Origin of the sequence: Breoghania corrubedonensis, from assembly GCF_003053845.1 — a bacterium.
Lineage (GTDB): Bacteria > Pseudomonadota > Alphaproteobacteria > Rhizobiales > Stappiaceae > Breoghania > Breoghania corrubedonensis.
Genome location: NZ_QAYG01000004.1, coordinates 288,358 through 376,591 on the forward strand (window position 1 = coordinate 288,358; position 88,234 = coordinate 376,591).

An 88,234-nucleotide genomic window follows, 5' to 3' on the forward strand; every position below is an offset into this window, starting at 1 on the left:
CAACATCAAATTGTTGCAGGCCGCCTGCAGTTCCAAGGTGTCGTAGGCTTTTTCGATCTTCGAAATTCCGAAATTCAGATTGCTCTCGAACTTCTTTTCGAAATTTGTCATCGCGGAGGCATCGAAATCGTCCGCCGCTTCCTCGCCAAGAGCATCGATGATCTCCAGCGAGGTATGCCACACACCGCCCAGAAAATGCCGGGAGGCGGAGGCCTTGTCGTCCGACCAGTTGTAATCGTTCATCGGCCGCGCCGCCCACATGCTCTGGAAGCGGACAGCATCGACGCCGTAGCGCTCGATGAGTTCGGCGGGCTGGACGACATTGCCCAGCGACTTCGACATCTTCTGCCCGTCCTTCAGCACCATGCCGTGAAAGATCGAGCTCTTGAACGGCTCGGATTCCGCCGAGAGGCCGAGCCGGTGAAGCCAGTTCAGGATGATCCGGAAATAGAGGTTGGCAACGAGAATGTTCTCCGTACCGCCGATATCGAAATCGCACGGCACCCATCGCGCGACCGCTTCCCCATCGCACATCGCTCCCTCGAAATCAGGGTTGCAGTAGCGCATGTAGGACCAGGCGCTGTTGAAGAACGTGTCAAGCGTGCTCGCCTCGCGCCGCGCCGCAACCCCGCAGGCAGGGCAACTTACCGCCATGAACGGCTCGTGCCGGGCAAGCGGATTACCGCTCACGCTCATGTCGACACCTTCAGTCGGCAGCACCACCGGCAGATCGGTCTCCGCCACAGGCACCGCGCCGCAGGCCTCGCAATGAATGATCGGAATAGGCGCCGACCAGTAGCGCTGGCGCGAAACGCACCAATCGCGGGCCCGGAAGGTCTCACCCGCGCGCGCCGCGCCGCGTCGCACCAGTTCCGTAGTGATCGCCTTTTCGCCATCGGCGGTGGAAAGACCGTCGAAGGCGCCGCTGCGCACCAGCCGTCCCTCCCCGAGATAGGGCTCACCTTCGATCCACTCGCCCCCCTCCTCCGGTTCCACGACAGAGATGGCGGCCAGTCCCATCGTGTTGGCGAAGCGATGGGCGTTCTTGTCGTGGGCGGGACAGCCGAGCGCCGCGCCCGTTCCCAGTTCGATTTGCACGTATGGAGCGACGACGACCGGCAATCGCTCAGCCGTCAGCGGATGGATCGCATGGCGATCAAGGAAGAGGCCTGCGCGTTCCGGCGCCTTCATCCGCTCCACACGCGGCAAGGTGCACATCTCGCGCACCCGTTCCTGCATCGCCTGCGCGTCCGGCCGCTCGCGAACCAGCGTTTCCACCAGCGGATGCTCCGGCGCCAGCGCGATGAACGTGGCGGCGTGGATGAGCCCGACACGCGTCGTGAAAACCTCCACCGGCGCCTCTCGCCCCTCGATCGCCATCGACACGAAAAGTCCCGGCTTGCGGCCGATCCAGTTGCGCTGAAGCACCTTTGCCTTTGCGGGAAAATCGTACTTCTCCAGCCCGGCGAGCAGATCTCCCGCGATCGCCTGCACATCGACGAACCAGTGCGCCTGCTGCTCCTTCGTGGCTTCAGCCCCGCAGCGCCAGCAGCAGCCGTCGATCACCTGCTCGAACGCCAGCGCGGTGCGGCAATGCGGGCACCAGTCGGTCCAACTCTTCGCCTGATAGATCGCGCCGGCCGCGTGCAGCTTCAGGAAGATCCACTGCGTCCAGCGATAGTAGGAGGGCTCGTGATAGGAAAAGAACCGCGTGGGATCGTAGCTGAGGCCGAGCCGCAGCAGTTCGCGTGTCATGTCGGCGATGCAGGCGTCCAGCCAGGCAGCCGGCGTCTTGCCGGAGGCGATCGCGGCGTCTTCGACGGGCAGGCCGAGGGAGTCGAAGGCCTGCACGTAAAGCGCGTTGAAGCCGCGCAGACGCTTGTAGCGGGTCAGCGTGTCGCCGATCGTGTAGTTGCGCACATGGCCCATATGCAGAGAACCGCTGGGAAACGGCGGATAGTCGTAGGCGTAGAAGTGCGGTGCGTCGCTCTCCATCCGGGTGACGAACACACCCTCGTCGAGCCAGCGTTTCTGCCAGCGTTCGGCCATCTCGCCCGGAGCGTAGGCCTCCCCCGTAGAATAATTTTCTGTTTTCAATTCAAAAACCCCTGCACCAGAAAATGAAATTGTCTGACTTCAGGTTTTGCAGCGCTCCGCGCGCTCCGTGCCGTCTTTCGCGCTTCCCTCAATATCGAGCATTCATGTCGAGCATTCCTTCGCAGCCGCGCCCGGCATCGCCGCGTGCTTCCTTTCAGCGAAGGCGGATGACGGCACTCACCGCGTCAGGCGAGTACCGTCGTTTCGCATCAGGGCATCTTGTCAGGGCATCTATCCAGGGCATCATGGTCAGGGCATCCATCCAAAGGAGCTGCTGGAGAACGAATCTCAGCCGTCAGGCGGCTGGATTTTCGAGCGCAGTAGCTGGTTTTGGAGTCGAGCTTGCGATTGGACCCGCGACGTCAGCTGGAATTTTCGCTGGGTCGGGGTCGCTTTTCGAAAGCTTCGCGGCCTGTTCAGCTGGTTTGTTCGCGGCTTCGGACATGTCCTGAGCCGCCAGCGCAACCGCCGCGCGACGATCTTTCACTTCTGCCATCATATTCACCTCCTTTCTATCTGCGTTGGAGTGGTAGGGACTCCTCCCCGGGAGCCATTCTTGCGACCCGGGCGCATTCGCCTGAACCCAGGACGCTCCGGGGAAGCCGGAACGACAGCCGCGCCGAGGCGACTGTCTGGACACGAACCACGCTCCCAGGAAACCGGCACCGAAGCCAAAGCTGCCCCCGCGCGCACGACGCGCCGAGGACGACAAGGAGATGGAGAGCATCACGAAATCCAATCAATCAATTGAATATATCGACTTTCTTATTCCATTCGGGCCGCACGCCCGGATTTCGAATCCCGCAGATCTCATGCGAAAACTGTTCGCACGTAATGCCTGTCAGCAGATCGCCGGAACACAAAGACATTCCGATTGTCCGAACCTGCGGCGCGAGACACTCACTCCCAATGAGCCGCATGAGCCCGGGGAAAAAGAGCCCCGGGAAAACGACCGCGCCCGTTGTGAATATGCCTGGCCGCGCCCGCTGCAAACCTGGCCGCGCCCGCTGCAAACCTGGCCGCGCCCGCTGCAAACCTGGCCGCGCCCGCTGCAAAGATGCGTTGAAAGCGCAAAAATCCCGCGACGCGGACCTCAGAAAACCTCAGGTCGCCTGCCGTCAAAAAGAAAAGTAATAACCAGATAACAATGGACTACACTAGCACTCACGGCAAGCCCGGTAAATAGCTGCAAGTGATGTGGAACAAACCATTGTTCATATCAATATTCCCCACATATGAAACCTCTATTTTATCCGCCTGCTCGACAGTCTTTTCATCCCGAAGCGCCTTCGCGCGGCGTCTCAACTTCTAGCCCCGGCCTTCATCTTCAGGCCCCACTCTCGTCGCCCCTCATCCACACGCCCCGGCACGGTTGTCTCGGCGCACGCACCGCAGCAAGCATCGGTAATATAAGCCGATTTTTGATTTGATCTATCAAGTTGATTCAAGGTTTGACATCAACAGAATTTTCGATGAGAATGTTTTCTCGTTTGAAATTCCGAATATTTATTACATGTTTTTAGATTACTATAGAAATAATCGATTTAAATGATTTTTAGAAGGCGCACTCAGCGTCTCAGAAAGAATGCCGGCTCTCCAGAACAGACGAATTACATCTGACAAACCGTTATATGCTCGACTCTCGCGAGGTTCCATCTTCGCGCACTGCGAGAAAGGACGGAATGAGCTGGAAGCACGGCATGCAACAATCAACCGCCTGGTCGTTTGAAGCGTCATGACCACTCGTGAACAAACACCTGCAGACCACGGGGGCAGACCACGGGGGCACCCGAGTGTCTCAGGACAAGGCGACACAAACCGTGTGGCCGGAAAGCGGATGGCCGTGTGGCCGGAAAGCGGATGGCCAAAGCACGACGAGACAGGGAAGATCCCGAGAGCCCGATGACGGGCGCGTTTATGGAGCCTCGCATTTCTCAAGGAGCCACGCATTTCTCAAGCCCGGCAGAATTCAAATCGCGGTCCTCACCGGCTTTTCTGTTCTCCGCGATTTTCACAACGGCAGAACGCCGTTCATTTTGATATTAAGACCATTTTCAACTCTGATTTTTCGTGAAATCGCATCACAAAAAAGACAAAATCTGACTTAATTATTTTCAAATTGAAATTATACTGTTTATATCATTTATTAATATAATAAATATTACATGAGAATACTTAAATCCGAATATAACAAAAGCATTTTAATTGCACTTACGTATCTCTATGACTTTTATTGTAGATAACTGGGTAAGTGCGGATTTATTTTTCAAAGACCAAGCACCTGAAAACGCTAGACTGGAGGACACTGCCATTACTACGCAAGAAACCGTGATCCGAGTCCTGGAAGACGTTGTCGGCACCAAGAATCTGAATGCGGATTCTCGGTTCCTGGATATCGGAGGAAACTCGTTGAACCTGGTCGAGGTCCTGAAGCAGCTGCGTGCGAAGACGGGCGCTGCCCCGTCCCCGCGCATCTTCTTCGACAAGCAGGCCTCCTCCGTGGCGGCCATTTCCGCCGCGATCGACGCCCAGCTTCACACCAGCGAGCTCGCCGAGACCGCGGGGTAACCGCGTTCGGTTATAACAAGTTCATTTTCATGGGAGATTTTCATTATGGCTAAGCACTTCTACCTTTCCGATGACGAGAAGAAGTCCTTTTACGAAAACGGGTTCGCCGGCCCCTTCACGCTCTTCGAGCCGGAGGAAATGACCGAGATCTGGAACGAGGTGCGCCTCGACCTGCTCGACACCAGCAACGCCCCCTTCCCCGACAGCCGGCTCAACTACGACCGCCACCTCGATATTCCCAACCTCAACCGGATCATCAGCGACCCGCGTCTTGTCGACAAGATTTCCTCGATCCTCGGCCCGGACGTGCTGAGCTGGCGCACCGAGTGGTTCCCGAAGTACCCCGGCGACGAGGGCACCGACTGGCATCAGGCGGAAAGCTTCGTGGAATTCGAGGGCACCGAGAAGCTGGAGCCGACGGCCGCCGTCGAAGGCCAGCCGTGGGAGCTGACGGCCTGGATCGCCATGACGAAGACGAACAAGGCCAACGGCTGCCTGAAGCTGATGCCGGGTTCCCACCGGACCTGGTACTTCGACGAGAAGCGCAACGTGGTGTTCGATCCCGACAACATCAACAAGCTCAACGAGCGCGGCGAGAAGTCCGGTTTCTACGGCTACGACTACGACGATCTGAAGCTCGACCGCAATTGGGTGCCGGACGAGTCCAAGGCCGTGCATATGGAGATCGAACCCGGCCAGTTCTTCATCTTCACCTCGCGCTGCATGCACGGGTCGAACCCGAACTCGACAACCGACGACACCCGCTTCGCCTGGGCGACCCGCTTCGTGCCCACGCATGTGAAGGTCTATGACGGCCAGGATTCCTTCCACCACTTCGGCGAGGTCCTGCCGCTCGACCGCTACTCGACCGTTCTGGTCGCCGGCGAAGACCGCTACGGCCACAACCGGGTCCGCATGCCGATGCGCGAGGCCGCGCCTGCCGAGTAAGGCGCGCCGATCAGCAGGCCTTCGTTCGCCCCGTTCGAAGGCCCGCCAACCCACGCCGCATCGCACGGCCGGAGCCTCCCCTGTCCCACCAGACCCCAGGTGGAGGTTCCGGCCGTGGTGCCCCGGCAAGGCAGCAGAGGTCGCCATGACATCCCCCTGGTTCGAATTCCCCGAAGACGCGGATCGCCAAAGGGCCCGCTTCCGGCTTTTCTGCTTTCCCTATGCCGGCGGCGGAGCCTCGATCTTCCGCTCCTGGGCCGACTGGCTGCCACGCGAGGTCGAACCCGTCGCCGTGCAGCTGCCCGGCCGCGAGACCCGGCTCGCAGAACCTCTGATGCTTTCCATGGGACCGCTGACCGATGAGCTCGCCGAGGCCATGGCCCCGTTGCTGGACAGGCCCTTCGCCTTTTATGGCCACAGCACTGGCGCCCTGATCTCGTTCGAACTCGCCCGTGTGCTGCGCAAGCGCCACCTGCCGCAGCCGGAGCTTCTGTTCCTGTCGGGACAGGACGGACCGCGCGAAAAGCCGCCGGTCATCCGTCACACCCTGCCGGACCCCGAGTTCATCGAGATCCTGCGCAACTGCAAGGGCACGCCGGACGCCGTGCTGCAGAACCCGGATCTCCTGGAAATCCTGCTGCCCCGCATCCGTTCCGACGGGGCGATCTACGAGACCTACGACTACGAACCGCAACCGCCGCTCGATGCCCGCATCGTGGTCTTTGAGGGCACCGACGACCGGTTCGTCACGGCACAAGGGCTGGAGGCATGGGGCCGGGAAACCCGCGCTGGCTTCCACCACTACGCGCCACTTTCCGGCGGGCATTTCTTCCTGCACGCGGAGGAGAAAGCGCTCGCCCGTCACATCAACGAAGAACTCGGGAGGCTTCTCTATGAACCAGCTTGTTCAGCCCAAGGATAGCACGGCGGTGGAATGGAACACCGATGAGGAACTCTTCGCGCTCGTTCGCGCGGAACTGACCACCTGCCCGATTTCCGACGTGATGGAGCTGATGGGCTTCGCCTATCCCATGCTGCCGCACGAGATCGCCCCGCTCGGCGCGCCCAAGGTGATGATCGGTCGCGCCATGCCCGTGCGCGACGAGGCGCCAATCCCGCATGGCGGCCTGAAGCGCTACGATTCCAAGCCCTTCGGCCTGCTTTTTGAATCGATAGAGGATCTGAAACCCGGAGAGATCTACATCGCCTCCGGCGGTCCCACCTATGCCGCGCGGCTCGGCGACATGCTGATCACCCGGGCCCATGCGTTGGGTGCGGCCGGCCTCGTCATCAACGGCAACGTGCGCGACGTGCAGGGCATCGGCGCCGTCGATGTCCCGGTCTTCTGCCGCGGCACCTACGCCTACGGCCTGCAAGGGCGCCACAACGTGGTCGACTACCGCTGTACCATCAAGGTCGGCCACGTGCTCGTCAGGCCCGGCGACCTCGTCTTCGGCGATGCCGACGGCGTCATCGTCGTGCCGAAGGAGTGCGAGCGCGACATCATCCCCAAGGCGCTCGCCAAGGCACGGCTGGAGGCCAAAGTCCGCTCGGCCATCGAGGCCGGCGAAAGCGTCGTCGACGCCTTCGAGAAATACGCCGTCATGTAACCCGGGCATGTGAGACCAGCACCCAGCGAGAAGGCATCAACACCATGTGGGCACCCTATATCTGGAAGAACGGCGAACTTTGCGAATGGGAAAAGGCGCAGGTGCATGTCCTCTCCCACGCGCTTCACTACGGCACGAGCATCTTCGAGGGCCTCAGGGCCTACGAGATCGGCGAGAATGCCTGCGTCCTGCGCCCGCGCGAGCATTTCGAACGCATGCTCTTCAGTTGCCGGGTCGCCCGCGCGCCCTCGCCGCTCGACGTGGACCAGTGGATCGAGGCCACCGCGGCGACGCTGCGCGCAAACGAGCATCGCGCCGCCTATATCCGCCCCCTCGTCTACCGCGGTCTCGGCGAGACGCTGGGGCTTGACGGACGCAGCGGACCGATCGAGACCATCGTCGCGACCGTGCCGTGGGCGACCTATTTCGGCGCGGACGCGCTGGAGCGCGGCATCGATGCCCAGGTCTCCAGCTGGCGCCGGCCCGGCGCAGGCGCCGTCAGCGCCCTCGCCAAGATCGGCGGACATTACGCAGAGGCGCAGATGGTTCTGGCCGAAGCCAAGGACAACGGCTTCGCCGAAGGCATCATGCTCGACCAGATGGGCCACGTCACCGAAGGCAGCGGCCAGAACATCTTCCTCGTCATCGGCGACGAACTGATCACGCCGGGACTTGGCGACAGCATCCTGGAGGGCGTCACCCGCAACTGCATCCGCACCATCGCCGCCGACCTCGGCATCACCGTGCGCGAGGCGACCACCCCGCGCGACCTGCTCTACAAGGCCGACGAGATCTTTTTCACCGGCACGGCGGTGGAGGTCTGCCCGGTGCGTTCCGTCGACCGCATCATCGTCGGCGAAGGCCGCATGGGACCGGTCACCCGGGCGATCCAGCAGATGTTCTTCGGCATCGTCACCGGCGCGCTGCCGGACAAGTGGGGCTGGCTGGAACCGGTCTGCATCGAACCGCTCATGCAGGAAAGACGCGCGGTATGAACGTTCTCAGCCCCGAACGAACGGCGGCAGCGGCCCAGGAGGAGACGCCGTGGCTTGTCTTCCCCGGCAAGCCCGAACCGGGGGCAACCCCCGAGACTGTGCGGCTGCGGCTTTTCTGCTTTCACCACGCGGGCGCAGCCGCCTCGATGTTCCACTCCTGGCCCGACCAGCTGCCGGCCGGGGTTGAGGTCATCGCCATCCAGCTGCCGGGCCGCGAATACCGGTTTTCCGAACCGCTGGCGACCAACGTGCGGCAGCTGGAGAAGCCGATCGCGGATGCGCTGGAGCCCCACCTCGACCGGCCGTACGTCTTCTTCGGTCATTCCATGGGCATTCTGGTGGGCTTCAACGTGGCCCGCACCTTGCGCGAGCGGGGGCGGCGCCAGCCATCGATGATCATCGCCTCAGGCCGTTCATCGCCACAGTTCATGTGGACCGACAAGGGCATGGAGACGCTACCCGACGAGGATTTCGTCACCGCCGTGCGCGACTACAACGGCACGCCGGAGGAACTGCTGCGCGAGGAGGCGCTGCGCGAACTCTGGCTGCCGCGGCTCAGAGCCGACCTCACCATTTCCGCCACGTATGAATATGTCGACAAACCACCCTTCACCTGCCCGATCCTCGTTCTTCACGGCGACGACGACAGGCTCGTCTCAAACGAGGGGCTCGCCGGCTGGCAGGTGCATTCGAGCGAGCCGGTCCACTATGTCCGTTTTCCGGGCAATCACTTCTTCTTACTGAAGAGCGAGCAGGAGGTGCTCGCGGAGCTGCATATTATTTTAAAAAATCACCTTATTCATTTGGAGAAGAACAATGACAATGGGAAAGGATTTTTGGGAGATCCGCTCGAAAGAACCTGATCGGGTCACGATACTTGACACAACCCTTCGCGACGGCGAGCAGAGCCCCGGTGTGAGCCTGACCGGCGCGGAGAAGCTGGAGATCGCCCAGCAACTCGCGCGCCTCGGCGTCGACGTCATCGAGGCCGGCTTTCCCGCCTCCAGTGCGGGCGAGTTGGCGGCCGTCCAGCGCATCGCGGAAACCGTCGGCCGCGGCCAGGGCCATGCGCAGCGCGGCGGACGTCTTGAGCCCCCCGGCATCGCCGGTCTTTCCCGCGCCAACCGCCACGACATCGACAAGACCTGGGAGGGCGTGCGCGCGGCCAAGTGTCCGCGCATCCACATCGTGCTGCCGACCAGTGACATTCACCTGAAATACAAGCTGGAAAAGACGCGCGCCCAGGTTCTGCAGATCGCCCGGGACATGGTCTCCTATGCCCGCTCGCTTTGCGACGACGTGGAATTCTCCGCCGAGGATTCCACCCGCACCGACCGCGATTACCTGTTCGAAGTGCTGGATGCGGTGGTGGACGCGGGCGCGCGGACGCTGAACATCCCCGACACGGTCGGCTACGCCATGCCGGCCGAATACGGCGACCTGATCCGTGTTCTGTGCGAACGCTATGCCGCGCGCGGCGATGTGGTCATCTCCGGCCATTGCCACGACGACCTCGGCGTCGCCACCGCCAACACGCTGGCGGCCATCGCCAACGGCGCGCGCCAGGTGGAGGTGACAATCAACGGCATCGGCGAGCGGGCGGGCAATGCCTGCCTTCTGGAAACCGTGATGGCGTTGCACACGCGCAAGCCCTTCTACGGCCTGGAAACCGGCATCGACCGGCACGAGATCGGCCCGACCAGCCGGCTTGTCTCCACCCTCACCGGCATGGCGCTTCAGGCCAACAAGGCGATCACCGGGGCCAACGCGTTCGCGCATGAATCCGGCATCCACCAGGACGGCATCCTGAAAAACCGCTCCACCTACGAGATCATGGAGGCGAGCGAGCTCGGTCTCGACCAGACGGGCCTCGTGCTCGGCAAGCACAGCGGCCGCAATGCGTTCCGTGCCAAGCTGAGGGAGCTGGGCTTCGCGATGGAGGATGGCGAACTCAACCGCGCCTTCGTCCGCTTCAAGGACATGGCCGACAGCCAGAAGTCCGTGAGCGAGGCGGAGATCCGTGCGATTTGCGAAATGATGGAAAGCGAGAGGGAGGGCGCGCCGTTATGAGCAGCAAGCGTATCCATTTCGGCGTCATGCTTCAGGGCGCCGGCGTCAACATGAACGCGTGGCGGCACCCAAGTGTGCCGCCCAACGCCAGCATCAACTTCGATTTCTACGTCGAACGCGCCCGCAAGGCGGAAGCCGCGGGGCTCGATTTCGTCTTCATCGCGGACGGGCTCTACATCCACGAAAAGTCCTTCCCGCACTTTCTGAACCGCTTCGAGCCGGTGGCGATCCTGTCGGCGCTTGCGGCGATGACCTCGAGGATCGGGCTGGTCGGCACCATGTCGACCTCCTACTCCGATCCCTACACGCTCGCCCGCCAGTTCGGCTCGATCGACATGATCTCCGGCGGCCGGGCGGCGTGGAACGCGGTCACCTCGCCGCTGGAGGGATCGGGCCGCAACTACTCGCGCGCCCACCCCGATCACGCGCTGCGCTACAAGATCGCCGACGAATACCTGGAGGTGGTGACGAAGCTGTGGGACAGCTGGGACGACGACGCCTTCATCCGCGACGTGAAGAGCGGACGGTTCATGGACCCGTCGAAGATGCACCGGCTCGACCATCACGGGCCGTTCTTCGACGTGGAGGGCCCGCTCAACATCGCCCGCTCGCCCCAGGGCCAGCCGCTGATCTTCCAGGCCGGCGCCTCGGATGCGGGTATCGAGCTTGCCGCCAAGTACGCCGACTGCGTCTTCACCAACGGCGGCACGCTGGAAAAGGCGCAGACCTTCTACCGCAAGGTGAAGGATGCGGCCCGCGCGCACGGGCGCAACCCGGACCACATCAAGATCTTCCCCGGCACCGGCCCGGTCATCGGCGCCACCGAGGAAGCCGCCCAGGAACGCCTTCGCGAATACGGCAAGCTGCTGACCATTGAGGACGCACTGAACTATCTCAGCCACTTCTTCCAGCAGCACGATTTCTCCGTCTATCCGCTGGACGAACCCTTCCCCGATCTCGGCGACCTCGGCAAGGACGGTTTCCGCTCGACCTCGGAAGAGATTTCCCGCATCGCCCGCGAACGCGGCCTCACGTTGCGCGAGGTGGCGGTGGAGACGGCGACGCTCCGGGCCCATATCGGCACGTCGGAAACCTTCACCGGGTCGGCGGAGAGGATCGCCGGCGAGATGATCCGCTGGATCGACGAAGGCGCCGCCGACGGCTTCATGCTGGGCTTCCCGGTGCTCGGCTGCGGGCTCGACGATTTCGTCGACCTCGTGCTGCCGATCCTGGCCGAACGCGGCTATCACGACATGCAGACGCAAGGCACCACCTTGCGCGATCACTTCGGCCTGCCCTACCGCGAAAGCGTCTATGCGCACCCGGCCGACGCGGCGGCGGAGGAACAGGTGCCGGCCATGGCCGGCCGCTAAAGCGACTGCCGGATCGGTTCGCTCTGGCAGAAATAGCCATTGACACGCGACACGTCCCGGATCGGCGCAATCCGGTCCGGGTTCGGGGAAATTCGGGAGCAACCCGTATCCGTGTCACTTGCTCCCCTCTCCCCCTTGTGGGGGAGAGGTCAAGCTTCCGCGTGACGGAGGGGTAAACGCCGCTTGCCCCCGAACCTGCCGCAAGCCGCTCCTGCCCTCCTGCTCCCTCCCGATCGGCATTTCCCCCCGGCGCCGGCATGTTCTAGTCTTGCGCGAACAACACAACCCAGCGATTCCCGGGGAGGAATGGCCCGTGGCAGACACGCACGCGACGGACCGCCGGCATGATGATACGGCGCACACGCCCTTCGGCAAGGACGTGATCCTGCGCGTGCGCGCCGAAATCGACACCATGCCCGATGCCCTGTCGCGCATCGGCAAGTACATCGTCGACAATCCGGAAAAGGCGGTGCGCTCCTCCGTCGCCGAACTCGCGCTGCATTCGACCAGCGGCGAGGCGAGCGTTGTGCGGTTCTGCCGGCATCTGGGCTATGACGGGTTTCGCGACCTGAAACTGGCGCTCGCTGCCGATATCGCCTACCGGGACCACGCGCGCGCCGCCCACGGCGCCGACCCGCAGAGCGAACTCGGTATTCTGGAGGCGCGCCTGTCGGATTCAATCGTCGCCACGCGCAAGCTGCTCGATCCCCTCAGCCTGCGGCACGCCGCCGAACGGCTTCTGGCAAGCCGGCGGATCGACATCTTCGGCGCCGGCGTCTCCGGCATCGTCGCGCAGATGCTGGCCTATCGTCTGCTGCGGCTCGGCCTTGTCGCCCAGGCCTTCCAGGATCCCACTCTCGCGCACGAGATCACCAATGGCGTGGATGCCACCTCCACCGCCATCGGCGTCAGCGAGATGGGCCTGACCAGCGACACGGTGAACTTCCTCGCCGGCCATCGTGCGGCCGGCGCCTTCACGATCCTGCTGACCGCACGCCCCAACAGCCCCGCCGCCAACAAGGCCGACATCCTGCTCCATGCCGCAGCTCTCTCCCCGCCGCCCACCGGCGGCGAGGTCGGCGCCTCGATCGCCAAGATCTTCCTCGTCGAAGCGCTGGCCGAAGCGATTCAGGAGCTCCGCGCCAGTTGATCGGCCGCCGCCCCCAGGCCCCGCCCGCTCTGCTCAAACGGGCAGATCCCCCCTTGCGGCATTGCTTCGACCAAGACTGCCCCTACGACACCTTCTCACGATAGTCTTATAACTTATCACTTTAGTTAAAGACAAAACTTATGGTCACTTGTTCTTTTAAACTTTTAAATCAAGAATTATTCTGCCTCGAAGTTTCGTAGCTCGAACAATTCGAAACAGACATTCCTTTAATTCATGCCAGAAGAATACGATTTTTCCTATCCATTGATAATTTTTTTGACTTGGATCATTTGAATTTCCGATTCCAATTCTACCATGGTGCCTGACCGACAAGACAAAACTGTGCATCGAGAAAGGTCGAGCCATGCTGAACAGAAGACAGTTCGTGAACCTGATGGCCTCCGGAGCGATCAGCGCGACGATGCTGCCGCATCTCGCCCGCGCCGCGTCCGGCGCCGGCGGGGTCACCGACGGCCGTGTCATCGCCAACACCTGCCTGGGCCCGCTGTGGCTGGTCAAGAAGGACGGCAAGGTCGTTGGCGTCGAAATGCTGAAGCAGCTCGGCCAGCCAGATCCGTTGCTCGAGGCCATGCCCGACCGGCTGTATTCGCGCAGCCGCGTCAAGGCGCCGATGGTTCGCGCGGACTTTTTGAAGAACCGCGAGAAGAGTGACCGCACCCTGCGCGGCACCGGCGATTTCGTCGAGGTCTCGTGGGACGATGCGATCAAGCTGGTCGTCGACGAGATCACCCGCGTGAAGGATACCTACGGCAATGTCGCGCTTCATCGCGGCAAGAGCTCCTGGGCCTCCAACCATGCCCACGTGCACAAGACCGAAGCGATGAACCAGCGCTTCTTCAACCTGGTCGGCGGCTGCACCGCCTTCTTCGGCAACTATTCCAACCAGGCCGTCAACGAGATCATCACGGGCATCGCCTGGGGCGGCACGATGACTGCCAGCGACTGGCCCGGCATCCACAAGAATGCCGAGATGGTCGTCGCCTGGGGCGCCAATCCGCTGGTAACCACGCGCATCCTGTCGGCCCGCAAGAGCACCAAGGGCTGGCTCGACCTGAAGGGCACCGATATCGAGACCGTCGTCATCGATCCGCTACACAACGACACCGCGAAGTATCTCGGTTCGCAGTGGGTTCCGATCGCGCCGAACACCGACGTCGCGCTCGCGCTGGGCATCATGCACACGCTGCTCACCGAGGACCTCTACGACAAGGAATTCGTCCAGAGCCACGCCTTCGGCTTCGATGATTTCGCGGCCTACCTGAAGGGCACGGAAGACGGCACCGAGAAGACGGCAGCCTGGGCCGCCGACATCACCGGCATTCCGGCCGAGACCATCCAGGATCTCGCCCGCAAGATGGCCTCCAAGCGCACCTTCATCGCCAGCGGCTGGTCGACCCAGCGCCAGCACCATGGCGAGCAGACCCCCTGGGCACTCATCGCGCTTGGCTGCATGCTCGGCCAGATCGGCCTTCCCGGCGGCGGCGTCTCTTTCGGCATGCACTATGCCGATGGCGGTTACCCGAAGCCCGACATGCCGGTCATCGGCGGCATGTCGCCGGGCAAGAACCCGGTCGACGTGACCTTCCCGATCGCCGCCTTCGCGGACGTGTTCCTCAATCCGGGCAAGGAGCTGCCCTACAAGGACCGCACCTTCAAGTACCCCGAACTGCGGCTCTCCTACACCTCCGGCGGCAACCAGTACACACACCACCAGGACACGAACCGGCTGATCGAGGCCTACCGTAAGCTGGAGACGGTCATCGTCCAGGAGCCGTGGTGGACGCCGACGGCCCGCTTCGCCGACATCGTCCTGCCGGCGGCCAGCGATCTTGAGCGCAACGATGTCGGCCAGGTGGCGAACCTTGTCCTCGCCTGCCGTCAGGTCGTCGCGCCGCAGCACAAGTCGCGGCCCGACTACGAGATCTTCACCGAGCTCGCCAGCCACTTCGGCGTCGAGGACCAGTACACCGACGGCGGCAAGACCGACACCGACTGGGCCAAGGAGCTCTACGAGGACGCCCGTGGCCGCTCCAAGACGGTCGAGATGCCGGAATTCGACGAATTCTGGAACGGCGAAGGCATCATCGAGTTCCCCGAAGGCAAGGGCGACTTCACCATGCTCGCCGACTACCGCGAGGATCCGTTGCTGAACCCGATGGGCACGGCCACCGGTCTCATCGAGATCACCTCTCCTTACCTGAAGAAGATGAACATCCCGGACTGCCCCGCCCATCCTACCTGGATGGAGCCGGTGGAATGGCGCCGGAGCAAGGAGGCGGCCGACTATCCGCTGCAGCTCGTCTCCGCGCACCCACCGCACCGCCTGCACTCGCAGATGGACAACGCCCACGACACCACGAACTACAAGATCAACGATCGCGAGCCGATGATGATCAACTCCACGGACGCCGCCGATCGCGGCATCGCGGATGGGGATGTGGTGCGCGTGTTCAACGGTCGCGGCCAGACGCTCGCCGCCGCCGTCATCTCCGACGACATCTCGGTGGGCTCGGTCGTCCTTCACGAAGGTGCCTGGTATGACCCGGCAGAACCCGGCAAGACCGGCTCGCTCGACAAGGAAGGCTCGCCCAACATCCTGACGCGCGACCTGCCGCTCTCCTCCGGCTACGGCCAGGCGACGATTGCCGAAACCGCGATCGTCCAGGTGGAGAAGTACTCGGGCGAAGTCCCGAAGGTCACCGCCTACGACGGCGTGTGATCACGACCGGAAGGCGCCTGCCGCCTCCCGATCAAGGCTGAAAAGTCGAGGCCCCGGGCAATCCCCGGGGCCTTTTCTTTTGCGCGCACCGCCTTTCCGGTCTCTCCGGCGCATTCCCCTTTGCCCGTTCATCACCCTGCCATGCAACGGCGCCATTCTGCCCCCGTCCCCCGCACGCTCCGTCTCCGGTGCAAAACTCCATTTCCTGTCACACGTGTGAAATATTGCTCCATTACCAGCAGGGACGGTCCTTCCGCTCCGCCTGTCGATGCACTCGACGCGGCTTCGCGGGAGGGATGCCTCACGGATTTTTCCGCTCCCGGCCCTCTGTCGGGACCGATCGTCGCCAAGCCCCGCGCCCGTCCGTTCCGCAGACGGCGCGCGATCTCACGTCGAGCCGGTTGCTCGAACCGCTCAAGAGGAGCTGCTGCACCATGATTCTCACCCGCCGCAATCTGTTGAAGAGCGGAGCCGCGATGGGCGGCGCGCTCGCCCTGCCCCGTTTCGCCATTGGCCAGACGAAGCGCCCCTCCATCACCATCGCCGTCCAGCAGGTCTCCAACTCCGCCTCGCTGGAGCCCTTGCGCGAGCAGTCGAACGTCGGCACGCGCATCTTCGCCACAATCTACGACCGGCTGATCAACCAGGACCTGCCGCGCTCGCTCGACACGGTGCCGGGACTTGCGGAAAGCTGGGAGCGGATCGACCACCGCACGGTGGAGCTGAACCTTCGCCAGGGCGTGAAGTTCCACAACGGCGATGAGCTGACCGCCGACGACGTGGTCTTCTCCTTCGGCGCGGAACGCATGTTCGGCGAGGGCTATGTCGCCGACTCCAACGCCACGCTGTTCACCAACGTGCTGGTGCGCGACAACGTGAAGGGCAAGGAGCTGCCGGCCGAAGTCGTCGCGGTCGCCAAGCGCAACTGGCCCTCCATCGAGCGCGTCGAATCCGTTTCTAAATACAAGGTCCGCTTCGTCAACAAGACGCCGGACGTCACCATGGAAGGCCGCATGGCCCGCATGGGTTCGGAGATCGTTTCCCAGCGCGGCTTCTCGGAAGCCGAGAGTTGGCTGGAATGGTCGCGCAAGCCCGTCGGCACCGGCCCCTACATGGTGGAGGAGTTCATCCCCGACCAGAAGCTGGTACTGCGCGCCCATGACGAGTACTGGGGTGGCCGCCCGCCGGTCGAGAAAATCACCATGCTGGTGGTGCCGGAAGTCGCCTCGCGTGTGAACGGCCTCTATTCCGGCGAGTTCGATTTCATCTGCGACATGCCGCCCGACCAGATCGACGGCATCGAATCCCATGCCGCCTTCGAGGTGCAGGGCGGGCTGATCCCGAACCACCGCCTGACCGTCTTCGACAAGCACCATCCCCAGCTCGTCGATCCGCGCATCCGCCGGGCCATGACGCATGCCATCGACCGCCAGCTGATCGTCGACAGCATCTGGTCCGGCCGCACCCGCGTTCCCGCCGGCCTGCAGTGGGAGTTCTACGGCCCGATGTTCATCGAGGGCTGGACGGTTCCCGAATACGACGTCGAAAAGGCCCGCCAGCTCGTCAAGGACGCCGGCTACAAGGGCGATCCGATCCCCTACCGCCTGCTCAACAACTACTACACCAACCAGGTCGCGACCGGTCAGATCCTGGTCGAGATGTGGCGCCAGGCGGGTCTCAACGTCGAGATCCAGATGAAGGAAAACTGGCAGCAGATCTTCGACCAGTCCACCCAGCGCGGCGTGCGCGACTGGTCGAACTCCGCCCCCTTCAACGACCCCATCTCCTCCATCGTCAACCAGCACGGCCCCAACGGCCAGCAGCAGCAGGCCGGCGAATGGAGCAACGAGGAGATGAACAAGCTGTCGGGCATGATGGAAGTCGAAACCGACATGGCCAGGCGCAAGGCCCAGTTCAAGCGCATGCTGGAGATCTGCGAGCGTGAGGACCCGGCCTACACCGTGCTGCACCAGAACGCGACGTTCACGGGCAAGCGCAAGGACATCCAGTGGAAGGCGGCCCCGTCATTCGCCATGGATTTCCGGCAGGGCAACTTCGCGATCTGAGCGCGACCAACCGGGACCGGCATAAAGCCGGCCCCTTCACCTCTCCCATAGTAGGGAGAGGTCGACGCGCAGCATCGGATGAGGGGTATCGGGTCTTCCGTATCCCGAGAACTCAACTCCCCTCACCCCCACCCTCTCCCCACGGGAGAGGGGGCGGATACGGTCAATTCCGCGACCACGGCACACGACCATCGCACAACCGACGAGCCGACCATTCCGCCGGCCCCACCTCTCTTCACCATAGACAAGGACGCCGCCATGGAACCCCTGGTCTCGATCCGCAATCTCACCGTCGATTTCGATCTCGGCCGCCGCGTCTCGCGCGCGCTGCGCGGCGTCGATCTCACCATCGGGCGCGGCGAGGCTGTCGGTCTCGTGGGGGAGTCCGGCTGCGGCAAGTCCATCACCTGGCTCGGCATTCTCGGGCTTCTGGGCGGCCGGGCGAAGGTCCATGGCGAAGCGTGGCTCGATGGCCGCAACCTCGTCGGCGCGCCTGTCAGCGAGCTTGAACGTGTGCGCGGCAAGCGCATCGCGCTGATCTTTCAGGACCCCTCCTCCAGCCTGAACCCGGTCCACCGCATCGGCCGGCAACTTACCGAGGCCCTGAAGCTTCATCGCGGGCTCTCCGGCGCAGAAGCAAAGGCGGAGGCCCTGCGGCTTCTCGACCGCGTCGGCATTCCCGCCGCCCGCCAGCGCATGAACGACTACCCCCACCAGCTTTCCGGCGGAATGAACCAGCGCGTGATGATCGCCATGGCGCTCGCCGGCGAGCCGGACCTTCTCGTCGCCGACGAGCCGACGACGGCGCTCGACGCCACCATCCAGGCCCAGATCCTCGACCTGCTGCGCGAGATCCGCGAAGACAGCAACATGGCCATGGTGCTGATCTCGCACGACCTCGGCGTCGTCGCGGAAAACACCGACCGGGTCGCCGTCATGTATGCAGGTCGCATCGTCGAGCAGGCTCCCAACAATCTCCTCTTTGAACGCCCGCGCCATCCCTACACACGTGGCCTGCTCAACGCGCTGCCCGATCTGGAAGGCCCGCGCGAGCCGCTCACCGCAATTCCCGGCTCCGTGCCCGAACCGTGGAACCACCCCGCCGGCTGCGCCTTCGCGCCACGCTGCGACCATGCCCACGGCGCCTGCCATTCCGAAATTCCCTCCCTTGCGCGGCGAGACGGGCACCACCTGTCGGCCTGCCTGCGCACAGAAGAGATGCTCGGCCACATGCTCGATGACGTGTCGGACCGCGAACCGGCCCGGAGCTACGCATGAACGATCTTCTGCAAGTCGATGATCTAGCCTGCCATTTCTCCGTGCGCCGCGACCACGGTTTTCCTGCCAGACGTGTCCCGTTGAAGGCGGTCGACGGCGTTTCCTTCTCGCTTGCCGCCGGACGCACGCTCGCGCTTGTCGGGGAAAGCGGCTGCGGCAAATCCACCACCGCCAAGGCGGTTCTCGGCCTCACCCACAAGACCGGCGGCGATGTCCTGTTCAAGGGCGCGCCGCTGCCAAAGGCCGGCACGCGCGAATGGCGCCGGCAGCGCCAGGACATGCAGCTCGTCTTCCAGGATCCGCTGGCAGCCCTTGACCGGCGCCTTCCCATCGGCCGGCAGATCGAGGAACCGCTCCATATCCATGGTGTCGACGACAAGGCGCAGCGCCGCGAGACCGTCACCCGCATCATGACGGCGATCGGCCTCAAGCCGCATCAGGCGGCGAGCTTCCCGCACGAACTGTCCGGCGGCCAGCGCCAGCGCGCCGTGCTTGCCCGCGCGCTTGTGCTGGAACCGTCGCTTCTGGTGCTGGACGAGCCGATTTCCGCGCTCGACGTCTCCATTCAGGCACAGGTGATCAACCTGCTGGTGGAGCTGCAGGAGCGCCTCGGCGTCGCCTATCTGTTCATCAGCCACGACCTGAAGGTGGTGCGCCAGATCAGCCACGAGGTGGCGGTGATGTATCTCGGCCGCATCGTCGAGCACGGCGATCCGGAAACGATCTTCACCGCGCCCGCCCATCCCTATACCCGCGCGCTCGTCTCCGCGATCCCGACGGTCAGGACGACGAAGCGCGAGCGCATCATCCTGTCAGGCGATCCGCCCAACCCGATCGACACCCCGCCGGGCTGCCCCTTCCACACCCGCTGCGCCCAGGCTTTCGAGCGCTGCCGCATCGAACGCCCCGAGCTTGCCTCAACCGGCGACGGCCGCACCGTCGCCTGCCACCTGGCGCACGCACCCGACGTGAGGGCCGTGGCATGAGCGGATCATATGGATTGGTGACAAGCGACAAGAACCGAACGCCGGCCCGATTACCCCACGCCCTGACCCAAAACTCCCGTCCAGCAACGGAACACGCCCGATGATCCGTTTCATTCTCTCGCGCGGCCTGCGGGCCGTGGTGACGATCTTTCTGGTCGTGACCTTCGCCTTCATCGTCCTCAGGCTTTCCGGCGATCCGGCCATGCAGATCCTGTCGGTCGACGCGCCGCCGGAGGCGATCGCGGCGTTTCGCAACGAATGGGGCCTCAACCAGCCGATCTGGCAGCAGTTCCTCGATTATCTCCTCAACGTCCTCCATGGCAATTTCGGCGACAGCATGCGTGAGGGCCGTCCCGCCATGGATATCGTGCTGGAGCATGTCGGCGCGACGCTGATGATCACCCTGCCCGCTCTTGCCCTGAAGATCGTGATCGGCATCCCCGCCGGCATCTACGCCGCCCTTCACCGCAATTCTTTGGCCGACCGCATGACCATGATGATCTCGGTCGCGGGCTTCACGGTGCCGAGCTTCGTGCTGGCGCTGGTGCTGGTGCTGATCTTCTCCGTTCACCTCGGCTGGCTGCCCTCCACCGGCAACGCCACCTGGAAGCACGCGATCCTGCCCATCGTCACGCTGGGCACGGCGGGTGCTGCGATCCTCGCCCGCTTCACCCGCTCCGCCATGCTGGAGGTGCTGGGCCAGTCCTACATCCGCGCGGCCTCCGCCAAGGGGCTGATCTGGCGTCAGGTCGTCACCGGCCACGCGCTGCCCAACGCCGCCATCCCGACCGTCACCATCGTCGGCTTCATGATCGGCTCACTGATCGCCGGTGCGGTGGTGGTGGAAAGCGTCTTTTCGTGGCCCGGAATCGGCTACCTGCTGATTTCGGCGGTCGCCAACCGCGACCTCGCCATCGTGCAGTCGATCCTGCTGCTGATCGCCCTTTGCATGGTCTGCGCCAATCTCGTGGTCGATCTTCTCTACGGCTGGATCGACCCGCGCGTGCGCCTCAGGAGCGCCCATTGAGGATCCACCGATGACCGACACCACAGCCGAAACCGGCGCCCCGGCACCGCGCACCGACCTTCAAGCGGACCCCGTTGCCCGCGGCCCGCTCGCCCGCTTCTTCGAGAACTGGCCACTGAGCGTCCTGCTGGCGCTCGGCTGGGTCTTTGTCGTGCTCGTCGTCGCCATCGGCGCCGATGTCATCGCCCCCTATTCCTATACCGGGCTCGACCTTTCTTCCCGCCTGTCGCCGCCGGTCTTCATGGGCGGATCCTGGGCGCATCTGCTGGGCACCGACGAACTCGGCCGCGACGTCTTCTCCCGCCTCGTGCAGTCGATCCGCATGAGCCTGCTGATCGCCTTCTTCGGCACGATCATAGCGACCACGCTCGGCACCTCGCTCGGCTTCCTCGCCGCCCATTTTCGCGGCAAGGTCGAGGCGCTGGTGCTGATGCTGATCGACTTCCAGGCCTCCATGCCGTTCCTCATCATCGCGCTGGCGGTGCTCGCCTTCTTCGGCAACTCGCTGCCGCTGTTCATCATGCTGATGGGGTTCAACGCCTGGGAGCGCTATGCCCGCATCGCCCGCGGCCTGACGATCTCCGCGCACGAGCAGGGCTACGCGGCGGCCGTGCGCCAGCTCGGCGCCTCGCCGTGGCGGACCTACGGCCACCACATCCTGCCCAACATCGCCTCCACGCTGATCGTCTCCATGACGCTGTCATTCCCCGAAACGATACTGATGGAAAGCGGGCTTTCCTTCCTGGGGTTGGGCGTCCAGCCGCCGATGACCTCGCTCGGCAACATGGTCGGCTACGGGCGCGAATACATCACCCGCGCCAGCTGGATCATGCTCTCGCCGGCCCTTGTCATCGTGCTCACGACGCTCTCGATCTCGATGATCGGCGACTGGCTGCGCGACCGCCTCGACCCGACGCTGCAATAGGCCCGACGCTGCAACAGGGAGGACGCGGAGTGCCCCCCCATAGCCCCTTCCTCAACCTGAATCCCAACCCGAACTCTCCCCGCTAAAGGCAAGAAACAAATGACGGAAATCGTCTCCCATCGCGGCGGCGCCTGGCTCTGGCCGGAAAACAGCCTGATCGCCTTCGAAAACACCACCAAGCTCGCTGTCGAGCAGGTGGAATTCGACGTCCATCCAAGCCGCGACGGCCGGCTCGTCGTCATCCATGACGCCACCCTTGAGCGCACCACCAGCGGCGCGGGGCGCGTCTTCGACCACGACTGGGCCGATCTCAGCCAGCTTGTCCTCAAGGGCGCGAACGGCGGCCGCATGCTGCTGCTCGACGAGGTCATCGAGATCTTCGCGCCGACCGCCATCAACCTGCGTCTGGAACTCAAGGCAGATGCCGACGGCACCCCCTATCCCGGCCTGCCGCAGAAGGTGGCTGAGACCCTGCAGCGCACCGGCATGACGGAGCGCACGGTGGCCACCTCTTTCCAGCTAGGCACCGTCCTCGAGCTCGGCCGGGCGGGCCTCGGCGACAACCGCCTGTGGATCCTCGCGCCGAAGGTCATGACCGATATCGGCGGCATCGCCGGCGTCCTCGATCTGGCGCAAGCGCGCGGCATCACCCGGCTCGGCATCCGTCAGGACATGCTCACCGAGGCAAACCTCGCCGAAGGCCGTGCGCGCGGCTTCCATATCGGCTGCTGGGCCTGCAACGATCCGGCCATCATGCGGCGCATGTTCGATCTCGACGTCGCCGTCTTCACCACCGACCGGCCCGACCTCGCCCTCGCCATCCGCGCCGAGATGAACGACGAAGGAGCTGCTGCATGAGCATGATCATCGGCCATCGCGGCGCGCGTAACCTGTGGCCCGAAAACAGCCTCACGGGCTTCCGAAACCTGCTGGATTTCCCCGTCGAGGGCGTAGAGTTCGACGTTCACCTGACGAAGGCCGGCGAGGTTCTGGTCATCCACGATCCGACATTGGAGCGGACCACCGACGGCACCGGCCGCGTCGCCGATCTCAGCCCCGGTGCCCATCACTCGGTGGTATTGAAGGGCTCCGACGGTGACACCATCCCCACCCTCGACGAGGTTCTGGAAATCTTCGCCGCGACCGATCACGAGATCCACCTGGAACTGAAGACCGACGCCGACAACCTGCCCTATGCCGGCGGGCTGGAGGAACGCGTCCTGGAAGCCATCGACCGCCATGGCGTCGCCGCGCGCACGGTGGTGACGAGCTTTTCCCATGACGTGCTCGCCCGGTTGAAGGAACTGCGCCCCGATCAGCGCCGCCTTGCCTCCATGCACCTGCCGGAGGCAGAGCGGCTGGGGCTGGAACCGGGATTGAGGATGCTTCTGGACCTTGCCGACATCATCGCCATCGAGAAGACGCTTCTTTCCGACAACTGGGCGACGATCATGGCACTGGTGCCCGCCGACCGTCTCGGCGTGTGGACGCCCAACGACGAGGACGAACTCGCCGGCTGGCTGTCCCGCCCGTTGCGCCAGGTGACGACGGACCGCCCGGATCTGGCGCTGAAACGGCGGTAGGACGACGCCTGCTTGCCCGCGAACCGACGCGGTTTCTCTCTCGTCAAGAGACAAGTGGCGCGTTTGCCGGAAAACGCGCCCCGTATCCCGTGCGGATCGATCACGGCATGGATCCCGGCTCGCAGGCCGGGATGACGCTGGAGGGAGTGGTGCAAAAAGACTGGCGTCGTAAGAATGGCGTTAGGCTTTCGCAGCAGGCTCCTTGCCTTTACTCACGCTTCTCGCTCAAGCCCCTCCGCGTCATTGCCCGGCGAAGTCCGGGCAATCCATTGCGGGCACGGTATGCATGGCGAGCGCTGGATCACCCGGACTTCGCCGGGTGATGACGACGGAGAGTTCGCAGGGAAATCTCCGGGGATCATCTGCGGACCGCCCCGCCCTTACCCCTTCAGCCGATACGGCTCGTCAGCCTCCAGATACGCCTCTTCTTCCGGCGAAAGGTCCACCTTCTCCACGCCCGTCACCATCGGCCGCAAGTGCTCGAAGAAGTGGCCGACGGTGAGCAGGTACACGTGCAGCACCACAAAGGACGCGATCAGGTAGCCGGAAATCAGGTGTGCGTTGGCGATCAGCTCCAGCTTCCATGAGGCATCGGCCGTGCCCGGCTGCCAGAAATTGTAGGTGAGATAGGCGATGCCGCTCACCCACATGAGCGGGAACAGCACCAGCTTCAGCGAAAGATAGGCCAGCACCTGCAACGGATTGTGCTTGCGCCAGTAGCCCTTGTGATAGGGCGCCGGCTCGCACTTGAAGACGCCGTAGCCGTAGAACCGTACCATCTTCCACAGGCCTTCGAGCCGAGGGACATAGTGCTTCCACGTCCCCGTCGTCAGGTGCCAGAAGATCGCGAAGACCCACAGCACCATCAGCGCCACCGCGGCGATGGTGTGCAGCGTCACCGCCTGCCCGAAATACAGAAGATGATGCATCCCGTGCAGCCCCAGCCCCGTGAACATCAGCACGAAAATCAGCAGCGCCTGCGCCCAGTGCCAGAACCGCTCGAAGCGCGTGTAGATGTTGACCAGCCGCTCAGCCATGGTTCGTCCTCCTCCCGCAGCGGATCATCCTGACGCCCATGTGTCCCAGAACCCCGGCGATCGAGAACAGCAGGATCGCAAGCCCGATCCTGTTGGCCATCGACATCGGATCGCTGCCGGGAATGTAGATACCGGCGACACCCGCAAGCCGGCCGCCCGGCGAATGGCACTCGCCGCACTTCACCGCGTCCTTCGCGGGCGCCACCATGTGCGTGATCGGCCAGTACATGTGCGTGTCGACGAAGCCGAACTCGCCCGAATAGGGCGCGCCCACATAATCCATCGCCGCCTTGATCGACTTCGCCCAGTCGAAATTTGTCCAGAAGGCGCTCGCCGTCTCCGGCCCGTAGACGTGGTTGTAGACGAGGTGGTTGAGCTTGGCGTCATAGGCCTGCCGCCCCTCCATCCGCTTGAAAGGCCAGATGCGGGCATTCGGGTCGTTGGCCGAACCGGCGATGGAGTTGATCTCCACCACCTTCGTCGGATCGATCACGTCGGAGGCCAGCGTGTAGCTGACCTCGCCGTTGAACCAGGCGTAATAGGGCACGACGTTCTCGCCCCATTTGAAGTCGCCCTTGGTGGAGAGATACGTGTGCAGCCGCTTGCCGTCAGACTGGACGAACTCTTCCTCGTGATAGGGCTTGCCGTCTTTCAGCTTGCCCGCGCTCGACCAGTCCCAGAAGGTCTTGGTGGCGACCCCACCGCGCGCGAATTCCGGAATGTGACAGGTCTGGCAGGCCACGCGGTCGGTGTGGTCGTTGAGCTTCGCCGCGATCAGCGATGAGCCCTTATGCGGCGTCGTGCCATGACAGGATTCGCAGGTCGCCGCATCGCGCGGCGCGCCGGGTCGCCCGCCCGTGCCCTTGGTGTCCTTGGCCGCGACGTCGTAGCGGCTGCCCGCCGTCTTGTGGCCGTGGGTGACGTGGCAGGTGGAGCAGGTGAAATCGCCCCCCTCCTTCGACATGTGAACGTCGACGGAGTGATCCGGATCGATCAGCACGGAGGAGAGATCGCCGTGCTTCACGTTGTCCCCGCCGCCGCCGTAGAAATGGCACTGGCCGCAATTCTCCCGACCCGGCAGCCTCACGCTCTGCGCCGCCGTGGCGAGGTCGATCGGCACGGCCGTCTCGCCCGTGATCGTCTTGGCGCCCTCCTTCAAGGGAGCGACCGCCGGGTCGCCCGCCTGATTGTCGAGCTTGGCGTAGGTGCCCTTGTCGGCATGACAGGCGAGACAATCGACCGCCGTCTCGTCGTTGGGCGGCGGCTCCTTCATGTTGTCCCAGCCGTAGCCCGCATGGCAACTCGTGCAGCGCGGCTCGTTGGCGGCGACATTGCCGCAAAAGGCGTTGATGACGTTGCGCTTGCCGAGTTGCTGACCGGTGCCGGGATGCGCGGTGTCCCACGTCCAGTGGAGCGAATCCATCACATGGCGCGAGGCTTCCGTATGGCATTTCAGGCAGGCCCTTGTGACCTCCCGCCCGCTTGCGAACGGCTGCTTCAGGATCTGGAAGGTCGAATGATCCGCGGTGCTGTCGGAAGCCTTGACGGGCGCCTTGCTGCCCACCGGTTCCTGCGCACCGGCCGCCGCGCTCAACACGATCGCGAGACAGAACACCAGAGCCGTCGCCAACGGCAGGAATGTAAGGCCTTGCGGATACCGCGCGACCTTGTCCCGGGCCTGCGTCGACGGGCGTGGGGGAAACAACGGGGGCTTTTCATATTTCATCTGCGATACACCGTCCTGTCGGCCAATCGGACGACGCCGCCCCACGCGCGGTTCCTCACCGGCGGTGCGCGTCCGTCTCGACGGGCTTTGTGAAATCGGCCTGGCGCGGCGCCCCTGCGCATTCGGCAAGGGCCGAGGTTCGCCGGCGCTCAGTCGGGCACGTCACCCGGCGCGGGCTCCACAACGGAAACCGGATCACTGGCAGGAAAGGTCTCCCGCAGCGCCTCGTCGAGATTTGCCTGGGCCTGCGCACATCGAGCGACGCGCGCCTTCGTTTCGGCACAGGCCAGGTTTTCGACGCGCACGAGCCCCATTGACCGGCGCTCCCGTACATCGCGCGGCGCAGTTCCGGTATGACCCGGATTGCCCGTCCCGTGCTCCACTGTGGTGTTCATGATGCTTCCTCCCCGGAATTGCGCATACGACAGGTGCTCCTCCCGGGAAAAGACTTCCCGCCACCTTTTTGTGAGAAGACCACATGCGTCAGCGCAGCGCATTGAACATTATCAATGCTACCGGAGAGATAAGAACATTGCGCCACAAAAAGAATGTATTCGCGCGGCGGACGCACGGGAAACGCACATCCGTTACATGCCGACAAGCCGCCGCAGGTTGGGCGTATCGCAGAGAAACTGGTTGGGCCTCGGCTCGGAAATGAAGCCCTTGCGCTTCAGTTCCGCCATGGTGCGGCTCGCGGTCTCCGTCGTCAGCCCCAGCAGCGCGCCAAGATCCTCGCGGCTGAAGAGCTCACAGCGCTCGTCGTCTTCCTTTTCGGAAAGCCACAGCAGCAGCCGCACCACCCGGTCACGGGCCGAGCCGGTGGAGAATTCGGTAATCCAGCGATCCGCGGTCCCCACCGCGTGGTGCCAGCGCGTCATCAGTTCGTTGAAGAGCCGGCTGTTGGCATGCGAGAGCGTACGCACCACATCGACCGGCAGCCGGCAGACTTCGGTATCGCGCAAGGCGGTCGCGGTGTGGGGGTATTCCTCGTCGATCATCGCCTCCAGGCCGAACAGGTCGGTCTTGCGCAGGAGGCGGACGATGCGGGCGGTGCCGTCCGGCAGATATTGCGTCAGCTTGACGAGCCCGCTGCGGATTGTGAACAGCGTCGCGGCCTGATCGCCCGTGTCGTAGATGCGCGCGCCGGCCCGATAGGTGATCTGATCGATCGGCCGGTGAAGGTGCGAAAAGTCCTCCTCCGTCAATCCGGAAAACAACACCGCATCGCGGATGACGCAATGCCGGCAATCCGCCACCCCTGTCCAGGCTTCCCCGACCTCTACCCGCTTCACCGTCTGTCCCCCTCCGGCGGCTCACCCGCATGCCGCCACCTACGTTCGCCGAAAGACCTCGCCCGGAGCACCCCGCTCAACGATCCGCCCCGCTTCCAGCACGATGACCTCGTCCATCAGCTCAAGACAGGCGTGACTGTGGGTGATGAGAAGCACCCCGCGCTCGCGCGTCGCCTCCAGCACACCCTCAAGTACTCTTTCCTCGGTCTCCGGGTCCAGTCCTTCCGTCGGTTCGTCGAGAATGAGGAAGGGCGCATCCTTCAGCAAAGCGCGCGCAAGCCCGAGCCGCCGCCCCTGACCGCCGGACACCTTGGCCCCGTGCGCGCCCACATAGGTATCGAAACCGTCGGGCTGTTCCTTGATAAAATCGAGAATACCCGCAAGGGCGCAGGCCTGATCTATCCGGCCCCGGGAAACGGCAGGGTCCGCCAGACGAAGATTGTCATCGATGGTCGTCGAAAACAAGTGATCCGACTGCGCCAGAACCGCGAACCGCCGCCGCAGCGCCTCTGGTTCGAAGCGTTCCACCGGTTGCCCGGCGAACCCGATTTTCCCTTCGCTTGCGGCACGATAACGCAGGGCGAGCGAGACGAGGCTGGACTTGCCCGATCCACTCGGTCCGACGATCGCGATCCGCTTGCCCGGTCGAAGCGTGAAGCTGACATCGCTGAGCGCCGCAGCCCCCGCCCCCGGATAGGTGAAGCCGACATTTTCGAAGGTCAGAGCCCCGGTTTCCGGCACGCTTTCGGGCATGGCGACAGCCGGCACCGGGGGGGCCCGGTCGGCAAGCGAGAAGATCCGCCGGGCCGAGGCGAGGAACCCGGGAAGCGTCTGCATAGCGACGGGCAGCGGTCCCACCACTTCGAACAACGCCAGCCCCATCAGCGCCAGCATGACAAGATCGGGCCCGCCAAGCGTGCCCGCGGCAATCTGCGGTCCGCCGATGGCGATCACCGCAACCAGCGCCAGGTTCGCGCAAAGCCCGACGCCTGCCGACGCGAGACCCGCAAGGCTCGCGACCTTGCGTTCGTCATCGATCAGCGCGTCGCTCGTCTCCAGCACGGCGGCGCGGTGGCGATGACCGGGATCGTAGATGTCGAGTTCGGCGCGCGCCTCCAGATGCTCCACCAGCAGCGCGTTGAGATCGGAGGAATTGGCGGTCACCCGGCGCGCGGATGGCGCGCTCAGCCGGCCGACGAGAAGCGGCAGAACAAGGCCGGCGGCAAAGGCCAGCACCGCAAGGGCCATGGCGATGGCCGCGTCGTGAAAGGCGGCATAGGCGATGCCGATGCCGATCACGATGACCGCGACCACCATGGGCTGGAGAATGCGCAGGAAGGCGAATTCCAGCCGGTCGATATCGCCGCGCAGCCGTGTCATCAGATCGCCGCTGCGTTCGTCCTCCAGCGCGGCGGGCGCCAGCGGTTCCAGCCGGCCGAAGAGCCAGGGCCTGAGGCTCGCGACAAACTTCAGCGTCGCCTCGTGCCCCACCAGTCGCTCCACATAGCGCCCGCCTGTGCGCACGATGGCGAAGGCGCGGATCATCGCGGCCGGCGTGAAGTAGTTCATGGAGACGCCTGCAAGGCCCGCCGCCGCCATCGCGGTGATGAACCAGCCCGATGTCGCCATCAGCGCCACGTGGGCGAGTGTCGCCAGCGCGGCAAGCGCGATGGAAAGCGCCATCCAGCCGGCCTGCGGCCGCATCAGCCGGAGAACCCGAAGAAAGTCCTTCACGGGGCGACCTCCTCTTCCGCGATCCCGGCAGGGTCCGCGAGCCGGCCGGCACGAAGCCCGACCACCCGGCCCGCCTGCTCGATCGTTGCCCGTCGGTGCGCGACCATCAGCGCCGTGCGCCCCGGCAGCAAACGCGCGATCGCAGCCTGTACCCGCGCCTCGCTGTCGCGATCCAGATGGGCCGTCGGCTCGTCCAGCACGATCACCGGCGCATCGCGGTAGAAGGCGCGCGCCAGCGCCAGCCGGTGCGCCTCGCCGCCAGAAAGCCCCGCGCCGCCTTCGCCGATACGTGTGTCAAATCCATCGGGCAAACGCGCGATGACATCGAAAAGATCGGCCTGCCGCGCGGCTTTCTCCAGCCGCTCCATGTCCGGCGTATCGTCCTGTGGCGCGATATTGGCGGCGAGCGTCCCCGACAGGATCCGCGGGGCCTGTGGCACATAGCCGATCATGCTCCGCCATTCGGCCATGTCGAGCGCACCAAGCGCGACACCGTTGACGCGCACGCGCCCGGATGTCGGTTGAACGAAGCCCAGCAGCAGATTGAGGAGACTCGATTTTCCACCGCCCGAAGGACCGACGAGCGCAACCGCCTCGCCGGCCGCCACCTGAAAAGAGACCCCGTCAAGCGCGCGGCGTCCGCCCGCGAAGGTCAGTTCCACATCCTCGAACGAAATCGCGATCCGCTCGGGCCGGAACACCGCCTGCGCCCCGCCCGGCTCCGCGAGCGCCGGCACATCCTCAAGCGCCACGATCCCCTCCGCCGCGCCGATCGCCTCCATGCGGGCGTGATAGGCCGTGCCCATCGAGCGCAGCGGCAGATAGAACTCCGGCGCCAGCAGCAGGATGAAAAGCCCCTCGAAATAGCCGATCTCGCCCCACAACAGCCTAAAGCCGACCAGCACCGCGACGATGGCGATGGAAACTGTGGCGAAAAACTCCAGCACCAGGGAGGAGAGGAACGCGATCCTGAGCACCGCCATCGTGTCGCGGCGATAGGCGTCGGCGACCTTCGCCACCTGCTCCGTCATCCGGCGTGCGGCGTTGAAGGCCTTCAGCGTCGCCAGTCCCTGCACCGCATCGAGCAGGTGGCCCGACATACGTTGCAGCCGGCCCCATTGCCGCTGGTTGAGTTTTTCCGCCCCCTCCCCGATCAGGATCATGAAGACGGGAATGAGCGGCGCCGTCACCACAAAAACGAGTGCCGACAGCCAGTCGAACGGCAGCACGACGCAGAATATCGCCAGCGGCAGCAGCGTCGCCATGACGGAAGCGGGGATATAGCGCGAATAATAGGGCTCGATGGCACGTACGCCATCGGCGATCGCGGCGACGGTTTCGCCGGTCTTGCGCTCGGCCAGCCCCACCGGGCCGATCCGTTCCACCCGCGAGATGAGGTGAGCCCTGAGGCTCCGCATGACAACGGCGGCAGCGGAAAAGGCGAAACGATCCGTCGCCCAAACCGCGCCGGCCCGGGCGAGGATCACCGCCGCGAGCAGGACCAGTTCCCGCGTCACATCGGAGAAGGTGCGGCCCCGGAAGATCAGCTCGTCCAGAATGCGCGCAACCAGAAAGCCCTGTGCGATGACGGCGAGCCCCGTCGCCACCGCGAAAGTCAGCGTCAGACGAAGATCGCGCTTCGCGGTCTTCTTGAAGCCTTTCAGGAAGGCGCCCAGCCGTTTGCGATCGGTAGTGATATCGATACCTCCCGACCGTCACTCCGCATCGGGAGCGGGCCGCCTGTCGTAAAGCGACCGCTGGCTCCTCTTGCCCTCAAGGGTTGAGAGGAGCCAGCGGCTCAGCCACGGTCAGTCTGCGCATCCCGCGAAGCGGACGCGCAGATGAGTTTCAAACGCCTACTCCGACCCGTTGCCATTGCGCTGTTCGAAATCATCCTGGAATTCGAACCACATGACATTGATCACGGAGATGCACAAGGCGGCGGTCACGCCCAGGACCCAGGCAAAGTACCACATGATAGCTGTCTACCTCTTCTTGCCCGATCAATAGGCGTTATAGGTGTTGTCTTCGATCTGCTTGACGGTGGTCTTGCCCCACATCTGGTAGTAGCACCAGATCGTGTACAGCAGCACGATCGGCAGGAAGATCACCACCGCCCAGAACATCACCGTCAGCGTCAGGTGAGAGGAAGCGGCGTCCCAGACCGTCAGGCTGGAGTTCGGGTTCGTGCTCGACGGCATGACGAACGGGAACAGCGAAAGCCCCGCCGTGCCGATGACGCCCGTCAGTGCCAGACCGCTGGCGAAGCACCCAAGACCCGGCCGGCGCACGCGCGACAGCATCCACACCAGCAACGGCGCCAGCAGCCCCAGCGCCGGCACCACCATGGTGATCGGCATGGTGCGGTAGATGTCGAACCAGGCGCCCGGCGCCCTGACGACTTCCTTGGCGAGCGGGTTGGGCATTGCGTTCAGGTCCGGCTGCGACACGATCCGGAAACCGTCGATGCCAAGATAGACCCACACGCCGCCAACGAGAAAGAGCACTGTCACGATCGGGGCCAGCAGGCCGACGGCCGCTCTGGCCCGCTCCGCGATCACGCCCTCGGTGCGCAGCTGAAGCCACAACCCGCCGTGCATCGCCACCATGCAGACACTGAGGATGCCGGCGAGCAATGCGAACGGGTTGAGCAGCGGCAGCAGCGCCCAGATGAAGGTGTGGTCGTAGTGCGGCTTGAGGAAGGTATCGAGGTGGAAAGGTATACCCTGCAGCAGGTTGCCAAAGGCGACCCCGAAAATCAGCGCCGGCACCAGCCCTCCGACGAACAGGCCCCAGTCCCAGGTGGAGCGCCAGCGCGGGTCCTGCACCTTGGAACGATAGTCGAAGCCCACGGGACGCAGGAACAGCCCGGCCAGTACCAGGAACATCGCCAGGTAGAAGCCGGAAAACGCCGCCGCGTAGACGGCCGGCCAGGCGGCGAAGATGGCGCCGCCGGCCGTGATCAGCCACACCTGGTTACCGTCCCAGTGCGGCGCCACAACATTGATGACGACACGGCGTTCGGTGTCCGACTTGCCGAGAAACGGCAACAGGATGCCCACGCCCATATCCATGCCATCGGTGACGGCAAAGCCGATCAGGAGCGCGCCGATCAGTACCCACCAGACCAGCTTTAAGGTTTCATAGTCGAGCAGCATAGCTCGGTCCTTTCGTGTATCCGGTTCACTCGGCGGGATTGAGGCTGAGCGAGGCTCCGCCGGCCTCGTGGTGGTAACGGCCCGTATGCAGCGAGCTCGGTCCCAGCCGCGCGAAGCGGAACATCAGGTACATTTCGATAGCCAGCAGCACTGAATAGAAAATCAGATACCCGGCGATGGAGGTGATGAGGTCGGCCACGGTCAGCGAGGATGTGGCCAGGAAGGTCGGCAACACTTCACCGATCGCCCAGGGCTGGCGGCCGAATTCCGCGACGAACCAGCCGAGTTCGCAGGCAAGCCATGGCAGCGGGATACACAGCACGAGGATCCGCAGCAGCGTACGGTTCTGCTCGATCTTGCCCTTCGCAAGCTTGTAGAACGAGAGCCCGAACAGGATCAGCATGATGAAGCCGAACGCCACCATGATCCGGAAACTCCAGAACAGGTAGGAGACGTGCGGGATGCTGTCCTTCGCCGCCTGCGCGATCTGCGCGTCGGTGGCGTCAGCCGGGTTCTCCACATAGGCCTTCAGCAGCAGGCCGTAGCCGAGATCCGCCTTGTGCTCCTCGAACACCGCCTTGGTCTCGTCGGAGGTGTCGCCGTTGCGCAGCGCGTTGAGCTTCTCGTAGGCGATGATGCCGGAGCGGATGCGCTCGGCATGGTCCTCGATGAGCTCCTTGATGCCCTGCACCTGACCATCGAGCGACCGGGTGGTGATCAGTCCCATCACCCAGGGGATGGTGATCGCATTGTCGGTCTTCATCGTCTCCTGGTTCGGCATGCCGAACAGCGTGAAGGCGGCGGGCGCCGGGGCTGTGTCCCACTCGGCCTCGATGGCCGCGAGCTTCACCTTCTGCACGTCGCCGAGTTCGTATCCGCTCTCGTCGCCGAGCACGATCACCGCAAGCGAGGCTGCCAGACCGAAGCCGGCGGCAACGGCGAAGGACCGCTTGGCGAAGGCGAGATCACGCCCTTTCAGGATGTACCAGGCCGAGATGCCGATGACGAACATCGATGCCGTGACGTAGCCGGCCGCGACCGTGTGGATGAACTTCACCTGGGCGACGGGGTTGAACACCACCTCCCAGAAGCTCGTCATCTCCATGCGCATGGTTTCGGCGGAGAATTCGGAGCCGACCGGGTTCTGCATCCAGGCATTGGCAACGAGGATCCAGAGGGCCGAGAGATTGGTACCCACGGCGACCAGCACCACGACCGCCAGATATTTCACCTTGGAGAGCCGGTCGCGGCCCAGAAGCATCAGGCCGACGAAGGTCGATTCCAGGAAGAAGGCCATCAGGCCCTCGATCGCCAGCGGAGCGCCGAACACGTCGCCCACATAGTGCGAGTAGTAGGCCCAGTTCGTGCCGAACTGGAATTCCATTGTCAGGCCGGTCGTGACACCGAGCGCGAAGTTGATGGCAAACAGCTTGGTCCAGAACCGCGACATGTCGCGGTAGATTTCCTTGCCGGTCATCACGTAGACCGCTTCCATGATGACCAGGATCCAGGTCATCCCGAGCGTCAGCGGTACGAAGAGGAAGTGGTAGAGCGCCACGGCGGCGAACTGCCATCGGGACAACTCCACAAAGGTGGGATCGATCATATTACGGCTCCCTTCCGGACGCGCGTCACCGATCGTAAGCGCGCGCGCCATACGTGCAAACAAGGCAAGTGCGAGTTACGTTAAGTCATTGATTGGGATTGACATTATTCTAATTCGACGGAGGTGGGCTCACCATAGACCCCGTTTTTGGGCTGTCGTGTGAAAAATTCCGCGTCATAAGGCCGCGCGTCCACATCTCCATTGTCGTGTTCGCGACCGGCATCGGAGTCTCGAGAAAACTTACCACAAACCGGTCCCCCACATCGGCAATCCCGATGGAGCGCGGCCTGAGCGCCAGTATCTCCGGCTGGGGAATTGCCATTCCGAAACAGACGACGACGTTCACCGCGCCGACGATCTCCGGCGCGATCTCTCCGTCGGCGAGCCCCTTTGTATGGGCATAGTGATCGAAGACGCCGATGAGGCGCGCGACCGGGTGCTCCTCGACCAGCTTCACGAAGTAGGCGACGACATCATCGAGGCTCGGAAAACCGCAATCGGACTTCTCGACCTTCGCGATGAAAACGGGAAATCTCTCGTGGATGATGATCTGGTGCATCGGGCATCCGTGGGCCGGATCGGACAGGGCGGGACGCAGCCCGCCCGCGCCGTCACGATGACCCTTTGGAGAGATTTCGGGCCTCATGCTCACTCCCGGTGGCGCAGGCGGAGCGTGCCCTTCTTGTCCCGCCAAACTGACGTTGTGTCATTGCGCATCCGCAATGGCGGGCAATGCCATCGCTCGCCCGGATGAGTTTCGCTACCTTGAACGCCACCGCGAGAGACCGGGCCAGCAGGTCAATGCCAGTGCATCTGCCTATTGGGAGCCACTACCGCAAGCGTATCGTCACAACGTACCCTGCCTTCGCTTCAATGCATTGACGCCATCCTTGATAGCCGTCATCAATATATCCGAATATATTCCGTATTTTTCTACATATTCTTTGCCATCAAAACTGATCTTACTTCGAATAGAATCAAATCTTCAATGAAAAAATAATATTTGGATGGCCTGAAAGTACTTAATCTGAAATTATTATGATTAAATTCTCTTCGAATTCCACTTCTCAGGTCAGTTCCTCATAGTCGTCCGGTGAAATGAACGAAATCGTATAATTCTCCCGCTCCATCGGGATCCTCCTTCACGTCGGCTCGGAAAGCAGAATCAGGATCGCTTGCCACCCGTACCCGACCTCATTGCTGACTGCGGCCGCAGCTTTCCAGTTAAGACTCCCGCGCGCTCCCTCTTCAGCACCATCAATTCGGTTTTTCCGAAAACGCGAAAGGTGCCCGCTATCCGTACAACTGCGCCCCACATTCGATGTCCTCCCCGCGAAAGCGGGGACCCGGTAACCATTGCTGTTCTAAGCTCTGGGGCTGAAGGCAACCATGGCGTGGTCGATCATCCAGCCCAACATCCGGCATTCCGATTACTGGTTCCCGGCTCTCCGCTTCGCTGCGGCCGGGATGACATCGTGAGGTGCGCGGAGAGAGGCACGGGGAGCCGAGAATCGCGGCTGTTTTCCGTTCGCACCAATCCTGCAATTCCGGTGATATCCGCCGACGAGGCAGATTCCTCCTACCGGAACAGCAGCACCGGCACCTTGCAGGAGCGCATCATCTCCGTCGTGGTGGAGCCGATGATCAGCGTGCGGATGCGCGAGTGGCCGTAGGCGCCCATGACGAGAAGATCGAAGCCCTCGCGCTCGCCCTTCTCCGCAATCACCGTCTCCGGCTGGCCGGGACGGATCTCGGCGTCGGCCGTGAGCCCGCCGGCCTTCAGCATCGCGCGCGCATCCTCGATCTTGCGCCGCGTCTCCGCCGTCTCGGTGCCGACCATCAGCAGGCTGATGCGGAGCCCCTGAAACAGCGGATCACGCGCCACATGGTCCACCGCCTTCATCGCCGAGGCGCCGCCGTCATAAGCGATGAGAACGCTCTCGATCGGCTTGAAGGCACGCGCGGCCACCAGCAGCGGGCGATGAACCGAGCGGGCGATACGCTCCAGGTTCGACCCCAGATGCGGCTTGGCGAAATCGGCAGCCTCCCCGCGCTTGCCCACCGCCACCATCGAGGCCGCGCCTTCCATCTCGTTCACGGTCTCCACGATGTCGCCGTGGCGCAGCAGCGTGGTGACGTTCTCGGCCCCCGCCGCCTGCACGATGGCCTTCGCGTCCTCCAGGATCGCCCGGCCGCGCTGGCGGGCGAGCTTTGCGCGTTTCTCGTCAAGCTCGCTCAGTTCCTTCAGCAATGCCGTGCGTGCGCCCAGCACCAGATTGCCGCTCAAATCGATCCCCTCCGGCGCCTCGCGCCGGCCCAGCACATGCAGCAGCGTGACCGGCGCGCCCGTTCGCGCCGCCGCCCATGCCGCGTGTTCGCACACGCTCCTGGAATAGATGGACCCGTCGACCAGAACGATGATCCCGTCAGCCATGGCGTTTCCCGTTCCCTTTTCTCATTTTTTCGCAGGCGGACCGGCGGGCGCTCAGTGCCCCATCAGGTTTTCCAGCGCGCCCGGCTTGTCGTGGATCGCCAGCTTGTCGACGATGGTCTCGCTCGCCGCATTGAGGCCGCGGATCTCGACCTCCGCGCCCTCGCGGCGGAACTTGAGCACAACCATGTCGAGTGCCGCAACCGACGAGATGTCCCAGATATGCGCGTGACTGACATCGATCACCACGCGTTCCAGCACCTCCTTGAAATCAAAGGCGGCTGTGAAATCCTCCACTGAGGCGAAGAACAGCTGGCCCTGCACCTTGTAGACGCGCTCCTGCCCGTCGCCGGAGACCTCCGACGTCACACGGAAGATCTGCGCGATCTTGGCGGCAAAGAAGATGCCCGACAAAAGCACGCCCGCCAGCACCCCGATGGCGAGATTGTGCGTCGTCACCACGCAAGCCACCGTCACCAGCATGACGGCGGAGGACGAGCGCGGATGGTCCTTCAGGTTCTTGATCGAGGACCACGAGAACGTGCCGACGGACACCATGATCATGATCGCCACCAGCGCCGCCATCGGGATCTGGCGCACCCAGTCGCCCAGGATCACGATCATGAACAAGAGGAAGATGCCGGCGCAGAAGGTCGAAAGCCGCCCGCGCCCGCCCGACTTCACGTTGATCATCGACTGGCCGATCATCGCGCAGCCCGCCATGCCGCCGATGAAGCCGGTGGCGATGTTGCCGCAGCCCTGGCCGATGCATTCGCGGTTCTTGTCCGACGGCGTGTCGGTCAGATCGTCAATGATGGAGGCCGTCATCAGCGATTCCAGCAGGCCGACAGCCGCCACACCCGCCGAATAGGGCAGGATGATCTGCAGTGTTTCCAGATTGAACGGAATGTCCGGGATCAGGAAGACGGGAAAGGTGGAGGGCAGCTCGCCCATGTCGCCCACCGTCCTGAGGTCGAGGCCCATCGTGATCGAGATCGTGGTCAGCACGAGGATGCAGATGAGCGGCGACGGCACGGCTTTCGTGACATAGGGAAAGAGATAGATGATCGCGAGCCCGGCCGCGACGAAGACATAGGTGAGCGACGGCACATCGATGAGTTCGGGCAATTGCGCCATGAAGATGAGGATGGCGAGCGCGTTGACGAAGCCGGTCATCACCGAGCGCGAGACGAAGCGCATAGCCCGGCCGAGCTTCAGCACCCCCGCCCCCACCTGCAGCACACCGGCAAGGATAGAGGCCGCCATCAGGTATTGCAGCCCATGCTCGCGCACCAGCGTCACCATCAGCACGGCGGTCGCGGCGGTGGCGGCGGAAATCATTCCCGGCCGGCCGCCGGTGATCGCCACCACCACCGCGATGCAGAAGGAGGCATAGAGCCCGACCTTGGGATCGACGCCTGCGATGATGGAAAAGGCGATGGCCTCGGGGATCAGCGCCAGCGCGACGACGAGCCCCGCGAGCACATCGCCGCGGACGTTGCCGAACCATTGCTGGCGGTAGAGCGTAAGGGCGTTCATGAGCGTTCCGACGGACTTCTGCTGGAATTTCGATGGGCGGGCCTGGGGCAGAAAGGCAGGCACGAGAGGGCCGCGCCCTCACCCGATGAAAAACGGCCCGCGCCGATACGCGAGCCGTTGATGAGCCCCAAGTCGCAGGATTCAGGCCAAAGATCAATTGGAAAGAGCGACAAACAGCCGCGCCGTGCGACAGAAGGCGCGCTTCCCGCATCGCAAAGGCCCTTCCGAAACGCTAGGTCTGCTGAGAGACGGGCCCGGAAATGGTAGTCGGTTCTTCGCCTCGAATTCTGAGCACCTTCATACCCCTCCGTCGTCATCACCCGGCGAAGTCCGGATGATCCAGCGCATGCCCGGAATGCTGCGGCTGTCGCCACTCAGAAGGCTCCTGCCCAAGTACAAAGCACCTAAGCGCGCAGATCCTCATATGAGACCATGACATGCTCCCGATAGGCGGGACGTTCCGTCAGACGGGCATAATAGCTCGCCAGGTTCGCCATCGGCTTGCGCTCGATGTCGATATCGAAATAGCGGTAGAGCACATGGCCGAACTGGATGTCGGCGAGCGTGAAATCGTCTCCGGCAAGAAAGCCGTGGAGCCCGAGCCGGGCCTCCGCGATATCGAGCTTGCGTTCCAGAGCGTCAAGACCGGCGCGGATCCTGGCCGGATCGCGGTGCTGCGCCGGAGTGCGCACGACCTGCCAGAAAACCGGAGCGGTAAAACCGAGCGCGATGTTGATCTTCGACCATTCCGCCCAGCGATCCACTTCGGCGCGCGCCAAGAGCTCCTCGGGCCAGAAGGACGCCGGGCCATACCTGCTCGCCAGATATCGCAGGATACATCCGCTTTCCCAAAGCGGCGGATTTGTGCCGTCCTGGAGCACCGGCACCGTCCGGTTCGGATTGAGAGCGAAAAACGCGTCCGTGTCGGTACCGCCGAATTTATGCCCGACATCGTGGCGGACATGGTCGAGCCCGAGTTCCGCGATACACCACATCACCGCCTGAACATTGGAGGAGGTCTTGCGGCCCCAGACTGTCAACATCGCCTACTCTTTCGAAAATTGCATCTCCGCACCGCGTCTACCACCCGCGCGCTGGCCGAACAATCGCACTTCACAGAAACCTCTCGAACCCGCTCCCGCCTCAACGTTCATGCAAGTGACATGACAAGCGCCTAGCTGTGTCCGCGTCTCGAAATCTCATGGTGTGATCGATGCTCAAAACTGCAATTCTCTCCGCCACCGGCCTTCTCGTCGTGATCGGAGCGGCCTCGGCCGCAGACGTCACGGCGCTCAAGGCCCCCGCTCTCCCGCTCGGATCCGTCTCCTTCCCGAATGGCAAGTCGATCGATCTCTCGGTCGGCTTCGGTTCGGGCGCCTACCACCGTCCCGGCGATCCGGAAAACGTCTTCTACACGATCACCGACCGCGGTCCGAACATCGACTGCAAGGGCGATGCGAAGAAGCTCATCGGCCTTGACGAAAAAGCCATGTGCGACGGCAATCTCGACGGCAAGGTCTTCCCGCAGCCCGGCTTCACGCCGACCATCTATCAGATGACGATCGGCGATGACGGAACGGTCAGCGTCACCGACACGACGCCGCTACGCGGTCAGGACGGCAAGCTGCTGAGCGGCCTGCCCAATCCGCTGACCGGAACGACGACCGAAGCCGGCTATTCTCCGGAAGGCAAGAGGATCACGTCCACGCCCAACGGCTTCGATTCCGAGGCGATTGCGCGTCTGGCCGACGACAGCTACTGGATCAGCGACGAATACGGTGTGTCCATCGCCCATGTGGCCGCCGACGGCAAGGTGCTGGAACGCCTCGTGCCCGCCGGGCTGGAAAGCGACTACGCCGATGCCGACTATCCGGTGAAAGGGACGCTGCCGGCCATCTTGATGAAGCGCAAGCTCAACCGGGGTATCGAGGGCCTGTCGGTCTCGCCGGACGGCGCGACGCTGTACTTCTCGATCCAGAGCCCGCTCGCCAATCCCGACAATGCTGCTTACAAGTCATCGCGGACAGTGCGTATCTTCAAGTTCGATCCCAAGAGCGAGAAGGTGCTCGGCGAGTACGCCTATCCGCTCGACGAGCCTGCGACATTCAAGGCGGACAGCGCCAAGAAGACGCCCAAGCAGAGTTCGGTGAAGGTCTCGGAACTGACGGCCCTTGGCCACGATCAGCTGCTGGTGCTCGAACGCATCTCCAAGACCACGAAGCTCTACAAGATCGACCTTGCTGCGGCCAAGACCGTGCCGTCCGGGTTCGACGACGCGGCGCAGAGCCCCAGTCTCGAGCAGCTGGCGCCGAAGGATCTTGCCGCCGATGGCATTGCCGTTCTCCACAAGACGTTGGTGCTCGACAGCGACGATCTCCCCGGGATGCCGGAAAAGATCGAGGGTATCGCCGTCCTTGATCCGACCACGCTTATCCTGACCACCGACAACGATTTCGGCATTGCCGGCGCCGACAGCGCCATCGTCAAGGTGCATCTCGACAAGCCGCTCGTCGCAGTCAACTAAGGCCGAGGTCGACGTTGCGAAGAAAAGGTCGGCATTTTAGGCTGGCCTTTTCGTTTCAGCCTGATCGATTGTCCTTCAGTGTTGTTTCTATGGGAACCGCCGCATGGTGGAAGCTGTCGGACCAGATCGGGTCATATAGCCGAGCGCCTTCATCCCCCTACTTCACCGCCCCCTTGAACCCCGCCCACACAGCCGCGATAACCGCCGTCATCGCGGCGGTCAGAAACACCGTGATCATCCTGCCCTTCATGGCTTCCGCGCCTTTTCGGGCCTGCCGCAGGAACAGCATGTCGGCCTGACTGGCGCGCAGGTCGTCAACGTCGACACCCGCGCGCCGCAGCGCTTCGCCCGTCCCTTCCCGGCTCGCCTCTTTCACCAGTTGCCGCATGGCTGCTAAATCGGCCTCATTCATTTCGCGCATCCCCACACAGGCTTTCGATCGCCGTGTTCAGTCCAACGATCTGGCGCCGGATCTCTCTCGTGTCGTTTCGCGAATAGCGGATCGGCTGCAACGCACCGCCGCAGGCCTCAGAGACATCAGTCTCGAAGGTTCGGGTCGCTGTCGTCTGGCACCCCGCCAGAAGCATCAAACCGAGCAATGGCGGCAGCAGACGCAGCCTCGGCCTTGTTCGCGGCATCCCTCGACGCCTCCAGTTGGGCCGCAATCGCCTCCGCCGCTCCGGCCTCGAGGAGTTGCCTGTCGCTAAGGAACCCGACGAACTTCCGGAGCAGCGAGAGCGCGGCCAGGATGATCTTGAGCCACGTCATGAGCGGTTACGCGGCCGGGGACGAACCGGCATCCTCGCCGTCACGCCCGGCAACGATCGCGGCGTTCGAGGCATAGGCGTTGCCGATCGTCGCCACCGCGTCGGCATTGGTGTTCTTGCCGAAGTTGAGGGCCAGGAAATTCAGCACGGCCAGCACATAGCCCCACCACCTGTTATCGCTCTTGCTGGCGGTCGCCGCCGTGATGGCGTTGGCGATGAGCACGAGCGAGGCGATCACGCTCCAGATCGTCGCCGCGTTGTCGGACCAGAAGCCCGTCACGGTCGAGATCCAGTTGGCATCTGCAGCGAACGCGGAACCGGAGGTGAGCGCCAGACCGGCAAGGCCCAGACGTATTGCCGAAACTCGACCGATCGGCGGAGGTGAGCACGAAACGCCCGATCACACACAGCGTGCCTGCGTTGGCTTCTTTTGATCTGGCGTAGTAGGCGGAGCCCTCGCAATGCGTGACGTCAGCCGGCGGCGGTCACCGCCAGATGGACCGTGTAGGTAGGGCTCAGAGCACAGGCATAGACAATCTCGCCAGCGCCGGGAGCGCGAGAGGCTAACCACCGATGACCGCCTGATGTCCGCGCGTGCCTGCATCCGGCACCGTGGCGCCCTGGAAGATCTCGTAGAACACAGGCGCCTTCGAACTCGACGGGAAGAGCGGCGACCAATAGACCCCCTGCCCGGCTTTCGTCAGCGCCTGCCATTGAGGCGTCAGCGTCACGATCCTGGTATCGGCCATTGGGAAGTTGCCTTTTGAACCCGGTCAGCCACCGGCACATCGCACCGGCGCAATGCCGGGCTGAGAGCGGCAGTCGTTCAAAACCGGAAAGCTGAAGGGGGAAGATATCTCAGGGCGCATTCCCCCTCGCGGCTGGCTCCGCATTCACTGCGTCAATCGGCTATCGCCTGCCAGCGCGACCGGGGCACGAACGCATCAGCCCTGCAAATCACGAGAACAAAATAGGAACTTTTGAGGGTGACGTCAAGCACTTCGGTTTTTGGAGTTGGGCCTTTCATTTTCCCGATCTACAGCGGCATACCTAGTTTTCGGCAAACGATCATGACTACTGATTTGGAGCGCCCCAACTTCGGCAAATATGTAAGCTACCAGTTGACACTTGTCAGCCGTTCGCTTACATTCCATTTCATGATCAGGACGTTCGCAAACAAGCAGCTTCGCGCATTATGGGAAGCCGGAAAATCGCGTATCGATTCAAGGATGCAGAAGCGCATCTTGCGTCGTTTGGATGCCCTGGATGCCGCATCTGTGGCGGAAGACATGAACTTGCCGGGGTTCGATTTCCATATCCTGCAGGGCTTCGCCCCCCAACGCTACACCGTCCATGTGAACGGGCCCTGGTGCATCACTTTCGAATTCAGAGACGGTGATGCTTACGTCCTCGACTTTGAACAATATCACTAGGAGGCCACTATGGCTCGCAATCCTAATCGTTGCCCGACCCATCCGGGGGAAATTCTCCGGGAGGATGTGATCCCGGCCACGGGTCGGAGCAAGGCGGAACTGGCTCGCATGCTCGGGATTTCGCGCCAGCATCTCTATGACATCTTGTCTGAGCGCAAGCCGGTAAGCCCCGAAGTGGCAGTCCGGCTCGGGAAGCTGTTCGGGAACGAACCGCTCTTCTGGATCCGGCTGCAAGGTTCCTACGATGCATGGAACGCCGAACAGAACGTTGACGTCTCCAATGTCCCGGTGTTGGCGCAGGCCTGTTAGGGCAGAAGACCGAGTGAAAGACAATGCAGCTCTATTTCGCTCTTGTCCATCAGGACGAAGGAAGCGCCTTCGGCATTCAGTTTCCGGATCTCCCAGGATGCTTTGCCGCAGCCGATTCCGAGGAAGACCTGATCACGAATGCGCAAGAGGCTCTGGCACTGTACCTTGAGGACGAGGCAGCGCCTCAGGCTCGGTCCGTCATCGAGATCAATAATGATCCAGAGGTCAAAGCCGAGCTGGCAAAGGGCGCGTTCCTGATCGCCGTGCCGTGGCTCACACTCTCAGGCCGGACAAAAAAGGCAAACATCACCTTGGATGGGGGCCTTCTCGATGCCATCGACGAAGCCGCAAAAGCAAGGAAGCTGACGCGCTCAGCCTATCTTGCAGACCTTGCGCGGCGAGACCTGAACGCAGCGTGATCCCGAGAATACCACCGAGAGGCCCCTATGGCTCGCAATCCTAATCGTTGCCCGACGCATCCGGGCGAAATCCTGCGGGAAGATGTGATCCCGGCCACGGGGCGGAGCAAGGCGGAACTGGCTCGCATCCGTTCACGTTCGGCTTTGTATGCGTCGCCCGCGAATTTTCCCGAGTGACAGCGAGCCCGCAGTCAGCCCGCAGACACTCCTAATCAACGGGCAGGCCGCTGGGCACCGTGTCGGGGCGACCCATCGGGCGTTGTAGTGCGGTTTCTCCGGTCAACGCATTCAGGAATGCAACGATATCTGCAATCTCGGCGTCGGTGACGGACGGCAGATCGATATCGACCCTGGACCGGACCCGATCATTCTCTGCCACGTTGTCACACAGAGCGAAATCGCTGGAGGCGAGCCACGGAACAGGCGGCAGGATCGCCATCTCGGCGCGCCACTCGACATTGCTTTCCCGCGGTTTGAGGTGATGGCGCACCATCGCTTCAAGCGTCGGCATGGCGCCATCATGGCCATACGGCGCTGTCAGCGCGACATTTCGCAGGAATGGCACGCGGAAGCGGTAAGCATCCTCAGGCACATCGGAAACGGCCATGCGGCCCACATCGCGGGCAATCGGGTCGTTCAGCAAAGTGCGCCCCGGACCGAACGGCGGCAGCGCCAGCGCCTGAAAGCTCTGGTTCGACAGCATCGGTCCCGCATGGCAATTCGAGCAGCCGACCTTGCCGTAAAACAGTTCCATCCCGCGCTTTTGCGCATCATTCAGGGCCGTTTCGTCACCCTCGAGGTATTTGTCGAAGGGGCTATCGAAATTGCGATACTCCGTACCCTCGAAAGCGGCGATGGCGTTGGCGATTTCGACGATCGTGATGTCGGAAGCCTCATTCACATTGTCGAAGGCGTCTATGAACATCGGGACATAGGCATCGACATTGCGAACACGTTCCGCGATCAGCGGCCAGACGTAATGCGCGCCTTCATACGCTGCCCCCGCGATCAGGTTCTCGCCGGGCTGCCCGGCCATTTCCGTTTCCGAAGCCATCGGGAACAGAACCTGCGCCGCAAGGGCCGAATTCAGCCCCTTTGGCAGAAATATCCAGGCCGGGGTCCTGAAACCGTTGCCGAAATCGTCGGAAACCTCGACCCGCCCATCAAGAAACATGAACCTGACATCCCGATGCCCCAGATTCCAAAGGGCCGGCGCATTGCGCGGCACGCGTTCGAGGATTCGATCGGCCCCGGTTCCGCCAGAACGATGCATGCCAAGCCCGACGCCACCCTCACCGATACCAAGGCTTACACCGTCGGCGCCGTTGAAGTCGTGATGATGGCAGGTGGCACAGGCGATATTCTGGTTGCCAGAGAGAATCTTGTCGTAAAATAGCAACTGGCCAAGTTGCACCTGGGCCGGTTCAAACCGGATAAAATCATCAAGCGTCAACGGGTCGGGCAAATCGAGCGCCATGGCAGGCGCAACCATGGTCACGGATAACAGACAAGCGTACAATTTTGCTCGAACGGATATCACACGGCATTCCTCGCCTGAGCTTGCTTTCCCTAAGGTTACATTCATCGAAAGTGCCGTTCCAAGCGTTTTTTGTTCCGCTCCTCTTGGGTGGCGGCACAGGAGATGCGGAGCCGCCCCCCGAGGTGCCGTGCATCAGTCGCGGGTGATGCGATAGCTGGCACCAGCGGCAAGGGGACTGGTGATTTCGGTCACCCCACCGTCGGCCCAGTGGACCGTGAGACGAGCGATTTCGCCAGCATCGCCAAGTCCGAAATGCGCCGCCGGGGCATCGAACGACATGAAGCCGCCGCCCGATTGCAGCTCGCGCATCATCCGGGTGCCATCGGGCAATTCGGCGACCAACCGCGCCCCCAGCCCGTGGCTGTTGCCTTTGGCATCGCGCAGTTCCACCTCGATGGCATTGCCCGTCTGAGAACCGTTGAGAAACAGCGCCACCGGGCCGTTGACCGGTTGGGTGATGATATCGAGGTCCCCGTCATGGTCCATGTCGAAAGCCACCGCACTGGCGGTCATCAGGTAATCCTCCAGCCCGAAGGGGCCGGAAGCCTCGGTGAAGGTTCCATCGCCCCTATTGCGGAAGAACAGATTTGACGGACTGACCTCGTTCGGGACCCAAGTACCGTTGACGATATAGACGTCCTGCCAGCCATCATTGTCGAAATCTGCGATTTTGGTGTCCCAGGACCAGCCGCCGATCTCGAGCCCCTCGGCCGAGGCGGTGTCGGTATAGGCGCCGCCCTGCCAGGTCAGCAGGACGTTCGTGCGCAGGATCTGGCGGATCGTGGTATCGAAATCCGCTTGCTGCGGCCTCTCCCATGGCTTGAAATGGATGTCGCAAAAGGCGCGCGTGGTTCTCTGGTCGGCAGGGATCAGGGCACAGATCGTCGGATCCTGTTTCTGGATCGCCAGATCCTTGACCAGCATCGCCTTGCACTCGGCCTGCAGTGCGCCCTTGAGCTCCTGGCATTTGGCCGCATAGACCGGATCGAACCGGTTGCCGGATTTGTACCAGGACTTGATGGCCATGTTACGGAGGCAGAGCGCCTTGGCCGCAGTGTCTTCGATGGCATCGCAGTATTTCGACAGAGCCTGCATTTTCAGTCGCTCGGACACAAGCGACGACCGCCCGGCGATCTGCGCGAAAAAAATCTCCGGCATCCCGTCGTTGTGAAGATCCGCCGTCTTTATTGCCATAGTGGTAGTGGTGGTGTGCGGGATCAGGTTGTCAGCCCGGGTGACGGCGCTGAAGCCGCCCTGTCCGTCACCGAGATAGATATAATCCGGCAGTTCGAAATCGTTGCCGACCAACAGATCGGCGGTGCCGTTCAAGTCTATATCGCTGAACAGCATGACGAGCGTTTCGCCGGGCAGACCCGGCAGCTCGGCGAAGTGACTGCCATCCAGCGTGCCGTTTTCGTTGAATATCAACCGGTTGCGCGATTCCTCGCCGGGGATGCGCCGATACCAGCCGGCGGCCCAGTTACCCAGGGCGACGTCGAGGTCGCCGTCGCGGTCGAAATCGGCGAAGCTCAGCGAAATTGACAGTATCGCGTCGTCGCGGTTGGCCACCCTTTGCAGCTTCTCGGTGACGAAGGTGCCCTGCCGGTTGAGAACGACGAAATTGCCGTCCAGGTATGTGGCGAGAAACAGGTCGAGCCAGCCGTCGTTGTCGATATCGACCAGTGCGGCGTTGAAGACGTCCAGATCGGCCAGCGGACCAGACTTGTACGGCAGCCGACTGAACCTGCCGGCGCCGTCATTTTTGTAGATATAGACGCCGCGTTCGGTGGAGGCGATCACTAGATCGAGATCGCCGTCATGGTCGATATCGCCGGTCGACAGGCTGCGCCCTTCCCAGAACGGCGGCCACATGTCTTTCATCGACAATTCCAGTGGCTTATCGATGCCGCGGGTTGACGCCTCAACGCGCTGGAAGACCGTCTCATAGCCGGGCGAACGCGGGGCGAAAAGGCGCGATGTAATGCGGATCGGGCGATCGGACGATATTTCCGCCGCCTCAGCCGCCGCCGGCAGGATCAGCTGTTCCAGCCCCCAAAGGATGTCAAGCGCCCGCGGGCTCTGCGAGGAACGGTCGCTGTTCACCGCCACACCGCCAACGCTGCCGAGAACGACGATCGTTGCCCCCAATAACGAAACGGCGCGGGCCGATATTATGTTGGCGAGAACCGGGTTAGAGCCCCCGTCAGCTGACCTACGCCTTTGCCGGCAGCCCAACTGCATCAGGAAGGCGGTCACGATCAGCATTCCGAATGCCATGCCCGTCTTGTTGGCGTCCATCCGGTTTGCTGTGGTCGTGGCTATGCGCTGATAGACCGGTATGACAGGGATGACCGGGGAGAACGGGCTCTGAAGCTGGATGGCGTCCGATATCATCGCCTTTTCATCGAGTTGTGACAAGCGCGACAGGGTCCCGAACAACGTCGCAAGGACCGCAACCAAGATCAAGGCAAAGACCACGCGCCGTTTGGCGTGCCGCGCGTCTGGTCCGGTCATCAATCCCCCTTACGGCCCGCGCCAAGTCCGAAAAGGCCGCGCCGCTTGCTGCTCGCAATACCCCGATCATTCGCTAATCAGGCATGCATTTCAACTGGACTTCCCAATTTAGATGACCCTACGTGATTCCAAGGCCGTCGAAAGCGCGTCTCCAGATATATTTGGCCTCTATCCCTTGTGAAGGGTCACGCGGCAACCGCAAGTCTTGTGCACGCAGATGACAGCGCCCTCCAGAGTATCGACGCGCGTTTTCGGGCACACCACAACGCCAATCATGTGGCCCCCCCCCCTCAACATCCACCACGACCCGCAAGCCCGTCGCCAGCGACACGCCAACCGTCTTGCTGTTCACGACCTCCACGGTAGCCTCCTGCCCGTCCAGCCATCCCGAGCGGATGACGACCCGTTCCCCAATTTCGAACCGAACCCGCTGCCGGGCCTTGCGGAAATCGAACATGCCCATGTCCTGGACGTCCAGACCGCCACGATCCGCGAGAGCAAGGGGTGGATCGGCGAGCGCGACGATCCAGAGGTGGGGCTGACGTATCTCAACGCCCGCTACTACGACCCGGTCCTCGCCCGGTTCATCCAGCCGGACTGGTGGGACCCGACGGACCCGGCCGTGGGCACGAACAGGTATGCGTATGGGCTGAACAATCCGATCCTGCAGAAGGATCCGAGCGGGCATTGCGTAGCAGGATGCGTGGGCGATGCAGGGCTAGCGGTGTATGCCGCAGTGGTCGGAGCGGTAGCCATTGCCGCTATTGTTGCTTCATATTATGATGATACCGCGATTTTAAATCAGAATACAAATCCTGATTATGAAGATGCGCACCCTTTAGGGGTTGAGGTTACGTCCAGCGGGAAAATACACGGCGACGTACCCTCAGCTGATGATATTACCGGGGCGTCTGATGAAGAATTGGCTGATTATAATGAAACGGTCAAAAAGAGCATTCGACAGCGAGAAGAGGAATATGCGGAAAATAAATACGGACTTACCCCAGCTGAACGAGCCGGTTATAGAGCACGAATCGAGAAGGAAAAGAAATCGCTTGAAATAGCTGAAAGAGAGCGTGCTTTTAGAGACGCCCTAGAGGCAGCGCGAAATAGAGATAAAGAAAAAAACGACGGTGACGGTGGCAATGGAGAAGACGGTAGTGAAGGAGGCAAAGGGGAAAAAGACGGTAATCGAGGTGGAGGAAGAGACGACGCTGACCAAGATACGAGGCGTTAAACCTCTCAAAACACTGTCTGCGTAAACAGTGGTTATGCAGGTTTACGACTTAACGGGCCAAGGATAGATGCGATGAAATCGAAAAACTCGTCGGTTTCGGATTTAGTAAAAAACATAATTAATTCTAAAAATGTTGAATATTCTGTCGAGCAAGAAGAAAAAATATATGGTTTAATCGACGAAAATAATATTATTGAAATAGACAAATTACTTATTTCTGAAAAAAAATACAATGTCATTGCAGGCATACGAATTTTGGATACAGCATCTAACGTTAAATTGAATAGAATATATCGTAGTGTTGATGCGATATTTGATCGTGGCGATTTAATTCTTAATCGGCTATGTATTAATTTGATTTATAGCCACGGCTTTTTTGATGCGGCAGCGAACAAAAGAATGGCTCAGTTCATCGATTGCCCTGATGAGCCCACGAAGCGCTATATTAGGGCTTGGCTCTTGCTGCTAACGAAGGAACAACTGAAAGAATTCTTGGATAATTATCAGCCCTTTAGCAATAATGTAGAAAAACTAATATATTCCATAATTTCTTTTAGATCGAACACGATTACACTTACAAATTTTATGGAACAAGTATCTTCAATAGATGATGTCGCCTATCGAGAATATGCGCGTTTGTTAGAATATGAAGGATTAAGAAAACTTTTTAAACTCAATTAATTATAGATTTTTTTAATAAAATATTATAATTCATGAAGTTATATTCATTATTCTAGATGCGGGTCCGCGTTTATAAAATCTCGGCTTTCAAGCCACGCCCGGAGTCCATTCCCCGGCCGCCTTAAACAGCATCGGATAACGTAAACTGTCACGTGTCGCTTGACGCTGTCGCTCGACCGCCTCTACCTTCGCATCAATGAGGATTGAGAGCATCAGGCACAAGGCGCTGCGACGTTTCTTTGAAACGGGCAATCCCAAGGGCATTGTCGGCGATACGATGCAAGTACGAAAGATGCTCGCTTTCATCGATGCGGCCGAGAGTTTGGCGGAGCTATCGACGCCGCCAAACTATGGATTTCACGAGTTGACCGGCGATCGCAACGGAACCTGGTCAATGACCGTGACGCGAAACTGACGGCTGACATTTCGTCTCGACGCAGACAATGCCCTGATCGATATGGATCTGGAGGATTATCATGGCTCTTAGGATGCATCCTTCGATCGCAGTTCATGTCGGAGACTGGCTGAAGACGGAAATCGTCGAGCCGGTTGGGATAAGCGTGACCGCCCTTGCGGAGCATCTCGGCGTGTCGCGACAGGCATTGAGCGCGCTGTTGAACGGCAAGGCAAATCTGTCTGCCGAAATGGCGCTCCGTTTCGAAAGAGCATTCGGCGTGAGAGCGGATACGCTTTTGAAGATGCAGACGGCATATGACCTTGCGAAGGCCCGCGAGAATGAGGCGAAGATCAAGGTGGAACGCCTGGAGACAGCCGCTTGAGCCCTTTCGCTGGTGGCGCGAAGCCGGACGCCGCGGGGAGCTAAGCCGCCCTCTCCACTCCTTCGGCATCCACCACCACCCGCAAGCCTGTCCCCAGCGACACACCGACCGTCTTGCTGTTGATGACCTCCACCGTCGCCTCCTGCCCGTCCAGCCATCCCGACCGGATGACGACCTGTTCCCCGATCTCGAATTGAACACGCTGCCGGGCCTTTCGGAAATCGAACATGCCCATGTCCTGGGCGACCTGAAGCGCTTCGACGCGGTCCGCGCGGATCTCGACCGGGCGGCCGTGCGCCGCGATGAACTGCGCAACGCCATCGCATTTCCTAGCCGCGCCGAACGCCAGATCATCCGCCGGGAACGCCACGAACACGTATCCGCTGAACAGCGACATTTCCACGTCCTTCGTCCGCCGCTTGCCGCAGATCACCCGCTTGCGGCGAACCTGCTGCATCGGGCAGAAGGCTTCAATTCCGGCCTCAGCGAGTGAGACAATCGCCCGGCGCTCGCAGCGCGGATTGGCCCGGATGACGTACCAGCGCTTTTCCATGCTTCCCCCGCCCTTATGCAGCCCACTCGATGCGTCGACCAAGCGCCGCCCGCCTGTCCGAATACCGTCCCGCCTCCTGCCTCACCTGAAACGCTGGAAGGCGCTGGACGGAATCGGGACGCGCGTCATCCACCGGGACGGGAAGCCAATGCTCTCTGTCCGCAAGGCGTGGGCCAACAGCCGGGAGGACGCAGGCCTTGGCCCTGACGTTGTTCCTCACACCTTGAGGCACACGACAGCGACATGGGGCATGCAGAACAAAGCGGACCTCTACCAGTTCGCCGGATTTCTGGGGATGTCGGTGAAGATGCTGAATGACGTCTACGGGCACCACCACCCGGGACCATCAGCGCAGCGCGGCGGATGCGGTCTCAAGACGCCCCGGGCGGCAGCTTTGACACCGTTTCAGAGCGGTTTCTGAGCGGGGCGAAAGAAATACACACCGCTACACAGGCCAAGTCATTGAAAATATGGTGGGCGGTGAGAGACTCGAACTCCCGACATCCTCGGTGTAAACGAGGCGCTCTACCAACTGAGCTAACCGCCCGATCATGTTGAAGGCGCGCCTGGCGCGCCGTGCATGTGCCATCCACCCCTCATCGGGCGCGACAGCGTGCGTCCGTTTATAAGCAAAGCGCGCGGATTGCAAGACAATCGACGCCCTTTGGCGCGCACATTCCTGCGCAAAGGCGGCTTGCGAAAAAGCCCCGTCGGCGCAGCGCGCCGCGGGGCTTTTCCCAAGATCAGTCAGAGCTTATCAGCTGTTGACCGCATCCTTCAGGCCCTTGCCGGCCTTGAACTTCGGTGTCTTCGACGCCGGGATCTGGATCGGGTCGCCGGTGCGCGGGTTACGACCTTCCGTGGCCGCGCGCTCGGAAACCATGAAATTGCCGAACCCGATGATACGGACTTCGCCGCCGCTCTTCAGCGTCTCGGTGATCGCGGCGAAAGCGGCGTCAACGGCGTCGCCAGCCTGCGCCTTGGACAGGCCACTCTTCTCGGCAACGGCGGCCACGAGATCATTCTTGTTCATAGCAGTTCCTTTCATGCAAATGGCGGATCGCCGTCGATTCGCGCTAGGATCCGCGCGAGCGACACTCACGGGAAACGCAACCCAACGCAAGAGAAAATCGCAGAATTCCGCCACTCCTGCGGGTTTTTCGATACGAATTTGGGGATATTCACGAAGATTGCACCGCACAAATGCCGATTACGGCGAAACTCGAGCGGTTCCACGGCGAGAAACGTACGCGTGAACAACCCGCGAAACGGCACGACTCAGGCGTTTTGACGCGATTGGAAGGGCGCATTCGACGCCCGCCCCCGGCCCACCGACGGCCCACTCCTGGACCGCCCCCGACCCGGCGCCAGGATACGGCGCCAGGATCCCAGAACCGCTCGCCATTCTCCCGACCGCAACCCCCGTCGAACGGAGGTCTCCGCGACACCGGGTAAGCACCAAAAGGGGCGGCGAAAACAAAAGGCCCCGGTCGGATGCGACCGGGGCCTTTTTCATTTTCGTTGCGGACAGATGGACGGATCAGTGCGCCGTCGTCAACGCGGACGCGTCATCCTCGGCCACCACCTGGGCGGCCGCGGCCTTCTTGTCCTGCGCCTCGACATCCCATTCGATCGGCTCCGGCATCCGCACCAGCGCATGCTGGAGCACCTCGCCCACCCGCGAGACCGGAATGATCTCCATTCCGCTCTTCACATTGTCGGGAATGTCGGCCAGATCCTTGGCGTTCTCTTCCGGGATAAGCACCTTCTTGATGCCGCCGCGAAGAGCCGCGAGCAGCTTCTCCTTCAGCCCGCCGATCGGCAGAACCCGGCCACGAAGCGTGATCTCGCCGGTCATGGCGACATCCTTGTGCACGGCGATGCCGGTCATGATCGAGACAACGGCCGTCGCCATGGCGATACCGGCGGACGGACCGTCCTTCGGCGTCGCCCCCTCCGGCACGTGGACGTGAATGTCCCGCTTGTCGAAGAGCGGCGGCTCGATGCCGAAATCGACCGCCCGCGAGCGCACGTAGGATGCGGCCGCCGAAATCGATTCCTTCATCACGTCGCGCAGGTTGCCCGTCACCGTCATCTTGCCCTTGCCAGGCATCATGACGCCTTCGATGGTCAGCAACTCGCCGCCGACCTCGGTCCAGGCAAGACCCGTCACCACACCGACCTGGTCCTCGCGCTCCGCTTCGCCGTGGCGGAAGCGGGGCACACCCAGGAAATCCTCCAGGTTGTCGGCCGTCACGCGGATCTCGGTCTTCTTGTCCATGATCAGCGACTTGACAGCCTTGCGCGCCACCGTGGAGAGCTCGCGTTCCAGATTACGAACGCCCGCCTCCCGGGTGTAGCGCTGGATCATCAGCCTGAGCGCCGCATCGTCGATCTCGAACTCGCCCTTCTTCAGGCCGTGGTTCCGCTCCGACTTGGGCAGCAGGTGACGACGCGCGATCTCGACCTTCTCATCCTCGGTGTAACCGGCGATGCGAATGATCTCCATGCGGTCCATCAGCGGGCCCGGAATGTTCAGCGTGTTGGCCGTGGTCACGAACATCACGTTGGACAGATCGTACTCGACCTCCAGGTAGTGATCCATGAAGGTGGAGTTCTGCTCCGGATCCAGCACCTCAAGCAGGGCCGAGGACGGGTCGCCGCGGAAATCCATGCCCATCTTGTCGATCTCGTCGAGCAGGAAGAGCGGGTTGGACTTCTTGGCCTTGCGCATCGACTGGATGACCTTGCCGGGCATCGAGCCGATATAGGTGCGCCGGTGGCCGCGGATTTCCGCCTCGTCACGCACGCCGCCGAGCGACACGCGCACGAATTCGCGGCCCGTGGCCTTGGCGATCGACTGGCCGAGCGAGGTCTTGCCGACGCCCGGAGGGCCGACCAGGCACAGGATCGGGCCCTTCAGCTTGTTCGCGCGCTGCTGAACGGCGAGATACTCGACGATCCGCTCCTTGACCTTCTCCAGCCCGTAGTGCTCGGAATCGAGCAGCTTCTCGGCATAGGAGAGATCGTTCTTCACGCGAGACTTCTTGCCCCACGGAATGGAGAGAATCCAGTCGAGATAGTTGCGCACAACGGTGGCTTCCGCCGACATCGGGCTCATCTGGCGCAGCTTCTTCATCTCGGCCTGCGCCTTTTCGCGGGCCTCCTTGGAGAGCTTCGTCTTCTCGATCTTCTCTTCCAGCTCGGCCAGCTCGTCACGGCCATCCTCGCCGTCGCCCAGCTCCTTCTGGATCGCCTTCATCTGCTCGTTGAGGTAGTACTCGCGCTGGGTCTTTTCCATCTGGCGCTTGACGCGCGAGCGGATGCGCTTTTCCACCTGCAGCACGGAGATTTCGCTTTCCATCAGCGAAAGCACGCGCTCCAGCCTCTCCGGCACGGAGGTGATCGCGAGGATCGCCTGCTTTTCCGGAATCTTGATCGCCAGATGCGAGGCGATCGTGTCGGAAAGCTTGGCGTAGTCCTCGATCTGCGTCGCCGCACCGATGACGTCCGGCGAAACCTTCTTGTTGAGCTTGACGTAATTCTCGAACTCGCTGACCACGGAGCGGGCCAACGCCTCAACTTCCACCGGCTCCCCGGCTTCCTCGTCAAGCGAGGCGGCTTCCGCCTCGTAGAGGTCGGAGCGGTCGGTAAAGGAGGTGATCTCCGCGCGCCCGCCGCCTTCCACCAGCACCTTCACGGTGCCGTCGGGCAGCTTCAGCAGTTGCAGCACGGTGGCAAGCGTGCCGATCTCGTAGATCTGCGAGGGTTCGGGATCGTCGTCGCTGGCGTTCTTCTGGGTGGCGAGCAGGATCTGCTTGTCCGCCCGCATCACTTCCTCAAGCGCGCGAATGGACTTCTCCCGCCCGACGAAGAGCGGCACGATCATGTGCGGAAAGACGACGATGTCACGGAGCGGCAGAACAGGGTAGACGTTCGTGCCGGCCGCTCCCGCCCGCGTTTCGAGGTCGCTCATTTCTTGTCCTCTCTCACAGTGTCCCGGCACAGGGAGGAATGCGTGGGGACACATCTTGCGGCACCGGACCCGGCGAAACAGTCCCACGGGCGCGGAACTGACACATCGAAAGGTTGACGCCCCGAGGCAGACAACCTTGCCGAGATGCGCGGGAACGGTTCAATCAAGCCAACCGCGGAAGCCCCTCTTGGAGGCGGCACCCGCGATCCCTAGCCGCTGGCTCATCCATTAGGTGGCGAGCCGGGGGTGAGGTGTCAAGGCTGGCCGACACCCCTCCCCTGCATTCTGCGGTCCGCACCCTGGCCGGCGCGGTAACGGATGCCTCAACGGGCCGCCGGTCAGGCCGACGTCGCAGACGTTTCCGCTCTGTCTTCATAGATATAGAGCGGCTGGGCCTTGCCCTCGACGACTTCCGCCGAGATCGCAACCTGCTTGACGTCCTTGAGGCCGGGAAGCTCGAACATGGTGTCGAGCAGGATGGCCTCGAGAATCGACCTGAGGCCGCGAGCGCCGGTCTTGCGATCGATCGCCTTGCGGGCGATGGAGCGCAGCGCCTCCTCCTGGAAGGTCAGTTCGACGTCTTCCATTTCGAACAGGCGCTGGTACTGCTTGACCAGCGCGTTCTTCGGCGCGGTCAGGATCTGGATCAGCGCTTCCTCGTCGAGGTCTTCCAGCGTCGCGATGACCGGCAGACGCCCGACGAATTCGGGAATGAGGCCGAACTTCAGCAGGTCTTCCGGCTCCAGCAGGCGGAACAGCTCGCCCGCCTTTTCCTCGCCCGGCGCCTTCACCTTGGCCTTGAAGCCGATGGAGGTCTTGGTGCCGCGATCGGAAATGATCTTGTCGAGGCCGGCAAACGCGCCGCCGCAGATGAACAGGATGTTGGTCGTGTCCACCTGCAGGAACTCCTGCTGGGGATGCTTGCGCCCGCCCTGAGGCGGAACGGCGGCGACCGTGCCTTCCATGATCTTCAGCAGGGCCTGCTGCACGCCCTCGCCCGACACGTCGCGCGTGATCGACGGGTTGTCGGACTTGCGCGAGATCTTGTCGACCTCATCGATGTAGACGATGCCGCGCTGGGCGCGCTCGACGTTGTAGTCGGCCGACTGCAGCAGCTTCAGGATGATGTTTTCCACATCCTCGCCCACGTAACCGGCTTCCGTCAGCGTGGTCGCGTCGGCCATGGTGAACGGCACGTCGAGAATGCGCGCCAGCGTCTGGGCAAGCAGCGTCTTGCCGCAGCCGGTCGGCCCGACGAGCAGAATGTTCGACTTGGCGAGTTCGACGTCGTTGTTCTTCGCCGCGTGGCTCAACCGCTTGTAGTGGTTGTGCACGGCCACGGAGAGGACCTTCTTGGCCTCGAACTGGCCGATGACGTAATCGTCGAGAACCTGGCGGATTTCCTGCGGTGTCGGAATGCCCTCACGCGACTTCACCAGCGAGGATTTGTTCTCCTCGCGAATGATGTCCATGCACAGTTCCACACACTCGTCGCAGATGAAGACCGTCGGGCCGGCGATAAGCTTGCGCACCTCATGCTGGCTCTTTCCGCAGAAGGAGCAGTAGAGGGTGTTCTTGGTGTCGCTGCCGCTGGTCTTGCTCATTCGATCAACCCCGCATCGTTCGGAAGCCTTGTCGCCCCCGCTTGTATCAGCACGGCATTAAGGCACCTTTGTGCCTTGTGCCCCAGGCCGATTGACTTACCTCGTGCGAACCCGCCAAAACACCGCATTTTTACGCAGCACATCAACGAATCCAACCATGCTTCCATCCGAAAAATCAAGATTCGCTTAAACCCGTGTCGCAGGAGCCAACTTTCCCCAGCGACGAACGCGAACCGGTTTCTCGGACCCGGCTCGCGCCACGGCGTACGCAGCGCCGCAAAACTCAGGAGTCTTCTTCATCGGCCAGCGACGAACGGTCCTGAATGACCTTGTCGATGATACCGAAGTCCTTCGCCATGTCGGCCGTCATGAAATTGTCGCGCTCCAGCGCGGCTTCAATGTCTTCCAGCTTGCGGCCGGTGTGCTTGACATAGATGTCGTTCAGACGGCGTTTGATGTTGATGATCTCCTGCGCGTGCAGGATGATATCCGACGTCTGGCCGCGGAAACCGCCCGAGGGCTGATGCACCATCACCCGCGCGTTCGGCAGCGCGAAGCGCGAACCGGGCGCGCCGGCGGCCAGCAGAAGCGAACCCATCGAGGCGGCCTGGCCAATGCACAGCGTGGAGATTTCCGGCCGCACGAACTGCATCGTATCGTAGATCGCCAGCCCCGCCGTCACCAGTCCGCCGGGCGAATTGATGTAGAGGGCGATCTCCTTGGTCGGGTTTTCCGCTTCCAGGAACAGCAGCTGCGCACAGACCAGCGTCGCCATCTGGTCCTCGACGCCGCCGGTGATGAAGATGATGCGTTCCTTCAACAGGCGGGAAAAAATGTCATACGAGCGTTCGCCGCGATTGGTCTGTTCCACGACCATCGGAACCAGCGTGCTCATGTAGAAATCGACAGGATCTTTCATGTGTGGTCCATCACTCGGCGCTTTGCGAGAGCGCTCGTAAACTTGGTCCGCCGGGCCGTCCCGGCCGCCTCAGGCAATCCCCGGTCATCCCGCGATCGCACGAAGACGGCTCACGAGTCGCCGCGGTGCCCTCAATACATAGGGGATGATCGCCCGCCCTGAAAGGTCCGATCATTTCCGCCGGCATCAACGTCCCGCCAACCGTCCCTTATCCTTAACAGAGCCCGCCGCCCGTTCAAGCGCCGCGCGCGCGGCGGGTCCGGGCGGAAGAACGGCCCGGGTGGGCAAACGGCCCCTTTCAACAGACGAATGCCCCGCCGGTCTGCGAGCGACGGGCGGGGCATGTCTGTTTCCGGCGGACGAACGCTAAGGTTCGCCCCCTCGATCAAATGTGGATCAGGCCTTTTCGGCCGCGTCCTCGTCCTCTTCGTCGGCCTTCAGAAGGTCTTCCTTGGTGACGACCTTGTCGGTCACCTTGGCAAGCTCCAGAAGATAATCGACGACCTTGTCCTCGTAGATCGGGGCACGCAGGCCGGCGAGCGCGGCGGGGGTCTTCTTGAAGTAGTCGAAGACCTGCTGCTCCTGGCCCGGGTACTGGCGCACCTGTTCGTACATGGCGCGCTGCAGTTCCTCGTCGGTGACCTGGATCTCGTTCTTCTCGCCGATTTCGGAGAGAACCAGTCCCAGGCGCACGCGGCGTTCCGCGATCTTGCGGTAGTCGGCCTTGGTGGCCTCCTCGTTCGTGTCCTCGTCCGCGAAGGACTTGCCCGAGCGGGCCATGTCGTTCTCGACCTGACGCCAGATGTTCTCGAACTCGTTCTCCACGAGCTTTTCCGGCAGCGCGAAGTCGAAGCGCTCGTCGAGCTTGTCGAGAAGCTGACGCTTGACCTTCTGGCGCGTCGCCTGACCGAACTGGCCCTCGATCTGGCCGCGAACGATTTCTTTCAGCTTGTCGAGCGATTCAAGGCCGAGGCCCTTGGCGAACTCGTCATCCACCTTCAGCTCGCCCGGAGCCTCGATCTCCTTCACGGTGACGTCGAAGGTGGCTTCCTTGCCGGCCAGGTGCTCTGCCTGATAATCCTCGGGGAAGGAAACGGTGACGACCTTTTCCTCACCCTTCTTCACGCCCACGAGCTGTTCCTCGAAGCCGGGAATGAAGCGGCCCGAACCCAGCACGAGCTGGCCGTTCTCGTCGGCACCACCGTCGAAGGGCACGCCGTCGATCTTGCCGACATAGGACATCGTGACCCGGTCGCCATCCTCGGCCTTCGGCGTCTTGCCGGTCTTGGCCTCGAACGGACGATTGCTCTCCGCGATCTGCTCGACCTGCTCCATCACGCCTTCGTCGGAAATCTCGACGATGGGGCGCTCGATCTCGATGTCGTCGAACTTGCCGATCTCGATCTCGGGAAGAACCTCGTAGGTCATCGTGTAGGTGAGATCGATTTCGCCCTCGAGCACCTTCTGCGCGTCGTCGTCCGACAGGTCGACTTCCGGCTGCAGCGCGGGGCGCTCGCTACGATCCTCGACCGCCTTGGTCGTGGTCTCGTTGAGCATGTTGGAAACGATCTCGGCCATCGCCTGACGCCCGTAGAGCCGCTTGAGATGCGCGGCCGGGACCTTGCCGGGGCGGAAACCTTTGATGCGGACCTTCGACTTGAGGTCTTCGAGATAGGTATCGAGCCGGCCGGCGAGCTCGTCGGCCGGGATGACGACCTTGAGCTCCCGCTTCAGCCCGTCCGACAGGGTTTCGGTTACCTGCATGGTTGTATTCTTCGTCCTCGATCTGGAACGCCGTTGTTTCCGGCGTTCGAAGAGATGACCGTTCGATAAACGGGCAAAGGGCCTCAACTGGATGCGATCCATGCGCCGAAAGCCCCTGCTCTCCGGCAGCACGTTCCCCTCGTCAAAGGGGTCCCCGATCATGTGATCATCACCGGGACGTGTGCCGGGCGGGGCCCAGGCGCATGACGGATCGTCCGACACGGGACCATGGTGCGGCTGGAGGGACTCGAACCCCCACGTCAGGGACACTTGGACCTAAACCAAGCGCGTCTACCAATTCCGCCACAGCCGCATCGGCGGCGTCGTACTCCCATACTGAAGCGTTGAAGTCAATTGTCCTTCGGCGCGCTGTCACAATCGGCTGCGAGCCGCTCGATCACGGGCTTCAGCGATGGCGCCAGATCTTCCGCGATCAGGCCCGCCCCCGCAATGCATCCCGCTTCGCCGTGACACCATGCTCCCATGGCCGCCGCATCGAAACCGGACAGCCCCTGCGCGCCCAGTCCGGCGATGATTCCGGCCAGTACGTCGCCAGCCCCCGCGGTCGCAAGCCAGGCGGTGGCGTTGACGTTGATCGCCGCCCGTCCGTCCGGCGCCGCGATGACCGTATCCGGCCCCTTCAAAAGCACCGTCGCCCCGCTGCGGCGGGCCCCCGCCCGCGCCCGTTCCAGCCGTGACGCCCCGCCGGCGAAATCGGGGGCGAGATCGGGAAAGATCCGCGCGAACTCGCCATCATGCGGCGTCAGCACCACGTCCCGGCACGAAGAGCCCGCGATCGCCTCAAAGAGGGCGTCCGGCGCCTCGGCGAAGCTCGTCAGCGCGTCGGCGTCGAGCACCAGGATGCGGGCCGCCTCGCGTGGCGCATCAAGGGCCGCGAACACGAAATCGCGCGCCTTTTCGCCAACTCCAAATCCCGGCCCCACCACAACCGCGTTGAGCCGTCGATCCTCCAGCATCGCGGAAAAGCCCCCGGCCCCGTCAACGGGCCGGATCATCACCGCGCTCAGATGCGCGGCATTGACGGCAACCGCCTCACCCGGCGAGGCGAGCGTGACGAGCCCGGCCCCGACGCGCAGGGCCGCCCCGGCAGCGAGCCTCGCGGCTCCCGTCGCATGGACGGGACCACAGGCGACGACCGCATGGCCGCGCGCATATTTGTGCCCCTCCACCTGCGGCGGCCGCCAGGCCCCGCGCCACAGGTCCGGCTCATTGACGAAAACCGTCGGCGCGATCCCGGTCACCACCTTGTCGGGAATGCCGATATCGGCCACCCGTACCGGCCCGCACAATCCGCGCCCCGGATAGAGCAGATGGCCCGGCTTCTTGCGGCAAAAGGTGACCGAGACATCGGCACGCACCGCAACACCCATCACCGCACCGGTATCGCCCGAAACCCCGCTCGGCAGATCGACGGCGACCACGAAGACCTCTCTGCCATCCTGCGCGCCCGAGGCATGCGCGTTGACCGCCTCCACCAGCGCGGCGGCGGCTCCTTCCAGCGGCCGGTCGAGCCCGGCGCCGAACAGCGCATCGATCACCACATCGGCGGCCTTCACCAGACCGGGTTCGGCGGCGGCGACGTCCGGTCTGACACCGGTCCCGCCTTCGGGGCACATCGCCTCGAAGGCGAGCCGCGCGTCTCCCTTCAGCCTGGCGGCATCGCCAAGAAGCGCGACGGTGACCGGGTAGCCGCGCCGCCGCAGGATCCGCGCCGCCACGAAGCCGTCGCCGCCATTGTTGCCGGGTCCGGCCAGCACGAGCACCCGCTTGCCCAGCGGCTGGCGCGCCGCCACCGCGTCCGCGACGGCCCGCCCCGCCGCCTCCATCAAGTCGATTCCCGCGCGCCCGCCGGCGATCGTTCGCCGGTCGGCTTCGCCCATCTCCGCGACGCTCAGCACCTGTTGCATGAAGAGTATTCCGTAATGCCCATTCTTTGATCGGTTGCCCGCCGGACCATCCTACCGGTGGCGCACGGCGCAAATCCACTGCCAACCATCGGCCCGGGATCAATTGCGGCGTCGCACCCGTCAAAGACGAATTTGACCGAAATTGTCGACGCGGCGCTGGGGAAAATGTCCGACTCCGATTAATCAATGTGCAGATTGATTATATTTTCATCACTATATCGCCCTCGTGGACAGATATAGCTTGTGGCGGCTGCTCGAAAATCAGGCGAAACCGGCGACTATGCGTGTTTCGACAGCGTCGGACGTCTATTGGCATGAACCCTGCTTTCTGCCTGGGCGAAGGGATGGGCCGGACTTTCTCCGTGCCCGCCACCATGACCCGGAGAAAGGGAGGCGATGAAGAAGATCGAAGCGATCATCAAACCCTTTAAGCTAGACGAAGTGAAGGAGGCGTTGCAGGAAGTCGGCCTGCAGGGCATCACCGTCACCGAGGCCAAGGGCTTCGGTCGGCAGAAGGGCCACACGGAACTCTACAGGGGCGCCGAGTATGTGGTCGATTTCCTGCCGAAGGTTAAGGTCGAGATCGTCCTGACCGACGATCTGGTCGAGAAGGCGGTGGAGGCGATCCGTACCTCCGCGCAGACCGGCCGGATCGGCGATGGCAAGATTTTTGTCCTCAACATCGAAGATGCCGTCCGCATCCGTACGGGCGAGACCGGCAACGACGCGATCTGATCCGACGACCGGCGGACCCTTTGCGGCACCCCCGCGGGCCGCGCTCCGCCACCACGAATTTCCCGTTTTGCGTCTGCCGAAAGGCTGGCCCCGAACACGACGATTGAACACGAAGACCGGGCCGGGACGCCTGACCATCACCACAGCTCGATTCTTGAGAATTCCAGGAAGGTACAAATGAGCACTGCCACCGACGTCCTTAAGACGATCAAAGACAAGGACGTGAAGTTCCTTGACCTGCGCTTCACCGATCCGCGCGGCAAGATGCAGCACGTCACCATGGACTGCTCGCTCGTCGACGAGGACATGTTCGCCGAGGGCGTCATGTTCGACGGCTCCTCCATCGCCGGCTGGAAGGCGATCAACGAGTCCGACATGACGCTGATGCTGGATCCGGAATCGGCTCACATCGACCCGTTCTTTGCCCAGTCCACGATGGCGATCTTCTGCGACATCCTGGAGCCGGCGTCCGGCGAGGGCTACAACCGCGACCCGCGCATGACGGCGAAGAAGGCCGAGGCCTACGTCAAGACGCTCGGCGTAGGCGATACCGTCTTCATCGGCCCGGAAGCCGAATTCTTCGTCTTTGACGACGTGCGTTTCTCCACCGAGCCCTACAAGACCGGCTTCGAGCTGGACTCCATGGAACTGCCGACCAACCTCAGCTCCGAGTACGAGGCCGGCAACATGGGTCACCGTCCGCGCACGAAGGGCGGCTACTTCCCCGTGCCCCCGATCGACCAGGGCCAGGACTACCGTTCCGAGATGCTGACCGTGATGGCCGAGATGGGCATCGAGGTCGAAAAGCACCACCACGAAGTGGCGGCCGCGCAGCACGAGCTCGGCATGAAGTTCGATACCCTGACCCGTCAGGCCGACAAGATGCAGATCTACAAGTACGCGGTGCACCAGGTTGCCGCGGCTTATGGCAAGTCGGCCACGTTCATGCCGAAGCCGGTCTTCGGCGACAACGGCACGGGCATGCACGTCCATCAGTCGATCTGGAAGGACGGCAAGCCGGCGTTTGCCGGCAATCTCTATGCCGACCTGTCGGAGACCTGCCTGTACTACATCGGCGGCATCCTGAAGCACGCCAAGGCGCTGAACGCCTTCACCAACCCCTCGACCAACTCCTACAAGCGTCTGGTCCCGGGCTACGAGGCGCCGGTTCTTCTGGCCTACTCCTCGCGCAACCGTTCGGCTTCCTGCCGTATCCCGATGGCCTCCTCTCCCAAGGCCAAGCGCGTCGAGGTCCGCTTCCCCGATCCCACCGCGAACCCGTACCTGGCTTTCTCCGCCATGCTGATGGCCGGCCTCGACGGCATCAAGAACAAGATCCATCCCGGCGACGCGATGGACAAGAACCTCTACGACCTGCCGCCGGAAGAGCTGAAGGACATCCCGACGGTTTGCGGCTCGCTGCGTGAGGCTCTGGAGAGCCTCGATGCCGACCGCGATTTCCTGAAGGCCGGCGGCGTGTTCGACGACGATCAGCTCGATGCCTACATCGAGCTGAAGATGGAAGAGAACATGCGCTACGAGATGACCCCGCACCCGGTCGAGTTCGACCTCTACTACTCCTGCTGATTTCCGCAGGACGCGAACATCTCGAAAAGCATCGAAGGGGCGCCGCGAGGCGCCCCTTTTTTCGTGTGCGGCCATGTCTCAATGCCACGCTCAATCATTCCTCCGCCATCAACTCAGTTTCCGAAAATGGGGAAACCCGGAGACCAATCCCTCCACCGTCATCACCCGGCGCAGTCCGGGTGATCCAGAGAGCGCCGCGCATGCCGCAAGCCGCAATGGGTTGCCCGGACTTCGCCGCGCAATGACGATGGAGGGGCCTGAGCGGGAGGCATGAGCGGGGGGCATGAACAAAAAGCCTAGAGAGCCGGAAGCGAGGGCCCGACGCCGCCCCTCTACCCACCGCATTGTTCACAAGACGCCGCACCGTCATCCGCCTGTCACCCGCCGGTTGTAGCGGTTTGGAGTTGTCTGTCGGGCACCGGTCCGGCCGGCGATCCATGCATTACATTCGGGGAAAATTCGACATGAAGCTCTTCATCGCCGCGCTCGTCGCCGGCGCCACGGCGGCTTCCGCCTGTGCGCAGGCGCAGGACGCCCTGCCGCAGGCCGGCAGCGAATGGTTCAAGCTCGGCCAGGACACGCTCGCCGCCAACCTCGCCAAGAAGCCCAACACCCGTCGCGCCAGGAACATCATCCTGTTCACCGCCGATGGTCAGGGCGTGGGCACCAACTACGCCGTGCGCCTGTTCTCGGGCCAGCAGAAGGGCCTGCTGGGCTCCGAATACGTCCAGCCGCAGGAAGCCTTCCCGCATCTGGCGCTGGTCAAGACCTACACCACCAACGGCCAGACGCCCGACAGCGCGCCGACCGCCGGCGCCATGAACACCGGCGTGAAGCAGAAGAACGGCATGATCAACATCGACCCCTCGGTCGATCACGGCGATTGCGCGGGCGTCACGGGTCATGAGCTGAAGACCTTCGCCGAAATCGTGTCGGGTGAAGGCCGCTCCGTCGGCGTCATCTCCACCGCGCGCCTCACCCATGCGACGCCGGCCGGCGTCTACGCCAAGACCGCCAACCGCAACTGGGAGGACGATTCCAAGCTGCCCGAGGGTTGCACCGCGCAGAAGGACATCGCCGCCCAGCTCTTCGATCAGGTCAAGGCCGGCGTGATCGACATCGCGCTCGGCGGCGGCCGCCGCCACTTCATCCCCAAGGATGCCAAGGGCGAGGAAGGCAAGTCCGGCAAGCGCACCGATGGCCGCAACATCATCAAGGAAATCCAGGATCTCGGCGGCCAGTACGCCTGGAACGAAGACACCTTCAAGGCACTTGATCTCGACAGCGACAAGCCGGTCATCGGCCTGTTCGAAGCCTCGCACATGAAGTACGAGACCGACCGCACCGGCGAGCCCTCGCTGGCCGAGATGACGGCCGCCGCCATCAAGAAGCTGTCGAAGAACGGCAACGGCTTCTTCCTCGACATCGAGGCCGGCCGCGTCGACCACGCCAACCATGACGGCAACGGCTATCGCATGATGACCGACGGCAAGGCCTTCGCCGACGCCATCGCGCTCGCCGACGAGCTGACCGACGACGCCGACACGCTGATCATCGTCACCGCCGACCACGAGCACTCGATCGCCTTCAACGGCTATTGCGGCCGCGGTTCGCCGGTCAACGGCCTGTGCTACGACGTCGACGGCAAGGGCGTGAAGCATGCGGCCGAGCCGCTGAAGGGCGATGACGGCAAGCCCTACACCGTGGTGGGCTATCTCAACGGTGTCGGCTCGGTGCTGAAGAAGCAGGACGACGGCACCTATTCCGGTTCGCGCCCTGACGTCACCGAAGCGCAGGCCGAGGACAAGGACTACGTCCAGCAGGCGCTGATCCCGCTCTCCTCCGAGACCCACTCGGGCGAAGACGTGGCGATCTACGCCAAGGGCCCCTGGTCGCAGCTCTTCGACGGCACCGTGGAACAGAACTACATCTTCCACGTGATGAACTACGCCGCCCACAACGGCGAGTGACCTGCCCCGCATAAGCGGTTCGGGGCCAGCATCGGCCCCCGGGAAGGGCCCGCCGTTGCGGGCTCTTCCAATCGGCCTTCCCAGCGTCATCCCGGACGCGATGCGGTGCGCAGTACCGCTTCGCGGATCCGGGATCTGACCCCGGTGTCTGTTGCTCGAAATCCCGGGCGCGCCGGAAAGATCTGACACTGAAGCCGGCACTGACACACAACAGACCGGTTTCCGAAGCGATCGAGAAGCGAACACCATGCACCGCCGCCAATTCCTCGCAGCCGCATCCCTTCCCCTCCTTCTCGCCGCCTTGCCGGCGCGTGCGGCAAGCGACCTCCTGCGTATCCGCGATCTCTACAACAAGGATCTGAGCTTCTCGCCTTACGCCAAGGCGCATGAGGGGCGCACCGTTGCGGTGCGCGGCTACATGGCGCCGCCGCTGAAGGCGCAGGCGAAGTTCTTCGTCCTCACCTCCCGTCCCATGGCCGTCTGCCCCTTCTGCGAAAGCGAGGCGGAATGGCCGGATGACATTCTCGTCGTCTACACCGACGACATCATCGACGTTGTTCCCTTCAACGTCCCCATCGAGGTGGAGGGCGGACTGGAACTCGGCACCTACACCGACACTCAGATCGGCTTCGTCAGTCGCGTGCGCATCACCTCCGGCTCGTTCGAGAAGATGTAGCGCCGCCGCTCTTCCCGCGCTCCCGTCAGGCCACCGCCCGGTCAAGAAACGAAGCCCCCGCTCCTTCCACCGCCAGCAGGCTTCCGCCCATGTTCACGATAGAAAACCTCGTCCTCAGCTACCGCGACGACGGCGGAAAGCCCTTCACGGTGCTGGAACTCCCCGCGCTTCAACTCGGCCGCGAAAGCCTCGTCGTCGTCACCGGGCCGTCGGGTTCCGGCAAGTCGAGCCTCCTCTACGCGCTGTGCGGCCTGCTGAAACCGACGGCGGGCGCGGTGCGCCATGAAGGACAGGATATCTACGCGCTGTCGGAGGCCCGCCGCGATCGCTGGCGGCGCGAGACCGTTGGCCTGATCTTTCAGGATTTCCACCTGATCCCGGAGCTCTCTCCGCTCGCCAACGTGACGCTCGCCACCCATTTCGGCGGCACCGCCGACCGCCGCGCCCTCGCCCTGCGCGGCCGCGCCCTGCTCGACGTTCTGGGCGTGCCGACCGATCGCCGCCACGCCTCGGCTCTGTCGCGCGGCGAGCAACAGCGCACCGCGATCGCCCGCGCCCTGCTGTTCGATCCCCCCGCCATCCTCGCCGACGAACCGACCGCCAGCCTCGATGCGGAGGCCTCGACGCTGGTCGCCGACCGGCTCCTCAGCCTGTCGCGCGACGAAGGCCGACTGGTGCTGGCGGTCAGCCACGACCCGATCCTGATATCGCGCGCCGACCGGCTGCTGCACCTGGAACGCGGCCACCTGAAGGAGACGGAACCGACGATGCGCAAGGAGATCCCGGCATGATGAACCCGCTCCCCCTGGTCATCGCCACCTTGCGGCGCAACCCGGTCACCACCATCACCTTCATCGCGCTGGTGGCCGTTGCCGTCGGCCTCGGCGTCGCCATCACCTCGCAGGAACGCGCGCTCAAGCGCGGCAGCGCCCACGCCGCCGACCGTTTCGACCTCGTCATCGCCGCCCCCGGCAGCCAGACCGACGCCATGCTCAAGGCGGTGTTCCTGCGCACCGGCTCGGTCGAGTTGCTGAAGCCCGAGGTCGTCGCCCGCGTCTTTGCCGAGCCGCACGCCGAGATCGTCGCCCCCATCGCCTTCGGCGACAGCCATGACGGCGCGCCCATTGTCGGCTCCGTGCCCGGTTTCGTGACCTATCTCTCGGGCGGCAAGCTTGCCGAGGGCCGGCCCTTCGCCGACCACGAGGAAGCCGTCGTGGGCGCCGCTTCGCCCCTGAAGATCGGCGACACCTTCCACCCCACCCACGGCGACGGCCACGCGGAGCTGGAAGGCGACGGCGAGGAGCATGGCCACGATCACGAGCACGGCGTCGACATCACCGTCGTCGGCCGCATGGCGCCCACGGGCTCGCCCTGGGACATGGCCATCGTCGTGCCGGTGGAACTCACCTGGGAGCTGCACAACCTGCCCACCGGCCACCCGCAGGGCTCCGAGCAGGTCGGTCCGCCCTATGTCTCGGACCGGCTTCCCGGCGTCCCGGCGCTGGTGGTGAAGCCGGATTCGGTCGCCGCCGCCTATGGTCTGCGAAATATTTACCGCGCGCAGGACAGCACCGCTTTCTTCCCCGCCGAGGTGCTGGTGGAGCTGTACGCGCTGCTCGGCGACATGCGGCAGTTGATGAACGTCATGGCGCTCGCCACCCAGACGCTGGTCATCGTCGCCATCCTCGTCGGCATCATGGTGCTGCTCAGGCTTTACCGGGTGCAGTTTTCCGTGTTGCGGGCGCTTGGCGCACCGCGCTCGTTCATCTTCCTCACCATCTGGAGCTATGTGGCTCTCATCGTCGCCGTCGGCGCCGTGGCGGGCCTTGGCCTCGGCATGGGGCTCGCGGGCACGATCTCGGCCGCGTTCACGGCGCAAACGGGCATAGCGCTCGACGCCACCATCGGCGCGTCGGAGATCTGGCTCGTGATGGCGATCATCGCCATCGGTATGGCGGTCGCCACCGTCCCGGCCGCCCTGCTCTACCGAAAACCGGTCATCGACGCCTTGCGCTGAGCCGCGCGCCGGAGCCCCAAGGCCTCAAGCCCCGGCTCCCGGCCCTTTAACCCCTGTCATTCCCCCGTCACGCGCCTGGGGCAAAGTCGGCGCGTTTCGATTCATTGCGGATCGTGACCATACCCGCATCACTTCAGGGCGGCCCTCGGGCCGCCTCTTTTTTTGCCGCCGGCCGGCCTGCGCGCACTCTCCGTATTTATAACTATTATTGGTCACAAAGTGTCGCAGGAGCCCTATCGCCACTTCCTGCATGATTGACAAACGCCACGATCGGTACCAGATTAAAACCATAGAGAGAAAGCGCGAGGTCTAGAACAATGACACCGCCGGCTAGTACAAGCAAATGATCCAGAGGCCACTCAAACGCCTTTGAGATCATACGATCCAAACAAATTCTTGAATAGTCTCGGCAGCAAGGACTATTTGCTTTTCGGATGCTTGCATACACGGGAACGCGCTTCCACTGAGCGCCGCAAACAGTTGCGGACAAGGCCCGTAGGCTTCTTCGACGGAAGGACCGCCCGCGACAAGCGCACGAAAGCGGAAAATCCGAGCCGCAATATCTCAAACCGATGAGAATGTCCGTCACCGACCGCGCCCTGGAGCGTTGAACGCCGGCGCAGATATCGAAAAAGACAGGACATAGGGAAAAGGCCCTGCGACATCGCCCGTCGCAGGGCTTTTTTGTGTCGCCCACCAACTCATGTCGCAGACAGCGGCCGTCGCCAGCCGGCGCTTGCGCAGTCATTCAGGCGGGCCGTTTCCGGGGGCTACCGTTTCCGGGGTGTGATCGTTTTTCAGGCAGCCATGTCGCGCGGGCCTGCGGCCGCGGGGTCGCGACGCTGTGGCGCGAGGATGGAGAGGCTCGACCCCGTCCGCGACTCCAGCATGCGACGGGTGCGGTCGAGCGAGGGACCGCCGGAATGATCGCCCGCCACCAGAACGACATGATCGGCATGGGCCAGGAACTTCGCCGTGGCGATCGACGATGTCAGTCGGCCAAGATCGATGACGATGTGATCGTAGGTATGTTCCAGCGCCTCAAGCACCGTGTCGAAGATCGGCGACGCCGCTTCCCTGTCGCTCAAGGGGCGTCCGGCCCCCTCGATCAGATGGGCGCGCGAACGCGGATCGCGCATGATCACCTGCGAGAACGACGCCTCGCCGCTCAACAGGTCGGCAAGGCCGCGCCGAGGCTTGCCGTTGGCCCCCTCGACGTCCCCGAACTGCGGTTCGGCGGATGTTTCGATGAGGATCGGACAGGAATTGTCGCTGACGGCCGCGCGCAGCAGCGCCACGGCCGCGCGGTTGGCCAGTTCGTCGTCGTCGGTTGAAACGACCACAAGGCAGCGCGGCGGCGTCTCCGCCTCCATCAACCTTGCCCACAGGGCGGCGGGGCTGGTCTCGACGTCCGAAATCGGCGCCACGGGAACCTGCGGCGCCTCGAATTCGGCCGCGTTGACGGCCTCCTCGCCCGCGTCCTCCGGCTCCGCCCCGGTGCTTTCGCCGCGCACCAGCACGCCGCCGACCATAAATTCGCGCATCAGCACGAAGGCGAGCGACAGCACCGTCACGGCCAGCGTCACGAGAACGGTGATCGGCACCACGCGGGGCGAATAGGGCTTGTGCGGAACGCTGGCACGCGAGATCAGCCGCGCATCGGCCGGCAGCCCGGTAGCGTTGACGCGCACCTCCTGCTCGCGATAGCGCTGCAGCAACGCTTCCAGTTGCGCGCCCTTGACCTTGGCGTCGCGCTCCAGATCGCGCAGGCGGATGCGCGCATCGTTGTTGTGCGCGACCTGCGACTTGAGCTGGTTCAAACTGGCCTTGAGCGACGTTTCCCGGCTTTCGGCGATCTGCACGTCGTTTTCAAGCGCGCCCAGGATCTTGCGCCCTTCGGCGACGATCTGCCCCTTGAGGTCCGAGAGCTGACGCCGGGCCGCGCGATATTCGGGATGGTTCGGCAAAAGCGAGGTCGACAGTTCCGCGATGCGCGCCTGCAGCGCCACCTGGCGTTCGCGCAACCGCTGGATCAACGGAGAATTCAGCACATCGGACGCCGAATCCAGGGTGCCGCGCCCCAGCATGGCGCGCAACTGCTCGGCCTTGGCCTGCACTTCCGCCTTTTGCGCCCGCGCCGCGGCGAGTTGAGTATTGAGATCGGCAAGCTGCTGCTGAACCAGCGTCACGTTGTTGGACCCGGCCATCAGGTCGTTTGCGGCACGGTAGTTCTCCACCGCGCGCTCCGCCTTCTCCACATCGGCGCGAACCCGGGTCACCTCCGGCTCCAGGCTGCCCGCGGCCTCTTGCGTGTTGTCGCGCTTGGCGGCGGCCTGCAGGTCCATGTATTCCTGCACGATCATGTTGGCGCCTTCGGCGGCCAGCTTGGGATCGCGCGAGGAGAACTCGACCGTGATCACCCGGGTGTTTTCCACCTGATAGATGACGACATGTTCGAAATAGGCATCCAGCACCCGCTCCTCCACCGAGGAATGGCGGCTGGAGCGATCGAATCCCAGCACCTTCAGCACGTCGCGCAAGAGATTGTCTCCGTCCTCGGCGGAGGGATTGAATTCGCTGCGCTTGGCAAGCTCCAGCTTGGCGGCGACACGGCGCGCGAGATCGTAGGAATTGAGCAGCTGAACCTGGCTGGCGACACCTTCCTGATCGAGCATAGCCCGCTCGCCTTCGGTGTTGCGCGCAATGCCGGGATAGATCGAATCCTGGCTCTCGATGAGGATCTTCGCCTGCCCGCGATATTTCGGAGTGACCATCTGCATGGCCCCGAACGTCGCGACCGCTGTCAGGAGGACGAGCGGCACCAGCCACCGCTTGGACCGCCACAAGGCCCGGCCCAACGCCGTGATGTCGATCGAGACTTCGTCGTCCGCCCCGCGATACTCCTTGACCATCGGCCCGATACTCCTGACTGTCCCCTCGAATTTCTAGTCTGTTAAGGTAAGCGGAGTGTTAAAGTCGGACGTTTGCGCAAGATTGCAAATTGATACTCTGTAAAGAACCACGAATACCGCATACGGAATTCGCCAGATTCATCGCGGGCCTTTACTCGACATTAACCCTGTTCCGGGAAATTTGCAGGCAATGGGAATAGGGAAAATTCAGCACATGCGTGCCCTGGTCATAGCTCTTGTCGGCCTGTCCGTCCTCATGGCCGGATGCAGCAGCTACCGTCGCCCGCCGGCGGCATTTCACGACGTTCTGACCCAGCCCTATCGGCTTGATTCAGGCGACCGCGTGCGCATCGCCGTATACGGCCAGCAGGAACTCTCCACCACCTACACGATCGACCAGGGCGGCACGCTTTCCATGCCGCTGATCGGTGACGTTTCCGCTCGCGGCAAGACCACGCTACAGCTCGAAAAGATACTGGAAGCAAGGCTGTCGCGCGGTTTCCTGCGCGATCCCGACGTCTCCGTCGAAGTCGACCAGTACCGTCCGTTCTTCATCATGGGCGAGGTCCAGAACGCCGGCCAGTACCCCTATGTGGCCGGCCTGACGGCGCAGACCGCCGTCGCCATCGCGGGCGGTTTCACCCCCCGTGCCCAGCAGGCCGACATCGACGTCACCCGCCAGATCGAGGGCAAGATCATGACCGGTCGCGTGCCCCTGTCCGACCCCTTGCGTCCCGGCGACACCGTCTACGTGCGCGAACGGCTGTTCTGACCCCCCTTGTCGCTTGTGACAGGGACAAATTGTCCCGTTAACTGCGGACTCATCTTCCAGCACTAGTCTTCTTCCTGACAGGTATGCGTCCATCGGTACGCGGGCGCCAACCGGGCCGCGCCGATGACCTGATCAGGAGTCGAGTCATGTCCGCGCCCTCCCTGCGAGTCGTGCATTGCCTGCGTGCGCCTGTCGGCGGCGCCTTCCGGCACGTCCGCGATCTGATTTCCGCCCAACGCGCCGAGGGCCATGCCGTTGGCCTGATCTGCGACTCCACGACCGGCGGCGATTTCGCCGAGATGCAGCTCGATCTGCTGGCCGGCGATCTGGAGCTGGGCCTTGTACGCATCCCGATGCGGCGTACGCCTTCCCCAGCGGACCTTCTCGCCATGCGCCGCGCCTATCGCGACCTGAAGGCGATGGCGCCCGACGTGCTGCACGGCCACGGCGCCAAGGGCGGCACCTATGCCCGGCTGCTCGGCACGTTCCTGCGCATGTCGGGCCTGAAGACCCGGCGCTTCTATTCTCCGCACGGCGGATCGCTGCACTACCCCGCCACCTCGCTCGCCGGACGCACCTACTTCACGGTCGAACGGACCCTGGAGCGGTTTTGCGACGGCCTGTGCTTCGTCTCCCAATACGAGGCGGACCAGTATGCCTCCAAGGTCCATCCCCCGCGCATAGCCCACCGCACCGTCCACAACGGGCTGCGGCCGGAGGAATTCGCCCCCGTCGTCCCCGCCCCGGATGCGCGCGACTTCCTCTTCATCGGCGAATTCCGCGATCTCAAGGGCCCGGATCTGTTCCTTCTGGCGCTGACGGCGATCGGTGAGGCCAGCGGGCTCACGCCCACGGCCCACATGGTCGGCCCCGGCGACGACCGCTCCCGCTACAAGGAGATGGCCGAGGACCTCGGCATTGGCGGCACGGTGACGATCCATGCCCCCCGTCCCGCCCGCGAGGCGTTCGCCATGGCCCGCGCGGTGGTAATTCCGTCACGAGCGGAATCGCTACCCTATATAGTGCTTGAGGCCATCGCCGCCGGACTGCCCGTGATCACCACACGCGTCGGCGGCATTCCCGAAATCTTTGCCGGAAGCGATCACGACCTCGTCGCGCCCGGCGACGCGACCGCGCTGGCAACGGCCATGCAGCGCGTGCTCCACGATCCGATTACCGCTCGCAACAAGGCGCAGGCCGACCGGGCCCGCATCGCCGATGCCTTTTCGCTCGCCCGCATGTCGCAAGGCGTGCTCGGGCTCTATGGCGAGGGTGGCGTCCGGGTGGAGCAGCCGGTCGAGCACGCACCGCCGGAGCGAACCGACAATCCGCGGCTGACGGCCGACGGAACCCGAGGCTGAAAAAAGAAAGAGGCCGGCGGCGCCCAGGGGAAGCGGGCGGCAACCGGCATGGGGGACAGCAGGAATGAACGTCGCGAATGATTTTCAGGACCGGTTTCGCCAGGCGATCCAGTCACATGCCGGCGAACTTCAGGAGGAAGACGGCGAACCCGCGAAGGTCGAGCTGAGCCCTCGCGCGCGCGAAGTTGCGAGCCTTTTGTCGGGCCGGCAGATCTCAATCTCCGTTCTGTGTTCGATCGTGCGCATCGTGGAGGCGTTCGCGCTCGTCGCCATCGGGCTCGGCTGTTTCTTCGGTTATGTCTATCCCGGGCATTCAGTCAACATCTACTACGCCGCACCGCTCATCATCGGTTCTCTGCTGGCTGTGATGCTGATCCAGGCGGCCGACGGCTATCAGATTTCCGCCTTCCGCTCCTACATCGCCCAGCTTGCCCGCATCTTCGCGGCCTGGACGATGGTCTTCGCCGGCTTCGCCCTGGTGCTGTTCTTCGCCAAGCTCGGCGACGTCTATTCCCGCGTCTGGTTCGCCGCCTGGTATGCCGGGGGCCTGATGTTCTTCGTCGCCTCGCGTGCGGTCCTCGCCACCCTCGTGCGGCGCTGGGCCGACGCAGGCCGGCTGGAACGCCGCGCCATCATAGTCGGCGGCGGCCAGCCTGCGGCGGAACTGATCCAGGATCTCGAAGCCCAGTCCAACAACGACATCCGTATCTGCGGCATCTTCGATGACCGTTCCGACGACCGCTCGCCCCCCGTCGTCGCTGGTTACCCCAAGCTCGGCACCATCGCCGAGCTTGTCGAATTCGCACGGCTGACGAGCATCGACCTGCTCATCGTGTCAATCCCGCTTCGCGCCGAGGAACGCCTGCTGCAGCTCCTGAAGAAGCTCTGGATCCTGCCGCTCGACATCCGTCTCTCGGCCCATTCCGACAAGATGCGCTTCCGCCCGCGCTCCTACAGCTATATCGGCCGCGTGCCCCTGCTGGACATGTTCTCCAAGCCGATCACCGACTGGGACGCCATCTGCAAGCGCGCCTTCGACCTCCTCTTCGCAAGCATCGCGATCGTGCTGCTGTCGCCCGTCATGGCGGCCACGGCGCTTGCGGTGAAGATGACCAGCCGCGGCCCGGTGCTGTTCAAGCAGAAGCGCTACGGCTTCAACAACGAGGTGATCGAGGTCCTCAAGTTCCGCTCCATGTACGTGGATCAGGAGGACCTGATGGCCCGCAAGGCGGTCACCCGCGACGACCCGCGCGTGACCCGCGTCGGCCGCTTCATCCGCAAGACCTCGATCGACGAACTGCCGCAGCTTTTCAACGTCATGCGTGGAGATCTCTCCCTCGTCGGCCCGCGCCCGCATGCGCTGGGCGCCAATACCAACGACAAGTTGTGGGATCAGGTCATCGACGGCTACTTTGCCCGCCACAAGGTCAAGCCCGGCGTTACCGGCTGGGCGCAGATCAACGGCTGGCGCGGGGAATGCGACACCCCCGACAAGATCCGCCGCCGTATCGAGAGCGATCTCTACTACATCGAGAACTGGTCGCTGGGGCTCGACCTCTACATCCTGTTCCTCACGCCCTTCCGCCTGTTCAACACGGAGAACGCCTTTTGAGCGACATCGCCGGCCGTATCGGCCCGCGCGATCGGCGCGCGACCACGCGGCGCCATGAGACGAAACACCCGTTGAACGGCGTGCTGCCGCTGTCCCTGATCGGGGCGGCGGCGTTGTGGCTTTGCGCATTCTCCGGCTTCTTCGTGATCGACGAGCCGGCCCCTTACGATCTGCTCGTCGTCGGCATCGCCGGCATCGCCTTTCTGTGCGGCCTGCCGCTGCCACGCGCCATCGCGCCGCTGGTGATCCTGCTGCTGGTCTACATTGCCGGCGGCATCCTCGCCTCCACCCAGGTGCCGGGCTTCGCCACCGCACCCATGTACATGGCGACGACGGGCTACCTGGTCATCTCCGCGATCTTCTACGCCGCCGTCACCGCGCGCAGCGAGCGGATGCTCAACGCCATCGTCCACGGTTACGTGGGGGGCGCGGTGCTGGCGGCGCTTGCCGGCATCGTGGGCTATTTCAACCTCGTGCCGGGATCCGAGGTTTTCACCCTCTACGGCCGCGCCAAGGGCACCTTTCAGGACCCCAACGTCTTCGGTCCCTTCCTGATCTTTCCCGCCACCTGGCTCACCTGCACGATCCTGATGCGCCCGCTGCGGCAGGGTCTCTTCGCAAGCCTGCTCCTCTTCGTGCTGATGGCGGGCCTGTTCCTGGCCTTTTCGCGCGCCACCTGGGGCATGACCGCCTTCACCGTGACCGGCGTCGGGCTGCTGCTCTTCATCAACGAGCGCAACCCGCTCTTTCGCATGCGCATCGTGGCGCTCGCCCTCACCGGCGCGGTGCTGGTGGCGCTGGGCATCATCGCGGCGCTCAACACCGCATCGGTGGCCACGCTTTTCGCCGAACGCGCGGAGCTGGTGCAGTCCTACGACGCCTCCCATCTCGGCCGCTTCGCCCGCCACATCCTGGGCTTCCTTCTGGCCGGCGAGAAGCCGCTGGGCATCGGTCCGCTGCAGTTCTACAAGACCTTCACCGAAGACCCGCACAACATGTACCTGAAGTCCTTCATGGCCTATGGCTGGATCGGCGGCATCGCCTGGCCGGTTCTGATGGCCCTGACGCTCGCGCGGCTCTTTCCGCTGATCTTCCAGCCGCGCACGACGCGCACCATCGCCATCGCGGTGTTCCTGACGCTTGTCGGCCACGCGCTCAACGCGCTCGTCATCGACATGGACCACTGGCGCCACAACTTCCTGCTCCTCGGCCTCGCCTGGGGACTGATCGCGCAGGAAAGCGCCCACCGCGCGCATACCCGCATCCGCGGCCTCAAGGAGCGTGGCGAAACCGCTCCGCATTCAACCGGCAGTGACTTTCGCACAGACAATGCGTGATCGGTCTTGCGCACGCGGGGCGAAGCGGTTAGGAGAGATCGCGTCGGAGCGTAGCGCAGCCTGGTAGCGCACTTGACTGGGGGTCAAGGGGTCGTGGGTTCGAATCCCGCCGCTCCGACCATTTTTTCAAAAGACACATCCACCCTTGCCCCGCGGTCCGCCTGCGGCCGGCCGTGATGTTTCGTCTTTGAAACCCGCTCCGTTTGCCGGTTCGTTCCGGCCGCGACCTGACAGCACTCTCCAGATCTGACCGGATACGCGCATGGCCATCTGCGGCATTGACTTCGGCACGTCCAACTCTTCCGTCGGCATCCTGCGCCAGGGCCAGGTCTTTGTCGTGCCGCTCGACAATGGCTCCACCTCCTCGCCAAGCGCCATGTTCTTCCGCCCCGACGGAGCAACCCTGTTCGGCACCGCCGCCGTGGACGCCTACACCCAGGGCGAGGCGGGCCGCTTCATGCGCGCGCTCAAGAGCATGCTCGGCCACAAGGCGCTGGCGACGTCCACGCTCATCAACCGCAAGCGCGTGCGCTTTTCCGATATCATCGGCCACTACCTGCGCTACCTGAAGCAGGCCGCCGAAGAGGCCGCCGGCGAGGCCGTCACCTCCGTCGTGCTCGGCCGCCCGGTCTTCTATGTCGACAATGACGCGGAAGCGGACCGTCTGGCCGAGGACACCATGGCGACCATCGCCCGCCAGGCCGGCTTCACGGATGTCACCTTCGCCTATGAGCCCGTCGCCGCCGCCCACGCGCATGCCGATAGCGGTGACAGCGACGTGAAAGACGCCGATCTCATCCTGGTGGTGGACCTGGGCGGCGGCACGGCCGACTTCTCGCTGCTGCGCAAGGGCGCCGGGGGCGACATGCGTCAACCGGAGATCCTCGGCAGCGACGGCGTGCACATTGGCGGCACCGATCTCGACTACCGCGTCAACGTCGATTTCTTCATGCCGCTGATGGGGTACGGCGGATCGATGAACGACACGTTCCGCACCAAGGTGCTACCGATCCCGCAATGGTATTTTCAGGATCTCGCCACCTGGCAGCGCATCCCCTTCATGTACGAGCCGAAGATCCGCACCGAATTGCGCGAGATTCGCACGCTCGCGCAGGAGCCGGACAAGATCGACCGGATAATCGAGATCCTCGACGAGCGCCTCGGCCACCGGCTTGCCGGCGACGCGGAAGCCGCCAAGATCGCGCTGTCGCACGCGCAGTCCACGCGCACCGTGTTCGATTACGTGGAAGACGGCCTCGCCGTCGACGTCGCCCGTGCCGATTACGAGGCGACCATCGACCCGCAGATCACCCGCATCGTCGCCGCCTCGCAGCGCCTGCTCGCCACCATCGGCGAGAAGGCCGAGCGCGTCGACGCGATCCTGATGACGGGCGGCACCTCGCAGGTGCCCCAGATCCAGCGCCAGTTCGCGAAGGCCTATCCGAACGCCGATCTGCTCATGGAAGACCTGTTCGCCACCGTCTGCACCGGCCTGACCCGCCTGGCGGCAACCCGCTTCGCCTGAACACTCCGTTTCGCCTGAACGCCCCGCTTCGCCTGAACGCCCCCGGCCCTTCGCATCCGCCCCGCGAAACCCGCCACGCGGGAGGGTTCACGGGGCCGGATGGATACGGGCCAGTCGACGCGCGGGGCGGCCGCCATGCCCCGCTTCAGCCCGAGTGGCGACCATCGCTCGATAGTAAGTATTTATTTAAAATTAAACTTCTTCTCTCTTCGCATTATGCTTTCCTTCTTTTGGGGGAGCTTCGGGATGCATATTTCAACCATCTTCCTGTCTTCATTGGGATTATTTGTAACGGTCCGTTTTTTCTTCCGCCCGATGACCGGCGGATCCAAGGCTGTGGCGCTTCACCGGAGACCCGCCCGCGCCGCCCTCACGGCCGCAACCGAAACGCTGGCGAACCTGCTTTTCTGGTTCACCCTCTCCGCCGGGCTGACATGGTTGGCGCTCACGGTGCTGGAGAGCTGGAAGCCGACCGACCTCGTCCACACCGAAGCCGCGCTGCAGGCGGTGCGCACATGGTCTGACCGACTGGAACGGGTGACGGGCCATCTGGGGCTGTTCGCCGCCGCCGCGGCAGCGCTCGGATTGTTGTGGTGGAGCTTCAGACGTACGAAGCGGCGGACCCGGGAGGAGGTCGAGGCTCGGCTCGACGCCGCGATGACCGCATTGCAGCAACGCGCCGGGCAGGAGGAATTGCCGACCCTGCCGCCCGATGAGCGCATGCAACTCGTTGCCAACGAGATCGATACGACGCGAAAGCGGCTCGACGCGCTCATGGAGGAGAAGGCGGAGCAGGACAAGATCATCGAAGCGGGCCTCCACCTTGGCAAGCTGGAACAGTTGCACACACAACTGGATCTGTTGCGCCGGGCCGAACGGCAGGTGGAAGAGGATTTGAAGGCGGAACAGGCAGAAGAGCCTGCCCCAACCGGGCGCCTGCGCACATTCTTCGTCTCGAAAGGCTTTCACGACACGCTTGGTCATGCCGGAAAGGTGCTCGCAATCTGCTGCCTGATGGCCGTCATTCCCGCTTCGCTTGTTCTGACCGGTCCTGTCGCGCTCGGCGTTCTCGCCCAGAAACGTATTGCGCTTCAGGCAGATGCGCGAGACTTCGAATTCGCGATCGCACAGGGGGAAATCAACCAGGCCTGGGAAGACGCGATGAGCGGCCCCGGCGCGACAACGGACAATGACGCGTCGTCGCTTGACGAGGAAGACGAACAGACGGCCTCCGATCTGGCGCAGGCCTTCGAAACCCAGTTCCTTCCCGATACGATGGTCAGGAGCGCGGCGCGGGCCGGCGCGAGAAGCGCCGCGATCCGTTCCTACGCCAGAGAGCGGGTCCGGCGCACGGTGCTGTCCCACGCAACAACGCGCACGCCGGCGATCTCCGTGGCGCACCTGCCGGACGTTCCGGTGGGCGCGCTCGATCAGCAAACCGATGCACTCCTCGAACGCGCCGCGACGGCGAAGCCGGGGCCACAGACGCCGCTCGGCCGCAAGGTCCGCGCGGAAGCTCTGGATCTGGCACGGCACAACCCCGGTTTGTGGAACTCCGTGAAGGCGCGGTTTCGCACCTACCGCGCCTCCTTCGGCGCGGTCGCCCCGCCGCAGCGCCTGCAGGCGATCATCGTCAATCAGGCGATCGGCGATGTTCTTGGCAGCGCGGGCACGCCACACGGCTTCTGGAGCGAACAGGCCCGGCGTTTCGGAGCAAACATGTCGGCCGATGCCGCGAGCGCCTATTCCGAGGCCAGCGCGCGGGGTTTCCTGACGGACTTTGCCAGAACCGGCGACCTGCCCGGCGCGAGCGAACGCACGGCCGCACGCACGATCAAGGCCATTCCGGCAGCAAGTGCCGCCGGTTTGCGCCGATTGTCCGACATTGTCCCCGACGGGAGCGACATAACCAACCGCATCAACGCCCGCCGCGCGACCTTGAGCGCGCACACGTTGCCGGTCTCCAATGCCGCCGCCGTGAGAACGACCGAGCGGGCGGCGCGATTGATGGGAAAGAACTTCGACGCATCGAGCACTCTCGTTGAGTTCTCCGATTATTTTCCCGGCTACGAGGGGCAGGAGCTCGAAACCCGGCGCGCGCGAACCTCGCGTTCGCTGAACCTCGCCGGAGCCCCGCCGGCACGTGCGACGGCCAAGCGCGCGGTGCTGCGCCAATCGCGCGCCGCCGTGCGTCGGGCCACATCCTTCGTGCGCCTTCGCGGTTTCTCGCGAATTGGCGGCGTCCTGATCGGGCGCGAGGCGGAAGAAGGCCCGCAGCTGCGCGTGGATCGCTTCGACTGGACCATCGGGAAGCGGGCATTCCGCTTCGAATTGGCCGTCGCCGGCAAGCCCGCCATGAGCTTCGGCCCGTTCGACCCCGCAATCGTGCATCTGGCGCTGCTCTACGCCGCCGACCAGAGACCCACGGCGGTGACGATGGTGACCGCACCGCCCCTGCCGGAATTGCGCATTCTGCATCATCCCGCCCTGGTGGATACGGGACTGGGCTGCCGGGCGCGGCGGCTGGATCAGTTTGCCGACGAGGTCACAGGGCGTGTGAGCGCCCTTCAGGAGCTACGGGAGATTGAAACCCTGCATGCGGAAGGAGAAATCGCCCTCCACAATCTGGTCCGCAACATCCAGATCGTCGCGATTTCGCAAACCCCCGACGGAAAGAAGGCGATCGCCGGCTACGGGGCGCAATCATTCGTCGATGCGGCAAGCAACGCCAGTCCGGACGAACGCGAGCTTCTGGCGGCCGAAATTCGGCTTTCAGACAGGGCGACACCGCTGACCATCGCGTCCAGGCCGGCCTATTTCGAGGCGCATACGAGCGCTCTGGTCGACCGCTGCCGCAAGAGCGGCGATCTGGCCTCGTTCAGCGCCTGCGCGATAAAGGCGGCCACGGACGATGCCTCCGCCACATTGAAGCGCGGGGCGCAGTGGCTCGCCCCGCCCGTGGAGTTCCAGACCTGGAGCGGCGTACGCGAGAAAGCCTATCGGGTTGAGGAACAACTGGATTTCCTGACGGGACGCGGCGAGGATTCACTCGGTCCGCTCCGTTTCATGGTGCAGGTGGCCATTTCAAGCCCCGCCTATTTCGCGGACCCTGGCAAAGGCTGGTACGACCCCGAAAATCTCGCGCCCCAGGAATATACCGACCCACACCCGTGGGAGTTTGCGCAAACCGCCCGCGTGCTGCAGCAGGCGCTCGTCACGCTGATCTCAGAGTCCGCCGAGCACAAGGAGGTCTATGCCGACATGGTCGCTTTCACCCGGTTGCAGAGGTTCTTTCGCAACGCTCTGGATGGAGCGCTGTCGGAGAGCTTCCCTCTGGAGGAGCTTGCCAAAATCGCCGAGGCGACGCGTGCCTCCGTCAACACCAACGCACCGACACTGAGGTGGAACCCGAACCCCGGGCAGATCGAGCGTTCGCTGACCAAGCTGCTCGATGACGCGCCGGACAAGGGCGGGGCGGCCACGGCGTGCAGGCGTCTGGCGAACCGTCCGGATGCAGCCGGCATTCCTCCCGAACAATGGCACACGGCTTGCGGCACGACGACGTTGAGCGAAGAGCTGCCCAACAAGGACGCGGTCACCCGGGTCTCCTATCTCAATGAGCTGAGGGATCTGCGCTTCGAACTCGGCCTTTCGCGCGATGAGGAGCTGATGCAGCGCTATTACGCGTCCGGCTGCCCGAGGCCGTGACATCCTAGGCCCTAGCGTCCGAGGGGCTGACCGCCGCGGCCGGCCGGACCGGCGATGACATCGGGGACTGCCAGTTCGCGGCCCCCGTTCAGCAGCCGGCCACGCATGAGCCGCCGGCGTCGAATTCCATCGTCTTGCCGGAAAGCGGCACATGTGCGGGCACCTTCACTGCCATCAGGAAGGCCTCGGTCTTCGTGCCCTTGACGACCTCGCCGTTCTGCGTCGCCGCTTCATTGGCGTGCGAGGGGATGACGGCGGCCGGATGCACCAGTTCGTTGACCACCCAGGCGGCTTCCTTCGGCCCGGTCGTATAGGTGTCGCCGATATTGATGACAACGAGCTTGGCGTCATAGAAGCCGCGCACCACGCTCTCCTGCTCCGCCGTCATGCCCGTGTCGCCGGAAAGATAGGCCACAAGCCCGTTGGAAAAACGCAGGATGTAGCCCGTGGGCGGGCCCGCATAGCCGGAAATGCCGGCCGCCTTCATCGCCTCGCCAAGCTCCCCGCCGATGAGATCGGGCGAAACCCCGTTGGAATGAACCGCCGGAACGGTCGCGATCGTCACGCCGCCGACCTTCACCGAGCCGCCGAAGCGCGCCAGCACCGAGTTTTCCGGGTTCCCACCCAATGCCCTCAGCTTGGCGGCGAAAAATGCCGGCATCTCCGAACCTGTGACGATCTTGGCGCCCTTGGCCACCGCGATCTCCGCGACATTGGTATTGGGGCGGGTATCGACGGAAAGATCGGGTTCGGCGCAGGTGCCCGCGTCCACCGCCTGGGTGCGGCGCGGGCCAACGTGGTCGCCGTGCAGATGGCTGACCAGCAATGCGTCGATATCGCCCAGACGCGGATCGTCGGGTCCGGCGACCGTCATCCCGGCATCGTAGAGAAGCCGCGTCCCGTCGGGATCCTCGAATACGAACGCCCGGTCGAGGCGGCAGAACTCTCCCGTCTGACCGCCAAGCGGCGTAACCTTGACGGTCTTGATCTCCGCCGCGCTCTGGGCCTGGGCGAAGCCGGCACCGAAAAGGCAGAGCGCGGCGCCGGCGGACACGCACGAGGCGAGGATGATGCGTTTCATGAAGACCCCCAATGGTTCCAGCAACGACCGGAATCAGATCATGCGGTGAATGGTTGCTCAGTACTGTGCAGAGAAAAAGGCATACCGCAACAACGCCCCGGCCTGCGAAACGCCCAGCGCTGCCGCTGGCGAGCCCGCGCGCGCGATCGCACGGAACGCGTGCGGCAGGAACTGGCGGTCATGATCTGCCCGCGGCCGCAGCCGATCCCCAGTCAGGGGACATGCCGGGGCGGCCCGCCGACGAGCGATGTTTCACCGCGCCTGATCCAGGATCCGTTTGCATTCCAGAAGTTCGAACAGCGTCGCCTGCAGGCGGCGAATGTCGTCCTTGGCAAGCGACCCGTCGCCATCGCCGCGCGGCTCGCCGCGCAAACGCTCGATCAGGCGAAAGGGGGAACGCTGCGGCTCCGGCCCGACCTCATCCGCCAGCACGTCGCGCGGCAGCGGTTCGTCGGCGGGCGCAAGGCCGGCACCGCGCAGCACCGCCGGCATTTCCGTTGCCATACTGGGCGTTGCGGCATTGGGACCGGAGGACGCCGCGGGCGGGCGAACGGCGGTCTGGGTGGCGCGCGGTCGCGGTTGCGGCTGCGGCGGCGCCACCGGCGCCTCGGCCCGGCTTTCCTGCCCGTTGTCTCTGGATGGCGCGCGCGGCGCGACCGCTTCGTCTTCCCGGTCCTCGGGCAGCGGACCGCCCGGCGCGCCACTCTCGATGCCGCGCCCGACATCCATCACCCAGTGCACGCCATTCTCCTTCAGGAGACGCTGCACGCCCTTGATGGTGTAGCCTTCGCCATAGAGAAGCTTGCGGATGCCGGCGAGAAGATCGACGTCGTCGGGCCGGTAATAGCGCCGGCCGCCACCGCGCTTCAGCGGCTTGATCTGGGTGAAGCGGGTTTCCCAGAAGCGCAGCACGTGCTGGGGCAGGTCGAGTTCCGCCGCGACTTCACTGATCGTTCGAAACGCGTCCGGACTCTTATCCACTGGCTTCAATCACGTCTGCTGTCGGGAGATGTCCTCAGGGAGCGACCCGCAAACGGCCCCGTGCGAGAACGAGTCCCCGTTGAACTTGTTGTGCCGGGAACCCTGGCTTTCCACGCTTCGCGCCCGCGAGCGCAACGCCCTTGCCCGGCAGCCCTTTTTCGAAACCGTCGCAAGGCTCCCTCCGGCTGGCGCGTGCCGCGCCCCGGAACGTCGGATACCTTCAAGACGAGCCCCATGCGGAAAGGTCATGACAACCATCTCTGCGCGAGGCTTTCCCTGACGGGGTCGGCTACGAGATCACTCGCCGACGAGCGACTCGTTGATCTTCTGCTTCAGCACGTTCGACGGCCGGAAGACCATCACGCGCCGCGGCGAAATCGGCACTTCTTCACCGGTCTTCGGGTTGCGGCCGATACGCTCGCCCTTGGAACGCACGAGAAACGATCCGAACGAGGACAGCTTCACGGCTTCGCCGGAAACGAGACAGTCGGAAATCTCCGACAGGACCTGCTCAACAAGATCGGCGGATTCGGTTCGCGACAGACCGACTTTCTGATAGACGGCCTCGCAAAGATCCGCGCGTGTAACGGTTTTGCCGCTCATGGCCCCTCCTTCGGGCGAAACGTCCACAAGACTGAATTCTCTAGGAAACTGTTACGAGGCGACACGGTATGCGTTCCGCGTGTGAGGGTCAACTGCCCACACGCTGGCGAGCGGGCGAACCGTTACCGCATCCCTCCTCGCGTGTCGAATGCACAACACCGCGCTATCCGTGGCATGACGCCTGTTTCCGCGAGCGGCTGGACGGTTTACCAGCGCACCAGCACCGACCCCCAGGTGAAGCCGCCGCCCATCGCCTCCAGCATGATGAGATCGCCGGCCTTGACGCGCCCGTCCCGGATCGCCGCATCGAGCGCCAGCGGGATCGAGGCGGCCGAGGTATTGCCGTGCCGGTCGACGGTGACCACACACTTTTCCGGCGCGATGCCGAGCTTCTTCGCGCTGGCGTCGATGATCCGCCGGTTGGCCTGGTGCGGCACGAACCAGTCGAGGTCATCCGCCGTCGTCCCCGTCGCCGCGAAGGCGTCGTGGATCACGTCGGTCACCATGCCCACAGCATGCTTGAAGACCTCGCGGCCCTCCATGCGCAGATGGCCGGTGGTCTGGGTAGAGGACGGACCGCCGTCGACGTAGAGCTTTTCCTTGTGGCGACCGTCGGAGCGCAGATGGCAGGTCAGCACGCCACGGTCGCTCTTCACGTCGCCCGGCATCTCCTGGGCTTCCAGCACCACCGCGCCGGCGCCATCGCCGAACAGCACGCAGGTGCCACGGTCGTTCCAGTCGAGAATGCGCGAGAACGTCTCCGCCCCGATCACCAGCGCCCGTTTGGCGAGCCCGGTGCGCAGATAGGCATCCGCCGTCGTCATCGCGAAGACGAAGCCCGAACACACCGCCTGCAGGTCGAAGGCGACGCCGGTGGTGATGCCGAGGCCCGCCTGCACGGTAACAGCGGTGGCGGGAAAGGTGTTGTCTGGGGTCGATGTCGCCAGCACGATCAGGTCGATCGTCTCGGCCGCGACATTCGCATGGGCGAGCGCGGCCCTGGCCGCGGCGATCGCCAGATCGGACGTCACCTCGCCTTCGGCTGCGACATGACGCTCCTTGATGCCGGTGCGCTGGACGATCCAGTCGTCCGAGGTATCGACGATCTTCGCCAGATCGTCATTGGTCAGCACTTTCTCGGGAAGATAGCTGCCGCATCCCAGTACGACGGATCGCGTCAAGCTCACTGATCACCTGCCTTTTGGCTTTCCGCCTTTTCATTGTCGATCCGGTCCTGGAAACCGCCGCGCTGATAGGACACCATGTCCTGCGAGATCTTTTCCAGAAGTTCGTTGCGCACCATGTCGTAGGCGAGCTCGACCGCGCTGGCGAAGCCCTCCGCGTCGGTGCCGCCATGGCTCTTGATGACGATGCCGTTGAGGCCCAGGAACACGCCGCCATTGACCTTGGACGGGTCCATCTTCTCGCGCAGCATGTCGAACGCGCTCTTGGCCAGGATATAGCCGAGCCTCGTGCGCCAGGTGCGGCGCATGGCCGAGCGCAGATACTGCCCGATCTGCTTGGCCGTGCCTTCCGCCGCCTTCAGCGCGATGTTGCCGGAAAAGCCCTCGGTGACGACGACATCGACCGTGCCCTTGCCCAGATCGTCGCCCTCGACGAAGCCGGCATAGGTGAGCGAGGCCAGATCCGCCTCGCGCAGCAGCCGCGCGGCGGTGCGCACCTCTTCCAGGCCCTTGACCTCTTCCACGCCGATATTCAGCAGCCCCACGCTCGGCTTCTTGATACCGAACAGCGCACGCGCCATGGCGCCGCCGAGGATCGCGTAGTCGATGAGCTGCTGGGCATCGGCGCCGATGGTCGCGCCCATGTCGAGCACGATGGATTCGCCCTTCAGCGTCGGCCAGATGCCGGCGATCGCCGGGCGCTCGATATTGGCCATCGTGCGCAGGCAGAATCGCGACATCGCCATCAGCGCACCGGTATTGCCGGCGGAAACGGCGACGTCCGCCTCCCCCGTCTTCACCGCCTCGATGGCGCGCCACATGGACGAATGATAGCGCCCGTTCCTGAGCGCCTGGCTCGGCTTCTCGTCCATCTTCACCGAAATGGTGCAATGGTGGACGCTGGAAGCCGCCTTCAGGCGCGGATAATTTTCCAAAAGGCGGTTGATCGTCTCTTCGTCGCCATAGAGCGCGAAGCGGATATCCGGCCGACGCTCCAGCGCGAGCTCGGCGCCGGGCAACACCACTTCCGGCCCGTGATCGCCGCCCATCGCGTCAAGGGAAATGCGAACTTGATTTGCCATTAAACGTACTTGCCGGATCCCGAATGAGGAAAATGAACCGAGCCTGGCGCACCGGTCGCGATGCTTGGCGGAGGTCGTCGGAACATAGCGATTTCACCGCTAGTGACAACAGCTTTGTCGGAAGGAGGAACGGCACGAAGCACCGAAGGACGGCGCGCCCGCACCGCGCGAGTCACGCCGCCGGTCGCACCTTGCAATGTTCCATGTCGCGCCGCCGCACTCAAGCTTTCCCTCGCGCGGCCGCCGCGCAACGAAATCGCGCGCAACCGCCAATCGCCCGGACCCTACGTCACTCGCCGCCCTTGTCCTTCGCCTCCAGCATGTCCTTCAATCCGGCGAACGGTTTTTGCCGCTCCTCCTCCACGTCGCGCTCGGGTGTCTCCGCCGCGCCTTCGAAGGACACGCCGGGCGCACGCGGATAGGGGTCGAGCCCAAGCGCGAAATATTCCGCCGCCAGCGCGCCCAGATCGAGCGCGTTGCCCTCGAAGAAATCGGGCGGATCCTCGGCATCCGGATCGATGACGATCTCGCCCTCCTCGTCCGGCGCCACACGCCACTTCTCCGCCTCGCGCGCCGGCACGAACCGGACGTCGACCTCCTCGTCCACCCTCTGGGCCACCGGCTCCAGGCTGACGACGCAGGCCTGCACCACGTCCGCGCTCACCCGGCCCTTCACCGAAAAGCCGGTCTTGCGCCACGGCTTCACCGTAAAATGCGCTTCCATGCGCGGCACGGAGACCAGATCGCACACCTCGCGCAAGCGCTCGCGCTCGCTCTCCTCGGCCGTGCGATCGTATTCAAGCCCCTCGGGCGCCACGGCATCGACCGGCTGGCGCCAATTCAGCACCTCCGGCTGAAACTCGTCCCGGTCCAAGCGATCGCGATCCGCCATCGTCTGTCTTCCTTCATTCCGCTTTCTGTTCTCGCGGCACGAACGGCGCGGGATCCACCCACGCAATCCGGCCCGCGACGATTTGCGAAGCCTGCTGCGCGGCCAGATGTCCGACCGCCGCGCGCACGTAGCGCGCCAGAGCTTCCGCTTCACCCTTCGCGTTCCCGTCACCGCCATAGACGTTGCGCCCCAACGCCGCAACGAGCGCGTCGTCCCCGGCCCCGGCCGTATCGGCGCCGAGCGCGCTCATATAGGCATCGGCGGCGCCATAGAAAAGTTCCGCCATCCGCGTCACCTTGCGCGGCACGGATGTGTCGCTCGCCCCCAGTTCGCGCAAGGCGTGGTCCATGTCGCGAAAAAAGGTGTCGAACACGTCCTGCGCGCGCGCCTTCGCCGCCTCGCCCTCGCCCTTCAGCCGGGCGAACATCAGTGTCGCGTGCAGCGCGATCATGTCGAAGCGCCCGTCGATCGTGTCGGGCACGCAAAGCCTTGCGAAAAAGTGCGGCTGCCGCGCCTGCGCCACGATCGCGGCATAGAGATCGCGGGTCGCCTCGTCCTCACGGCGGCGGAAAAGGGAAAAGACCATGGCAAATCGCTTCCTGTCGTGGATCGGCTCCGGGGTCCGGTCCGCAGGGCCTGCGCCTTTGCGACCTTGCCAAGTGGCCTAACGCAGGTTAGGGACTTTGCCAAGTTCTGTTGAAAGCGAAGCGGGTCTTTGAGAAGGGTATCTGCAGCATGCGCCTGAACGTCGCCGGAAATGGCTCCAAAACCGCCCGCAGTGGCATCGCCCCGGCATTGAGAAACATCGCGCTCGTTGCGGCCGTGTCGCTGGCGCTTGGTGGCTGCTTCACCAAGACGCTCAATCGCGGCAACGTGATCACGCCGGATGCCATGCAGCAGGTACAGGTCGGCGCCAGCCGCGAAGAGGTGCAGCTTGTTCTCGGCACCCCGTCGACAACCTCCGTCGTCGACGGCGAGACCTACTACTACATTTCCCAAAAGGAAAAGCAGACCGCCTTCCTCGCGCCCGACGTGGTCGAGCAGCGCGTCGTCGCGGTCTACTTCGACAAGGACGGCCGCGTCGCCAACATCGCCGATTACGGTCTGAAGGACGGCAAGGTCTTCGACTTCATCTCCCGCACGACCCGCACCGGCGGCTCCGATTACGGGCTGATCAGCCAGATCGTCCGCGGCGCCACCAAGCCGAGCCTGGGGCTCTAGGTTGTGTGGACTCTAATGGGATTCACATTTGGATCGATGCGTGATTCAAGACTGTCTTTTGGAGGCAGTCATGGGTGTTTTGGATCGTTTGG

At 63.4% G+C, this 88,234-nt stretch carries 76 protein-coding genes and 3 tRNA genes (1 of these 79 cut by a window edge); 41 read left to right on the forward strand and 38 right to left on the reverse strand.

What is annotated here, in order from left to right; translation table 11 throughout:
- Window positions 1–2,097: the 5' portion of a leucine--tRNA ligase gene (gene leuS / locus C8N35_RS13500; RefSeq protein WP_146177399.1), read on the reverse strand. Its footprint begins 258 nt before the window's first position; the window shows 2,097 of its 2,355 coding nt (coding positions 1–2,097); its start codon is at window positions 2,095–2,097; the stop codon falls past the left edge of the window.
- Window positions 2,098–2,392: 295 nt separating this feature from the next.
- Window positions 2,393–2,596 carry a hypothetical protein gene (locus C8N35_RS23680; RefSeq protein WP_146177400.1) on the reverse strand — a complete coding sequence of 68 codons (204 nt, stop codon included), beginning with the start codon at window positions 2,594–2,596 and terminating at the stop codon, window positions 2,393–2,395.
- Between the two features lie 217 nt (window positions 2,597–2,813).
- Here C8N35_RS23680 and C8N35_RS23685 point away from each other — a divergent pair, with 217 nt between their 5' ends.
- The 18 genes from C8N35_RS23685 to C8N35_RS13585 all read left to right on the forward strand — a co-directional run bounded on the left by C8N35_RS23685 (window position 2,814) and on the right by C8N35_RS13585 (window position 23,416).
- Window positions 2,814–3,242, forward strand: a complete 429-nt coding sequence (locus C8N35_RS23685) for a hypothetical protein (RefSeq protein ID WP_146177401.1) — start codon at window positions 2,814–2,816, stop codon at window positions 3,240–3,242.
- Between the two features lie 1,078 nt (window positions 3,243–4,320).
- Complete coding sequence (locus tag C8N35_RS13505; protein WP_210203520.1) at window positions 4,321–4,665, forward strand: acyl carrier protein; 345 nt, start codon at window positions 4,321–4,323, stop codon at window positions 4,663–4,665.
- 45 nt (window positions 4,666–4,710) lie between these two features.
- The gene (locus C8N35_RS13510) at window positions 4,711–5,613 is read left to right on the forward strand and encodes a chlorinating enzyme (RefSeq protein WP_107990221.1); all 903 of its coding nucleotides are present in this window, start codon (window positions 4,711–4,713) and stop codon (window positions 5,611–5,613) included.
- Window positions 5,614–5,758: 145 nt separating this feature from the next.
- Window positions 5,759–6,535 carry a thioesterase II family protein gene (locus C8N35_RS13515; protein WP_107990222.1) on the forward strand — a complete coding sequence of 259 codons (777 nt, stop codon included), beginning with the start codon at window positions 5,759–5,761 and terminating at the stop codon, window positions 6,533–6,535.
- Window positions 6,507–7,223 (forward strand): RraA family protein, encoded by a 717-nt coding sequence (locus C8N35_RS13520; protein ID WP_107990223.1) that lies wholly within the window; start codon window positions 6,507–6,509, stop codon window positions 7,221–7,223. Before C8N35_RS13515 ends, C8N35_RS13520 begins: the two co-directional genes overlap by 29 nt.
- A gap of 44 nt (window positions 7,224–7,267) precedes the next feature.
- Window positions 7,268–8,218, forward strand: a complete 951-nt coding sequence (locus tag C8N35_RS13525; RefSeq protein ID WP_107990224.1) for a branched-chain amino acid transaminase — start codon at window positions 7,268–7,270, stop codon at window positions 8,216–8,218.
- Window positions 8,158–9,081 carry a thioesterase II family protein gene (locus C8N35_RS13530; protein ID WP_146177402.1) on the forward strand — a complete coding sequence of 308 codons (924 nt, stop codon included), beginning with the start codon at window positions 8,158–8,160 and terminating at the stop codon, window positions 9,079–9,081. The genes C8N35_RS13525 and C8N35_RS13530 overlap by 61 nt, the downstream gene beginning before the upstream one ends.
- A complete protein-coding gene (locus C8N35_RS13535) occupies window positions 9,035–10,288 on the forward strand; it encodes a 2-isopropylmalate synthase (protein WP_210203521.1) in 1,254 nt (417 codons plus the stop codon). Before C8N35_RS13530 ends, C8N35_RS13535 begins: the two co-directional genes overlap by 47 nt.
- On the forward strand, window positions 10,285–11,661 hold the full coding sequence (locus C8N35_RS13540) for an LLM class flavin-dependent oxidoreductase (protein ID WP_107990227.1): 1,377 nt from the start codon (window positions 10,285–10,287) through the stop codon (window positions 11,659–11,661). The genes C8N35_RS13535 and C8N35_RS13540 overlap by 4 nt, the downstream gene beginning before the upstream one ends.
- A 313-nt stretch (window positions 11,662–11,974) precedes the next feature.
- Window positions 11,975–12,811 (forward strand): MurR/RpiR family transcriptional regulator, encoded by an 837-nt coding sequence (locus tag C8N35_RS13545; RefSeq protein ID WP_107990228.1) that lies wholly within the window; start codon window positions 11,975–11,977, stop codon window positions 12,809–12,811.
- A 364-nt stretch (window positions 12,812–13,175) separates the two neighbouring features.
- Window positions 13,176–15,551, forward strand: a complete 2,376-nt coding sequence (locus tag C8N35_RS13550) for a molybdopterin-dependent oxidoreductase (RefSeq protein ID WP_107990229.1) — start codon at window positions 13,176–13,178, stop codon at window positions 15,549–15,551.
- 434 nt (window positions 15,552–15,985) lie between these two features.
- On the forward strand, window positions 15,986–17,617 hold the full coding sequence (locus tag C8N35_RS13555) for an ABC transporter substrate-binding protein (RefSeq protein WP_107990230.1): 1,632 nt from the start codon (window positions 15,986–15,988) through the stop codon (window positions 17,615–17,617).
- A gap of 258 nt (window positions 17,618–17,875) precedes the next feature.
- On the forward strand, window positions 17,876–18,895 hold the full coding sequence (locus C8N35_RS13560) for an ABC transporter ATP-binding protein (RefSeq protein ID WP_107990231.1): 1,020 nt from the start codon (window positions 17,876–17,878) through the stop codon (window positions 18,893–18,895).
- Window positions 18,892–19,881 (forward strand): ABC transporter ATP-binding protein, encoded by a 990-nt coding sequence (locus C8N35_RS13565; RefSeq protein ID WP_107990232.1) that lies wholly within the window; start codon window positions 18,892–18,894, stop codon window positions 19,879–19,881. Before C8N35_RS13560 ends, C8N35_RS13565 begins: the two co-directional genes overlap by 4 nt.
- Window positions 19,882–19,981: 100 nt before the next feature.
- Window positions 19,982–20,908, forward strand: coding sequence for an ABC transporter permease (locus tag C8N35_RS13570; protein WP_107990233.1), 927 nt, complete (start codon window positions 19,982–19,984; stop codon window positions 20,906–20,908).
- 10 nt (window positions 20,909–20,918) lie between these two features.
- Window positions 20,919–21,833: an ABC transporter permease gene (locus C8N35_RS13575; RefSeq protein WP_107990234.1), complete on the forward strand. Its 915-nt coding sequence runs from the start codon at window positions 20,919–20,921 to the stop codon at window positions 21,831–21,833.
- Between the two features lie 99 nt (window positions 21,834–21,932).
- Window positions 21,933–22,691 carry a glycerophosphodiester phosphodiesterase family protein gene (locus tag C8N35_RS13580; protein WP_107990235.1) on the forward strand — a complete coding sequence of 253 codons (759 nt, stop codon included), beginning with the start codon at window positions 21,933–21,935 and terminating at the stop codon, window positions 22,689–22,691.
- Entirely contained in the window at window positions 22,688–23,416 is a 729-nt protein-coding gene (locus tag C8N35_RS13585; RefSeq protein WP_107990236.1) for a glycerophosphodiester phosphodiesterase family protein, read from the forward strand. The genes C8N35_RS13580 and C8N35_RS13585 overlap by 4 nt, the downstream gene beginning before the upstream one ends.
- A 380-nt stretch (window positions 23,417–23,796) precedes the next feature.
- Here the strand turns inward: C8N35_RS13585 and C8N35_RS13590 are convergent, their stop codons facing one another.
- The 13 genes from C8N35_RS13590 to C8N35_RS13645 form a co-directional block, all read right to left on the reverse strand.
- Window positions 23,797–24,453, reverse strand: coding sequence for a cytochrome b/b6 domain-containing protein (locus tag C8N35_RS13590; RefSeq protein WP_107990237.1), 657 nt, complete (start codon window positions 24,451–24,453; stop codon window positions 23,797–23,799).
- Entirely contained in the window at window positions 24,446–26,179 is a 1,734-nt protein-coding gene (locus C8N35_RS13595; protein ID WP_107990238.1) for a tetrathionate reductase family octaheme c-type cytochrome, read from the reverse strand. The genes C8N35_RS13590 and C8N35_RS13595 overlap by 8 nt, the downstream gene beginning before the upstream one ends.
- A gap of 149 nt (window positions 26,180–26,328) precedes the next feature.
- Entirely contained in the window at window positions 26,329–26,574 is a 246-nt protein-coding gene (locus C8N35_RS23690; RefSeq protein ID WP_146177403.1) for a hypothetical protein, read from the reverse strand.
- Window positions 26,575–26,766: 192 nt separating this feature from the next.
- Window positions 26,767–27,471, reverse strand: coding sequence for a Crp/Fnr family transcriptional regulator (locus C8N35_RS13600; protein ID WP_107990239.1), 705 nt, complete (start codon window positions 27,469–27,471; stop codon window positions 26,767–26,769).
- A 39-nt stretch (window positions 27,472–27,510) separates the two neighbouring features.
- Window positions 27,511–29,205: a thiol reductant ABC exporter subunit CydC gene (gene cydC / locus C8N35_RS13605; protein ID WP_107990240.1), complete on the reverse strand. Its 1,695-nt coding sequence runs from the start codon at window positions 29,203–29,205 to the stop codon at window positions 27,511–27,513.
- Entirely contained in the window at window positions 29,202–30,908 is a 1,707-nt protein-coding gene (gene cydD / locus C8N35_RS13610; RefSeq protein WP_107990241.1) for a thiol reductant ABC exporter subunit CydD, read from the reverse strand. Before cydD ends, cydC begins: the two co-directional genes overlap by 4 nt.
- A 153-nt stretch (window positions 30,909–31,061) precedes the next feature.
- Window positions 31,062–31,181: a cytochrome bd-I oxidase subunit CydX gene (gene cydX, locus C8N35_RS13615; protein WP_107990242.1), complete on the reverse strand. Its 120-nt coding sequence runs from the start codon at window positions 31,179–31,181 to the stop codon at window positions 31,062–31,064.
- 27 nt (window positions 31,182–31,208) lie between these two features.
- Complete coding sequence (cydB, locus tag C8N35_RS13620; protein ID WP_107990243.1) at window positions 31,209–32,363, reverse strand: cytochrome d ubiquinol oxidase subunit II; 1,155 nt, start codon at window positions 32,361–32,363, stop codon at window positions 31,209–31,211.
- 25 nt (window positions 32,364–32,388) lie between these two features.
- The gene (locus C8N35_RS13625; RefSeq protein ID WP_210203529.1) at window positions 32,389–33,966 is read right to left on the reverse strand and encodes a cytochrome ubiquinol oxidase subunit I; all 1,578 of its coding nucleotides are present in this window, start codon (window positions 33,964–33,966) and stop codon (window positions 32,389–32,391) included.
- Between the two features lie 112 nt (window positions 33,967–34,078).
- Window positions 34,079–34,615, reverse strand: a complete 537-nt coding sequence (locus tag C8N35_RS13630; protein ID WP_210203522.1) for a DUF6858 family protein — start codon at window positions 34,613–34,615, stop codon at window positions 34,079–34,081.
- 933 nt (window positions 34,616–35,548) lie between these two features.
- Window positions 35,549–36,403: a universal stress protein gene (locus C8N35_RS13635; protein ID WP_107990245.1), complete on the reverse strand. Its 855-nt coding sequence runs from the start codon at window positions 36,401–36,403 to the stop codon at window positions 35,549–35,551.
- Window positions 36,404–36,454: 51 nt separating this feature from the next.
- On the reverse strand, window positions 36,455–37,939 hold the full coding sequence (locus tag C8N35_RS13640) for a SulP family inorganic anion transporter (RefSeq protein WP_107990246.1): 1,485 nt from the start codon (window positions 37,937–37,939) through the stop codon (window positions 36,455–36,457).
- A 404-nt stretch (window positions 37,940–38,343) separates the two neighbouring features.
- Window positions 38,344–38,982, reverse strand: a complete 639-nt coding sequence (locus C8N35_RS13645; RefSeq protein ID WP_107990247.1) for a glutathione S-transferase family protein — start codon at window positions 38,980–38,982, stop codon at window positions 38,344–38,346.
- A 170-nt stretch (window positions 38,983–39,152) separates the two neighbouring features.
- Between C8N35_RS13645 and C8N35_RS13650 the strand changes: the two genes are divergently transcribed.
- The gene (locus C8N35_RS13650) at window positions 39,153–40,463 is read left to right on the forward strand and encodes an esterase-like activity of phytase family protein (RefSeq protein ID WP_107990248.1); all 1,311 of its coding nucleotides are present in this window, start codon (window positions 39,153–39,155) and stop codon (window positions 40,461–40,463) included.
- A 157-nt stretch (window positions 40,464–40,620) separates the two neighbouring features.
- Here the strand turns inward: C8N35_RS13650 and C8N35_RS13655 are convergent, their stop codons facing one another.
- The 4 genes from C8N35_RS13655 to C8N35_RS13670 form a co-directional block, all read right to left on the reverse strand.
- Window positions 40,621–40,875, reverse strand: coding sequence for a hypothetical protein (locus tag C8N35_RS13655; RefSeq protein ID WP_146177404.1), 255 nt, complete (start codon window positions 40,873–40,875; stop codon window positions 40,621–40,623).
- A gap of 125 nt (window positions 40,876–41,000) precedes the next feature.
- The gene (locus C8N35_RS13660) at window positions 41,001–41,231 is read right to left on the reverse strand and encodes a hypothetical protein (protein WP_107990250.1); all 231 of its coding nucleotides are present in this window, start codon (window positions 41,229–41,231) and stop codon (window positions 41,001–41,003) included.
- Window positions 41,232–41,237: 6 nt separating this feature from the next.
- Complete coding sequence (locus C8N35_RS13665; protein WP_107990251.1) at window positions 41,238–41,510, reverse strand: hypothetical protein; 273 nt, start codon at window positions 41,508–41,510, stop codon at window positions 41,238–41,240.
- Window positions 41,511–41,793: 283 nt separating this feature from the next.
- Window positions 41,794–41,979 carry a hypothetical protein gene (locus tag C8N35_RS13670; RefSeq protein WP_107990252.1) on the reverse strand — a complete coding sequence of 62 codons (186 nt, stop codon included), beginning with the start codon at window positions 41,977–41,979 and terminating at the stop codon, window positions 41,794–41,796.
- 408 nt (window positions 41,980–42,387) lie between these two features.
- On the opposite strand from C8N35_RS13670, the gene C8N35_RS13675 reads away from it, so the two are divergent.
- From C8N35_RS13675 to C8N35_RS13685, 3 genes are read left to right on the forward strand one after another with little or no spacing between them, the layout of a single operon-like run.
- Complete coding sequence (locus tag C8N35_RS13675) at window positions 42,388–42,663, forward strand: type II toxin-antitoxin system RelE/ParE family toxin (protein WP_107990313.1); 276 nt, start codon at window positions 42,388–42,390, stop codon at window positions 42,661–42,663.
- 9 nt (window positions 42,664–42,672) lie between these two features.
- A complete protein-coding gene (locus C8N35_RS13680) occupies window positions 42,673–42,972 on the forward strand; it encodes a HigA family addiction module antitoxin (protein ID WP_107990253.1) in 300 nt (99 codons plus the stop codon).
- Between the two features lie 23 nt (window positions 42,973–42,995).
- Window positions 42,996–43,391: a type II toxin-antitoxin system HicB family antitoxin gene (locus tag C8N35_RS13685; protein WP_107990254.1), complete on the forward strand. Its 396-nt coding sequence runs from the start codon at window positions 42,996–42,998 to the stop codon at window positions 43,389–43,391.
- Between the two features lie 208 nt (window positions 43,392–43,599).
- Here the strand turns inward: C8N35_RS13685 and C8N35_RS13690 are convergent, their stop codons facing one another.
- Window positions 43,600–44,868: a cytochrome-c peroxidase gene (locus C8N35_RS13690; protein WP_245926786.1), complete on the reverse strand. Its 1,269-nt coding sequence runs from the start codon at window positions 44,866–44,868 to the stop codon at window positions 43,600–43,602.
- Between the two features lie 195 nt (window positions 44,869–45,063).
- Complete coding sequence (locus C8N35_RS13695) at window positions 45,064–47,445, reverse strand: CRTAC1 family protein (protein ID WP_107990256.1); 2,382 nt, start codon at window positions 47,443–47,445, stop codon at window positions 45,064–45,066.
- A 274-nt stretch (window positions 47,446–47,719) separates the two neighbouring features.
- Here C8N35_RS13695 and C8N35_RS13700 point away from each other — a divergent pair, with 274 nt between their 5' ends.
- The 4 genes from C8N35_RS13700 to C8N35_RS13710 all read left to right on the forward strand — a co-directional run bounded on the left by C8N35_RS13700 (window position 47,720) and on the right by C8N35_RS13710 (window position 50,142).
- Window positions 47,720–48,682, forward strand: a complete 963-nt coding sequence (locus C8N35_RS13700) for an RHS repeat-associated core domain-containing protein (RefSeq protein WP_170122101.1) — start codon at window positions 47,720–47,722, stop codon at window positions 48,680–48,682.
- Window positions 48,683–48,754: 72 nt separating this feature from the next.
- A complete protein-coding gene (locus tag C8N35_RS23695) occupies window positions 48,755–49,363 on the forward strand; it encodes a hypothetical protein (RefSeq protein WP_146177406.1) in 609 nt (202 codons plus the stop codon).
- A gap of 196 nt (window positions 49,364–49,559) precedes the next feature.
- Window positions 49,560–49,778 (forward strand): type II toxin-antitoxin system RelE/ParE family toxin, encoded by a 219-nt coding sequence (locus C8N35_RS24510; protein ID WP_210203524.1) that lies wholly within the window; start codon window positions 49,560–49,562, stop codon window positions 49,776–49,778.
- A gap of 61 nt (window positions 49,779–49,839) precedes the next feature.
- Window positions 49,840–50,142, forward strand: a complete 303-nt coding sequence (locus C8N35_RS13710; protein WP_210203525.1) for a HigA family addiction module antitoxin — start codon at window positions 49,840–49,842, stop codon at window positions 50,140–50,142.
- Window positions 50,143–50,182: 40 nt separating this feature from the next.
- On the opposite strand, the gene nusG is transcribed toward C8N35_RS13710, so the two are convergent.
- A complete protein-coding gene (nusG, locus tag C8N35_RS13715) occupies window positions 50,183–50,695 on the reverse strand; it encodes a transcription termination/antitermination protein NusG (RefSeq protein ID WP_107990258.1) in 513 nt (170 codons plus the stop codon).
- A 250-nt stretch (window positions 50,696–50,945) separates the two neighbouring features.
- Between nusG and C8N35_RS23875 the strand changes: the two genes are divergently transcribed.
- Window positions 50,946–51,116 carry a hypothetical protein gene (locus C8N35_RS23875; RefSeq protein WP_170122102.1) on the forward strand — a complete coding sequence of 57 codons (171 nt, stop codon included), beginning with the start codon at window positions 50,946–50,948 and terminating at the stop codon, window positions 51,114–51,116.
- A 50-nt stretch (window positions 51,117–51,166) separates the two neighbouring features.
- Here the strand turns inward: C8N35_RS23875 and C8N35_RS13725 are convergent.
- From C8N35_RS13725 to C8N35_RS13760, 8 genes are all read right to left on the reverse strand, one after another.
- Window positions 51,167–51,242, reverse strand: a tRNA-Val gene (locus tag C8N35_RS13725).
- A gap of 210 nt (window positions 51,243–51,452) precedes the next feature.
- Window positions 51,453–51,728 carry an HU family DNA-binding protein gene (locus C8N35_RS13730; RefSeq protein ID WP_107990260.1) on the reverse strand — a complete coding sequence of 92 codons (276 nt, stop codon included), beginning with the start codon at window positions 51,726–51,728 and terminating at the stop codon, window positions 51,453–51,455.
- Between the two features lie 507 nt (window positions 51,729–52,235).
- Complete coding sequence (gene lon / locus C8N35_RS13735) at window positions 52,236–54,671, reverse strand: endopeptidase La (RefSeq protein WP_107990261.1); 2,436 nt, start codon at window positions 54,669–54,671, stop codon at window positions 52,236–52,238.
- Between the two features lie 338 nt (window positions 54,672–55,009).
- A complete protein-coding gene (gene clpX / locus C8N35_RS13740; protein ID WP_107990262.1) occupies window positions 55,010–56,275 on the reverse strand; it encodes an ATP-dependent Clp protease ATP-binding subunit ClpX in 1,266 nt (421 codons plus the stop codon).
- 283 nt (window positions 56,276–56,558) lie between these two features.
- Window positions 56,559–57,194: an ATP-dependent Clp protease proteolytic subunit gene (locus C8N35_RS13745; protein WP_107990263.1), complete on the reverse strand. Its 636-nt coding sequence runs from the start codon at window positions 57,192–57,194 to the stop codon at window positions 56,559–56,561.
- A gap of 396 nt (window positions 57,195–57,590) precedes the next feature.
- A complete protein-coding gene (tig, locus tag C8N35_RS13750) occupies window positions 57,591–58,958 on the reverse strand; it encodes a trigger factor (RefSeq protein ID WP_107990264.1) in 1,368 nt (455 codons plus the stop codon).
- Window positions 58,959–59,187: 229 nt separating this feature from the next.
- A tRNA-Leu gene (locus tag C8N35_RS13755) sits at window positions 59,188–59,271 on the reverse strand.
- Window positions 59,272–59,308: 37 nt separating this feature from the next.
- Window positions 59,309–60,886, reverse strand: a complete 1,578-nt coding sequence (locus tag C8N35_RS13760; protein ID WP_107990265.1) for an NAD(P)H-hydrate dehydratase — start codon at window positions 60,884–60,886, stop codon at window positions 59,309–59,311.
- 396 nt (window positions 60,887–61,282) lie between these two features.
- Between C8N35_RS13760 and C8N35_RS13765 the strand changes: the two genes are divergently transcribed.
- The 6 genes from C8N35_RS13765 to C8N35_RS13790 all read left to right on the forward strand — a co-directional run bounded on the left by C8N35_RS13765 (window position 61,283) and on the right by C8N35_RS13790 (window position 67,871).
- Entirely contained in the window at window positions 61,283–61,621 is a 339-nt protein-coding gene (locus C8N35_RS13765) for a P-II family nitrogen regulator (protein WP_107990266.1), read from the forward strand.
- 177 nt (window positions 61,622–61,798) lie between these two features.
- Window positions 61,799–63,208, forward strand: coding sequence for a type I glutamate--ammonia ligase (gene glnA, locus C8N35_RS13770; protein ID WP_107990267.1), 1,410 nt, complete (start codon window positions 61,799–61,801; stop codon window positions 63,206–63,208).
- A 464-nt stretch (window positions 63,209–63,672) separates the two neighbouring features.
- A complete protein-coding gene (locus C8N35_RS13775) occupies window positions 63,673–65,178 on the forward strand; it encodes an alkaline phosphatase (protein ID WP_107990268.1) in 1,506 nt (501 codons plus the stop codon).
- A 247-nt stretch (window positions 65,179–65,425) separates the two neighbouring features.
- Window positions 65,426–65,854, forward strand: a complete 429-nt coding sequence (locus C8N35_RS13780; protein ID WP_107990269.1) for a hypothetical protein — start codon at window positions 65,426–65,428, stop codon at window positions 65,852–65,854.
- A gap of 89 nt (window positions 65,855–65,943) precedes the next feature.
- Complete coding sequence (locus tag C8N35_RS13785) at window positions 65,944–66,645, forward strand: ABC transporter ATP-binding protein (protein WP_107990270.1); 702 nt, start codon at window positions 65,944–65,946, stop codon at window positions 66,643–66,645.
- Complete coding sequence (locus tag C8N35_RS13790) at window positions 66,642–67,871, forward strand: FtsX-like permease family protein (RefSeq protein ID WP_107990271.1); 1,230 nt, start codon at window positions 66,642–66,644, stop codon at window positions 67,869–67,871. Before C8N35_RS13785 ends, C8N35_RS13790 begins: the two co-directional genes overlap by 4 nt.
- 797 nt (window positions 67,872–68,668) lie before the next feature.
- On the opposite strand, the gene C8N35_RS13795 is transcribed toward C8N35_RS13790, so the two are convergent.
- Window positions 68,669–70,783 (reverse strand): GumC family protein, encoded by a 2,115-nt coding sequence (locus tag C8N35_RS13795; RefSeq protein WP_107990272.1) that lies wholly within the window; start codon window positions 70,781–70,783, stop codon window positions 68,669–68,671.
- Between the two features lie 214 nt (window positions 70,784–70,997).
- Here C8N35_RS13795 and C8N35_RS13800 point away from each other — a divergent pair, with 214 nt between their 5' ends.
- The 7 genes from C8N35_RS13800 (at window position 70,998) to C8N35_RS13830 (ending at window position 81,098) form a co-directional block, all read left to right on the forward strand.
- A complete protein-coding gene (locus tag C8N35_RS13800) occupies window positions 70,998–71,555 on the forward strand; it encodes a polysaccharide biosynthesis/export family protein (protein WP_245926787.1) in 558 nt (185 codons plus the stop codon).
- A 146-nt stretch (window positions 71,556–71,701) separates the two neighbouring features.
- Window positions 71,702–72,916 (forward strand): glycosyltransferase, encoded by a 1,215-nt coding sequence (locus tag C8N35_RS13805; RefSeq protein ID WP_107990274.1) that lies wholly within the window; start codon window positions 71,702–71,704, stop codon window positions 72,914–72,916.
- 64 nt (window positions 72,917–72,980) lie between these two features.
- Window positions 72,981–74,528: an undecaprenyl-phosphate glucose phosphotransferase gene (locus tag C8N35_RS13810; protein ID WP_107990275.1), complete on the forward strand. Its 1,548-nt coding sequence runs from the start codon at window positions 72,981–72,983 to the stop codon at window positions 74,526–74,528.
- Entirely contained in the window at window positions 74,525–75,865 is a 1,341-nt protein-coding gene (locus C8N35_RS13815; RefSeq protein ID WP_107990276.1) for an O-antigen ligase family protein, read from the forward strand. The genes C8N35_RS13810 and C8N35_RS13815 overlap by 4 nt, the downstream gene beginning before the upstream one ends.
- Window positions 75,866–75,909: 44 nt before the next feature.
- Window positions 75,910–75,986: transfer RNA gene (locus C8N35_RS13820), tRNA-Pro, on the forward strand.
- A gap of 141 nt (window positions 75,987–76,127) precedes the next feature.
- Entirely contained in the window at window positions 76,128–77,390 is a 1,263-nt protein-coding gene (locus C8N35_RS13825) for an Hsp70 family protein (RefSeq protein ID WP_107990277.1), read from the forward strand.
- Between the two features lie 246 nt (window positions 77,391–77,636).
- A complete protein-coding gene (locus tag C8N35_RS13830; protein ID WP_146177407.1) occupies window positions 77,637–81,098 on the forward strand; it encodes a hypothetical protein in 3,462 nt (1,153 codons plus the stop codon).
- An 88-nt stretch (window positions 81,099–81,186) separates the two neighbouring features.
- Here the strand turns inward: C8N35_RS13830 and C8N35_RS13835 are convergent, their stop codons facing one another.
- The 7 genes from C8N35_RS13835 to C8N35_RS13865 all read right to left on the reverse strand — a co-directional run bounded on the left by C8N35_RS13835 (window position 81,187) and on the right by C8N35_RS13865 (window position 87,507).
- Window positions 81,187–82,179 carry an MBL fold metallo-hydrolase gene (locus C8N35_RS13835; protein ID WP_107990279.1) on the reverse strand — a complete coding sequence of 331 codons (993 nt, stop codon included), beginning with the start codon at window positions 82,177–82,179 and terminating at the stop codon, window positions 81,187–81,189.
- 252 nt (window positions 82,180–82,431) lie between these two features.
- Window positions 82,432–83,160, reverse strand: a complete 729-nt coding sequence (locus C8N35_RS13840) for a MerR family transcriptional regulator (RefSeq protein WP_107990280.1) — start codon at window positions 83,158–83,160, stop codon at window positions 82,432–82,434.
- Window positions 83,161–83,457: 297 nt separating this feature from the next.
- The gene (locus C8N35_RS13845; protein ID WP_107990281.1) at window positions 83,458–83,763 is read right to left on the reverse strand and encodes an integration host factor subunit alpha; all 306 of its coding nucleotides are present in this window, start codon (window positions 83,761–83,763) and stop codon (window positions 83,458–83,460) included.
- 206 nt (window positions 83,764–83,969) lie between these two features.
- Window positions 83,970–84,950, reverse strand: coding sequence for a beta-ketoacyl-ACP synthase III (locus C8N35_RS13850; RefSeq protein ID WP_107990282.1), 981 nt, complete (start codon window positions 84,948–84,950; stop codon window positions 83,970–83,972).
- Complete coding sequence (gene plsX / locus C8N35_RS13855; protein WP_107990283.1) at window positions 84,947–86,029, reverse strand: phosphate acyltransferase PlsX; 1,083 nt, start codon at window positions 86,027–86,029, stop codon at window positions 84,947–84,949. Before plsX ends, C8N35_RS13850 begins: the two co-directional genes overlap by 4 nt.
- A 289-nt stretch (window positions 86,030–86,318) precedes the next feature.
- Window positions 86,319–86,921: a DUF177 domain-containing protein gene (locus C8N35_RS13860; RefSeq protein WP_107990284.1), complete on the reverse strand. Its 603-nt coding sequence runs from the start codon at window positions 86,919–86,921 to the stop codon at window positions 86,319–86,321.
- 13 nt (window positions 86,922–86,934) lie between these two features.
- Window positions 86,935–87,507 (reverse strand): ubiquinol-cytochrome C chaperone family protein, encoded by a 573-nt coding sequence (locus tag C8N35_RS13865; RefSeq protein ID WP_107990285.1) that lies wholly within the window; start codon window positions 87,505–87,507, stop codon window positions 86,935–86,937.
- Window positions 87,508–87,656: 149 nt separating this feature from the next.
- Here C8N35_RS13865 and C8N35_RS13870 point away from each other — a divergent pair, with 149 nt between their 5' ends.
- Window positions 87,657–88,142 (forward strand): outer membrane protein assembly factor BamE, encoded by a 486-nt coding sequence (locus C8N35_RS13870; protein ID WP_107990286.1) that lies wholly within the window; start codon window positions 87,657–87,659, stop codon window positions 88,140–88,142.
- Window positions 88,143–88,234: the final 92 nt, after the last annotated feature.

What these genes read in the sequence shown, in the direction of transcription:
- C8N35_RS13505 (WP_210203520.1), top strand. Translation starts at nt 4,321, where the DNA reads ATGACTTTTATTGTAGATAACTGGGTAAGTGCGGATTTATTTTTCAAA.
- C8N35_RS13830 (WP_146177407.1), top strand. Translation starts at nt 77,637, where the DNA reads ATGCATATTTCAACCATCTTCCTGTCTTCATTGGGATTATTTGTAACG.
- clpX (WP_107990262.1), bottom strand. Translation starts at nt 56,275, where the DNA reads ATGAGCAAGACCAGCGGCAGCGACACCAAGAACACCCTCTACTGCTCC.
- plsX (WP_107990283.1), bottom strand. Translation starts at nt 86,029, where the DNA reads ATGGCAAATCAAGTTCGCATTTCCCTTGACGCGATGGGCGGCGATCAC.
- C8N35_RS13510 (WP_107990221.1), top strand. Translation starts at nt 4,711, where the DNA reads ATGGCTAAGCACTTCTACCTTTCCGATGACGAGAAGAAGTCCTTTTAC.
- C8N35_RS13590 (WP_107990237.1), bottom strand. Translation starts at nt 24,453, where the DNA reads ATGGCTGAGCGGCTGGTCAACATCTACACGCGCTTCGAGCGGTTCTGG.
- C8N35_RS13835 (WP_107990279.1), bottom strand. Translation starts at nt 82,179, where the DNA reads ATGAAACGCATCATCCTCGCCTCGTGCGTGTCCGCCGGCGCCGCGCTC.
- C8N35_RS13845 (WP_107990281.1), bottom strand. Translation starts at nt 83,763, where the DNA reads ATGAGCGGCAAAACCGTTACACGCGCGGATCTTTGCGAGGCCGTCTAT.
- C8N35_RS13640 (WP_107990246.1), bottom strand. Translation starts at nt 37,939, where the DNA reads ATGAACGCCCTTACGCTCTACCGCCAGCAATGGTTCGGCAACGTCCGC.
- C8N35_RS13870 (WP_107990286.1), top strand. Translation starts at nt 87,657, where the DNA reads ATGCGCCTGAACGTCGCCGGAAATGGCTCCAAAACCGCCCGCAGTGGC.
- C8N35_RS13540 (WP_107990227.1), top strand. Translation starts at nt 10,285, where the DNA reads ATGAGCAGCAAGCGTATCCATTTCGGCGTCATGCTTCAGGGCGCCGGC.
- C8N35_RS13655 (WP_146177404.1), bottom strand. Translation starts at nt 40,875, where the DNA reads ATGAATGAGGCCGATTTAGCAGCCATGCGGCAACTGGTGAAAGAGGCG.
- C8N35_RS13765 (WP_107990266.1), top strand. Translation starts at nt 61,283, where the DNA reads ATGAAGAAGATCGAAGCGATCATCAAACCCTTTAAGCTAGACGAAGTG.
- C8N35_RS13710 (WP_210203525.1), top strand. Translation starts at nt 49,840, where the DNA reads ATGGCTCTTAGGATGCATCCTTCGATCGCAGTTCATGTCGGAGACTGG.
- cydB (WP_107990243.1), bottom strand. Translation starts at nt 32,363, where the DNA reads ATGCTGCTCGACTATGAAACCTTAAAGCTGGTCTGGTGGGTACTGATC.
- C8N35_RS13535 (WP_210203521.1), top strand. Translation starts at nt 9,035, where the DNA reads ATGACAATGGGAAAGGATTTTTGGGAGATCCGCTCGAAAGAACCTGAT.
- C8N35_RS13560 (WP_107990231.1), top strand. Translation starts at nt 17,876, where the DNA reads ATGGAACCCCTGGTCTCGATCCGCAATCTCACCGTCGATTTCGATCTC.
- lon (WP_107990261.1), bottom strand. Translation starts at nt 54,671, where the DNA reads ATGAGCGACCTCGAAACGCGGGCGGGAGCGGCCGGCACGAACGTCTAC.
- C8N35_RS13795 (WP_107990272.1), bottom strand. Translation starts at nt 70,783, where the DNA reads ATGGTCAAGGAGTATCGCGGGGCGGACGACGAAGTCTCGATCGACATC.
- C8N35_RS13525 (WP_107990224.1), top strand. Translation starts at nt 7,268, where the DNA reads ATGTGGGCACCCTATATCTGGAAGAACGGCGAACTTTGCGAATGGGAA.
- C8N35_RS13785 (WP_107990270.1), top strand. Translation starts at nt 65,944, where the DNA reads ATGTTCACGATAGAAAACCTCGTCCTCAGCTACCGCGACGACGGCGGA.
- C8N35_RS23695 (WP_146177406.1), top strand. Translation starts at nt 48,755, where the DNA reads ATGAAATCGAAAAACTCGTCGGTTTCGGATTTAGTAAAAAACATAATT.
- cydX (WP_107990242.1), bottom strand. Translation starts at nt 31,181, where the DNA reads ATGTGGTACTTTGCCTGGGTCCTGGGCGTGACCGCCGCCTTGTGCATC.
- C8N35_RS13700 (WP_170122101.1), top strand. Translation starts at nt 47,720, where the DNA reads ATGTGGCCCCCCCCCCTCAACATCCACCACGACCCGCAAGCCCGTCGC.
- C8N35_RS13745 (WP_107990263.1), bottom strand. Translation starts at nt 57,194, where the DNA reads ATGAAAGATCCTGTCGATTTCTACATGAGCACGCTGGTTCCGATGGTC.
- C8N35_RS13520 (WP_107990223.1), top strand. Translation starts at nt 6,507, where the DNA reads ATGAACCAGCTTGTTCAGCCCAAGGATAGCACGGCGGTGGAATGGAAC.
- C8N35_RS13630 (WP_210203522.1), bottom strand. Translation starts at nt 34,615, where the DNA reads ATGAGGCCCGAAATCTCTCCAAAGGGTCATCGTGACGGCGCGGGCGGG.
- tig (WP_107990264.1), bottom strand. Translation starts at nt 58,958, where the DNA reads ATGCAGGTAACCGAAACCCTGTCGGACGGGCTGAAGCGGGAGCTCAAG.
- C8N35_RS13805 (WP_107990274.1), top strand. Translation starts at nt 71,702, where the DNA reads ATGTCCGCGCCCTCCCTGCGAGTCGTGCATTGCCTGCGTGCGCCTGTC.
- C8N35_RS13595 (WP_107990238.1), bottom strand. Translation starts at nt 26,179, where the DNA reads ATGAAATATGAAAAGCCCCCGTTGTTTCCCCCACGCCCGTCGACGCAG.
- C8N35_RS23685 (WP_146177401.1), top strand. Translation starts at nt 2,814, where the DNA reads ATGGAGAGCATCACGAAATCCAATCAATCAATTGAATATATCGACTTT.
- C8N35_RS13580 (WP_107990235.1), top strand. Translation starts at nt 21,933, where the DNA reads ATGACGGAAATCGTCTCCCATCGCGGCGGCGCCTGGCTCTGGCCGGAA.
- C8N35_RS13515 (WP_107990222.1), top strand. Translation starts at nt 5,759, where the DNA reads ATGACATCCCCCTGGTTCGAATTCCCCGAAGACGCGGATCGCCAAAGG.
- C8N35_RS13570 (WP_107990233.1), top strand. Translation starts at nt 19,982, where the DNA reads ATGATCCGTTTCATTCTCTCGCGCGGCCTGCGGGCCGTGGTGACGATC.
- C8N35_RS13730 (WP_107990260.1), bottom strand. Translation starts at nt 51,728, where the DNA reads ATGAACAAGAATGATCTCGTGGCCGCCGTTGCCGAGAAGAGTGGCCTG.
- nusG (WP_107990258.1), bottom strand. Translation starts at nt 50,695, where the DNA reads ATGGAAAAGCGCTGGTACGTCATCCGGGCCAATCCGCGCTGCGAGCGC.
- C8N35_RS13585 (WP_107990236.1), top strand. Translation starts at nt 22,688, where the DNA reads ATGAGCATGATCATCGGCCATCGCGGCGCGCGTAACCTGTGGCCCGAA.
- C8N35_RS13695 (WP_107990256.1), bottom strand. Translation starts at nt 47,445, where the DNA reads ATGACCGGACCAGACGCGCGGCACGCCAAACGGCGCGTGGTCTTTGCC.
- C8N35_RS13685 (WP_107990254.1), top strand. Translation starts at nt 42,996, where the DNA reads ATGCAGCTCTATTTCGCTCTTGTCCATCAGGACGAAGGAAGCGCCTTC.
- C8N35_RS13865 (WP_107990285.1), bottom strand. Translation starts at nt 87,507, where the DNA reads ATGGTCTTTTCCCTTTTCCGCCGCCGTGAGGACGAGGCGACCCGCGAT.
- C8N35_RS24510 (WP_210203524.1), top strand. Translation starts at nt 49,560, where the DNA reads ATGAGGATTGAGAGCATCAGGCACAAGGCGCTGCGACGTTTCTTTGAA.
- C8N35_RS13810 (WP_107990275.1), top strand. Translation starts at nt 72,981, where the DNA reads ATGAACGTCGCGAATGATTTTCAGGACCGGTTTCGCCAGGCGATCCAG.
- C8N35_RS23690 (WP_146177403.1), bottom strand. Translation starts at nt 26,574, where the DNA reads ATGAACACCACAGTGGAGCACGGGACGGGCAATCCGGGTCATACCGGA.
- C8N35_RS13860 (WP_107990284.1), bottom strand. Translation starts at nt 86,921, where the DNA reads ATGGCGGATCGCGATCGCTTGGACCGGGACGAGTTTCAGCCGGAGGTG.
- C8N35_RS13555 (WP_107990230.1), top strand. Translation starts at nt 15,986, where the DNA reads ATGATTCTCACCCGCCGCAATCTGTTGAAGAGCGGAGCCGCGATGGGC.
- C8N35_RS13690 (WP_245926786.1), bottom strand. Translation starts at nt 44,868, where the DNA reads ATGGCGCTCGATTTGCCCGACCCGTTGACGCTTGATGATTTTATCCGG.
- C8N35_RS13800 (WP_245926787.1), top strand. Translation starts at nt 70,998, where the DNA reads ATGCGTGCCCTGGTCATAGCTCTTGTCGGCCTGTCCGTCCTCATGGCC.
- C8N35_RS13825 (WP_107990277.1), top strand. Translation starts at nt 76,128, where the DNA reads ATGGCCATCTGCGGCATTGACTTCGGCACGTCCAACTCTTCCGTCGGC.
- C8N35_RS23680 (WP_146177400.1), bottom strand. Translation starts at nt 2,596, where the DNA reads ATGATGGCAGAAGTGAAAGATCGTCGCGCGGCGGTTGCGCTGGCGGCT.
- C8N35_RS13660 (WP_107990250.1), bottom strand. Translation starts at nt 41,231, where the DNA reads ATGACGTGGCTCAAGATCATCCTGGCCGCGCTCTCGCTGCTCCGGAAG.
- C8N35_RS13675 (WP_107990313.1), top strand. Translation starts at nt 42,388, where the DNA reads ATGATCAGGACGTTCGCAAACAAGCAGCTTCGCGCATTATGGGAAGCC.
- glnA (WP_107990267.1), top strand. Translation starts at nt 61,799, where the DNA reads ATGAGCACTGCCACCGACGTCCTTAAGACGATCAAAGACAAGGACGTG.
- C8N35_RS13645 (WP_107990247.1), bottom strand. Translation starts at nt 38,982, where the DNA reads ATGTTGACAGTCTGGGGCCGCAAGACCTCCTCCAATGTTCAGGCGGTG.
- C8N35_RS13550 (WP_107990229.1), top strand. Translation starts at nt 13,176, where the DNA reads ATGCTGAACAGAAGACAGTTCGTGAACCTGATGGCCTCCGGAGCGATC.
- C8N35_RS13575 (WP_107990234.1), top strand. Translation starts at nt 20,919, where the DNA reads ATGACCGACACCACAGCCGAAACCGGCGCCCCGGCACCGCGCACCGAC.
- C8N35_RS13680 (WP_107990253.1), top strand. Translation starts at nt 42,673, where the DNA reads ATGGCTCGCAATCCTAATCGTTGCCCGACCCATCCGGGGGAAATTCTC.
- C8N35_RS23875 (WP_170122102.1), top strand. Translation starts at nt 50,946, where the DNA reads ATGCAGAACAAAGCGGACCTCTACCAGTTCGCCGGATTTCTGGGGATG.
- C8N35_RS13760 (WP_107990265.1), bottom strand. Translation starts at nt 60,886, where the DNA reads ATGCAACAGGTGCTGAGCGTCGCGGAGATGGGCGAAGCCGACCGGCGA.
- C8N35_RS13635 (WP_107990245.1), bottom strand. Translation starts at nt 36,403, where the DNA reads ATGGCTGACGGGATCATCGTTCTGGTCGACGGGTCCATCTATTCCAGG.
- C8N35_RS13670 (WP_107990252.1), bottom strand. Translation starts at nt 41,979, where the DNA reads ATGGCCGATACCAGGATCGTGACGCTGACGCCTCAATGGCAGGCGCTG.
- C8N35_RS13565 (WP_107990232.1), top strand. Translation starts at nt 18,892, where the DNA reads ATGAACGATCTTCTGCAAGTCGATGATCTAGCCTGCCATTTCTCCGTG.
- C8N35_RS13780 (WP_107990269.1), top strand. Translation starts at nt 65,426, where the DNA reads ATGCACCGCCGCCAATTCCTCGCAGCCGCATCCCTTCCCCTCCTTCTC.
- C8N35_RS13650 (WP_107990248.1), top strand. Translation starts at nt 39,153, where the DNA reads ATGCTCAAAACTGCAATTCTCTCCGCCACCGGCCTTCTCGTCGTGATC.
- C8N35_RS13790 (WP_107990271.1), top strand. Translation starts at nt 66,642, where the DNA reads ATGATGAACCCGCTCCCCCTGGTCATCGCCACCTTGCGGCGCAACCCG.
- C8N35_RS13775 (WP_107990268.1), top strand. Translation starts at nt 63,673, where the DNA reads ATGAAGCTCTTCATCGCCGCGCTCGTCGCCGGCGCCACGGCGGCTTCC.